99 protein-coding genes, 1 tRNA gene, 1 other RNA gene and 3 pseudogenes (2 of these 104 cut by a window edge) are annotated in these 114,748 nt (G+C 64.8%); 59 read left to right on the forward strand and 45 right to left on the reverse strand.

Going from position 1 to position 114,748, the window contains the following annotated elements; genetic code table 11:
* The 3 genes in view from EJ073_RS16545 to EJ073_RS16555 are tightly spaced (each overlapping or abutting the next) and all read left to right on the forward strand, a layout consistent with a single transcriptional unit that may run on beyond the window.
* Positions 1-302 carry the final stretch of an efflux RND transporter periplasmic adaptor subunit gene (locus EJ073_RS16545; RefSeq protein WP_126056689.1) on the forward strand. The gene continues 838 nt to the left of window position 1, outside the view, so the window shows 302 of its 1,140 coding nt (coding positions 839-1,140); its start codon lies beyond the left edge, outside the window; it ends in the stop codon at positions 300-302.
* Positions 299-1,381, forward strand: a complete 1,083-nt coding sequence (locus tag EJ073_RS16550; RefSeq protein WP_126056690.1) for an efflux RND transporter periplasmic adaptor subunit — start codon at positions 299-301, stop codon at positions 1,379-1,381. The genes EJ073_RS16545 and EJ073_RS16550 overlap by 4 nt, the downstream gene beginning before the upstream one ends.
* Complete coding sequence (locus tag EJ073_RS16555) at positions 1,378-4,467, forward strand: efflux RND transporter permease subunit (protein WP_126056691.1); 3,090 nt, start codon at positions 1,378-1,380, stop codon at positions 4,465-4,467. The genes EJ073_RS16550 and EJ073_RS16555 overlap by 4 nt, the downstream gene beginning before the upstream one ends.
* Positions 4,468-4,473: 6 nt before the next feature.
* Here the strand turns inward: EJ073_RS16555 and EJ073_RS16560 are convergent, their stop codons facing one another.
* The 11 genes from EJ073_RS16560 to ffs form a co-directional block, all read right to left on the reverse strand.
* The gene (locus tag EJ073_RS16560) at positions 4,474-5,220 is read right to left on the reverse strand and encodes an ABC transporter ATP-binding protein (RefSeq protein ID WP_126056692.1); all 747 of its coding nucleotides are present in this window, start codon (positions 5,218-5,220) and stop codon (positions 4,474-4,476) included.
* A complete protein-coding gene (locus EJ073_RS16565; RefSeq protein WP_126056693.1) occupies positions 5,217-6,071 on the reverse strand; it encodes an ABC transporter ATP-binding protein in 855 nt (284 codons plus the stop codon). The genes EJ073_RS16560 and EJ073_RS16565 overlap by 4 nt, the downstream gene beginning before the upstream one ends.
* Positions 6,068-6,988 carry a nickel transporter permease gene (gene nikC / locus EJ073_RS16570; protein WP_126056694.1) on the reverse strand — a complete coding sequence of 307 codons (921 nt, stop codon included), beginning with the start codon at positions 6,986-6,988 and terminating at the stop codon, positions 6,068-6,070. The genes EJ073_RS16565 and nikC overlap by 4 nt, the downstream gene beginning before the upstream one ends.
* Positions 6,985-8,052, reverse strand: coding sequence for an ABC transporter permease (locus EJ073_RS16575; protein ID WP_126056695.1), 1,068 nt, complete (start codon positions 8,050-8,052; stop codon positions 6,985-6,987). Before EJ073_RS16575 ends, nikC begins: the two co-directional genes overlap by 4 nt.
* 18 nt (positions 8,053-8,070) lie before the next feature.
* A complete protein-coding gene (locus tag EJ073_RS16580) occupies positions 8,071-9,708 on the reverse strand; it encodes an ABC transporter substrate-binding protein (RefSeq protein WP_126056696.1) in 1,638 nt (545 codons plus the stop codon).
* Between the two features lie 259 nt (positions 9,709-9,967).
* Entirely contained in the window at positions 9,968-11,245 is a 1,278-nt protein-coding gene (locus tag EJ073_RS16585; RefSeq protein ID WP_126056697.1) for a lytic murein transglycosylase, read from the reverse strand.
* Positions 11,246-11,421: 176 nt separating this feature from the next.
* Positions 11,422-12,027, reverse strand: a complete 606-nt coding sequence (gene recR / locus EJ073_RS16595) for a recombination mediator RecR (RefSeq protein WP_126056698.1) — start codon at positions 12,025-12,027, stop codon at positions 11,422-11,424.
* A 95-nt stretch (positions 12,028-12,122) separates the two neighbouring features.
* On the reverse strand, positions 12,123-13,124 hold the full coding sequence (locus EJ073_RS16600; RefSeq protein ID WP_126056699.1) for a cell wall hydrolase: 1,002 nt from the start codon (positions 13,122-13,124) through the stop codon (positions 12,123-12,125).
* A 217-nt stretch (positions 13,125-13,341) separates the two neighbouring features.
* The gene (locus tag EJ073_RS16605) at positions 13,342-13,665 is read right to left on the reverse strand and encodes a YbaB/EbfC family nucleoid-associated protein (RefSeq protein ID WP_126056700.1); all 324 of its coding nucleotides are present in this window, start codon (positions 13,663-13,665) and stop codon (positions 13,342-13,344) included.
* A gap of 76 nt (positions 13,666-13,741) precedes the next feature.
* Entirely contained in the window at positions 13,742-15,556 is a 1,815-nt protein-coding gene (locus EJ073_RS16610; protein ID WP_126056701.1) for a DNA polymerase III subunit gamma/tau, read from the reverse strand.
* Between the two features lie 105 nt (positions 15,557-15,661).
* An RNA gene (gene ffs / locus EJ073_RS16615) (signal recognition particle sRNA small type) lies at positions 15,662-15,758 on the reverse strand.
* Positions 15,759-15,958: 200 nt separating this feature from the next.
* On the opposite strand from ffs, the gene EJ073_RS16620 reads away from it, so the two are divergent.
* Genes EJ073_RS16620 through EJ073_RS16630 form a run of 3 tightly spaced genes read left to right on the forward strand, consistent with a single transcriptional unit; the run spans position 15,959 to position 17,676 of the window.
* On the forward strand, positions 15,959-16,378 hold the full coding sequence (locus EJ073_RS16620; RefSeq protein WP_126056702.1) for an HIT family protein: 420 nt from the start codon (positions 15,959-15,961) through the stop codon (positions 16,376-16,378).
* Positions 16,379-16,410: 32 nt separating this feature from the next.
* Positions 16,411-17,352, forward strand: coding sequence for an NAD(+) diphosphatase (gene nudC / locus EJ073_RS16625; RefSeq protein ID WP_126056703.1), 942 nt, complete (start codon positions 16,411-16,413; stop codon positions 17,350-17,352).
* A gap of 21 nt (positions 17,353-17,373) precedes the next feature.
* On the forward strand, positions 17,374-17,676 hold the full coding sequence (locus EJ073_RS16630) for a Dabb family protein (RefSeq protein WP_126056704.1): 303 nt from the start codon (positions 17,374-17,376) through the stop codon (positions 17,674-17,676).
* A 110-nt stretch (positions 17,677-17,786) separates the two neighbouring features.
* Here the strand turns inward: EJ073_RS16630 and EJ073_RS16635 are convergent, their stop codons facing one another.
* Positions 17,787-18,713 carry an aldo/keto reductase gene (locus EJ073_RS16635; protein ID WP_245455266.1) on the reverse strand — a complete coding sequence of 309 codons (927 nt, stop codon included), beginning with the start codon at positions 18,711-18,713 and terminating at the stop codon, positions 17,787-17,789.
* An 87-nt stretch (positions 18,714-18,800) separates the two neighbouring features.
* On the opposite strand from EJ073_RS16635, the gene EJ073_RS16640 reads away from it, so the two are divergent.
* Positions 18,801-19,643, forward strand: a complete 843-nt coding sequence (locus EJ073_RS16640; protein WP_126056705.1) for a LysR family transcriptional regulator — start codon at positions 18,801-18,803, stop codon at positions 19,641-19,643.
* A 10-nt stretch (positions 19,644-19,653) separates the two neighbouring features.
* Here the strand turns inward: EJ073_RS16640 and EJ073_RS16645 are convergent, their stop codons facing one another.
* Positions 19,654-20,517: a prephenate dehydratase gene (locus tag EJ073_RS16645; protein ID WP_126056706.1), complete on the reverse strand. Its 864-nt coding sequence runs from the start codon at positions 20,515-20,517 to the stop codon at positions 19,654-19,656.
* Between the two features lie 10 nt (positions 20,518-20,527).
* The gene (locus tag EJ073_RS16650; protein WP_126056707.1) at positions 20,528-21,256 is read right to left on the reverse strand and encodes a 3-deoxy-manno-octulosonate cytidylyltransferase; all 729 of its coding nucleotides are present in this window, start codon (positions 21,254-21,256) and stop codon (positions 20,528-20,530) included.
* A gap of 194 nt (positions 21,257-21,450) precedes the next feature.
* Between EJ073_RS16650 and EJ073_RS16655 the strand changes: the two genes are divergently transcribed.
* The 7 genes from EJ073_RS16655 to EJ073_RS16685 all read left to right on the forward strand — a co-directional run bounded on the left by EJ073_RS16655 (position 21,451) and on the right by EJ073_RS16685 (position 30,864).
* Positions 21,451-22,086 carry a cytochrome c family protein gene (locus EJ073_RS16655; RefSeq protein ID WP_126056708.1) on the forward strand — a complete coding sequence of 212 codons (636 nt, stop codon included), beginning with the start codon at positions 21,451-21,453 and terminating at the stop codon, positions 22,084-22,086.
* Positions 22,087-22,242: 156 nt separating this feature from the next.
* On the forward strand, positions 22,243-24,120 hold the full coding sequence (locus EJ073_RS16660) for an extracellular solute-binding protein (RefSeq protein WP_126056709.1): 1,878 nt from the start codon (positions 22,243-22,245) through the stop codon (positions 24,118-24,120).
* Positions 24,120-25,982, forward strand: coding sequence for an extracellular solute-binding protein (locus EJ073_RS16665; protein ID WP_126056710.1), 1,863 nt, complete (start codon positions 24,120-24,122; stop codon positions 25,980-25,982). The genes EJ073_RS16660 and EJ073_RS16665 overlap by 1 nt, the downstream gene beginning before the upstream one ends.
* Positions 25,983-26,012: 30 nt before the next feature.
* Positions 26,013-27,110, forward strand: a complete 1,098-nt coding sequence (locus tag EJ073_RS16670; protein ID WP_126056711.1) for a microcin C ABC transporter permease YejB — start codon at positions 26,013-26,015, stop codon at positions 27,108-27,110.
* Positions 27,110-28,249, forward strand: coding sequence for an ABC transporter permease (locus EJ073_RS16675; RefSeq protein WP_126056712.1), 1,140 nt, complete (start codon positions 27,110-27,112; stop codon positions 28,247-28,249). The genes EJ073_RS16670 and EJ073_RS16675 overlap by 1 nt, the downstream gene beginning before the upstream one ends.
* Positions 28,246-29,874 (forward strand): ABC transporter ATP-binding protein, encoded by a 1,629-nt coding sequence (locus EJ073_RS16680; protein WP_126056713.1) that lies wholly within the window; start codon positions 28,246-28,248, stop codon positions 29,872-29,874. Before EJ073_RS16675 ends, EJ073_RS16680 begins: the two co-directional genes overlap by 4 nt.
* 48 nt (positions 29,875-29,922) lie before the next feature.
* A complete protein-coding gene (locus EJ073_RS16685) occupies positions 29,923-30,864 on the forward strand; it encodes a glyoxylate/hydroxypyruvate reductase A (RefSeq protein WP_126059251.1) in 942 nt (313 codons plus the stop codon).
* 4 nt (positions 30,865-30,868) lie between these two features.
* On the opposite strand, the gene EJ073_RS16690 is transcribed toward EJ073_RS16685, so the two are convergent.
* Together EJ073_RS16690 and EJ073_RS16695 are read right to left on the reverse strand one after the other, a co-directional pair.
* A complete protein-coding gene (locus EJ073_RS16690) occupies positions 30,869-31,243 on the reverse strand; it encodes a hypothetical protein (protein ID WP_126056714.1) in 375 nt (124 codons plus the stop codon).
* A 97-nt stretch (positions 31,244-31,340) separates the two neighbouring features.
* Complete coding sequence (locus EJ073_RS16695; protein WP_126056715.1) at positions 31,341-32,273, reverse strand: methyltransferase domain-containing protein; 933 nt, start codon at positions 32,271-32,273, stop codon at positions 31,341-31,343.
* A 106-nt stretch (positions 32,274-32,379) separates the two neighbouring features.
* Here EJ073_RS16695 and EJ073_RS16700 point away from each other — a divergent pair, with 106 nt between their 5' ends.
* Both EJ073_RS16700 and EJ073_RS16705 read left to right on the forward strand, forming a co-directional pair.
* Positions 32,380-33,390, forward strand: coding sequence for a ligase-associated DNA damage response exonuclease (locus EJ073_RS16700; protein WP_126056716.1), 1,011 nt, complete (start codon positions 32,380-32,382; stop codon positions 33,388-33,390).
* A 1-nt stretch (position 33,391) separates the two neighbouring features.
* On the forward strand, positions 33,392-34,993 hold the full coding sequence (locus EJ073_RS16705) for a cisplatin damage response ATP-dependent DNA ligase (protein ID WP_126056717.1): 1,602 nt from the start codon (positions 33,392-33,394) through the stop codon (positions 34,991-34,993).
* A gap of 12 nt (positions 34,994-35,005) precedes the next feature.
* On the opposite strand, the gene EJ073_RS16710 is transcribed toward EJ073_RS16705, so the two are convergent.
* Positions 35,006-36,193, reverse strand: a complete 1,188-nt coding sequence (locus EJ073_RS16710; protein WP_126056718.1) for a hypothetical protein — start codon at positions 36,191-36,193, stop codon at positions 35,006-35,008.
* A gap of 354 nt (positions 36,194-36,547) precedes the next feature.
* Between EJ073_RS16710 and EJ073_RS16715 the strand changes: the two genes are divergently transcribed.
* Positions 36,548-36,623 (forward strand) — tRNA-Thr (locus EJ073_RS16715).
* 122 nt (positions 36,624-36,745) lie between these two features.
* On the opposite strand, the gene EJ073_RS16720 is transcribed toward EJ073_RS16715, so the two are convergent.
* The 5 genes from EJ073_RS16720 to EJ073_RS16740 form a co-directional block, all read right to left on the reverse strand.
* Positions 36,746-38,314 carry an indolepyruvate oxidoreductase subunit beta family protein gene (locus tag EJ073_RS16720; RefSeq protein ID WP_126056719.1) on the reverse strand — a complete coding sequence of 523 codons (1,569 nt, stop codon included), beginning with the start codon at positions 38,312-38,314 and terminating at the stop codon, positions 36,746-36,748.
* Complete coding sequence (locus EJ073_RS16725) at positions 38,307-40,460, reverse strand: indolepyruvate ferredoxin oxidoreductase subunit alpha (RefSeq protein ID WP_126056720.1); 2,154 nt, start codon at positions 40,458-40,460, stop codon at positions 38,307-38,309. The genes EJ073_RS16720 and EJ073_RS16725 overlap by 8 nt, the downstream gene beginning before the upstream one ends.
* Positions 40,461-40,509: 49 nt before the next feature.
* A complete protein-coding gene (locus EJ073_RS16730) occupies positions 40,510-40,992 on the reverse strand; it encodes a MarR family transcriptional regulator (protein ID WP_126056721.1) in 483 nt (160 codons plus the stop codon).
* Positions 40,992-42,563, reverse strand: coding sequence for an NAD(P)/FAD-dependent oxidoreductase (locus EJ073_RS16735; protein ID WP_126056722.1), 1,572 nt, complete (start codon positions 42,561-42,563; stop codon positions 40,992-40,994). Before EJ073_RS16735 ends, EJ073_RS16730 begins: the two co-directional genes overlap by 1 nt.
* Positions 42,564-42,852: 289 nt before the next feature.
* Positions 42,853-43,644 carry a cyclase family protein gene (locus EJ073_RS16740; RefSeq protein WP_126056723.1) on the reverse strand — a complete coding sequence of 264 codons (792 nt, stop codon included), beginning with the start codon at positions 43,642-43,644 and terminating at the stop codon, positions 42,853-42,855.
* Positions 43,645-43,763: 119 nt separating this feature from the next.
* Here EJ073_RS16740 and EJ073_RS16745 point away from each other — a divergent pair, with 119 nt between their 5' ends.
* From EJ073_RS16745 to EJ073_RS16830, 17 genes and pseudogenes are all read left to right on the forward strand, one after another.
* Positions 43,764-45,338 (forward strand): NAD(P)/FAD-dependent oxidoreductase, encoded by a 1,575-nt coding sequence (locus EJ073_RS16745; protein WP_126056724.1) that lies wholly within the window; start codon positions 43,764-43,766, stop codon positions 45,336-45,338.
* 112 nt (positions 45,339-45,450) lie between these two features.
* Complete coding sequence (locus EJ073_RS16750) at positions 45,451-46,977, forward strand: ABC transporter substrate-binding protein (RefSeq protein WP_126056725.1); 1,527 nt, start codon at positions 45,451-45,453, stop codon at positions 46,975-46,977.
* 70 nt (positions 46,978-47,047) lie between these two features.
* On the forward strand, positions 47,048-48,055 hold the full coding sequence (locus EJ073_RS16755) for an ABC transporter permease (protein ID WP_126056726.1): 1,008 nt from the start codon (positions 47,048-47,050) through the stop codon (positions 48,053-48,055).
* On the forward strand, positions 48,048-48,896 hold the full coding sequence (locus EJ073_RS16760; RefSeq protein ID WP_126056727.1) for an ABC transporter permease: 849 nt from the start codon (positions 48,048-48,050) through the stop codon (positions 48,894-48,896). The genes EJ073_RS16755 and EJ073_RS16760 overlap by 8 nt, the downstream gene beginning before the upstream one ends.
* Positions 48,893-49,783 (forward strand): ABC transporter ATP-binding protein, encoded by an 891-nt coding sequence (locus tag EJ073_RS16765; protein WP_126056728.1) that lies wholly within the window; start codon positions 48,893-48,895, stop codon positions 49,781-49,783. The genes EJ073_RS16760 and EJ073_RS16765 overlap by 4 nt, the downstream gene beginning before the upstream one ends.
* Positions 49,776-50,606 (forward strand): ATP-binding cassette domain-containing protein, encoded by an 831-nt coding sequence (locus EJ073_RS16770; protein ID WP_126056729.1) that lies wholly within the window; start codon positions 49,776-49,778, stop codon positions 50,604-50,606. The genes EJ073_RS16765 and EJ073_RS16770 overlap by 8 nt, the downstream gene beginning before the upstream one ends.
* 175 nt (positions 50,607-50,781) lie before the next feature.
* Complete coding sequence (locus EJ073_RS16775) at positions 50,782-53,076, forward strand: bifunctional salicylyl-CoA 5-hydroxylase/oxidoreductase (protein ID WP_126056730.1); 2,295 nt, start codon at positions 50,782-50,784, stop codon at positions 53,074-53,076.
* Entirely contained in the window at positions 53,073-53,846 is a 774-nt protein-coding gene (locus tag EJ073_RS16780) for an SDR family NAD(P)-dependent oxidoreductase (protein WP_126056731.1), read from the forward strand. The genes EJ073_RS16775 and EJ073_RS16780 overlap by 4 nt, the downstream gene beginning before the upstream one ends.
* The gene (locus EJ073_RS16785) at positions 53,840-54,310 is read left to right on the forward strand and encodes a MarR family transcriptional regulator (protein ID WP_126056732.1); all 471 of its coding nucleotides are present in this window, start codon (positions 53,840-53,842) and stop codon (positions 54,308-54,310) included. Before EJ073_RS16780 ends, EJ073_RS16785 begins: the two co-directional genes overlap by 7 nt.
* The gene (locus EJ073_RS16790; RefSeq protein WP_126056733.1) at positions 54,307-55,119 is read left to right on the forward strand and encodes an enoyl-CoA hydratase family protein; all 813 of its coding nucleotides are present in this window, start codon (positions 54,307-54,309) and stop codon (positions 55,117-55,119) included. Before EJ073_RS16785 ends, EJ073_RS16790 begins: the two co-directional genes overlap by 4 nt.
* A 230-nt stretch (positions 55,120-55,349) precedes the next feature.
* On the forward strand, positions 55,350-56,498 hold the full coding sequence (locus tag EJ073_RS16800; RefSeq protein WP_126056734.1) for an acyl-CoA dehydrogenase family protein: 1,149 nt from the start codon (positions 55,350-55,352) through the stop codon (positions 56,496-56,498).
* A gap of 49 nt (positions 56,499-56,547) precedes the next feature.
* Complete coding sequence (locus EJ073_RS16805; protein ID WP_126056735.1) at positions 56,548-56,943, forward strand: RidA family protein; 396 nt, start codon at positions 56,548-56,550, stop codon at positions 56,941-56,943.
* Positions 56,944-57,146: 203 nt separating this feature from the next.
* Entirely contained in the window at positions 57,147-57,875 is a 729-nt protein-coding gene (locus tag EJ073_RS16810; RefSeq protein ID WP_126056736.1) for a GntR family transcriptional regulator, read from the forward strand.
* A 165-nt stretch (positions 57,876-58,040) separates the two neighbouring features.
* Complete coding sequence (locus EJ073_RS16815; RefSeq protein WP_126056737.1) at positions 58,041-59,180, forward strand: aminotransferase class V-fold PLP-dependent enzyme; 1,140 nt, start codon at positions 58,041-58,043, stop codon at positions 59,178-59,180.
* Between the two features lie 100 nt (positions 59,181-59,280).
* Positions 59,281-60,066 carry an ABC transporter substrate-binding protein gene (locus tag EJ073_RS16820; protein ID WP_126056738.1) on the forward strand — a complete coding sequence of 262 codons (786 nt, stop codon included), beginning with the start codon at positions 59,281-59,283 and terminating at the stop codon, positions 60,064-60,066.
* Between the two features lie 115 nt (positions 60,067-60,181).
* Positions 60,182-60,859 (forward strand): amino acid ABC transporter permease, encoded by a 678-nt coding sequence (locus EJ073_RS16825; protein WP_126056739.1) that lies wholly within the window; start codon positions 60,182-60,184, stop codon positions 60,857-60,859.
* Between the two features lie 109 nt (positions 60,860-60,968).
* Positions 60,969-62,179 (forward strand): annotated as a pseudogene (locus EJ073_RS16830) (cysteine desulfurase-like protein).
* A gap of 24 nt (positions 62,180-62,203) precedes the next feature.
* Here the strand turns inward: EJ073_RS16830 and EJ073_RS16835 are convergent.
* From EJ073_RS16835 to EJ073_RS16855, 5 genes are read right to left on the reverse strand one after another with little or no spacing between them, the layout of a single operon-like run.
* Positions 62,204-63,034 (reverse strand): dipeptide ABC transporter ATP-binding protein, encoded by an 831-nt coding sequence (locus tag EJ073_RS16835; protein WP_126056740.1) that lies wholly within the window; start codon positions 63,032-63,034, stop codon positions 62,204-62,206.
* Positions 63,031-63,894: an ABC transporter ATP-binding protein gene (locus EJ073_RS16840; protein WP_126056741.1), complete on the reverse strand. Its 864-nt coding sequence runs from the start codon at positions 63,892-63,894 to the stop codon at positions 63,031-63,033. Before EJ073_RS16840 ends, EJ073_RS16835 begins: the two co-directional genes overlap by 4 nt.
* The gene (locus tag EJ073_RS16845; RefSeq protein ID WP_245455737.1) at positions 63,894-64,778 is read right to left on the reverse strand and encodes an ABC transporter permease subunit; all 885 of its coding nucleotides are present in this window, start codon (positions 64,776-64,778) and stop codon (positions 63,894-63,896) included. Before EJ073_RS16845 ends, EJ073_RS16840 begins: the two co-directional genes overlap by 1 nt.
* A gap of 27 nt (positions 64,779-64,805) precedes the next feature.
* A complete protein-coding gene (locus tag EJ073_RS16850; protein WP_126056743.1) occupies positions 64,806-65,813 on the reverse strand; it encodes an ABC transporter permease subunit in 1,008 nt (335 codons plus the stop codon).
* Positions 65,814-65,858: 45 nt separating this feature from the next.
* Complete coding sequence (locus tag EJ073_RS16855) at positions 65,859-67,457, reverse strand: ABC transporter substrate-binding protein (RefSeq protein ID WP_126056744.1); 1,599 nt, start codon at positions 67,455-67,457, stop codon at positions 65,859-65,861.
* A 469-nt stretch (positions 67,458-67,926) separates the two neighbouring features.
* Here EJ073_RS16855 and EJ073_RS16860 point away from each other — a divergent pair.
* Both EJ073_RS16860 and EJ073_RS16865 read left to right on the forward strand, forming a co-directional pair.
* Positions 67,927-69,899, forward strand: a pseudogene (locus tag EJ073_RS16860) (long-chain fatty acid--CoA ligase).
* Between the two features lie 35 nt (positions 69,900-69,934).
* Positions 69,935-70,624, forward strand: coding sequence for a 50S ribosomal protein L11 methyltransferase (locus EJ073_RS16865; RefSeq protein WP_126056745.1), 690 nt, complete (start codon positions 69,935-69,937; stop codon positions 70,622-70,624).
* Here EJ073_RS16865 and EJ073_RS16870 read toward each other — a convergent pair.
* Positions 70,608-71,330 carry an HAD family hydrolase gene (locus EJ073_RS16870; RefSeq protein ID WP_126056746.1) on the reverse strand — a complete coding sequence of 241 codons (723 nt, stop codon included), beginning with the start codon at positions 71,328-71,330 and terminating at the stop codon, positions 70,608-70,610. The genes EJ073_RS16865 and EJ073_RS16870 overlap by 17 nt on opposite strands.
* A gap of 5 nt (positions 71,331-71,335) precedes the next feature.
* Positions 71,336-72,979, reverse strand: a complete 1,644-nt coding sequence (pgi, locus tag EJ073_RS16875) for a glucose-6-phosphate isomerase (RefSeq protein ID WP_126056747.1) — start codon at positions 72,977-72,979, stop codon at positions 71,336-71,338.
* Between the two features lie 197 nt (positions 72,980-73,176).
* Between pgi and EJ073_RS31605 the strand changes: the two genes are divergently transcribed.
* The 3 genes and pseudogenes from EJ073_RS31605 (at position 73,177) to EJ073_RS16885 (ending at position 76,722) form a co-directional block, all read left to right on the forward strand.
* Positions 73,177-73,341, forward strand: a complete 165-nt coding sequence (locus tag EJ073_RS31605) for a hypothetical protein (protein WP_189347468.1) — start codon at positions 73,177-73,179, stop codon at positions 73,339-73,341.
* Positions 73,342-73,421: 80 nt separating this feature from the next.
* Positions 73,422-74,914 (forward strand): annotated as a pseudogene (locus tag EJ073_RS16880) (PLP-dependent aminotransferase family protein).
* Positions 74,915-75,132: 218 nt separating this feature from the next.
* On the forward strand, positions 75,133-76,722 hold the full coding sequence (locus EJ073_RS16885; protein ID WP_126056748.1) for a trimethylamine methyltransferase family protein: 1,590 nt from the start codon (positions 75,133-75,135) through the stop codon (positions 76,720-76,722).
* 15 nt (positions 76,723-76,737) lie between these two features.
* Here the strand turns inward: EJ073_RS16885 and EJ073_RS16890 are convergent, their stop codons facing one another.
* A complete protein-coding gene (locus EJ073_RS16890) occupies positions 76,738-77,136 on the reverse strand; it encodes a hypothetical protein (protein ID WP_126056749.1) in 399 nt (132 codons plus the stop codon).
* Between the two features lie 166 nt (positions 77,137-77,302).
* Between EJ073_RS16890 and EJ073_RS16895 the strand changes: the two genes are divergently transcribed.
* Positions 77,303-77,722, forward strand: coding sequence for a GFA family protein (locus tag EJ073_RS16895; protein WP_126056750.1), 420 nt, complete (start codon positions 77,303-77,305; stop codon positions 77,720-77,722).
* A gap of 88 nt (positions 77,723-77,810) precedes the next feature.
* Here the strand turns inward: EJ073_RS16895 and EJ073_RS16900 are convergent, their stop codons facing one another.
* Complete coding sequence (locus EJ073_RS16900) at positions 77,811-79,616, reverse strand: IlvD/Edd family dehydratase (protein WP_126056751.1); 1,806 nt, start codon at positions 79,614-79,616, stop codon at positions 77,811-77,813.
* 149 nt (positions 79,617-79,765) lie between these two features.
* Between EJ073_RS16900 and EJ073_RS16905 the strand changes: the two genes are divergently transcribed.
* A complete protein-coding gene (locus EJ073_RS16905) occupies positions 79,766-80,215 on the forward strand; it encodes a carbon monoxide dehydrogenase subunit G (RefSeq protein WP_126056752.1) in 450 nt (149 codons plus the stop codon).
* Between the two features lie 16 nt (positions 80,216-80,231).
* Here the strand turns inward: EJ073_RS16905 and EJ073_RS16910 are convergent, their stop codons facing one another.
* Positions 80,232-81,401, reverse strand: coding sequence for an Mrp/NBP35 family ATP-binding protein (locus EJ073_RS16910; protein WP_126056753.1), 1,170 nt, complete (start codon positions 81,399-81,401; stop codon positions 80,232-80,234).
* Positions 81,402-81,625: 224 nt separating this feature from the next.
* Between EJ073_RS16910 and EJ073_RS16915 the strand changes: the two genes are divergently transcribed.
* The 12 genes from EJ073_RS16915 (at position 81,626) to EJ073_RS16970 (ending at position 92,727) form a co-directional block, all read left to right on the forward strand.
* Positions 81,626-82,003 carry a VOC family protein gene (locus EJ073_RS16915; protein WP_126056754.1) on the forward strand — a complete coding sequence of 126 codons (378 nt, stop codon included), beginning with the start codon at positions 81,626-81,628 and terminating at the stop codon, positions 82,001-82,003.
* Positions 82,004-82,083: 80 nt separating this feature from the next.
* Complete coding sequence (locus EJ073_RS16920; protein ID WP_126056755.1) at positions 82,084-82,983, forward strand: LysR family transcriptional regulator; 900 nt, start codon at positions 82,084-82,086, stop codon at positions 82,981-82,983.
* A gap of 193 nt (positions 82,984-83,176) precedes the next feature.
* On the forward strand, positions 83,177-83,656 hold the full coding sequence (locus EJ073_RS16925; protein WP_126056756.1) for a formate dehydrogenase subunit gamma: 480 nt from the start codon (positions 83,177-83,179) through the stop codon (positions 83,654-83,656).
* Positions 83,653-85,209, forward strand: a complete 1,557-nt coding sequence (locus EJ073_RS16930; protein WP_126056757.1) for an NADH-quinone oxidoreductase subunit NuoF — start codon at positions 83,653-83,655, stop codon at positions 85,207-85,209. The genes EJ073_RS16925 and EJ073_RS16930 overlap by 4 nt, the downstream gene beginning before the upstream one ends.
* Before the next feature lie 10 nt (positions 85,210-85,219).
* Complete coding sequence (gene fdhF / locus EJ073_RS16935) at positions 85,220-88,132, forward strand: formate dehydrogenase subunit alpha (protein WP_126056758.1); 2,913 nt, start codon at positions 85,220-85,222, stop codon at positions 88,130-88,132.
* 87 nt (positions 88,133-88,219) lie between these two features.
* Entirely contained in the window at positions 88,220-88,438 is a 219-nt protein-coding gene (locus EJ073_RS16940; protein ID WP_126056759.1) for a hypothetical protein, read from the forward strand.
* A gap of 74 nt (positions 88,439-88,512) precedes the next feature.
* Positions 88,513-89,265 carry a formate dehydrogenase accessory sulfurtransferase FdhD gene (gene fdhD, locus EJ073_RS16945; protein WP_245455267.1) on the forward strand — a complete coding sequence of 251 codons (753 nt, stop codon included), beginning with the start codon at positions 88,513-88,515 and terminating at the stop codon, positions 89,263-89,265.
* Positions 89,255-89,569 carry a formate dehydrogenase subunit delta gene (locus EJ073_RS16950; protein WP_126056760.1) on the forward strand — a complete coding sequence of 105 codons (315 nt, stop codon included), beginning with the start codon at positions 89,255-89,257 and terminating at the stop codon, positions 89,567-89,569. Before fdhD ends, EJ073_RS16950 begins: the two co-directional genes overlap by 11 nt.
* A gap of 122 nt (positions 89,570-89,691) precedes the next feature.
* On the forward strand, positions 89,692-91,245 hold the full coding sequence (locus EJ073_RS16955; RefSeq protein WP_126056761.1) for an alpha/beta fold hydrolase: 1,554 nt from the start codon (positions 89,692-89,694) through the stop codon (positions 91,243-91,245).
* Between the two features lie 108 nt (positions 91,246-91,353).
* On the forward strand, positions 91,354-91,833 hold the full coding sequence (locus EJ073_RS16960) for a carboxymuconolactone decarboxylase family protein (RefSeq protein ID WP_126056762.1): 480 nt from the start codon (positions 91,354-91,356) through the stop codon (positions 91,831-91,833).
* Positions 91,834-91,917: 84 nt separating this feature from the next.
* Positions 91,918-92,280 carry a nuclear transport factor 2 family protein gene (locus EJ073_RS16965; RefSeq protein ID WP_126056763.1) on the forward strand — a complete coding sequence of 121 codons (363 nt, stop codon included), beginning with the start codon at positions 91,918-91,920 and terminating at the stop codon, positions 92,278-92,280.
* Positions 92,281-92,412: 132 nt separating this feature from the next.
* Complete coding sequence (locus EJ073_RS16970; protein WP_126056764.1) at positions 92,413-92,727, forward strand: hypothetical protein; 315 nt, start codon at positions 92,413-92,415, stop codon at positions 92,725-92,727.
* Between the two features lie 68 nt (positions 92,728-92,795).
* Here EJ073_RS16970 and EJ073_RS16975 read toward each other — a convergent pair whose 3' ends face one another.
* The 8 genes from EJ073_RS16975 to EJ073_RS17010 all read right to left on the reverse strand — a co-directional run bounded on the left by EJ073_RS16975 (position 92,796) and on the right by EJ073_RS17010 (position 101,340).
* Positions 92,796-93,497: a hypothetical protein gene (locus tag EJ073_RS16975; protein ID WP_126056765.1), complete on the reverse strand. Its 702-nt coding sequence runs from the start codon at positions 93,495-93,497 to the stop codon at positions 92,796-92,798.
* Positions 93,498-93,690: 193 nt separating this feature from the next.
* Complete coding sequence (locus tag EJ073_RS16980) at positions 93,691-95,118, reverse strand: gamma-aminobutyraldehyde dehydrogenase (protein WP_126056766.1); 1,428 nt, start codon at positions 95,116-95,118, stop codon at positions 93,691-93,693.
* A gap of 106 nt (positions 95,119-95,224) precedes the next feature.
* Complete coding sequence (locus tag EJ073_RS16985; RefSeq protein ID WP_126056767.1) at positions 95,225-96,040, reverse strand: ABC transporter permease; 816 nt, start codon at positions 96,038-96,040, stop codon at positions 95,225-95,227.
* The gene (locus EJ073_RS16990; protein ID WP_126056768.1) at positions 96,030-96,998 is read right to left on the reverse strand and encodes an ABC transporter permease; all 969 of its coding nucleotides are present in this window, start codon (positions 96,996-96,998) and stop codon (positions 96,030-96,032) included. The genes EJ073_RS16985 and EJ073_RS16990 overlap by 11 nt, the downstream gene beginning before the upstream one ends.
* Positions 96,995-97,993, reverse strand: coding sequence for an ABC transporter ATP-binding protein (locus tag EJ073_RS16995; RefSeq protein ID WP_126056769.1), 999 nt, complete (start codon positions 97,991-97,993; stop codon positions 96,995-96,997). The genes EJ073_RS16990 and EJ073_RS16995 overlap by 4 nt, the downstream gene beginning before the upstream one ends.
* 204 nt (positions 97,994-98,197) lie before the next feature.
* Positions 98,198-99,352, reverse strand: coding sequence for an ABC transporter substrate-binding protein (locus tag EJ073_RS17000; protein ID WP_126059253.1), 1,155 nt, complete (start codon positions 99,350-99,352; stop codon positions 98,198-98,200).
* Positions 99,353-99,574: 222 nt separating this feature from the next.
* On the reverse strand, positions 99,575-100,486 hold the full coding sequence (locus EJ073_RS17005; RefSeq protein ID WP_126056770.1) for a LysR substrate-binding domain-containing protein: 912 nt from the start codon (positions 100,484-100,486) through the stop codon (positions 99,575-99,577).
* A 74-nt stretch (positions 100,487-100,560) separates the two neighbouring features.
* Positions 100,561-101,340, reverse strand: a complete 780-nt coding sequence (locus EJ073_RS17010; RefSeq protein ID WP_126056771.1) for a DeoR/GlpR family DNA-binding transcription regulator — start codon at positions 101,338-101,340, stop codon at positions 100,561-100,563.
* A 396-nt stretch (positions 101,341-101,736) separates the two neighbouring features.
* Here EJ073_RS17010 and EJ073_RS17015 point away from each other — a divergent pair, with 396 nt between their 5' ends.
* Together EJ073_RS17015 and EJ073_RS17020 are read left to right on the forward strand one after the other, a co-directional pair.
* Positions 101,737-102,624: a phosphotransferase family protein gene (locus EJ073_RS17015; RefSeq protein ID WP_126056772.1), complete on the forward strand. Its 888-nt coding sequence runs from the start codon at positions 101,737-101,739 to the stop codon at positions 102,622-102,624.
* Positions 102,621-105,062 (forward strand): FAD-dependent oxidoreductase, encoded by a 2,442-nt coding sequence (locus tag EJ073_RS17020; RefSeq protein ID WP_126056773.1) that lies wholly within the window; start codon positions 102,621-102,623, stop codon positions 105,060-105,062. Before EJ073_RS17015 ends, EJ073_RS17020 begins: the two co-directional genes overlap by 4 nt.
* Before the next feature lie 4 nt (positions 105,063-105,066).
* Here the strand turns inward: EJ073_RS17020 and EJ073_RS17025 are convergent, their stop codons facing one another.
* Positions 105,067-105,699 carry a methyltransferase domain-containing protein gene (locus EJ073_RS17025; protein WP_126056774.1) on the reverse strand — a complete coding sequence of 211 codons (633 nt, stop codon included), beginning with the start codon at positions 105,697-105,699 and terminating at the stop codon, positions 105,067-105,069.
* 110 nt (positions 105,700-105,809) lie between these two features.
* Between EJ073_RS17025 and EJ073_RS17030 the strand changes: the two genes are divergently transcribed.
* Positions 105,810-106,712, forward strand: a complete 903-nt coding sequence (locus EJ073_RS17030) for a phosphotransferase family protein (protein WP_126056775.1) — start codon at positions 105,810-105,812, stop codon at positions 106,710-106,712.
* A gap of 18 nt (positions 106,713-106,730) precedes the next feature.
* Here the strand turns inward: EJ073_RS17030 and EJ073_RS17035 are convergent, their stop codons facing one another.
* Both EJ073_RS17035 and EJ073_RS17040 read right to left on the reverse strand, forming a co-directional pair.
* Positions 106,731-107,654, reverse strand: a complete 924-nt coding sequence (locus EJ073_RS17035) for a DMT family transporter (protein WP_126056776.1) — start codon at positions 107,652-107,654, stop codon at positions 106,731-106,733.
* Positions 107,655-107,736: 82 nt separating this feature from the next.
* Positions 107,737-109,017, reverse strand: a complete 1,281-nt coding sequence (locus tag EJ073_RS17040; RefSeq protein WP_126056777.1) for an amidohydrolase family protein — start codon at positions 109,015-109,017, stop codon at positions 107,737-107,739.
* Between the two features lie 174 nt (positions 109,018-109,191).
* On the opposite strand from EJ073_RS17040, the gene EJ073_RS17045 reads away from it, so the two are divergent.
* Positions 109,192-110,946: an ABC transporter ATP-binding protein gene (locus EJ073_RS17045; RefSeq protein WP_126056778.1), complete on the forward strand. Its 1,755-nt coding sequence runs from the start codon at positions 109,192-109,194 to the stop codon at positions 110,944-110,946.
* Between the two features lie 84 nt (positions 110,947-111,030).
* On the forward strand, positions 111,031-111,471 hold the full coding sequence (locus EJ073_RS17050; RefSeq protein ID WP_126056779.1) for a hypothetical protein: 441 nt from the start codon (positions 111,031-111,033) through the stop codon (positions 111,469-111,471).
* A gap of 10 nt (positions 111,472-111,481) precedes the next feature.
* Here EJ073_RS17050 and ilvD read toward each other — a convergent pair whose 3' ends face one another.
* Positions 111,482-113,326: a dihydroxy-acid dehydratase gene (gene ilvD / locus EJ073_RS17055; RefSeq protein WP_126056780.1), complete on the reverse strand. Its 1,845-nt coding sequence runs from the start codon at positions 113,324-113,326 to the stop codon at positions 111,482-111,484.
* A 257-nt stretch (positions 113,327-113,583) separates the two neighbouring features.
* Between ilvD and EJ073_RS17060 the strand changes: the two genes are divergently transcribed.
* The gene (locus tag EJ073_RS17060; protein WP_126056781.1) at positions 113,584-114,051 is read left to right on the forward strand and encodes a VOC family protein; all 468 of its coding nucleotides are present in this window, start codon (positions 113,584-113,586) and stop codon (positions 114,049-114,051) included.
* Positions 114,052-114,198: 147 nt separating this feature from the next.
* Here the strand turns inward: EJ073_RS17060 and EJ073_RS17065 are convergent, their stop codons facing one another.
* A protein-coding gene (locus EJ073_RS17065) for a glycosyltransferase (protein WP_126056782.1) crosses the window boundary here: on the reverse strand, positions 114,199-114,748 show its 3' portion. The gene runs 983 nt beyond the window's last position; only the last 550 of its 1,533 coding nucleotides appear in the window; the start codon falls outside the window, past its right edge; the stop codon is at positions 114,199-114,201.

The raw sequence follows: 114,748 nt of genomic DNA on the forward strand, positions 1-114,748 counted from the left end.
TTCCCGACACGCCCGCCGCCATGCCGCTGGGCGCGGCCGTGATCGGCTCGGCCAGCGCCAAGCCGATCAAGGCGATCCTGCTGCCCTGGCAGGCGCTGACCTCGACTGACGGCAAGCCGGCGGTCTGGGTGGTAGACCCATCGAGCAAGGCGGCTGCGACGACACCGGTCGAGGTGCTGGCCTATGATTCCGGCGTGGTCGTCATCAGCAGAGGGCTGGAGGCCGGCCAGAGCGTCGTCACCAATGGCGGCCAGTTGCTCAGCCCCGGACAGGCGATCGAGATCGCGGGAGCAGGCCAATGAAAAGGCTGCCGCGCATGCTTGTGCCCGCCCTGCTGTTGCTTGCGCCGCTTGCCGGCTGTTCGCAATCGGAAGACAAGCCGCCGGAGATCATCCGGCCGGTGCTGTCGGTGGTGATCGAGCCGCGCACCATCCAGACCTTCGGCTTCGCCGGCTCGATCGAGCCGCAAGTCAGCGCCGACCTCTCCTTCCGCCTGCTCGGCCGTGTCGTCGCCCGCGACGTCAAGGTCGGCGACATCGTCACCAAGGGCACGACGATCGCAGCCCTCGACCCGACGGCGCTGGAGCTTGCGGTGCAGGCGGCCAAGGCCGAGCTTTCCAACGCCGAGGCGCAGTTCGCCAACGCCGCCGCCAGCGAGGAGCGCCAGCGCCAGCTGCTGGCCGCCGCCAACACCACCCAGGCCGTCTTCGATGCCGCGCAGCAGGCGCGCAAAGCGGCCGAGGCCGGCGTCGAGCGGGCCAAGGCCTCGCTTGCCAAATCGCAGGAGCAGCTCGGCTATGCGCGCCTGTTCTCGGATTTCGACGGCGTCGTTACCGCCGTCGGCGCCGAGGTCGGCCAGACCGTGTCGCCCGGCCAGACGGTGGTCACCGTGGCGCGCTCGGACCTGCGCGAGGCGGTGGTAGACATCCCCGACCGGCTCACCGGCGATCTCGCCGCCGGCACGCCGTTCCAGGTCATCCTGCAATCGCTGCCGACCATCCAGACCGAGGCCAAGCTGCGCGAGATGGCGCCGCAGGCCGAGGGCTCGACCCGCACCCGCCGTGTCCGGCTGACGCTCACCGACCCGCCGATAGCGTTCCGGCTCGGCTCGACGGTGACGGCGACGCGCATGACCAAGGTCACGCCGACGATCGAACTGCCGCTATCGGCGCTGCTCGAGAAGGACGGGGCCGCCAAGGTCTGGATCGTCGACCCGAAGACGTCGAGCGTCAGCGCGCACGAGGTGAAGGTGGCCGCCAAAAGCGCCGCCACCTTCACCGTCACCGAAGGGCTCGAGGCTGGCATGCGCGTCGTCACCGCGGGCGTCCACAGCCTCACCGAGGGTCAGCAGGTCAAGCTACAAGAAGGGGGAGCCATATGAAGGGCTTCAACCTCTCCGACTGGGCGCTCAACCATCGCTCGCTGGTGTGGTACTTCATGCTGGTCTTCGTCGCGGCCGGCGTGTCTGCCTATCTGAACCTCGGCCGCGAGGAAGACCCCGCCTTCACCATCAAGACCATGCTGATCCAGGCCAATTGGCCGGGCGCCTCCGTCAACGAGACGGTAACGCAAGTGACGGATCGCATCGAGAAGAAGCTCGAGGAGCTCGACAGCCTCGACTACACCAAATCCGTCACCACCGCCGGCAAGACCGTCATCTTCGTCAACCTGAAGGACACCACCAAGGCGCGCGATGTCGTGCCGACGTGGATTCAGGTGCGCAACATGGTCAACGACATCTGGTCGCAGTTCCCGCAAGGCGTGGTCGGGCCGTTCTTCAACGACCGTTTCGGCGACGTTTACGGCAACATCTACGCCTTCACCGCCGACGGGCTGACGCCGCGCCAGCTGCGCGACTATGTCGAGGATGTCCGCACCAAGATCCTGACCGTGCCGAACGCCGGCAAGGTCGACCTTGTCGGCGCCCAGGACGAGGCGATCTACCTCGAATTCTCGACCCGCCAGATCGCAGCACTCGGCCTCAACCAGCAGGCGATCGTGGCCAGCCTGCAGGCGCAGAACGCGATCACGCCGTCCGGCGTCATCCAGTCCGGACCGGAGCGCATCAGCGTGCGCGTGGGCGGCCAGTTCACCTCGGAAGAGAGCCTGCGCGCCATCAACCTGCGCGTCAACGACCGCTTCTTCCGGCTGAGCGACGTGGCGACGATCAGGCGCGGCTATGTCGACCCGCCGACGTCGCTGTTCCGCTTCAACGGCCAGGATGCCATCGCGCTCGCCATCGGCATGAAGCCCAACGCCAATCTGCTGCAGTTCGGCGAGGCCTTGCACGAGGAGATGAACAAGGTGCTGGCCGACCTGCCGGTCGGCGTCGGCGTGCATCTGGTCGCCGACCAACCGGTGATCGTCGAGGAAGCGGTATCGGGCTTCACCCGCGCCCTGTTCGAGGCGGTGGCCATCGTGCTTGCCGTGTCTTTCATCAGCCTCGGCATGCGCGCCGGCTTCGTCGTGGCGCTGTCGATCCCGCTGGTACTCGCCATCACCTTCACCGTCATGGCCTATCTCGGCATCTCGCTGCAGCGCATCTCGCTGGGCGCGCTGATCATCGCGCTCGGCCTGCTGGTCGACGACGCCATGATCGCGGTCGAGATGATGGTGGCGCGGCTGGAGGTCGGCGACAACCTGCGCAAGGCGGCGACCTACGTCTACACCTCGACCGCCTTCCCGATGCTGACCGGCACGCTGGTGACGGTCGCCGGCTTCATCCCGATCGGCCTCAACAACAGCGCCGCCGGCGAATACACCTTCACGCTGTTCGTCGTCATCGCCGTGTCGCTGCTGGTGTCATGGATCGTGGCGGTGCTGTTCGCGCCACTGCTCGGCGTCACCATCCTGCCGGCGACGATGAAGGCCAAGCATCATGACCAGCCCGGACGCTTCACCTCGCTGTTCCGGCGCGTGCTGGTCCTTTCGGTGCGCCGGCACTGGCTGACCATCATCGCGACGGTGCTGCTGTTTGCCGCCTCCATCGCCGGTTTCGGCCTCGTCCAGCAGCAGTTCTTCCCGCCGTCCGACCGGCCGGAGCTGATCGTCGACTGGAACCTGCCGCAGAATTCGTCGATCACCGAGACGCGCGACCAGATGGAGCGCTTCGAAGGGCGCGCGCTGGTCGGCAATCCCGATATCGACCATTTCTCATCCTATATCGGCCAGGGCGCGGTGCGCTTCCTGCTGGCTTATGACGTGCAGCCGGCCAATCCCTATTTCGGCCAGACGGTCATCGTCACCAAGAGCATCGAGGCGCGAAACCGGGTCAAGCCGGCGCTGGAAAAGCTGCTGCGCGAGGAGTTCGTCGGCACCGATGCCTTCGTCAAGCCGCTTGAGCTCGGGCCGCCTGTCGGGCGCCCGGTGCAGTACCGTGTCGGCGGTCCCGACATCCAGACGGTGCGGGACCTGGCGCAGGAGTTCGCCGGCATCATCTCCGCCAACCCGCAGCTGGCGGCGCCCACTTTCGACTGGAACGAGCCGCAGCGTGTGCTCAGGGTCGACGTGCTGCAGGACAAGGCGCGCCAGCTCGGCATCACCTCCTCCGACATCGCCAGCGCGCTGAACAGCACGGTCGGCGGCGCCACCATCACCCAGCTGCGCGACGCCACCTATCTGATCGATGTCGTGGCGCGCTCGCGCGAGGCCGATCGCAGCTCGGTCGCAACGCTCCAGAACATGCAATTGCCAACCGGGACCGGCGATGCCATCCCGCTCGCCGCGGTCGCCAACATACGCTACGAGCTCGAGCAGCCGACGGTCTGGCGGCGCGACCGGATACCGACCATCACCGTGCGCGCCGGTCTGGTCGGCGACGTGCTGCCGGCCACTGTCGTCAACGAGCTGAAGCCGTCGGTCGACGCCTTCATCGCCAAGCTGCCGCCGGGCTATTCGGTCGAAACCGCGGGCTCGGTCGAGGAAAGCGCCAAGAGCCAGGGGCCGATCGCGGCCGTCGTGCCGTTGATGCTGTTCGTCATGGCGACCATCCTGATGGTGCAATTGCAGAGCTTCCAGCGCCTGTTCCTGGTCGTGGCGGTGGCGCCGCTCGGCCTGATCGGCGTGGTGGCTGCACTGGTGCCGAGCGGGGCGCCGCTCGGCTTCGTCGCCATCCTCGGCGTGCTGGCGCTGATCGGAATCCTGATCCGCAACTCGGTCATCCTGATCGTGCAGATCGAGGACCTAGTCGCCGAAGGCAAGGATCGCTGGGCGGCGGTCATCGAGGCGACCGAGCACCGCATGCGGCCGATCGCGCTGACGGCCGCGGCCGCCAGCCTGGCGCTGATCCCTATCGCGCGTGAGGTGTTCTGGGGGCCGATGGCCTACGCCATGATGGGCGGCATCATCGCCGGCACGGCGATCACGCTGCTCTTCCTGCCGGCGCTTTATGTGACGTGGTTCCGGATCAAGGAGCCGAAGCACGATAGCGTGCAAAGCGAAGCGCTGACCGAGGGCGGTGCGGCATAATTCGAGCTACGCCCTCACAAACCCCTCACTCGCCCTCAGCAGATTGCGCGTATAATCCTCACTCACACGGTGGCCGATCAGCTGGCTCGCCGTCAGCGTCTCAACCGCCTCGCCGTTCTGCATCACCATCAACCGCTCGCACATATGGGTGATGATGGCGAGGTCGTGGCTGACCATCAGGAAGGTCAGCTTGCGCCGTCGCCGCACCTCTTCGAGCAGGTTTAGCACCTCCGCCTGTACCGAGGCATCGAGAGCCGAGGTCGGCTCGTCGAGCAAAAGGATCGAGGGCTCAAGGATCAGCGCGCGGGCAATGGCGACGCGTTGGCGCTGGCCGCCGGAGAGCTGGTGTGCGTAGCGAAAGCGGAAGCCGTTGCCGAGACCGACCTCGTCCAGCGCGCGTTCGATGCGCTTCTCGCCATCGGCAAAACCATGGATGGCGAGCGGCTCCTGCAGCAGGCGGTCGACCGTCTGGCGCGGATGCAGAGAGCCGTAGGGGTCCTGGAAGACCATCTGCACCTCGCGGTAAAAGGCTTTTTCACGAGTCTTGCCGAGGGTCTTGCCGTTGACGGTGATGGTGCCCGAAGAGGCGGGCGCCAAGCCTGTGATCGCCCTGAGCAGCGTCGACTTGCCGGAGCCGCTCTCGCCGACCAGCCCGTAGGACTCGCCCTCCCTGACCTCGAGGCTAACGCCCTTCAGCGCGCGAAACCGGTCGAAGATCACCTCCAGCCTGTCGACGGAAAGCGCCGCGGTCATGCCGCCCACTCCGGCTTGCGGTCGAGCACCGGCAGCGGGTGACGCTCGAAGCCGATCCTCGGCATGCAGTTGAGCAGACCGCGCGTATAGGGGTGCCGGGCGTCGCGCAGCTCCGAAGCCTTGAGCTGCTCGACCACCTTGCCGGCATACATGACGATCACGCGGTCGCAGAAGGACGAGACCAGCCGCAGATCGTGCGAGATGAAGATCAGGCCCATGCCGCGCTCGGCGACCAGCTTGTCGAGGATGTTCAGCACGTCGAGCTGCACGGTGACGTCGAGCGCCGAGGTCGGCTCGTCGGCGATCATCAGCTCCGGCCCGGCAATCAGCATCATGGCGATCATGGCGCGCTGGCCCATGCCGCCCGAAACCTCATGCGGGTGGAGGTCGAAAACGCGCTTAGGATCGCGGATCTGCACCGCCTCCAGCATGGCCAGCGCCCGCTCGCGCGCCTCGGCCTTTGAGACCCTCTCATGCGTGCGCAGTGTCTCGACGATCTGGCGGCCGATGCTCATCACCGGATCGAGCGAATATTTCGGATCCTGCAGGATCATCGCGATGCGGTTTCCGCGCAGCGCCCGGCGCTGGCGCGGCGCTATGGAGAGCAGATCGATACCGTCGAAGGCGAGCTTGTTCGCCGAGACCTCGGCCTGCGGCGCGGTAACGCCCATGATGGCGCGGCCGGTCTGCGACTTGCCGGAACCGCTCTCGCCGACGATGCCCAGCCGCTCGCGGCCAAGCGAGAAGGTGACGCCGCGCACGGCCTCGACCAGGCCGGTGCGGGTCGGGAAAGTGACACGCAGATCGTCGACCTCAAGAAGCGTGCCCTTGTCGCTCTTGTTGCCGCTCATTGGTCGCCGCTCCTTGGATCGAGCGCGTCGCGCAGGCCGTCGCCGAGCAGGTTGAAGCCGAGGCTGACGATGAGGATGGCGGCACCCGGTGCCGCGGCAACCCACCACTGGTCGAGGATGAAGCGCCGGCCGGACGCGATCATCGCGCCCCATTCGGGCAGCGGCGGCTGCGCGCCGAGGCCGAGGAAGCCGAGGCCGGCGGCTGTCAGGATGATGCCGGCCATGTCGAGCGTCACGCGAATGATCAGCGAAGAGATGCAGAGCGGCATGATGTGGCGCAGCACGATGCGGAACGCCGAGGCGCCCATCAATTGCACCGCCTTGATGAAATCCGAGTTGCGCACCGTCAGCGTCTCGGCCCGCGCGATGCGGGCGTAGGGCGGCCAGGAGGTGATGGCGATCGCCAGCACCGCGTTCTCGATGCCGGGGCCGAGCGCGGCAACGAAGGCCAGCGCCAGAACCAGTTTCGGGAAGGCGAGGAAGATGTCGGTGATGCGCATCAGGATCGCGTCGGTCCAGCCGCCGGCATAGCCGGCGACCGTGCCGACCAGGAGGCCGATGGGCGCGGCGATGACGGCGACGAGGATCACGACATAGAGCGTCCAGCGCGAGCCGTAGACGATGCGGGAGTAGATATCGCGACCGAGGTCGTCGGTGCCGAACCAGTGCGCGGCGCCGGGCGGCAGCAGGCGCGCATTCTTGAGGTCGCCGACGGTCGGCGAATAGGGCGCCAGCACGTCGGCGAAGGCGGCGACCACCAGCAGGGCGATGATGATCAGCAGGCCGAGAACCGCCAGCCGGTTGGCGGAGAAGCGCCGCCACGCCACATAGGCGCGGCCGAGCCTTGCCTGCATGCGCGAGGCCGGCCGCTCGCTGAGCAGCCATTCGCGACGGCTCTGGATAGTCTCGGCGCTCATGCAGCCTTGGTCCTCGGATCGAGCACGCGGTAGAGCAGGTCGGAAAGAAGGTTGATGCCGATGAAGACCGAACCGATGATGATGGTGCCACCGAGCACGGCGTTCATGTCGGCGTTCTGCAGCGAATTGGTGATGTAGAGACCGATGCCCGGCCAGGAGAACACGGTCTCGGTCAGCACCGAGCCCTCGAGCAGGCTGGCGTAGGAGAGCGCGATCACCGTCACCATCGGCACCGCGGCATTGCGCAGCGCGTGGCCCCAGATGATGCGCGTTTCCGACAGGCCCTTGGCGCGCGCCGCGACTATGTATTCCTGCGCCATCTCGTTCAGCATGAAGGAGCGGGTCATGCGGCTAATATAGGCGAGCGAGAAGTAGCCGAGCAGCGAGGCCGGCAGGATGATGTGGCGATAGGCGTCGTAGAAGACATCCCACTGCCCCTGCATCGCCGCGTCGAGCAGATAGAAGCCGGTGATCGGCGTGAAAGTGTATTCGTAGACGACGTCGAGCCTGGCCGGAAAGGCGACCCATTGCAGCTTGGCGTAGAACAGGACCAGCCCAAGCAGTCCCAACCAGAAGATCGGTACCGAATAGCCGATCAGGCCGATGATGCGCACGATCTGGTCGACGAGGCTGCCCCGCCTGACGGCGGCCAGAACGCCGAGCGGCACGCCGATGACGGCGCCGATCAGCGTGCCCAGCGTCGCCAGTTCGATGGTCGCCGGGAAGACGCGGCGGATATCGGTCATGACCGGATTGGTGGTCAGCACCGAGGTGCCGAAATCGCCGCTCAGCGCACTCTTCACATAGATGTAGAACTGCTGGATCAGCGGCAGGTCGAGCCCCATCTCGCGGCGCGTGCGCTCGACGACATTGGCCGGCGCTCGGTCGCCCAGCACGGCCAGCACTGGATCGATCGGGATGACGCGGCCAATGAAGAAGGTCACCGCGAGCAGACCGAGATAGGTGGTCACCGCGATGACCAGGAAGCGGCCGATCGACGATAAGACAGCGGCGGAGCGGGTGCTGCCGCGCCCGGCCGCCGCCTGATTTTCAACGATGCTCACGCGGTGCGTCCGCCGGAACTATTCCTTGGAGACCGCCCCGACAAAGTTGGTGTCGAAGCTCGGGCCGAGCGCGAAGCCCTTGATGCTCTTGCGCAGACCAGCCACTTCCAGTTGCTGGTGGATGATGACGAAGGGGCTGGTGTCGACGATCTTCTTCTGCAGGTCCTTGTACATATCGGCGCGCTTGGCCGAATCCTTCTCCAGCAGCGCCGCTTCGGTCTCCTTGGTCAGATCCGGAATATCCCAGGCGTTGCGCCAGGCGAGGGTCTTGATCTTGGCGGAGTCGGAATTGTCCGGGTTCGAGGCGAAGGTCTGGGCGTTGGAGTTCGGATCGAAATAGTCCTGGCCCCAATTGCCGATATAGATGTCGTGGTTGCGGGCGCGATACTTGGTCAGCGTCTGCTTGCCGTCGCCCGGAATGATCTCAAGCTTGATGCCAACCTGACCCAGCGTCTGCTGGATCGACTCGGCCATGCCTGTCTCCGGCTGTTTGCTGCGCACGTCCATGGTCACGCTGAAGCCGTCCGCCAGGCCGGCCTTGGCCAGGAGTTCCTTGGCCTTGGCGACATCGAGCTTGAAGGGATTTTCATCGACCGCGCCAAGGTCGCCCTTGGGCAGGAAGGACTGGTGGATCTCGCCGATGCCCTTCAGGATGGTCGAGCTCAGGGCGTCGTAGTCGACCAGGTATTTGAACGCCTGGCGAACCTCCGGCTTGGCGAGGTTCGGATTCTTCTGGTTGAGGCTGATGTAATAGACCGTGCCCTTCGGCGCGCTTGTGGTGGTGAGGTCGGCGTTCTTGGCGACGGCATCCAGGTCGTTGGGCTCGAGGTTGCGGGCGACGTCGATATCGCCGGCCTCCAGCGCCAGGCGCTGCGCCGAGCTTTCCTTCATGAAGCGGTAGATGACGCGGGCGAGCTTGGCCTTCTCGCCATTGTAGTTGTCGTTGCGCTCCAAAACGACGGCCTCGTTGGCGCGCCATTCACGCAGCTTGAACTGGCCAGAGCCGGCGTAGCCGGTCTTCAGCCAGGCATTGCCGAAATCATTGTCCCATTTGTAGTCGGCGCTGGGGGTGACGGCGGCGACATGTTCCTTGACCAGCTTGCTGTCGACGACCGAGGCAACCGTGGCCGACAGGCAGTTGAGAACGAAGCTCGGCGCATAGGCCTTGTCGACGACGAACTGGAAAGTGGTGTCGTCGACCGCCTTGGCCTTTTCGGCGACATTGTCGCCGCTGATGCCGAACTGGCTGATGATAAAGGCGGGGCTCTTGTCCAGCTTGATGGCGCGCTCGAAGGAATAGGCGACGTCGGCGGCGGTGATCGGATTGCCCGAGGCGAATTTCATGCCGGGCTTGAGCTTGAAGGTGTAGGTCAGGCCGTCGTCGGAAACGGCCCAGCTCTCGGCGAGATCGCCCTTGACCTTGGAAGTGTCGCTGAGGTCGAGGCGGACCAAGAGATCATAGGTGTTGCCGGTGACCTCGGCGGTCGACAGCTCGAACGCCTCGCCCGGGTCCATGGTGATGATGTCGTCGAACGCGAAGCCCTCGACCAGCGTATCGGCCGGCGTGACGGCAAAGGCAGGCGCGACCAGCAGCGCGGACAGCGCCGCGCCCGCAAGCAAGGCACGAGAGCGAAGAGCAAACTTTTCCAGCATCATGGTGATCGTTCCCTGTTTTGTTGTTTGTTGACCTGAGTTCCCGGCTCAGGATTGCAGAAATTCCATCGGGTCGCGCGCGTGTCCCCGGCCACTTACCGTCATGGTTTTTGTCCAATTGGTCAACACCATATCCGGCGGCCCGCAAGCCGGCAACGCGCATTTGCAAGACAACGTATTGGACCAGAACGAGCCACGGCGTGTCGACCCATGCGCCGGCTAATCGATGCAGCCAATCGGGAAAATTCTGCTAAATTCGAGGTTACTTCAGCACCGCAACCAGGCCAACATCGGGGAAGCAGGTCGCGGCCCTGCCATTCTTCGCCTGCCAGGCGCCGATCGAGCGGCGGGTCTTGAAACCGGGCAGCCCGTCGGCACTGCCTACGTCGTAGCCCTTGGCCTCCAGCGCCCGCTGCAGGGCGGCAATATCGGAGCGGTGCAGATCGCCGACCGGCCCCCAGCTTGCGGTAAAGGTGGCGTCGCCCTTCGCGATGCGATCGGCGGCATGGCCGATGAACAGCGCGTAGAGGTCGCTGGTGTTGTACTGCTTCAGCACATAGAAGTTCGGCGTGACGATGAAGGCCGGTCCGCTGCGGCCGGCCGGCATCAAGAGGAAGCCCTCGGCTTTCAGCTCACTCGCCTGGAACGCCTTGTTGTCGGCTCGCCTGATACCCATCGCCACCCAGTCGGCAATCCTCTTGCCCTGATCGGGGCCTTCGAGCGAGCAGGAAACATTGGCCGGCGCGATCACCTCGGCTCCCCAGCCGCGGCCCCTGACCCAGCCATAATGGACGAGATAGTTGGCGATCGAGGCGAGCACATCCGGCGTCGAATTCCAGATGTCGGGCCGGCCGTCGCCGTCGAAATCGACTGCATGCTTGAGGAAGGATGTCGGCATGAATTGCGGCTGGCCGAGCGCGCCGGCCCAGGATGATTTCATCGCATTGACCGGTGCCAGCCCGCGCTCGACGATCTCCAATGCTGCCAGCACCTCGGTGCGGAAGAAGTCCTTTTTCGTCGACATGAAGGCCTTGGTGCCCAGCACCTCGAAGGCGTCGTAAGGCATCTTGGCCGCGCCGAAGCCGGTCTCCCGGCCCCAGATCGCCAGAAGCACCTCGCCCGGTACGCCATAGCGCTTCTCGATCAGCCCCAGCACCCTCGCATTGGCGCCTTCGCGCGTTCGCCCCCCGGCGGTGACGGCGCGAACGGTCTTCTCGGCGAAATAGGCGCCGGGCGGCCCGAACTCGGCCTGGTGCTGCTTCTCGGGCGTCGTCGGCGTCTCGCCGGGCATAACGAGGTCCGGCAGCTTGAGGTTCGGCTTCACGCCGATGAAGGCCTCGTCGAAGGTCTTCCTGGAGATTCCCTTGGCCTTGGCTTGTGGCCAAAGGTCGCTCTGCAGCCAGGTGCGGAACTGGTCGTCGATGGGGGCTGCGGCGGTGGGGAAGGAGAGGAGGAAAATGAACAGAGCCGCGAAGAGGGAAAGCGCAGCCAGTTTTGAATGCTTGCGTTCTGTCGCGCCCCCCTCTGTCCTGCCGGACATCTCCCCCACAAGGGGGGAGATTGGCCGTCGCCTTGGCTTTCGCCAATCGCCAACGCTGAAGGAAGAACGCCGCGAGCGAAGCTGCCAATCTCCCCCTTGTGGGGGAGATGTCCGGCAGGACAGAGGGGGGCGCGAAGGAATACTGTCATTTCCAGGCTACCTCCTCGTTGAAGCCCTCAAAACGCCGTCCTCGATCGCAGCGCAGCGGCTAGCGTGCCTTCGTCGAGATAGTCGAGTTCGCCGCCGACCGGAACGCCATGCGCCAGCCTTGTCACCTTGACCTCGAAGCCGGAGAGCTGGTCGGTGAGGTAGTGCGCCGTGGTCTGGCCTTCGACAGTGGCGTTGACGGCGAGGATCACTTCCTTGACCTCGCCGCCGGCGACGCGGTCGACCAGCGAGCGGATGTTGAGCTGCTCGGGGCCGATGCCGTCGAGCGGCGACAGCGTGCCGCCGAGCACGTGGTAGCGCACATTCATCGCCGCCGCCCGCTCCAGCGCCCAAAGATCGGAGACGTCCTCGACGACGATGAGCGTGCCGGCGTCGCGGCGCGAGTCGGTGCAGATCATGCACGGGTCGGAGGTGTCGACATTGCCGCAGGTCGAGCAGATGCGCACCTTGTCGACCGCCTCGCCCATGGCGGCGGCGAGCGGCTGCAGCAGCTGCTCCTTCTTCTTGATGAGATGAAGCGCGGCGCGCCTGGCCGAACGGGGGCCCAGCCCCGGCACCTTGGCCAGGAGCTGGATCAGGCGTTCGATCTCTGGACCGGCGATTCGCTTGGACATCGCACTGATCTAGGATTTTTCAGAGCGGTTTGGAACATCCACCCGGAGGAATGGTCCGCCATGCTGACAGGGCGGACCATCAATTGCAGGTCAGCTCAGTAGGCTTCCAGCGGCCGGCTCTGGCTTACGATCATCGCGCCGATGGCGTCGGTGTTCTCAGGCGTCGACTGGAAACCCATCGCCGCTTCCTGCGGCGCGCTCGGCACCGAGGTGATGTAGCGGCTGTTCAAGGTGCCGCCGAAACGCGAGGCATCCGGCTCCGCCATCGGCTCCTGCATCGCCACCACAACCGGCTTCGCCGCGACACGACCGGCCTTCGACGCAGGCGCAACGGCGGCGGTCATGTAGGTTTGCTCAGCAGCAACGGTACCGGTTTTTGCCGTCCTGGCCGCGGATGCGGGCTCCACGGCAGCGGTCATCGAGGCCTGCTTGGCCGGGTCCGGATGGACGATCGTCTTGACCACCGGCTCCGCGGACGCCACGAGCACCGGGGCGGTAGCAGGCGCCGCCTGGCGCGGCGTGGCCGAGGCTACGGCGACCATCGGCTCGTCCGGCAGCGGCTGCCAGTTGCGGCCGCGCTTCTCGTAGAAGGCATTGCCGCCGGCGACCATCGTGTAGTGCATGTTCTTGTAGGGGAAGCGCAGGCCCGCGGTGTGGAAGAACATGGTGTTCTTGAGCTTGGCCTTGCGCTCGCCCTTGAGCACGGCGTCGGCGGCCTCCTCGACGTCGGGCATCGCCTTCGAATTCATCGGCCGGGTCATCACGCCGGGCGCGAACTGGCCTTTCTCGCCGACGACCTCGCAAATCGTGCTGCCGTGCTGGCCCGAGCGCAAACGGTTCATGACGACGGTGCCGACGGCGATCATGCCGTCGCGGCTCGACCGGTTGGATTCGAAGAACATCGCCCGCTCGAGGCACTCCCTGTCCTTCGGCGTGGCGCCGTAAGAGCGTGAGCTCAGGAAACTCGGCGTGATGGCATCGGTCAGCTTGGCCACCGACATACCGTGCGAAGTGGTCTGGCTGCAGCCGGCCAGAAGCAAGGGGGAAGTGACAATGCCGAGCAACAGCAGCGGCGTCTTCCATCGCGTCGCGATCAACAAAAAAGCCTCATTTCCAGATGCCAGCCCGCCCCGAGATGTGGCAAGAATGAGACTCTTAAAGGCAAAAAGATGGCTAAAGGATTAGCATTCGTGCAGCATAGGTAAAACTTTATGAATGGCTGGAAATGACCTCGTGAACAAAGCCGGGGAATGTCTTAACAACCACCCCGGTGTCCGATTTCCATTCATAATCAATTAACTGGCGGCAGCCGGCTCAGAACGGCAATTTCATTCCAGGCGGGATCGGCAAGCCTGCCGTGAGCGCCTTGGTCTTTTCCTGCATGACCTGCTCGACCTTATTTTTGGCGTCATTGTGAGCGGCGAGAATTAGGTCCTCGAGAATCTCGGCCTCGTCCTCCTTGAACAGCGACGGATCGATCTTCAGCACCTTCATCTCGAACTTGCCGGTCAGTGTCACGCTGACCAGGCCGCCGCCGGCCTGACCGGTTGCTTCGAGCGTGGCGATCTCATCTTGCATGGCCTGGAACTTGGCCTGCATTTCCTTCGCTTTGCCCATAAGGCCGAGCAGATCCTTCATCCCAATGTCCTCTTCAGTTCTTTGTTGGAGCATGATCTTGTCCGAAAACCGGTTCCCTCTTTTTCGGGATCATACTCTAGATTTCGTCGTCATCGGCCGCCGGCTCGACCGGCAGGTCGGCCTCGGCCTCTTCCACTTCCGGCATGTCCGGAATGCGCACGTCAATGATCTTGGCGCCTGGGAAGCGGGCGAGGATGGCGGCGACCGTCGGGTCGCTCTTGGCGTCGAGGAAGGCGGTCTCGCGCTTCGTCGTTTCCATCTCGGCAAGAGTCTGGCCGCCATCTTCCTTCGACAGCGACACCAGCCAGTTGCGGCCTGTCCAGGCGCGCAGCTTGGCGGTCAGGTCGTTGAGCAGCATCTTCGGCGCGTCTTCGGTCAGGCTGACGTCGAGGCGGCCGGGCTCGACGCGCACCAGCCGCACGCAGCGCTTGATCAAAACCTTGAAGGCGATGTCGCGATTGGAATCGGCAAGGGCGGCAATGTCGGCCAGCGACTTGACCGGAACAGCGGGCGCTTCGACGACCGGTTCCGGTGCCGGGACGAAGGCAGTAGGCACGGGCTGCGCCTCGACCAGCCGCATCGTCTGCGAGCCGCCGCTGGCCGAAGGCATGCGCGCCTGCGCCACGGCGCTTGCGCCGCCATTGCCCGGGCTTGCTGGGGCCCCGTTGGCGCGCGGCGCGCCATTCGGAACCGGCGAAGCGCCTTCCAGCGACTTCAGCGCCTCGTCCAGCGTCGGCAGGTCGGCAGCATGCGCGAGCCGGATCAGCACCATCTCGGCAGCGCTCACCGGCCGGTTCGAAGACTGCACCTCGGGAATGCCCTTCAGCAGCATCTGCCATGTCCTGGACAGCACGCGCACCGACAGCGTCCTGGCGAAATCGCCGCCGCGCCGGCGTTCATCCTCCGACAGCGAAGCATCGTCGGCGGCCGTCGGCACGAAGCGCAGCCTGGTGACGAGATGATTGAATTCGGCAAGGTCGGTCAGCACCGCGGCCGGATCGGCGCCGGTGTCGTACTGGGCGCGGAATTCGGCCAATGCCGCCGCGACGTCGCCCTTCATGACATGCTCGAACAGGTCGACGATGCGGGCGCGGTCGGCGAGGCCGAGCATGGCGCGCACCGCCTCGGCGCTGACCGCGCCGCTGCCATGGGCGATCGCCTGGTCGAGGATGGAGAGTGAATCGCGCGCCGAGCCTTCGGCGGCGCGCGCGATCATCGCCAGCGCGTCGTCGTCGACCGAAATGCCTTCCTTGGCGGAGATCGCTGACAGGTGCGCGACCAGGGCGCCGGCATCGATGCGTCTCAGGTCGAAGCGCTGGCAGCGCGACAGGACTGTGATCGGCACCTTGCGGATCTCGGTGGTCGCGAAGATGAATTTGACGTGCGGTGGCGGCTCTTCGAGCGTCTTCAGCAGGCCGTTGAAGGCCTGGGTGGAGAGCATGTGCACTTCGTCGATGATGTAGACCTTGTAGCGGGCCGAGACCGGCGCGTAGCGCACGCGCTCGATGATGTCGCGGATGTCGTCGATGCCGGTGTGCGAGGCGGCGTCCATCTCGATGACATCGACATGACGTCCTTCCATGATCGCCTGGCAATGCTCGCCGGGGATGGAAAGATCGACCGAAGGCTGGTCGACGGTGGCGGTCTTGTAGTTCAGCGCCCGGGCCAGGATGCGGGCCGTGGTCGTCTTGCCGACACCTCGGACGCCGGTCAGCATCCAGGCCTGGGCGATGCGGCCGGAGGCGAAGGCATTGGTCAACGTGCGGACCATCGGTTCCTGGCCGATCAGCTCGGAGAAATTCGAAGGGCGGTATTTGCGCGCCAGAACGCGATAGGCGCCAGCCTTGCCTGTCCCCAGGCTTTCCGCCCCCGAATTTCCGGCTTCGCTCATTCGCCGTCAAAGCTCCCAGGACCGCGACGGAAGGCGGCCGTTTCCTGCGCATAGTTTCGCCCGCACGGCTTGACGCCGTCAATGTCGCGAAAGAAAGGCGAAGAGGTGGGAGGCTGGAACAATGACCCGTTCCGGGCTCGTTAGGGCTGCTTCCTTCCGGACCTGACCCGGTTGGCGAGTGGATCGTCCACCACCAACCTCCCGGCCTCCATATCGGCAATTCGACGATGAAATGCAAGGGCGGAGCGGAATCGGCGGCGCCGGTCGTGCGCGGCGTACTGGCGGGCGCGTCTTCAAATCCGCAATACCGGCCAATGATTCGCTTGCAGCCCCTCTGCAGCCGCTCTAGCGTTCATCGGTCAAAAAGACGGTGCAAAGTCCAAAAAAGTGAGGGAAACGCCAATGCTGCCGGGCCTCAAGGCCGGATTCACGCTCGACGCCAGGCTGGAGGCGGACAGCGAGCAGCTGATGTGGCTCGGCCTGTGCGAACTCAGGCTGATGAACGACTGCCGCTGGCCATGGCTCATCCTGGTGCCGCAGCGGCCGGGCGTGGAGGAAATCCATGACCTGACGCCGCTCGACCAGGCGATGCTGACCTTCGAGACCAACATGGTGGCGCAAGCGCTGAAGAAGGCGACAGGCTGCACCAAGATCAATACCGGCGCGCTGGGCAACATCGTGCGGCAGCTGCACATCCACGTCATCGCGCGCTCGGAAGGCGATCCGGCATGGCCGGGGCCGGTCTGGGGACATGGCCTGCGCGAACCCTACAGTAATTCCGAGATCCGCCGGTTTGCCGAAACGATCAAGGCGGCGCTATAAGCTGACCCGTGTCCATAAAGCTCTGAGTCCCCATGCCCTTCCGCCTGTTTGACGCACCCTTGCGGGAGCCCAGCCAGTTCGTCGGCTTCGCCGGCAACCAGATCGACCGGCAATCGGAGACCCGCGCCGACGATTCCGTCGAGCAGGCGCTCGCCGATCCCTCGACGCGGCTGCTGCTGATGCATGGCGGCCGGCTCTATCTGAAACATGAGGACGGCAGCTTCGACCCCTGGTTCGGCGCAACCGAAAGCAAAGCCTTCGACGTCTCGCTCGACCGCGGCGTGCTGCTCGGCTTTTCCGAGGCCGGCCCCGTGCTGGCGGTGCCAGCGGGCGTTGAGCCGGAGCAGCTTCCCGAGACCATCAAGGCGATCGACTACCGGTCCGTCTACATGCAAGGCCTGATCGACGAGGCGGCGGCCGGCGCGCTGGCGCAAGGGGCGGCCCTTCTTGCCTGGCACGCCAGCCACGCCTTCTGCAGCAAATGCGGCAGCCGTTCGGAAATGCGCGCCGGCGGCTACAGGCGGCACTGCCCGGCCTGCGGCACCGACCATTTTCCACGGACTGATCCGGTGGCGATCATGCTGACGGTGACGGCGGACAAGTGCCTGCTCGGGCGTGGCCGTCATTTCGGGCCTGGCATGTATTCAGCGCTGGCGGGCTTCATCGAGCCGGGCGAGACGATCGAGGCGGCGGTGCGCCGCGAGACGCTGGAGGAGGCCGGCATCCAGCTTGGCCGCGTCGTCTACCACGCCAGCCAGCCCTGGCCTTTCCCCTATTCGCTGATGATCGGGTGCTTCGGCGAGCCGCTCAACGACGACATCCAGGCCGACCTCAACGAGTTGGAAGACTGCCGGTGGTTTTTGCGCGACGAGGTGCGCCTGATGCTGGACAGGGCGCATCCCGGCAATCTGGTCACGCCGCCCAAGGGTGCGATCGCGCACCATCTCATCCGCGCCTGGGTCGATGCCGAATAGCTGAATGAGGGAAAGCGAAAGATGATCCGTCACACAGTCGTGTTCACGCTGAAGCATGCGCCGCATTCGCTGGAGGAAAAGCGCTTCCTCCATGACGCCAGGAAGATCCTGACCGGGATCAAGGGTGTCACGCATTTCGAGCAGTTGCGGCAGGTCAGCCCCAAGAACGACTACCGCTTCGGCTTCTCGATGGAGTTCGCCGACCAGGCTGCCTACACAAGGTACAACGAGCACCCCGACCACGTCGCTTTTGTCCGCGATCGCTGGGTGCCCGAGGTCGAGGCGTTCATGGAGATCGACTACGTGCCGCTCGGCTGGAGTTGATATCCAGTCACTGCGAACGACCGCGTTCGATCCAGAGTGGCCATTGCGAAGCTATCGAGCACGAAACTCACCTTCTGGCGGTCTTTGGAGAATGGTTTCGATCTCAGCCATCACGGTCTCCGACAGCGGCCCAAATTCCATGGCCGCGGCGTTCTCGACAGCCTGCTCGGGGTTTTTGCGCCGGGGATGGGGTGAATGTTGCCACCTTTCGATAGCAGCCAGCACAAGGCACCCTGACCGAGCGTCCGCCCGCCAGCGGTGAGCAAATCGCGGATAGCATCAATCTGCTCTGTCAACTCGGAACGGGCGCGCGACGCTTCAAAATATACCTGCCAATCCGCGGGAACCGACCTGACGTCGTCTGGCGGAACGGTCCGTCCATCCGAGAATTTGCCTGTTAGCACGCCCATGGCGAGTGGCGACCGGGTCAGCTGCGCCAAACCGTTATTATATGCGGCTTTGCACATTGAGGGTGCATCGAAGAAAACGTTCATCGAGTGCTGGACCGTTGAAAAGCCGCTCCGGTCAGCGAACGCCTGGACGCTTGATGGAAAGTCGGTGCTCCAGCCGTAGCTTCGAATGTCTCCGGCCCGAACAAGCTGCTCCAAGACCTCAAACGCCGGTTCCGCATGTTCGATCGAGAGATCGTTCAAGTGGAGCAACATCACGTCGATGCCGTCTCGGCCCAGTCGGCGAAGGCTCTCGCCAACCGACCAGCGCACATATTCGGGATCGAACCTAGAGCCAGTCATCTGGCGGGAGGCCGGATCGAAGGAATGGCCGAATTTCGACACGATAACTGCCTCCGAACGGCCTGAGAGCGCCTCGCCCAAAAGCTCCTCCGAGTGCCCGGCGCCATACACCGCCGACGTATCGAAGAGCCGAACTCCACCATCCCATGCCGCATGAATGGTTTTTACGGATTCGCGGTCGTCCGCGCCGGAATACCCGACCGGGGTCTCGCCTGACCAAAAGTGACCGCCGATTGCCCAGCAACCCATGCCAATGCGCGATCCCAAGTGAATTTTCGCTGCCATAAAATATGTTCTCCGCTGGCTGTCCGGTCTTGATATGGCGCCAGATCAATCTCAGATGGGAGTCTTCAAAAATGAAGAGGGTTTTGCATGAATGAAATGACTGTCGACTGGTCGGATCTGAGAATCTTTCTGGCAGTCGCGCGCGATGGAAGCCTTTCATCCGCAGCGAAGGCTGTCGGCCAGAGTGCGGCAACGCTGAGCCGACATATCGTCGATCTTGAGCGGGCGTTGGGCGCCGAGTTGTTCTCTCGACTGCCATCCGGCTACGAGTTGACCGCAGCAGGTCGAGCGCTGACATCCCAGGCGGAGACCATTGAGCAGCGGTTCCTTGATATCACAAGGGCGTTTTCACGACGAAACGCGTCGGCGCCCATCCGTGTGTCCGCGGGCACCTGGATGACGTGGTACCTGGCCCGCAACATTGAGAAACTGGGCGTGACCGACCGGAGTATCGTCTTCAGCGCCGTTGAGGAGGTGCAGAACATCGGCAGGCGCGAGGCGTTGATCGGGATTCGAAATCGCAGGCCGTCCGAGCCAGGACTCGCGGCTCGCAGGACAAAGACCGTAGCATTTGCTCCCTATTCACACCCGAATGCCGTTCGAAAATCTGATTGGATCGCGGCTACGGTGAACACACCATCAGCAATCTGGGTGCGCGCCAACAAACGAGATCAAATCCGCTTTGAGGTCACTCAGCCGCGCTCACTCCTTGACCTCGCGCTTGCTGGCGCTGGCCATGTGGTGCTGCCCTGTTTCGTTGGCGACGCCCACACCGATCTGGTTCGCACGGATGACGTGATCGAGGAACTGTCACATGAACAATGGCTGGTGGTGCACGGCGATGATCGCAAGTTGCCGGAGGTGCGCGCGACGATCGACAAGATCGCACGGCTGATTGGCTCGGATCGAGCCTTCGACACCAAGCGTTGAAACGAGAGTGTTAGTCGGCCACCTTCCATTGCTCGCGCGACGCGCTTGCCGGATAGACGCCGAGGATGCGCATCTCACGCGAGAAGAAGCGCAGCTCGTCGAGCGCCAGCTTGACCAGCGGATCGTCCGGGTGACCCTCGATGTCGGCATAGAACAGCGTCGCGGTGAAGGCGCCGAGCTGGTAGCTCTCGAGCTTGGTCATGTTGATGCCGTTGGTGGCGAAGCCGCCCATCGCCTTGTAGAGCGCCGCCGGCACGTTGCGGACGCGGAAGATGAAGGTGGTCATCATCCTGGCGTCGGCCGAAGGGCGCTCGGCCCATTGCTTGTTCTTTGTCAGCACGACGAAGCGGGTTACGTTGCTGTCCGTGTCCTCGACGTTCTTCTCGATGATGTCGAGGCCGTAAAGCTCCGCTGCGAGCGCCGGCGCGAGCGCCGCCATGGTGCGGTCCTTGACCTCGGAGACCATCTTCGCCGAGCCCGCCGTGTCGCCGGCGACGACCGGCTTCCAGCCATTCTTGCGGATGTATTTGCGGCACTGGCCGAGCGCATGAATGTGGCTGTGCACGGTCTTGATCGCTTCGCGCTGCACCCCCGGCAGCACCATCAACTGGAAATGGATCGGCAGGAAATATTCGCCGACGATGTGCAGCCGCGATTCCGGCAGGAGATGATGGATGTCGGCGACACGGCCGGCGATCGTGTTCTCGATCGGGATCATGGCGAGCTCGGCCTTGCCGGTCTCGACCGCGACGAAGGCATCCTCGAAGGTCGGGCACGGCAACGGCTCCATCGACGGGAACATGTTGCGGCAAGCAGTGTCGGAATTGGCGCCCGGCTCGCCCTGGAAGGATATTCTGTTGGTCTTTTCAGGCATGCCTAATATCTCAGGTTGAAAGGATTTCCCTGGCGCGCTCCAGGTCGTCGGGCGTGTCGACGCCGAGCGGCACGGATTGCACGATCTCGGCATCGATGCGCATGCCGGCCTCCAGCGCCCGCAACTGCTCCAGCCGCTCGCGTCGTTCCAGCGGCGACGGCTTCAGCGCGACGAAGCGCTCCAGCGCGGCACGCCGATAGGCGTAGAGGCCGATATGGTGATAGAGCGGCCCCTCGCCCCAGGGCGCGGTGGCGCGGGAGAAATAGAGCGCCCTGAGCCGTGTCGCAGACAGCGGCGAGCCGACGATCTTGACGACGTTCGGATTGGTCTTCTCCTCGTCGCGGACGATCTCGACGCCGAGTGTGGCGATGTCGACCGATTTGTCCTCGAGCGGCCTCAGCGACGCGCGGATGATCTGCGGATCGATGGTCGGCAGGTCGCCCTGCACGTTGACGATGGTTTCGACCTTTTTCTCCGGATCGAGCACTGTTAGCGCCTCGAAAATGCGGTCGGAGCCGGACTGGTGATCGTCACGGGTCATCACGGCCTCAAAGCCGTGCGCGCGCACGGCCTCCGCCACGGCCTCGGTGTCTGTCGCCACCACGACCCGGCCAAGCCCGGCCTCGGCGCCGCGGCGGGCGACATGGACGATCATCGGCACGTCAAAAATGTCGGCCAGCGGCTTGCCCGGCAGGCGGGTCGAGGCCATGCGGGCCGGGATCAGGATGAGCGTTGACATCGGTGCGACGGGGCGTTGCAAAAGAGGGCTGGCGAAAGTGGCAAAAGGTCTCACTGGAAGCGCCCTTATAGGTGTTGCAACGCCGGAGCAAAAGACCTAGTTTCCGCCCGATTTGACCGGGCTGAGAGGTCGGTTCGGGACACCGACGGACGGAGTGGACGGATCGGTCCGCCGGAAAAGGGAGCAAGGGGCGTATGGATTCCAACGAAGTCAACAAGCTGCTCGCCGGTCTCCTTGGCACCGTCTTTGTCGTCTTCTCGGTCGGCATCGTCTCCGACGCGCTGTTTGCGTCGCCCGCGCCCGAGAAGCCCGGCTTCGCCATCGAGGCGGCAGAGCCCGCCGAAGGCGCCGCCGCCGCCCCGGCCGCGGAAGCCAAGCCGATCGCCGACCTGCTCGCCACCGCCAATGTCGAGGCGGGCGCGGCCGTGTTCAAGAAATGCCAGGCCTGCCATTCCGGCGAGAAGGGTGGTCCGAACAAGGTCGGCCCCGATCTCTGGGACATTATCGACCGACCCGTCGCCGAGCATGAGGGCTTCGCCTATTCAGCCGGCATGAAGGATTTTTCCAAGGGCGGCGCCGAGAAGTGGACGTACGACAACCTCAACCATTTCATCACTTCGCCGAAGAAGTTCGTCAAGGGCACGGCGATGGGCTTTGCCGGCCTGCCGAAGGACGAGGACCGCGCCAACGTGATCGCCTATCTGCGTACGCTGTCGGACAGCCCGAAGCCGCTGCCGGCGCCGGGTGCTTCGGCCGAGGCCAAGCCTGCGGAAGGCGCCGCGCCGGCCGAGGGCGCCGCGCCCGCCAAGCCGGCGGCACCCGCTCAATAAACAATTTGTCATAAAGACATCCTCAGAAAAGCCGGGTTCGTCCCGGCTTTTCTGTTAGGAAAACAGCATGTGCGGCGACAAAGCCTGCGCATTGCGGTTTCCACGGTCGTCAAATGATCTAGATTGCCGGTGGGGATTGTTCGCAGAGGAGAACGCATGACGGTTGGCCGAACGCTTCTCAACTCCGTGCTGGTCGCGGCCGCCCTTGCCGGCAGCCTGCAGGCCGGCTTCGCGGATGAATGGCGCACCACCTCCTCGCTGATCGGCGACTCCAAATACGGCGACAACTTCCAGCACTACGACTATGTCAATGCGGACGCGCCGAAGGGCGGCACCTACAATTCCGTCGTTCTCGGCACCTTCGACAGCTTCAACCCCTACATCGTGCAGGGCTCGCCGGCCGCGGGGCTGGTCGGCTTCGGCGGAGGGCTGCTCTACGACACGCTGATGGAGCAGTCGACCGACGAGGGCAGCACCAGCCATCCGCTGATCGCCGACGCCTACAAATATCCGGTCGACTATTCCTCGGCGACGTATCGGCTGGACCCGAGGGCCAAATGGCACGACGGCCAGCCAATCACCACCGACGATGTGATCTGGTCGTTCCAGGTGCTGAAGGCCAACAGCCCGCAATACAGCCGCTATTTCGAGAACGTTACCGACGCCGTCGCCATCTCGGACCGCGAGGTCGAGTTCCATTTCAACCAGAAGGGCAATCGCGAGCTGCCGAAGATCATCGGCGACCTCGCCGTGCTGCCGAAGCACTGGTGGGAAGGCACCGACGCCAATGGCAAGAAGCGCGACGTCACCAGACCGACGCTGGAACCGCCGCTCGGCTCCGCTGCCTACAAGATCGCCAGCTTCAAGCCGGGTTCGGAGATCGTCTGGCAGCGCGTGCCTGACTACTGGGCCGCCAAGCTGCCGGTGAAGATAGGGCGTGAGAATTTCGACACGCAGCGCTTCACCTATATCCTTGATGACAATGCGGCATGGCAGGCTTTCACCAAAGGCGGACTCGACGACATCAAGCCGGAAAACAGCTCGAAGCGCTGGAAGACGTTCTATGATTTCCCAGCGATCCAGACCGGCGACGTCATCAAACAGGAATTCAAGACCACCTCTCCCGAGCCGATGCAGGCCTTCATGCTGAACCAGCGGCGTCCCCTATTTGGGGATCGCCTGGTGCGCGAGGGACTGACCTATCCGTTCGATTTCGAGACGATGAACCGCACGCTTTTCTATGGTTTCAACACCCGCACGCAAAGCTATTTCCAGGGCACGGAACTGGCATCCAGCGGCCTGCCGCAGGGCAAAGAGCTGGAAATCCTGGAAAAGTACCGCGACAAGCTGCCACCCGAGCTGTTCACCGAGGAATTCAAGCTGCCGGTCTACGATACCCCTCAGGCCGAGCGGAAATATCTGAAGCAGGCGGTCGAGCTGTTCGCCAAGGCCGGCTGGGTCATCAAGGGCGGCAAGATGGTGAACGCCAAGACCGGCGCGCCGTTCAAGTTCGAGATTTTGGGCTGGAACGACACCGACCAGGTGATCGCCAGTCCCTGGATCGCCAATCTGCGCAAGATCGGAGTGGATGCGACGCTGCGCATCATCGACCAGACCCAATATGTCAACCGCGTCAACAATTTCGATTATGACGTCATCATAGGTCAGCTCGGGCAGTCGGAATCGCCCGGCAACGAGCAACGCGACTTCTGGAGCTCGAAGGCCGCCGATAAGCCGGGGTCGCGCAACTATGCCGGCATCAAGGATCCGGTCGTCGACGCGCTCGTCGACCGCATCATCTTTGCCACCGACCGCGACGACCTCGTCGCCGCCACCCACGCGCTCGACCGGGTGCTCCTGTGGAACTTCTATGTGGTGCCGCAATACTACCGCGCCGTGTTGTGGCTCGCCTACTGGAACAAGTTCGGCATCCCGCAAAAGCAGCCGACCTACAGCGGCGCCGACCAGAGTTCCTGGTGGATCAACCCCGAGAAGGAAAAGGCGCTGGCCGCCAAATACAAGGGTAGCAATTGATGGCCTCGCGCCGCGATTTCCTGGCACTCGGCGGTGCCGCCGCGGCCGCAGCCCTGTTGCCGGGGCGGGCTTTCGCCACCACGGCGACCGGCGTGAAACTGCACGGCCTGTCGGCCTTCGGCGACCTCAAATACAAGCCTGATTTCACCCATTTCGACTACGTCAATCCGGACGCGCCCAAGGGCGGCCAGATGAATTTCGCGCCGCCGAACGCCACCTTGAATCAGAGTTTCCTGACCTTCAACACGTTGAATTCACTGGTGCTGAAAGGCGATTCGCCTCCCCGCACCGAGCTCTGTTTCGATTCACTGATGACAAGCGCTCTCGATGAGCCGGATGCCGTCTACGGCTTGCTTGCCGAGTCCGTGACCTTGTCGCAGGACCGCAACGGCTTCCGTTTCGACCTGCGACGGCAAGCGCGCTTTCACGACGGTTCGCCCGTGACCGCCGCGGACATCGCCTTCGCATTGACGCTGTACAAGGATCGGGGCCATCCGAACCTGTCCAAGGCGCTGCGATACATGACGGAAGCGGTCGCGGTCGATCCCGTCACGCTCGACCTCACCTTCAATGGCGAACAGTCCGCGCAGAACATCCTTTCGGTCGTCGCAATGCCGATCGTGTCCAAGGCCTTTTACACGGCCAACGATTTCGATGCCTCGACGATGACACCGCCGCTGAGCTCCGGACCGTACAAGTTGGGGCGCGTGGTGGCCGGACAGACCGTCGAGTATGATCGCGTCGCCGACTATTGGGGCCGCGATCTTGCCGTGAACCGTGGTCTCAACAATTTCGACCGCATCCGTATCGACTTCTATCTTGATCGCCAGGCGGCGTTCGAGGCCTTCAAGAAAGGCGACACACATTTTCGCGAGGAATTCACCTCGCGGGTATGGGCGACCGGTTACGACTTTCCGGCGTTGAAGGACGGCAAGGTCGTCAAACGCGAGTTTCCCGGCGAGAAATCGCCATCCATGCAGTCCGTGGCGCTAAACCAGCGCCGGCCGCAGTTCCGCGATGCGCGCGTGAGACGGGCAATCGCCAACTGCTTCGATTTCGAATGGATCAGGCGGGCTCTGTTCTTCGGCTCCTACGAACGCTCGCAATCGAATTTCGAGCGGTCGGACTACAAGGCCGAAGGCTTGCCCTCGCCTCAGGAACTGGCCTTGCTGGAGCCGTTTCGGGCCGAGTTGCCGCCGGAGACTTTCGGCGAACCGGTGATGCAGCCCGTCTCCGACGGTTCGGGTCACGACCGCAAGCTGCTGGGCGCGGCCTCGAAACTGCTTGCCGAGGCCGGTTGGAAGCGAGCGGGCAACTTCGTCGTCAACGAGAAGGGCGAGCGACTGCAGGTGGAAATGCTGGCCGAGGATGACGGCATCGTTCGCATTTTCACGCCATGGGCCGAGAACATGAAGGCCATAGGGATCGACGTTTCGATCCGGCAGGTCGATTCGACGCAGTATGAACGGCGGCAAAGCGATTTCGACTTCGATTTCAACATGCTCGCATGGTCGATCGGGGCGACGCCGACTGCCGACGGCCTCGAGATACTCTACGACTCGCGCATGGCGAAAACGCCGGGACAGCGCAACTATCCCGGCACCGAAAGCCGGGCCATCGACGCGCTGATCGTGGCGGCCGGCAAAGCCAACAGTCGATCGGAACTGGTTACGGCGCTCAGAGCGCTCGACCGGGTCTTGCGCGCGCGGCTAGACTGGATTCCAACATATTATCTCGCGAATCACCGCGTCGCCTATTGGGACATGTTCGGCTTTCTCGAGCAGAAACCCGATTTCGGCTTTCCGGTCGAGACGCTGTGGTGGATCGACAAGGGCAAGGCGGCAAAGATTGGCAAAGCCTGACATCTCCGTTCGCACAGGACGGGCGGCCTGATGGGCGCTTACATACTGCGCCGCATCCTTCTGATGATCCCGACCCTGTTCGGCATCATGGCGATCTCTTTCGCCGTTATCCAGTTTGCGCCCGGTGGGCCGGTGGAGCAGGTGATCGCCAGGCTCACCAACCAGGGCGGCACCGATCGCCTTGGCGGCGGTGGCGGCGATGCCGGTGGCGGCGGCAACTTCGATGTGGCCGGCGACGTCAGCTCGAAATACCGCGGCGCCCAGGGGCTCGATCCCGAATTCATCAAGAAATTGGAACAGCAGTTCGGCTTCGACAAGCCGCCGCTCGAACGCTTCGGCATGATGCTGTGGAACTATGCCCGCTTCGACTTCGGCGACAGCTATTTCCGCGACATCTCGGTGCTCAACCTCATCCTGGAAAAGATGCCGGTGTCGATCTCCATCGGCCTGTGGATCACGCTTTTGTCCTACCTGATCTCGATCCCGCTCGGCATCCGCAAGGCGGTCCAGGACGGCTCTACCTTCGACGTCTGGACCAGCGGCGTGGTGATCGTCGGGTATGCCATCCCCGGCTTCCTGTTCGGCATCCTGTTGATGGTGCTGTTTGCCGGCGGCTCGTTCTGGGACTGGTTCCCGCTGCGCGGCATCGTTTCGGACAATTGGGACCAGTTGTCCTGGCCGGACAAGATCGTCGACTATTTCTGGCACATGACCCTGCCGCTGACGGCACTCGTGCTGTCGGCTTTCGCCACCACGACGCTGCTCACCAAGAACTCCTTCCTGGAAGAGATCCGCAAGCAGTATGTGGTGACGGCGCGCGCCAAGGGCCTGTCGGAGCGCAAGGTGCTCTACGGCCACGTCTTCCGCAACGCCATGCTGATTGTCATCGCCGGCTTTCCAGGCGCCTTCATCTCGGCCTTCTTCACCGGGTCGCTGTTGATCGAGAACATCTTCTCGCTCGACGGCCTCGGGCTGCTCGGCTTCAAGTCCGTCGTCGACCGCGACTATCCGGTGGTGTTCGCCAACCTCTACATTTTCTCGCTGCTCGGCCTGTTCATCAATCTTCTGTCCGACCTGATCTACACCTGGGTCGATCCGCGCATCGATTTCGAGCGGAGGGACGTCTGATGGCGGAAGCCGCTGCCGGAACGACGCCCCCCCGCATCGCCCGCCCCTGGCTGTCGCCGCTCAACCGGCGGCGCCTGCAGAACTTCAAGTCGAACCGGCGCGGCTTCTGGTCGTTGTGGATCTTTCTCATCCTGTTCGTGCTGTCGCTGTTTTCCGAGTTCATCGCCAACGACAAGCCTATCATCGCCTCCTACAAGGGCGAGATCCTGTTTCCGGTGCTGATCGCCTATCCGGAAGAGAAATTCGGCGGCTTTTATGCCGTTACCGATTATCGCGACCCCGTCATCCAGGACGAGATCAACGCCAATGGCTGGATGATCTGGCCGCCGGTGCGCTACTCCTACCAGACGGTCAACAACGCCATTCCCGAGGCGGCACCGACCAAGCCGTCCTGGCTCTACGACAAGAAGACGCTCTGCAATCAATACCCGCAAGGCGCCGCCGATCCGGACTGCTCGGTCGGCAACTGGAACTGGCTGGGTACCGACGACCAGGCGCGGGACGTGCTGGCGCGGCTTATCTACGGCTTCAGGATCTCCGTCCTGTTCGGCCTGATCCTGACGGTGGGGTCGTCGCTGATCGGCGTGGCGGCCGGCGCCATGCAGGGCTATTTCGGCGGCTGGACAGACCTTCTGTTCCAGCGCTTCATCGAGATCTGGTCGGCGATCCCGGTGCTTTATCTGCTCCTCATCGTGGCCGCCATCCTGCCGCCCGGCTTCTTCATCCTGCTCGGCCTGATGCTCTTGTTCTCCTGGGTGGCGCTGGTGGGCGTGGTCAGGGCCGAGTTCCTGCGCGCCCGCAACTTCGAATATGTCAACGCCGCGCGCGCTCTTGGCGTGCCCAACCTGACCATCATGTTCCGCCACCTTCTGCCCAACGCCATGGTGGCGACGCTGACCTTCCTGCCCTTCCTGCTTTCAGGCTCGATCTCGACATTGACCTCGCTCGACTATCTCGGCTTCGGCCTGCCGCCGGGCTCGGCCTCGCTCGGCGAAATGCTGAAACAGGCGCAGCGCAACCTCAACGCGCCGTGGCTCGGCATCTCCGCCTTCATCGTCATCTCGCTGATGTTGTCGCTGCTGGTCTTCGTCGGCGAGGCGACGCGCGACGCCTTCGATCCGCGCAAGACGTTCAAATGAGCGAGCCCCTGCTTTCCATTCGCGATTTGAGCGTTGCCTTCGCGCAAGGCGGCAAGCAGTCGCTGGCCGTCGACCATATCGCCTTCGACATCGCCAAGGGCGAGACGGTGGCGCTGGTCGGCGAGTCCGGTTCCGGCAAGTCGGTCTCGGCGCTGTCGGTGCTGAAACTGCTGCCCTATCCGACAGCCAGCCACCCGTCGGGTCGGATCCTGTTCCAGGGCGCCGACCTGTTGTCCATGGACGAGCGGGCGCTGAGGCGCGTGCGCGGCAACAAGATCACCATGATCTTCCAGGAGCCGATGACCTCGCTCAATCCGCTGCATACGATTGAGCAGCAGATCGTCGAGGTGCTGAAGCTGCACCAGGGGCTTGGCGACCGGCAGGCCCGCGCCCGCACGCTGGAACTGCTCAACGAGGTCGGCATCCGCGAGCCGGAAAAGCGACTCGACGCCTATCCGCACCAGCTGTCCGGCGGCCAGCGCCAGCGCGTCATGATCGCCATGGCGCTGGCCAACGAGCCGGAGCTTTTGATTGCCGACGAGCCGACGACCGCGCTCGACGTCACCGTGCAGGCGCAGATCCTCGAACTGCTAGCCAAACTGAAAGCCCGCAAGGGCATGTCGATGCTGTTTATCACCCATGATCTCGGCATCGTCCGGAAGATCGCCGACCGAGTCTGCGTGATGACCAAGGGCAAGATCGTCGAGAGCGGCCCGACCAAGGACATCTTCGCCAACCCGCAGCATGCCTATACCAAGCACTTGCTGGCGGCCGAGCCCAAAGGCAAGCCGCCTGCCGCCAACGCGGACGCCAAGGCGGTGATGACGGGGAAGGACATCAAGGTCTGGTTCCCGATCAGGCGCGGCTTCTTCCGCCGCACCGTCGACAATGTGAAGGCGGTGGACGGCATCGACGTCACCGTGCGCGCCGGCCAGACGCTCGGCGTGGTCGGCGAATCCGGCTCGGGCAAGACGACGCTTGGGCTGGCGCTGGCCAGGATGATCTCGTCGACCGGAACCATCCAGTTCGACGGGCGCGACATCAACCAGCTCTCCTTCAATGCCATGCGGCCGCTCCGGCGCGAGTTGCAGATCGTCTTCCAGGATCCATTCGGCTCGCTCAGCCCGCGCATGTCGATCGCCGAGATCATCGAGGAAGGACTGAGGATCCACGAGCCGAAGCTCACGCCCGACCAGCGCGACGACAAGGTCGTCGACGTGCTGAAGGAGGTCGGTCTCGATCCCGAGACGCGCAACCGCTACCCGCATGAATTCTCCGGCGGCCAGCGCCAGCGCGTGGCCATCGCCCGCGCCATGGTGCTCAACCCGCGCTTCGTCATGCTGGACGAGCCGACCTCGGCGCTCGACATGAGCGTGCAGGCGCAGGTCGTCGACCTGTTGCGCAACCTGCAGGCCAAGCATGATCTCGCCTATCTGTTCATCAGCCACGACCTGAAAGTCATCCGCGCGCTTGCCAACGACGTCATCGTCATGCGCAATGGCCAGATCGTCGAAACCGGGCCGTCAGAACAGATTTTTGGCAGCCCGCAAACGGACTATACTCGGGCGCTGATCTCGGCCGCATTCCGGATCGAGACGGCACCGACCGGTGTGGTCAGCGAGTAGGTTGAGCCCAAGGCCAGAACTGAAATGACTGGGAAGAAAAATCCGCACATGGAAAAGGGCCGCGTCCTGCTTGCCGTCACCGGCTTTCATCCGCAGCGTTGGCGCGAGCTGCTCTCGGCCGAGCGCGAGGTGGTGCTGGAGCCGGACGGCGCCAGCGATCCTTCGATCACCTATGCGGTGGTGTGGAAGCAGAAGGCCAATCTACTTTCGTCCCTGCCCAATCTGCGCGCCATCTTCTCGATCGGCGCCGGCGTCGACCACATCTTCGCCGATCCCGGCCTGCCCGACGTGCCGATCGTCAAGGTAGTCGCCGACAACCTCACCCAATACATGACCGAGTACGTGATTTGGCGCGTGCTCGACCATCACCGCCAGGGCATGCTCTATCAGGCGCAGCAGAAGAAGAAGACCTGGCACGAGCCGCCGCAGCGCCCGGCCGGCGACATCTCGGTCGGCATCATGGGGCTCGGCAATCTCGGCCGCGCCGCGGCATCGGTGTTGCTGTCGCTCGGCTTCGCGGTCAATGGCTGGTCGCGCTCCGAGCGGCCGATGAAAGGTGTTTCCACCTATGCGGGCGAGGCCGGGCTGATCCCCTTCCTCAACGCCACCGACATATTGGTGGTGCTGTTGCCGCTGACGGCCCAGACGCAAGGCATCGTCAGCTACAGTCTCCTGAAGGAGCTGCGCAGGCGCAACGGCCTCGGCGGCTCGGTGCTGATCAATGCCGGACGCGGACGCCTGCAGAAGGACGCCGACATCCTGCGCGCGCTGGACGACGGCACGCTGAAGGAGGCGAGCCTCGACGTGTTCGAGGTCGAGCCGCTGCCGAAGACCAGCCCGCTATGGGCGCATCCGAAAGTGTTCGTGACGCCGCACGCGGCGGCGACCTCGGATCCCGTGCATCTGGTGCCGATCATGCTGCGGCAGATGGCGGCGTACGAGCGCGGCCAGAAGCTCGACAATGTCGTCGACCGCGAGGCCGGCTACTAAATCCTCAGGAAGGTTTCGACCCGGGCAGCTCGAACTTGTTCTTCTTCGCCGGCTTGCCGCAGTCCCGGCGTTCGATCGATCGGTTCATGGCGTCGATCTGGCCTGCCGCCTTGTCGGCATCGCGCCTGGCCTTCGAACGCATATCCGGTGTGAACGGGCCGAAGCCCATGGCCGGATTGGAGAAGGTCGTCTTAGCCGTTGTCGGCAGTTGGCTTTGCTCGGCCAGGGCGTTGCGCTGGGCAATCAGCTGATCGCAAGGCACGTTGTCGTATTGCAGCGAGGACTGCACGTCCTCGTCCTGGCGTTCCGACATTGAGGTGCCGCCGACGCAGCCGGCCGTTGCCAGGCACGAGGCCAAAACCATGATCTTCCAGCGCATGGTATCTTCCTCTCTTTTCGGTATCCGCCCAGCGCAACCCCGACACGCGATTCGGGCTTTTTCGCAGCAAACGGAGCTCGGCGGGGACAGAGGGGGATCACAGCGTTGGTGATTTGCCCGCCACCACGGCCAGGCCATCTATTGGCTCGCGGCGGTCGTGCCGGATGACCGTGCGTTGAAGCCACCGGACGGAAAGTCCGTTAGCGGCCAGGACGATCCGCACATAGGCCTCGGAATGCGCGTAGCGGCGTGACGGCCGCAGCGCGAAGCTATCGCCGCCGGCCGGTTCCGTGTCGGTCAGCGTCTCGACAGAGAACGCAAACAACCCATCCTCGGCAAGCATGCCGGCGACTGTCCTCACAATGCCCTCAAGCGCGCCGACATAGATGAAGACGTCGGCCGCGACCACGAGGTCGGCTTTGGGACCGGCGTAGACAAGATCCTGCAGGTCGGCCTTGACGAGTCGATCGTAGACGCCTTTGGCCCGCGCCTTCCGCAGCATGGCGGCGGAGATGTCGTAGCCCTCGAGCCGGTCGACGATCGGCCGCAGCCTTTCGCCCATCAGGCCGGTCCCGCAGCCGAGATCGAGTGCCAGCGATAAGCGCCGTGGCCGGACCGATCGAATGGCCTGGTCGAGTAATTCGGGCATCCGGTAGCCGAGCTTGTTGACGAGCATCTCCTCGAAGCTCTCGGCATAGTGGTCGAACAGCGTCTCGACGAAAGCGCTGGGCGGAGCCGCGGCCGTCGGCGCCTTGCCGGCGAGTTGCAGCTTCAGCGCGGCGCCCAGCCGGTCCGCCGGCTCCAGCCGCAACGCCATCGCCCAGGCCTGCGCGGCCTGATCGGGCTGGCCGGCGGCTTCCTGCATCTCGCCGAGGCGGAACCAGCCGGCCGACCATTGGGGCGCCAGCTCCAGCGCGCCGAGCAGCAGCTCCGCCGCAGCAGTGGGATCGCCGGAGGCGCCGAGCATCTCGGCGAAGTCGGCGCGGCGGTCGGCGGTCAGGTCGCCGGACGAGGCCTGGAACGGTTTCATGGTGCAAGGATCCCACCGGTGATCGGACCGGCGGCTGGCTGTAGGATGAGTCAGCAGTCTCTGGCAACAGGCTTCCCGCGCCGGATTTAGCCACTATCTTGAAGCCATGCGCGCCAGCGACCTGCTCAAGCCCCGCCCCGAGGGCCTCTACTGCCCGCCCGGCGATTTCTTCATCGACCCGGTGCGGCCGGTGGAACGCGCGCTGATCACGCACGGCCACTCCGACCATGCGCGCTCCGGCCACGGCTCGGTGCTCGCGACCCGGCAGACGCTCGACATCATGGCGTTGCGCTATGGCGAGGATTTTGCCGGGACCACGCAGGCTGCCGTCCTCGGCGAGACGATCGACCTCAACGGCGTGTCGGTCAGCTTTCATCCGGCGGGCCATGTGCTGGGCTCGGCGCAGATCGCGGTCGAGCATCGCGGCATGCGCATCGTCGCTTCCGGCGACTACAAGCGCCAGAAGGACGACACCTGCCAGACGTTCGAGCCGATCCCTTGCGACATCTTCATCACCGAGGCGACGTTCGGCCTGCCAGTGTTCCGCCATCCGCCAGACACCGAGGAAATCGCCCGGCTGCTGAAATCGGCGGCGCAGTTTCCGGAGCGCTCGCACCTGATCGGCGCCTATGCGCTCGGCAAGGCACAGCGCGTCATGCGGCTCTTGCGCGACTGCGGCTACGACAGGCCGATCTATATTCATGGCGCGCTGGCGAAGCTCAGCGAATATTACCAGCGCCAGGGCATCGACCTCGGCCAGCTCGACCCAGCAACGGTCGACAGCGCCGGCAAGGATGATTTCGCGGGCGCCATCGTCGTCGGCCCGCCGGCGGCCTTCGCCGACCGCTGGGCGCGGCGCTTCCCCGATCCGATCTCCTGCTTCGCCTCGGGCTGGATGCGCATCCGCCAGCGCGCCAAGCAGGGCGGCGTCGAACTGCCGCTGATCATCTCCGACCATGCCGACTGGGACGAGCTGACCACCACGATCAAGGAGACGGGCGCGGCGGAAATCTGGGTGACGCATGGCCGCGAGGAGGCGCTGGTGCGCTGGTGCGAGCTGGAAGGCATCGCGGCGCGGCCGCTGCATCTTGTCGGCTATGAGGACGAGGGCGATTGAGTTGAACCGCTTCGCCGAACTCCTCGATCGCCTCGTGCTGACGCCGTCGCGCAACGGCAAGCTGACGCTGCTGACCGACTATTTCCGCAGCGTCGAAGACCCCGACCGCGGGCTGGCGCTCGCCGCGATAACCGGGGACCTGTCGATCGCGGCGGTCAAGCCGGCGATGCTGCGGGCGCTGGTCGTCGAGCGCATGGACCCTGTGCTGTTCGGCTATTCCTACGACTATGTCGGTGACCTCGCCGAGACGGTGTCGCTGGTCTGGCCGCAAGCGCCCGGAAATATCTCGAACCATGCGCCGACGCTGGCCGAGGTGGTCGGCAGACTGCAGGCGGCGAGCCGCTCCGACGGGCCGCAGGTGCTGGCGAGGCTGCTCGACAGCGCCAGCATTTCGGCGCGCTTTGCCATCATCAAGCTGGTGACCGGCGGCCTGCGCATCGGCGTGTCGGCGCGGCTGGCAAAACAGGCGCTGGCCGATCTCGGCAAGGTCGACGTCACCGAAATCGAGGAGCTGTGGCACGGCCTGACGCCGCCATACACCACGCTGTTCGCCTGGCTTGAAGGCAAGGCCGGCAAGCCGGAGCGGACCGCGCTTGCCCTGTTCAGTCCGGTGATGCTGGCCAACCCTGTCGGCGACGGCGATCTCGAAAAGCTCGATCCGGCCGACTATGCGGCCGAATGGAAATGGGACGGCATCCGCGTCCAGGCGGTGTGCGAGGGTGGCATCCGCCGGCTCTATTCGCGCACCGGCGACGACGTCTCCGGTGCCTTCCCGGATCTTGCCACGGCAATGGCTTTCGAAGCGGCGCTCGACGGCGAACTGCTGGTCGGCGACCCCCGCCAGGCGACCGGCACGTTTTCGGACCTGCAGCAGCGGCTGAACCGCAAGAGCGTGTCGCAGAAGATCCAGCAGCAATATCCAGCGTTCATGCGCTGCTACGACGCGCTGCAGATCGGCGGCGAGGATTTGCGCACGCTGCCCTTCCGCGAAAGACGGGCTCGCCTCGAGGCCTTCATCGGCACCCTCGACCCCAGCCGTTTCGACCTTTCGCCGCTGGTCGAATTCCCCGAATGGCAGGCGCTCGAACAACTGCGGCAGGCGCCGCCGCATCCGATCATCGAAGGGGTGATGCTGAAGCGTTGGGATTCGCCCTATCTAGCCGGGCGGCCGAAGGGTCCGTGGTTCAAGTGGAAGCGCGATCCGCACACGGTCGATGCGGTGCTGATGTATGCACAGCGCGGCCATGGCAAGCGCTCCAGTTTCTACTCCGATTACACGTTCGGCGTCTGGTCAGGCACGGAAGGGTCCGAGGAACTGGTGCCCGTCGGCAAGGCCTATTTCGGCTTCACCGACGAGGAGCTGAAGCAAATCGACAAATATGTCCGCGACAACACGGTCGAGCGCTTCGGCCCGGTGCGCTCGGTGCGAGCCGACCGCGACAACGGCCTGGTACTGGAGGTGGCGTTCGAGGGGCTCAACCGCTCGACCCGGCACAAATCGGGCGTCGCCATGCGCTTTCCGCGCATTTCGCGGCTGCGCTGGGACAAGCCCGCGGCCGAGGCCGACCGCATCGAGACGCTGCAGGCGCTGCTCGACCGCTAGCTGCAATCGACATTACTGCACGATTGAGACGCGGATCTCATAGATGTCGACCGACTTGCCCTGCTTGTCGAAGTCGGAGTTGACGGCGATGGTGCCGGCCGCGCCCGGATGCTTGTCCGGGAACTGGACGTCGAACAGATACTCGTTGCGCTCGTGCCCGACCGCATAACGCTTGCGGCCGCAATCACCGAGCTCGCCGAAATTGCAGTCGACCGAGATCTGCGTCTCCTTGCCCTCTTCCGAGCGCGCGACGATGTCGAACATGGCATGCTTCCCGACCAGCTTTTCCAGCACGCCCTGGCCGACGTCAAAGGCGATGGCCGAGCCTGACGCGCCGGAGCGGATGCGCAGAAATGAGCCGGTGTCGTCCTGCATCACCTCGGCCTTGGCATCGGCCGGTGCCGCGACATGGGTCGGGTCAGCAGGTGAGAAGACATTGATCCACTCGCGCTGCTGCGCGGCGTCGCCCTGCTTTTCCGGCGACCCGGCGGGCGGCTCGGCCGCCTCGTCGTCCTCGACCGTCGGCGGCGCCTGGGGCGGGCCGGTGTCGAGCTCGGCCGCGGTCTTGAAGACGCCGGTCTCCTTGGCGAAGTAGATACCGATCCCGGCGGCCGCCAGCAGCGTCACGCCGAGGAAGATCGCCGTCAACGGCAGGCGCCGCCCCCTGATCCGACGCTCGTCGCGATCTGGCGCGACCTCCGCCTCGCCGTCTTCCGCCGCGGCGGATGCAGGCGTATCGAGGGTCGGGGCGTCGGGAAGGTCGCCCGGCATGATGTCGGGGACGACAGGCAGCACACGCGAGCGCGGCGCATCGGCGGCCGAAGGCTGCATCGGCCCGTCGACCACGATCGCAGGCGATGGCTGGGCAGGTGTGGCTTGCGTCGGCGGTTCCACCGTGGGCGCCGGCGCGGCGGTCTCGGCTGGCACGGCGATTTCAGAGGCCGCCGCCGCCGGCGTGGCGCTCTCGTCCAACGCGGCGACATCGGGAACCGCCGGCAGGAACTCCGATTCGATCTCGGCGATCTTGGCCTGCACCGCCTTGCGGCGCTTGATGGCCAATTCCACGGTCACGTTGGGATTGGCCTGCAGAACGCGGTCGAGCGCGGCAAAGGCCGAACGATAGACCCGCTCGCGAAAGACGCGGTCCTCGGCATTGCCCTTCTCGAAGGCGTTGCGGATCGCTTTTTCGATCGCGTCCAAGCCAAATCCCTCTGCACGTTTCCTGCCATGATCGTTAGCGGCAGGCGGCCAATCAATCAACGGGCCGGCGGCCGCATTCTGCGCGGCGCGCCCGGACAAACCCGATTTCGGCGGTTTTTTACAAGGAAATCAACATATTTCGCCGAGGCCGTCCCACACCGACCGCCCAATACGGCGTTTCGGCATGCGGCGCATCGTCTGGACAGATCCTTCCAGCCCGGATCAGCCCAACACGAATTGCCGGGTTCCGGCTCGAATTCGCGGTTGGTTATTTGAATTCGCCGCAAGCCATCTTGAATTCGCGGCGGGTTGAGTCTATCACCCAGCCCATCTTGGAGGCCTAGCGCTTCCCGGGCCGCTTTAGCTCAGTTGGTAGAGCACATCATTCGTAATGATGGGGTCGCGTGTTCGAGTCACGCAAGCGGCACCAGTTTCCCCCCGGGTTCCCATTCCCTGCGCCAAAAACGCTCGAGGCATCTCGATCATTGTCGCGGCCCTGGATCGCGCCGCAAACCAGGTTTTCTTCCGGGATAGCTTGCGACGCTGCATCCCTTATCCCAGCGTCGCCACCGTCTTCAGCGCGCCATCGAGCATGTCGCCTTTCTCGTCCTTCAGCGCCGCTTCTCGCAGCCGGCGGATCCAGTCGGCCGCATCATCGCGGCCCTTGAGCATGGTGAGCGCCGAAAGCACGCGGTCGAACTTTGACTGGGCGCGGGCGTGGGTGTCGCTGTATCCCTTGATCAGCCTGCGGCAGTTCAGGATTTCCGTGCCAAGCACGTAATCTTCGCGGGCGTGGACGAGCGCCAGTTCGTACCAGCGCTCCAGATGCTCCATCTCGACCTTGTGGCGCAGCAGGCGGCGGCGCCAGCGGCGCAGGCCGCCGATGAACCACAGCATTGCGAAGCCGGTCAAGCTGTCGGTGCGGATGCGGCGGCCGCGATTGATGCGGCGGTCGAGGAAGTTGGCAAGCTTCGGTCTGTCCTCGATGTAGCTGCCGAGACCCGCCGGCAGCGTGCCGCAGAACTCCTCGATGCGCGGATGGAAATATTCCGTCAGCTGCAGGACCGTTCCATCCTTGACGCCGACCTCCTTGCGCACGCGCCTGTCGCGGGTCGAACGGGTCTTGAGATCGGCAACGCGGATCATGTCGTCGTAGCACATGGCATTGGCGAGATGTTTCGCCGCGGCGATCGACAGCGCGTAGGCGTGTTCCGGGCCATCCAGCGCGACGGCCTTGTCCAGCCGGTCGAGATACTCGCCGCCATAGGCGATGTCCTGGTAGTCGACGACTTTTTTCAGGCCGCGTTCGGCCATGTCGCGCGCCGGCTTTGGCAAGGCACCAACGCGGGCGGCCAGCTCCTGCCAGCCTTTCAGCAAGATTTCCGGTCCACGGACCTTCGCCGTTGACTTGGCTTCGGTGACGGCATGTTTCGCCGCCTGCTCGCCTGCCGGTGCAGCCGCGATGCCGCGCGTGCGATCGTAAGCGGCGGCGAAGGCGGCGAGGCTGGCTTTGACGCCGCGGCCGCCGGCGCCGATCGCCTGCTCATAGTTGTCCCGCGCAAAGGGCAGCGCATCGGAACCGGCCAGCGCGCCGAGCAGGCTGGCCGAGATCATGGTGCCATTCTCGGCGGCGATCTTTTCCATGTCGAAGGCGATGAATCGCCTGGCCGCGGCTTGCGCCGTCGCGTGCACCTTCTCGGACGAGGCGCGGCCGTCGCCGGGCTCGATCTTTTCCGACACGGCGGCGATGCGGTGCGAGGAAGCGATCAGCGTCGTGCGCTCGGGCGTGACGAAGCCGCGGATGATGGCGCGACCGGCCTCCATCAGCTCGGCGGCGATCAGTATGTCGACATCGCCCTGCGACGGCGACAGCGCGAAGACCGGCAGCCGGCCGGTGTCGCGGGCCATCTCGATGTAATAGATCGTCGCGCCGGTACGCTGGGCGACGCCCGCCACTGAGGTTGACTGGGCGATATAGCCGCTGCGCTCGGCGACGTCGGTGATCCAGTCGGCGAGCACGCCGCCGCCCTGGCCGCCAACGGCAAGCACGGCGAGTTTTATCACCCGCTCGTCACCGGCGGCGTCCGTCCTCGGGCGCGAGGCTGTGTTCTCGTCAAGCATCGGCGAACACCAGCCGACGGCTTTCGCGGCGGCGCTGCAAAAGGCCGATCATGGCGCGACGCGCGCTTTCCAGGAAGCGGTCCCAGCGGCCGGGGTTGTGGATCACATCGGCACGGTAGAAGGACGGGCAGAGCACGGCGGCGTCCGCCACCTCGCCGCAATTACCGCAGCCGACGCAGTTCTGGTCGATCGATGCCACCGGATCGTCGCGCAGCGGTTCGTCGAGCGACTTCACCGACAGCGACGGACAGCCGGAGAGCCGCATGCAGGCGTGGTCGCCGGTGCAGATGTCTTCGTCGACGCCGAACTTCGGCTTCACGACCCGCTCGCCGCCCTTGATCGCCTTGTCGACCAGCGGCTTCTCGCGGCGCTGGCGGTTCAGCATGCATTCGGACGACGCGACGATGACCTTCGGACCCGTCTCCTCGGTGGTCAGCGCCTCACGGAGCGTCGCCTGCATCTTGCCGACATCGTAGGTGCGATCGATGTGGCGCAGCCACTTGACGCCCATGCCTTTCACCGCCTCGGTGATCGGATGCTTGGTCGATTTCGTCCTGTTGCTCGCACGGGAGGACAAGATGTCCTGGCCGCCGGTAGCGGCCGAGTAAAAGTTGTCAACGATGACGATGACGCCGTCGTTCTTGTTGAAGACCGCGTTGCCGATCGAGGAGGTCAGGCCGTTGTGCCAGAAGCCGCCGTCACCGACGAAAGAGATCGAGCGGCGCTTGGCGTCGGGCGAATTGAACGCGGAGGCCGAGGCCGGACCCAGCCCATAGCCCATGGTGGTGGCGCCGAGCTCGAAGGGCGGCATGATCGAGAACAGGTGGCAGCCGATATCGGAGGCGATGTGGTGGTTGCCGAGCTCCTGCTCGACCAGCTTGGTCGCGGCAAAGATCGGCCGCTCGGGACAGCCGATGCAGAAGCCTGGCGGGCGGCCGGGAACGACATTGACGAGATCGGCGGTGTCGATGCCTTCGCCGAGCCTATTCGGCGCCCTCACCTCGCCCGGCAGCAGGTGCGGAGCGTTGGCCCGCAGGAAGGAGCCGATGCCGTCGAGTATGACCTGGCCGGTGTATTCGCCGGCCATCGGCAAATGCTCCTTGCCGACCAGCCTGGTGCCGCGGCCGGCCTTGTGCAGCATAGCCGCGAGGGCCTGCTCGATGTAGTTGGGCTGGCCCTCCTCCACGACCAGAACCGCCTGCTTGCCTTCGCAGAAGGCGAGGAATTCGTCGTCGACCAGCGGATAGACGGCGTTCAGCACATAGAGCGACACGTCGGTGTCGCCATAGGTGTCGGCGAGGCCGAGCCGCTGCAGCGCGCGGATGACCGAATTGTACATGCCGCCCTGCATGACGATGCCGACCGAGCCGTGATCGGAGCCGAAGATCTCGTTGATCTTGCGGCTCCTGATGAAGTCAACCGCCGCCGGCCAGCGCTTGGCGACCTTTTCCTTCTCGTGCAGGAAGGAAGCGGGCGGCAGCACGATGCGACCGGTATCGCGGCGCGGCGCTTCCAGCGCATCGGCCACCGACATTGGCGGGCGCTTGTTGTCCTTGGCGATGAAGTGGCCGTGGACGTGGCAGCAGCGGATGCGCACCTGCAGCATGACAGGCGTGTTGGAGGCCTCCGACAGCTCGAAGCCGTCCTCGACCGCCTTGACGATCGAGGGCAGGTTCGGCCGCGGATCGAGCAGCCAGACCTGGCTCTTCATGGCGAAGGCGTGGCTGCGCTCCTGCATGATCGAGGAACCCTCGCCGTAATCTTCGCCGACGATGATCAGCGCCCCGCCGGTGACGCCGCCCGACGCCAGGTTGGCCAGCGCATCGGAGGCGACATTGGTGCCGACCGTCGACTTGAAGGTGGCGGCCCCACGGATCGGGTAGTGCACCGAGGCCGCGAGCATGGCGGTGGCGGTGGCTTCCGAGGCGCTTGCCTCGAAATGCACGCCGAGCTCTCCGAGAATGTCCTGAGCGTCGGCGAGCACGTCCATCAAGTGGCTGATCGGCGCACCCTGGTAGCCGCCGACATAGCCGACGCCGCATTGCAGCAGCGCCTTGGTGATGGCGAGAATGCCCTCGCCGGCAAACTCCTGGCCGGCGCCGAGGCGGAGCTTTTCGACTTCCTTGGCAAAAGACCGTTCGGCCATTGTGGCCTCCTTCAGTTGCCGCCGGCATCCGGCGGCGCGTACGTCAAACTCAAATGTCGTGCTTGCGGATGTTCTTGAGCATCTTCTGCAGGATCGCGATCAGCGCGGCGTATTCGGCATCGTCGACGCCGTCGAACATGGCCTCGAAGGCATCGTGCATGGCCGGCCACGCGCGGGTGAACAGGGCCCGCCCGTCGTCGGTCAGGAACACGTGGCGGAAACGGCTGTCGGTGACACCCTGCTCGCGGCGCACGAGACCCTGCCCCTCCAGCGCGTCAAGCGTGCGGCTCAAGGTCGACTGCTCGATGACGGTGTAGACCGACAGGTCGTTGACGGTGACGCCATCGGTGACAGAGAGCACGGCAAGCGTTCGCACCTGCGGAATGGTCAGGCCCTGCTTGCGGAAATCCTCGCGCAGCGTGGCGTTGTAGCGGCCCATGATGCGGTTCATGAGATAGGGCGCGAATTGCTGCAGGCCGATCTCGCCCAGGGTCGAGATGCGCTGGCGCTTCTGCTGGACCTTCTCCTCCATCACAGCCTCCCCGCCAGCAGGAAGCCGGAACCGCCGCCAAGGCCGGCGCCGGGATGGGTGGAGGCGCCGATATGGTAGAGGCCCTTGATGCTGGTCTCATGGTTGCGGCTTGCCTTGAACGGCCGCCACAGGAAGGCCTGGTCGATGGTGGACGAGCCGCCATAGGGATCGCCGCCTACCAGGTTGATGTTCACCGCTTCGAGATCGGCCGGCGAATAGGCGCGGCGCGCGATCACTGTGTCGCCAAAACCATCGATGTGACTGGCCAGGATGGCCTCGACGCGGTCGGCAAAGGCCTCGCGCAGCGCCTCGGTCCAGCGGCCGCCGACGGGAGCTTCGAGCTTGCCGGCGGCGTCACCCTTGATGTAGCGCGGCGCCTCCGGAAGCTGCAGCCACAGGATCGCCTTGCCCTCCGGACAGCGCGACGGATCGAGCGCATGCGGCTGGCCGACGCAAATGGTCGGCACTTGCGGCAGCAAGCCGCGCACCGCTTCGTTGCAGGCCTTGGAGACGCCGTCGAGCCCGGGCGTCAGATGCAGCAGCGCGACCTTGTCCAGCCCCTTGCCGCGCCAGGCGGGGACCCTGTCCAGCGCATAGTGGATCTGGAAGTTGCCCTTGCCATAGCGATAGTTTTGCGTCGCTTCGACGGCCGCCTCCGGCGCATCCCTGCCGAGCAGGCGACCATAGAGCTGGGTCGGCGTGACCGAACAGATGACGCTCTTCTTCGCATGCACTGTTTCGCCCGACGCCAGACGCACGCCGGTGGCGCGGCCGCCATCCAGGATGATGGAGGCGACGTCCGCGTCGGTGGAAATCACACCGCCGCGCTCCTTGATCAGCGCTTCGAAGGCGGCGAGCAGGTTTTTCGCGCCACCCTTTACGATCGGCGCGCCCGCAGCCTCCAGCGCAAACGCAATGACCTTGGCGATCTGGCCGGAGAAGGCGTCCTCCGGACCGAGGCCGGCATGCAGCACCCAGGGCGCCCACAGCGCGCGCGTGGTTTCGGATCGATAGCCGCCCTCCAGCCAGCCGCGCGCCGGCGCCAGCGCCTCGCCGAGGAAGGCGGCAAGGTTGCGCGGCCCGCGTCGCCAGGCCTCGCCAGTGAGCAGCTTGGTCGTCGGATAGGACCAGAGCGCGCCGCCAAGCAGGCCGAAGAGCAGGCCGGCATCTCGCTCGATGCCGCCGACGTCGTTGCCGTGGCGGTCGCCGTCGCCCGCGGCAATCTTGTTGAGCGCCGCGATGTTGGCGATGCGGTCGGTGGTGAGCACGGCGTGGCTGCCGTCGGGCCTCAGCACCCCGGTGGGGGTCGCGGTGTGGCAGAATTCCAGCCCGTGCCGCGCCAGGTCCTTGCCGAGTGCGGCAAAGGCCGGCGAGGTGATGAACAGCACGAAGGTCGTCGCCATCACGTCATGGACGAAGCCGGGCGCGGTGATCTCCTCGGTGCGCATGCAACCGCCGATGCGGTCGTTGCGCTCGAGCACGAGCACCTTCGCCCCCTTGCCGCCCAGCATCGCCGCGCAGACGAGAGCGTTGATGCCGCTGCCGACGATGATGTGATCGGGGGCGTTCATTGAGGGGTGCTCCCGGGTGCTGGCAGTTGAAGGTCAATCGCGCAAAGCCGCGTTCCTTCGCGCCCCCCTCTGCCCTGCCGGGCATCTCCCCCACAAGGGGGGAGATTGGCCGCCATCACGGCTTTCGCCAATTGTCCACGGTGCAGGGTTGAGCGGGGCGCCGAAACTGCCGTCCGGCAGGACAGAGGGGGGCGCCGTAGAGCGCTGACGCTCCAGGACGGCTGCCTCGACTTCATCATCACGACATTGCCTGCGAGCATGATCTTCTCCCGAAGACCGCCACCTCGCCCTATTTGCCCGGCACCAGCGCCAAGGCGCGGATCGGGCTGCCGGTGCCGTGCTCGATCTTGAGCGGCGCGGCGATCAGGATCGCGCCTTTCGGCGGCAGCTGGTCGAGGTTGCAGAGGCTGGCCAGACCATAGCGGTTGGCCTTGTGCATCAGCGTGTGCGCCGGGAACGGCGGCTCCATGCCGCCGGCCTTGCCGGCATCGGTGCCGATGGTCTCCGAGCCCCAGCCCTTGATGTCCTTGCTGATCAGGAACTGGATGGCTTCCGCCGTCGGGCCGGGCGTATGCGGGCCGGTTTCGTTGGCGTTGAGGAAAGCGGCTTCCGAGCCGTTGCGCTTGTACCAGTCGGTGCGCATCACCACCCACTCGCCGGCATTGATGGCGCCATGCTTGGCTTCCCAGGCCTTGATGTGGTCGACGGTGAGCAGGAAATCGTGGTCGGCGGCCGATTCCTTCGAGCAGTCGATGACATTGACCGGGCCGACGAAATTCTGCGCCGGAATGGTGTCGGTGGCGCCGTCCGGATAGTCCTTGCCGGTGATCCAGTGCTGCGGCGCATCGAAATGCGTGCCCGAATGCTCGCCGAGCTTCAGCCAGTTCCAGGCCCACCACGGCCCGTTCTTGTCATATTTGGAGATGGCGTGGATCTCGACCTTCGGCGTGTCGACGGCGAGCTCCGGCGGCAGCTTGATCAGCGGCGTGTTCGGCCCGAGCGGCGCCGACAGGTCGACCACGCGGATGGCGCCCGAAAGCAGCTGGCCGGCGACCTCGCCGAGGAGTTTTTGCGTGTCCATGGTCTCAGTTCCCTCTTTGTCGATGAAGATCGAGGCTCGTTGCGGCCCTTAATATCCTACTAGACGAAAACATATGCATCTGCAATTATCTTTAAGCATAAAGCATTTTGGGGCGAGGCGTGAGCGAGTTCGACGCCATCTTTGTCGGGGCGGGCCACAACAGTCTGGCATGCGCCGCGCATCTGGCGCGCAAAGGCTGGAAAACAGCCGTTTTTGAACGCAGTGCAGCAATCGGCGGCGCGGTGCAAACCCGCGAATTCACCTTACCCGGCTTCCGCCACGATTTCGGCGCGATGAATCTGAGCCTGTTCGCCGGCTCAGCCTTCCACCGGAAATATGCAAATGAATTGAAAAACCAGGGGCTGGAATTCGCGCCGGTGGCGGACTGTTTCGCCAGCGCCTTCCCGGACGGCAAATGGTTCGGCGTCAGCAACGACCTGGAGAAGACCGCCGCGCGGCTGGCCGCCTTCTCCGCAGCGGACGCCGATACTTGGCGGCGTCTTGTCGCCGCCTTTCCGGGCGAAGCCGAGCATCTGTTCCGGCTGCTGGGCTCGCCGATGAGCACCCGTGCGCTGGCCGGCACGGCCTGGAAGCTCTGGCGCAAGAAGGGCGTTGCCGGCGCGCTCGACACCGGCCGACTGCTGCTCTCCTCGCCCCGCGCGTGGCTGGAAGAAAACTTCGAGACGCCGCATGTGCGCGCGACGCTCGCCGCCTGGGGCATGCATCTCGACTTCGCGCCGGACATCGCCGGCGGCGCCGTGTTCCCCTATCTGGAATCGATGGCCAACCAGAGTTTCGGCATGGTGCTAGGCAAGGGCGGCGCCGACACCATGATCCGCGCGCTTGCCGGCATGGTGACGGCGGCTGGCGGCAAGATCGCAACCGGCGCCGAGGTTGCCGAGATCACGGTCGCCGGCGGCCGGGCGACCGGCGTGCGGCTCGCGTCCGGGGATTTCCATGTCGCCAGCAAGGCGGTCATCGCTGGCGTCGCGCCGAAGGCGCTGCCGGGCAAGCTTCTGCCCGACGGTTCGGGCGATGCCGGCTTCGACGCGGCGATGAAGAAATTCCGTTACGCGCCAGGCACGATGATGATCCACCTGGCGCTGGACGACCTGCCCGACTGGAGCGCCGGGGCCGAGCTGCGTCAGTTCGCCTATGTGCATCTTTCGCCCTCGCTCGACGCCATGTCGCGCACCTACCAGCAGGCGACAGCGGGCATTTTGCCGGACGAGCCAGTGCTGGTCATCGGCCAGCCGACGGCCGTCGATCCCTCCCGCGCGCCCGCAGGCAAGCATGTGCTGTGGGTGCAGGTGCGCATGCTGCCGGCCGAAGTCCTCGGCGACGCGGCCGGCAGGATCGAGCCTGGTCCGTGGGACGCGATTAAGGACGCCTATGCCGAGCGCGTGCTCGAGATCATCGAGAGTTACGCGCCGGGCCTGCGCCAAAAAATCCTCGGCCGCGCCGTCTTCTCGCCGCTCGATCTCGAGCGCGAGAACCCGAACCTCGTCGGCGGCGACCAGATCTGCGGCAGCCATCATCTGGCGCAGAATTTTCTTTTCCGCCCGGCCCGTGGCTACGCCGGCTGGAACACGCCGGTCTCAAACTTCTACCTCACCGGCGCCGCGACATGGCCCGGCGCCGGCACCGGCGCCGCCTCGGGCTTCATGCTCGCTGAACAGCTAGGCGGGAGGTAGGAGCGACGATCTTTCCGGGATGCAGGGGCAAGGCGCGGTTGCCCAAGGAGCCTGAACCCAACGATCTGAATGAGAATGCCGCGCGAAGAAACACAACCAAAGGGGAACGACCATGACCATCAGCAGACGTGACTTGCTCGGATACGGCGCGGCGGCGATCGGCGCGACCGCGCTCGGCCTGCCAAAGGCAGCCAAGGCGGCGGGAGAACTGACCATCGCCTATAACGTCAATTTGCCGTCCTGGGACCCGACGACCGGGCCTTCCGCCGTCAACCCGACCATCCAGGGTCTCTATCAGTCGGTGTTCGACCAGTTCATCCCGCAAAAGCCCGACCTTTCCTTCACGCCCGGCCTGCTCACCGAATGGGGCTGGAACGAGGACCGCACCAAGGTGACGATGACAGTGCGCGAGGGCGTGAAGTGGCATGACGGCTCGCCGTTCACGCCTGAGGACGTGGTCTGGTCGCTGCAGCGGGCCGGCGACGAGAAGACCGGCAACCCGATCCAGTTCGTCTGGAAGAACGTCAACAATTTCAAGATCGACGGCAACAAGATCACCGGCGATGTGGTGCAGTTCGACCCGGTCTATTTCAAATGGATGTCATTCCTGACCGGCTACATCATGCCGAAGGCCTATTACGAGAAGGTCGGCGCCGAGGGCTTCGAGAAGTCGCCGATCGGCACCGGCCCCTACATGGTCGACAAGTTCGAGCGCAACGCCTTCCTGCGGCTGAAGGCCAATCCGAACTACTGGGGCAGCAAGCCGGCCTTCGAGAACGTGACGATCAAGTTCGTCACCGACGCGGCGAGCCGCGTCGCCGAGATCGAATCCGGCTCCTCGCAGGTGACGCTTGAAATCCCCTATGAGGAGTATGACCGGCTGATCGCCAAAGACGGGCTCGCCGGCTCAATCAAGAACGTCTCCGACATCGGCATGATCTTCTTCAACGACATCGAGGCGATGCTGGACAAAAATGTCCGCCAGGCAGCCGTCATGGCGGTGGACAAGGAGCTTCTGGTCAAGCGGCTGCTGCGCGGCTACGGCCAGCCGATCGCCACGCTGGAGACGCCGGAATACGCGGCCTTCGATGCCTCGATCAAGGTCGAGCACAATCCGGAAAAGGCCAAGCAACTGCTCGCCGCTTCCGGCTATTCGCCGGAAAAGCCGGTCAAGTTCACGATCCAGACGACCAAGGGCTTCAAGCCCAAGGACTATGAGATGATCCAGGCCATCGTCGGCATGTGGCGCAAGGTCGGCATCGAGGCGACAATCGAGGTCTATGAAATCGCCAAGCACTATGAGCTGCGCGCCGCCGACAAGCTCGCGCCGGCGGCCTTCTACAATTGGGGCAACGCCATCGGTGATCCGACGACGTCGACCGGCTTTGCCATGTACGGCCCGAGCCCGCATTCGGTGTGGGACAGTCAGGACCTGATCGACATGATCAACCCGCTATGGGGCGAGAAGGACGAGGCAAAGCGCATCGCCGGCTGGAAGGCGGTCGACAAATACGTCGCCGAACAGGCCTATGTACTGCCGCTGATGCAGTATGCGCAGCCGATCGTGCACGCCAAGGGCGTCAATGTGGTGCAGCATGTGTCGGGTGCCTTGCTGCCGGCGCTGATGACCCCGGCCTGATCATCGGCCTTGGATTGCCGCGCGCCGTCGCGAAGACGGCGCGCATTTTTTCATCCGGGCATACAGGCCGATGCTACTGCAAAGATTCCTCGTTCGCCTGCTGACGATGCTGGTCACGCTGTTCGGCGTCGCCGTCGTCGTCTTCGTCGTCATCCGGCTCGCGCCCGGCGACCCGATCGCGATGATGCTGCCGCCCGGCGCCAGCGACGAGGACATCGCGCGGCTGCGGGCGCTCTACGGGCTCGACAAGACCATCGTGCAGCAGTTCTTCATCTGGCTCGGCGGCGTCCTGCGCGGCGATTTCGGCACCTCGATATCGCTGCGGCAGGACGTGCTGGGACTGGTCTTCGACAGGCTGCCGGCGACGCTGGAACTCGCGACCGTGGCGCTGTTGATGGCGGTGGCGATCGGCGGCACAGCGGCTGTTCTCGGCGCGCGCGAGCGCGGCACGGCGGTCGAGGCCGGCATCGACATCGCCAGCGGCACGGCGCTCTCCATCCCCGATTTCCTCTGGGGCCTGGTGCTGATCCTGCTGTTCGGCGTGCTTGTCCCGGTGTTCGACATTTCCGGCCGCGTGTCGCCTCAACTCGACCTGCCCTTCGTCACCCAGTTCTATCTCGTCGAGAGCTTGCTTCGACTCCGCTTCGATCTCACCTGGGACCTGCTCAAGCACATGCTGATGCCGGCCGTGGCGCTGGCGCTGCCGCTGGCGGCTATCATCGCGCAATTGCTGAAACAGTCGCTGAAGGAAGTGCTCGACCTCGACTACGTCGTGCTGGCGCGCGTGAAGGGCTTTTCGGAGACGCAGGTCATCCTGCGCGAAGCGCTGAAAAACGCTGCGCTGCCGACGCTGACGCTGGTCGGCGTGCAGTTCACCTTCCTCATCGGCGGCACGGTCATCGTCGAGCGGCTGTTCTCCTACGAGGGCCTCGGCAACATGGCGATCGACGCCGTCATCAACCGCGACCTGCCGCTGATCCAGGGCATCGTGCTGGTCTTTGCGCTGCTCTTCGTGCTGATCAACCTCGCCGTCGACATGATGTACGCGCTGCTTAATCCGAGGCTGTGCCATGGATGAGGCACGCATCTCCCGAAGCGGTTTGAGCCCGAAGCTTTGGCTGGCCGGCGGCTGGCTTTTACTGGCGTTGCTGGCGGCCATCTTCGCGCCGCTGATTGCGCCGCAGGACCCGCTGGCGCAGGACCTGATGCTGGAGCGGCTGCCGCCCTTCTGGCTGGATGGCGCCGAACCCGGCTATTGGCTGGGCACCGACAGCCTTGGCCGCGATCTGCTCTCACGATTGATCTTCGGCGGCCGCATCGCCTTCATCGTCGCCTTCGCCGCCGCTTCGGCCGCCTGCCTGGTCGGCTCGGCACTGGGGCTGATCGCCGGCTATTTCGGCGGCTGGGCCGACCGCATCATCTCGCGCGTCGTCGACATCTGGATGGCCTTCCCGCCCGTGCTGTTCGCCATCCTTCTGGTGGCGGTGCTGGGCACCGGCCTCAGCTCCGTCATCATCGCCATCGCGGTCATCGACTGGACGCGCTTCTGCCGGGTGATCCGTGCCGAAGCTATGAGCCAGGCGCGCATGGACTACGTCGAAAGCGCGCGCATCGCCGGCTATGGCCGCATTGGCATCATGCTGCGCGAGGTGCTGCCCAATGTGCTGCCGTCGATCGTCGCGCTGCTGTCGCTGGAGATGGGCATCGCCGTCATCGTCGAGGCGATCCTGTCCTTCGTCAATTTGTCGATCTCGACCGACGATCCGACTTGGGGCGGCATCATCGCCGAGGGCCGGCTGTCGATCCACCAGGCCTGGTGGGTGCTGGTGTTCCCGCTGGTCACGCTGATCCTGACCGTGCTGTCCTTCAGCCAGTTCGGCGAGGCGCTGAAGGCGCGTTTCGATCCGGTGCTGCGATGAGCGCGGCCGTGAAACCCTGCCTCGAAATCCGCTCGCTCAGCGCCGTGCTGCCCAACGGCCAGCGCGTGCTGCGCTCGGTGTCGCTGTCCGTCCAGCCGGGCGAAGTGCGCGCGCTGGTCGGCGAGAGCGGCGCCGGCAAGACGATGATCGGCAAGGCGGTGCTCGGCGTGCTGCCATCCAGCGTGCGCGTGATTGAAGGCGAGATGCGCCTGGAGGGAGAGGACCTTGGTGCCCTGCAGCTCAAGGCGCGCCGCAATTTGATCGGCGCCCGGACGGCGCTGATCCCGCAGGATCCACTCACCGCACTCAACCCGTCGCGCCGCATAGGCCCGCAGACGACCGACCGGCTGGTGCGCATCCTGGGCTGGAGCGGCGAGCGGGCCGACCAACGCATCCGCCAGTTGCTCGACGAGGTGCATATCCGCGACCCCGAGCGCGTGCTGAGAAGCTATCCGCACGAACTCTCCGGCGGCATGCGCCAGCGCGTGCTGATCGCCGCCGCCTTCGCCGCCGAGCCGAGGCTGATCGTCGCCGACGAGCCGACGACGGCGCTCGACGTGACGGTGCAGAAGCAGATCCTGCGGCTGATCGCGCAACTGCAGCGCGACCACGGCACGGCGATCCTGTTCGTCACCCACGATCTTGGCGTCGTCGCCAAAATCAGCCAGAAAGTCTCGGTGCTCTATGCCGGCAAGGTGGTCGAGGAAGCCGAGACCGCTGACCTCTTCGCATCGCCGCAGCACGCTTACACGCGGGCGTTGATGGCAGCGACGCCGCGCTACACCGATCCCTTCGCATCACTGAAGCCGGTGGACGAAACCGTGCTTGGGGGACTTGCCGCCGAGATCGCGGACGCCGACAAAGCCTGGAGGCCGGGCCATGGCTGAGCCGCTGTTTTCGGTGCGCGGGCTGAAGGTGGCGCTGCCCGACATGACGCGCAAGCCACTGGTCGGTCGGGCGCCGCTGGCCGAGATCCTGAAAGGGCTCGATTTCGATCTGCCGAAGGGATCGGTGACCGGCATCGTCGGCGAGTCCGGTTCGGGCAAGTCGACGCTCGGCCGTGCGCTGGTGCGGCTGCTGGAGCCCAGCGCCGGCTCGATCAGCTTCGAAGGCCGTGACATCAGCCACCTCTCGGAAGCCGGGCTTCGGCCGCTGCGCCGCGACCTGCAGATGATCTTCCAGGACCCGATGTCATCGCTCAACCCACGGCATACGATCTTCAACATCATCGCCGCGCCGCTGAGGCAGAACGGCCTCGGCGACAGGTTGAAGGAGCGCGTGGCGGAAGCCTTGCAGCGCGTCGGCCTGCCGCAAAGCTTTGCCAGCCGCTACCGGCATCAATTGTCAGGCGGCCAGCGCCAGCGCGTCGGCATTGCGCGAGCACTGGCACTGTCGCCGAAATTCGTGCTGGCCGACGAGATCGTCTCCGGCCTCGACGTGTCGACGCAGGCGCAGATCCTGACCCTGCTCGAAAGGCTCGCGGCCGAAATGGGGTTGACTGTGACCTTCATCAGCCATGATTTGTCGGTGATAAGGCGGCTCTGCCAGCAGGTCATCGTCATGCGCGAAGGCAGGATCGTCGACGCCAGCGCCACCGACTCGCTGTTCGAAAATCCGAAGGAGGCCTACACGCGCGACCTGCTCGCCGCCATTCCGCTCCCCGAGATCGACGCGGACTGGCTGCGGCTGCCTGCGAGGGCGCCGGCCTGAGGGAACTCAGCTATCGGCACCCCGAATCTCGGCGGTGCGTAGCAACTCCGACCGCCAATCGAGGAATTATTCAATCATGAAACTTCAAGCTTGAAATAATTTCGCTCCCGCGCGATACTGTTAGTGGGACCGCCGTGGCACATGGCGGCCCGGAAGCGAAGAGGAGATCGCAGGCATGAAGGTTGCGGTTCTCGGCGGCGGACCGGCCGGGCTCTACTTTGCCATCTCGATGAAGCTGCGCGACGCCGCGCATGAGGTGACGGTGTTCGAGCGCAACCGCGCCGACGACACGTTCGGCTGGGGCGTGGTGCTGTCGGCCGAGACGCTCGATAACCTCAGCCGCAACGATCCGGTCAGCGCGGTCTGGATCAAGAAGCATTTCGCCTATTGGGACGATATCGCCGTCATCCATGACGGCGTGCGCACCGTCTCCTCCGGCCACGGCTTCTGCGGCATCGGCCGCAAGCGGCTCCTGATACTTTTGCAGCGGCGCGCACATGAGCTCGGCATCAAACTGGAGTTCGCAACCGAGATAGCCGATCCGAGGCCGTTCATGGAAACGCACGAACTGGTGGTCGCCGCGGACGGGTTGAACTCCAGGTCTCGCGCGGCCTTCGCCGAAATCTTCAAGCCCGATATCGACACCCGCAAATGCAAGTTCGTCTGGCTCGGCACCAACCAGAAGTTCGACGATGCCTTCACCTTCATCTTCGAGAAGACGGAGCACGGCTGGGTGTGGGCGCATGCCTACCAGTTCGACAGCGAAACCGCGACCTTCATTGTCGAATGCAGCGAACAGACATGGGGGCGCTTCGGCTTCGGCGCGATGTCGCAACAGGAATCGATCGCGGTCTGCGAGCGCATCTTCGAAAAGCATCTCGGCGGCCATGCGCTGATGACCAACGCCAACCACATACGCGGTTCGGCCTGGATCAATTTCCCGCGCGTGCTGTGCGAGCGCTGGTCGTTTGAGAATCTGGCGCTGATGGGGGACGCGGCCGCATCGGCGCATTTCTCGATCGGCTCCGGCACCAAGCTGGCATTGGAGAGCGCCGTCGCGCTGGCCGACTATGTCGAGTCCGAGCCCGACCTCGAAGCGGCGTTCCGCAAATATGAGGATGCTCGTCGCACCGAGGTGCTGAAACTGCAGTCGGCGGCACGCAACTCGCTCGAATGGTTCGAGGAGGTCGAGCGCTATCTCGGCCTCGACCCGGTGCAGTTCAACTACTCGCTGCTGACCCGCTCGCAGCGCATCAGTCACGAAAACCTGAGGCTGCGCGACGCCGAGTGGCTGGGCGGCGCCGAGGAATGGTTCCAGCACCAGGCCGGCGCCGGCGGCAACAGGCTGCGCCGGGCACCGATGTTTGCGCCATTCAAGCTACGCGGCATGGCGCTCAACAACCGCATCGTCGTGTCTCCGATGGCGCAGTACAAGGCCGTCGACGGCTGCCCAACCGACTGGCATTTTTCGCACTACGCGGAGCGCGCCAAGGGCGGCGCCGGGCTGCTCTACATCGAGATGACCTGCGTCAGTCCCGAAGGCCGCATTACGCCCGGCTGCCCCGGCTTCTACGCGCCGGAACACGAGGTGGCCTGGAAGCGCCTGGTCGGCTTCGTCCACACCGAGACCGAGGCAAAAATCTGCGCCCAGATCGGCCATTCCGGCGCCAAGGGCTCGACCCGCGTCGGCTGGCAGGGAACCGACGTGCCGCTGCCCTCCGGCAACTGGCCGGTGATGGCGCCGTCGGCCGTGGCGTGGTCGCCCGAGAACCAGGTGCCGAAGGCGATGGACCGCGCCGACATGGACAGGGTGTGCGGTGAGTTCGTCGCCTCCGCCGAGATGGCAGCCCGCTGCGGCTTCGACATGCTGGAAATCCATGCCGCGCATGGCTATCTCTTGTCCTCATTCATTACGCCACTGACCAACCGGCGCACCGACGAGTATGGCGGCTCGCTGGAAAACCGTATGCGCTATCCGCTGGAGATCTTCCGCGCGGTGCGTGCCGTGTGGCCCTCGGAAAAGCCGATCTCGATGCGCATCTCGGCCAATGACTGGGTCGGTATCGAGGGCGTCACACCTGCCGACGCGGTCGAAATCGCAAAACTGCTGCACGAGGCCGGTGTCGATCTCTGCGACGTGTCGGCCGGGCAGACCTCGATCGCGGCAAAACCCGTCTATGGCCGCATGTTCCAGACACCGTTCTCCGACCGAATCCGCAACGAGGTCGGCATGGCGACGATGGCCGTCGGCAACATCTATGAGCCGGACCATGTCAACTCGATCCTGATGGCGGGCCGCGCCGATCTCGTCGCGCTGGCCCGGCCGCATCTCACCGATCCCTACTGGACGCTGCATGCAGCGGTGGCGCTCGGCGACCGCGGCGTCAAATGGCCGGATCCCTATCTGCCCGGCCGCGACCAGCTTTACCGGCTGGCCCAGCGCGAAGCGGCGGCGGGGTTGAAGGTATGACCTCCACCGCAAAAACCACGGCCAGGCATGCCTTGGTTACCGGCGGCGGTTCAGGCGTCGGACGGGCAATCGCGCTGGCGCTCGCCGGCGCCGGCGTCAACGTCACCATCTGCGGGCGACGTGAGGCAGCCCTTGCCGAAGTGGGCAAGGAAAGCCCGCGCATCGCGGGCGTCGCCGCCGATGTCACCGATGAGGCGTCGATGGTTTCCCTCTACGAAAAAGCGGAGGCCGCGCGCGGACCGTTCGACATCGTGGTCGCCAATGCCGGCATGGCCGGCAGTACGCCGGCGCACAAGATTTCGCTGGCCGACTGGCAGCGCACGATCGACGTCAACCTCACCGGCGCCTTCCTGACGGTGAAGCCGGCGCTGACCGGCATGCTGGCGCGCAAACAGGGCAGCATCGTCTTCGTCGCCTCGACGGCCGGCCTCAAGGGCTATGCCTATGTCGGCGCGTACGTTGCCGCCAAGCACGGCGTCGTCGGGCTGATGCGGGCGCTGGCCACCGAGACCGCCAAGTCCGGCGTCACCGTCAATGCCGTCTGTCCGGGCTTCGTCGATACCGAGATGCTGGAAGAGTCCATCCAGCGCATCGTGGACAAGACCGGGCGGTCGGCAGCCGAAGCGCGGGCAAGCCTGGCGGCGACGAACCCGCAAGGACGTTTCGTCCAACCGGAAGAAGTGGCGGAAGCCGTGCTGTGGCTGTGCGGCGACGCCGCCCGCTCGATCACCGGGCAGACGATCTCGATCTCGGGAGGCGAGACATGGTAGCCGGTCCGTTGCCCACCCGATCCGGCTCCGGCAAGGAGCGGCTGCGGCTGTGGATCCGCCTGCTGCGCGCCTCGCGCACGATTGAGGCGGAGCTGCGCGAGCGGCTGAAGAAGGAATTCAACACCACGCTGCCGCGCTTCGACGTGATGGCGGCGCTTTACCGGTCGCCGGAGGGGATGCTGATGAGCGACCTGTCGCGCTTCCTGCTGGTGTCGAACGGCAATGTCACAGGCATCGTCGACCGGCTGGTGTCGGAAGGGCTGGTGGCTCGGGCGCGCCGCAATGGCGACCGCCGCACCTCGATGGTGCGACTGACCGAGGAAGGGTCGAGGGCCTTCGCCGAGATCGCCGCCGCGCATGAAAGCTGGGTCGGTGAGTTGCTCGGCACTGTCAGCGAGGAAGAGGCGCGCCGGCTGACCGGCATGCTGACTTCGTTCCGCAGCAACTGGGAGGGACGCGAATGAGCGCCATGGCCAACCTCAAGCCGAAGCACTTCCTCTGGGATGTCGAAGGCAAGGTCGCGAAGGTCCGGCTCGACCGTCCCGAGCGCAAGAACCCGCTGACCTTCGACAGTTATGCCGAGTTGCGCGACACGTTTCGCGACCTCGTCTACGCCGACGATGTCGACGCCGTGGTGTTCCTGCCCAATGGCGGTAATTTCTGCTCGGGCGGCGATGTCCACGACATCATCGGTCCGCTGGTCAAGATGGACATGAAGGCGCTGCTCGCCTTCACTCGCATGACTGGTGACTTCGTCAAGGCGATGCTCAACTGCGGCAAGCCGATCATCTCGGCGGTCGACGGCGTGGCGGTCGGCGCCGGCGCCATCATCGCCATGGCCTCCGATATCCGCATCGCCACCCCGGAGGCCAAGACCGCCTTTCTCTTCACCCGCGTCGGCCTCGCCGGCTGCGACATGGGCGCCTGCGCGATCCTGCCGCGCATCATCGGCCAGGGGCGCGCCGCGGAGCTGCTCTACACCGGTCGCACCATGAATGCCGCGGAAGGCGAGCGCTGGGGTTTCTACAACCGCCTCGTCGAGCCGGCCGCGCTCGAGCCCGATGCGCTCGAAATGGCGGCGCGGATCGTCTCCGGCCCAACCTTCGCGCATGGCATCACCAAGACGCAGCTCAACCAGGAATGGTCGATGGGACTCGACCAGGCGATCGAGGCGGAAGCGCAGGCACAGGCGATCTGCATGCAGACAGCTGATTTCGAGCGCGCCTACAAGGCGTTCGTCGCAAAGGAAAAGCCTGTGTTCGAGGGGAATTGAGATGGGCGGATTGTTGGACACGTTGGCGGGACAGAACCCCCCTCTGTCCTGCCGGACATCTCCCCCTCAAGGGGGGAGATTGGCGGTTTCGGCGCCCCGCTCATTCTTGCGGCTTTGGCGATTGGCGAAAGCCGACATGACAGCTGATCTCCCCCCAAGAGGGGGAGATGTCCGGCAGGACAGAGGGGGGCGCCGTAGAGCACAGACCTCGCAGAACTGCGGAGGCAAACATGTCTGACCGTTCCTTCCTCAACTGGCCCTTCTTCGAGGAGCGCCATCGCCAGCTCGCCGACCAGCTCGACGCCTGGTGCGCGAAGAACCTGCCGGTCGACCATCACGATGTCGACGCCGCCTGCCGGGAGCTGGTGGCGAAGCTCGGCCGTGACGGTTGGCTGAAGCCGACGGCGCTCGACACGGACAATCCCGGACCGCTCGACGTGCGCACGCTTTGCATCACGCGCGAGACACTTGCCCGCCATGACGGGCTGGCCGACTTTTCCTTCGCCATGCAAGGGCTCGGCACCGGCGCGCTCAGCCTGTTCGGCACGCCGGACCAACAGCATTGGCTGGGCAAGACGCGGGCCGGCAAGGCGATCTCGGCCTTCGCGCTGTCGGAGCCGCGCTCCGGATCGGACGTCGCCAACATGGAAATGACGGCCACGCGCGATGGCGACGAATATCTGCTGACCGGCGAGAAGACCTGGATTTCCAATGGCGGCATCGCCGATCTCTACATCGTCTTCGCCCGCACCGGCGAGGCGCCTGGCGCCAAGGGGATTTCCGCCTTCATCGTACCTGCCGAAACCGAAGGCTTGAGCATCGCCGAGCGGCTGGAGACGATCGCCCCGCACCCGCTGGCGCGACTGTCGTTCGACAATGCCCGCGTTCCCGCTTCCGCGCTGATCGGCAAGCCCGGCGACGGCTTTCGCATCGCCATGTCGGTCCTCGACGTGTTCCGCTCGACCGTGGGTGCCGCGGCACTCGGTTTTGCCCGTCGTGCGCTGGACGAAAGCGTCAGCCGCGCTGCAGAGCGCGAACTGTTCGGCGCGCCGATGGCGGACCTGCAGATGGTGCAGGGCCACATCGCCGACATGGCGTTGGATGTCGATGCCGCGGCGCTTCTCGTCTACCGCGCCGCCTGGACCAAGGACATGGGGGCCCCACGCGTGACCCGCGAGGCGGCGATGGCCAAACTGTTCGCAACCGACCGCGCACAGGAGGTGATCGACGCGGCCGTGCAGCTGCATGGCGGCGACGGGGTGCGCAAGGATCACATCGTCGAAAGCCTCTATCGCGAGATCCGTGCGCTGCGCATCTACGAGGGGGCATCCGACGTGCAGAAAGTGGTGATCGCGCGACAGGTCATGGGGGCGGCGTGAGACTGATGAATGTCCCGCAGCCCGCATTTCGATTAGGGGGAGTCTAGTCATGCACAGCATCCTGCAGCCGGAAGGCTGGGCAAAGCCCATCGGTTACGCCAACGGCGTCGCCGCGCGCGGCCGGCTGGTGTTCGTCGGCGGCCAGGTCGGCTGGAATGCCGAGTGCCGGTTCGAGACCGACGATTTCGTCGGCCAGGTGCGCCAGACGCTCACCAACATCGTCGCCGTGCTGGCCGAGGCGGGCGGCGAGCCGCATCACATCACCTCGATGACCTGGTATTTCACCGACAAGGCCGAGTATCGCGCCAATCTCAAGGGCATCGGCGAGGCCTACCGCGCGGTCATCGGCCGCCACTTCCCGGCCATGGCGGCCATGCAGGTCGTGGCGCTGGTCGAGGACCGCGCCAAGGTGGAGATCCAGGCGACGGCTGTTATTCCGGAGTGAATTGCGCCAGGTCGACCGGCGCGCCGAAAACTCGCGCTGACGTTTGAAGGCATAGGCCCGATTCGATCAGAGATCATCGCCTTGACTATTCGAACCGCCGCTTGGCTCTAAACACAAACTGTGATCAGATGATCACGCTTGCTTCGGCGGGCGCACTCGGGCATCGCACATAGCTTCTGCCGGCATCTGAGGAAAGCAAAACCGTGGCTCTGGGCTTCGAACCCGTATCGGGACGCATCACCGTCCAGGATGGCGTCTACCAACAGCTCCGCCATGCCTTGATGGTCGGCAGCTTCGATCCGGGACAGGTGCTGACCATCGCCGCGCTGGCCGAGGCCTTCGGCACCTCGAACATGCCGGTGCGCGAGGCCTTGCGGCGGCTGGCGGCGGAAAACGCGCTGGAGATCTCGCAGAACGGCTCGGCCTGCGTGCCGGTCGTCACGCGGGCGCGGCTCGACGACCTTTGCCGGGCCCGTCTCGCCGTCGAGGGGCTGGCGGCCGAACTCGGCGCGCCGCGGCTGACGGCGGTCGAGATCGACAGCCTGCAGCGCATCACCGACGACCAGCAGGCGATCGGCCGCGACGGCAGCATCTATGAGCTGATCGCCAAGAACCAGCAGTTCCATTTCATCATCTACCGCGCCTCAGGCTCGGACGTGCTGTTTCAATTGATCGAAACGCTGTGGCTGCGCTTCGGCCCCTATATGCGGCTGTTGTCCAACCACGTGGCGCCGCTGATGCGCGCCGGAACGATGGAGCCCTCGGGCAGGCATGTCGCGATCATTGCCGCGCTGAAGGACAAGGACTTTGCCCGCGCCCGCTACGAGGTGGTGGCGGACATCACGGCGACGCAGATGACGCTGCGCGCCATCTGCCCCGATGTGCCAGAGCCCAGGACGGTCGACTTCACCGGTTTCGGCAAAGCTTCCTGATCTTCCTCAGCGTTGGGCTGACCCAAAGACCGAGAAGGTCTGTCGCGGCCGCGCTGGACCAAAGCAATCGGCTGCTTTTTGGCACCTTGCCGCTTTTCTTTAGCCTTAAAGGATTGATCCTCGTTTCGTTTTGTGATCACATGATCACAAGGAGCGAGACAGAAGATGTCCGGCTATTTTCTCTACCATTCGATCGGCACCTTCCCCGGCAAGGGCGAGAGCATGGCCGCCGCACTGGCGGACTTCTCTGCCATCTGGTCGGCGGAAGACGACGGCCAGTGGCCGGCCGCGCTTGCCGCGCGGCAACGCTTCATCGACACCTGGATCAGGCTGATCGACGCACCGCAGGGCACGCTGACCACCGCCGAGAACGTCACCTCGGCGCTCTACAGCCTGATCGGCGCCCTGCCCTCCGAGCGTCTGGCGGGAAAGCGCGTGCTGGTTGCCGCCGACTGTTTTCCGAGCCTGCATTTCCTGCTGGCAGGCTTGGCCCAACGTTTCAATTTCACGCTCGACACCGTGCCGCTCAGGCCTGGCGAAAGCTGGGTTCGCGACGAGGATTTCGTCGCCCGCTGGCAGGAAGATGTCGGGCTGGCGCTCATCACCTTCGTGACCTCGACGGCCTCGCACCGCTGCGATGTGGCGAAGCTCGCGGCGCATGGCCGGGCGATGGGCAGCATCGTCGGGGTCGACATCACGCAAGGGGTCGGCGTGGTGCCCTTCTCGGTGGCAGAGACGCCGGTCGATTTCGTCGTCTCGACATCGCTTAAGTGGCTGTGCGGCTCTTCCGGCGCCGGCATTCTGCAAGTCGCGCCGGACCTTATGGCCACATGCCGGCCGGAGCTGCGCGGCTGGTTCAGCCAGCCGAATCCGTTCTCCTGGGATCTCGACGCTTTCAGCTACGCAAGCGACGCGCGCCGCTTCGACCACGGCACGCCAGCGATCCTGGCCAGCGTCGCCTCGCTGCCCGGCCTGCAATGGGTGGAAGAGACCGGCATCGACGCCATCCGCGCGCAGAACGCGGCGCATGTCGGGCGCATCATAGACGCCGCGATAAGCAATGGCTGGACGATCCGCTCGCCGCTCGATGCGGAGAAACGCGGCGGCAGCGTGATGATCGGCCTGCCGCAAGGCGTCGAGGCGGCGAAGCTCGTCGCGACACTGCGCGATGAGCGGCTCTATTGCGACGCCCGCGGCACGACGCTCAGGCTGTCGCCCGGCATGGTCACGGCGGACGAGGCCGTCGGGGCGCTGATTGCGCGGCTGCAAGACCTGATCGGCTCGCGCCAGCACCGCGCATCCTGATTTCAGGCGCCGCCTCGCCTGCGGCGTCCGGGAGCTGGATGCTGGAAGGGGCGGATCAGGAAATGCGCCACGCGAAGTGGCCGAACCAGAGGGAAGCAACATGCTCAAACGTCTAGGACTGATTGGCGTGGTCATCGCAGCCGGCATCGCCTTCGCCACACCCGCCTTCGCCGACAAGATCATGGTCGGCGCCTACCCCGCCAACCCGCCATGGGAATACAAGACCGATTCCGGCGGCTTCGAGGGTTTTGAGATCGATGTCGCCAACGACGTCGCCAAGCGCATCGGCGCCGAGGTCGAGTTCCAGGATCTCGGCTTCCAGGCGCTGTTCGCGGCGACAGCTTCCGGCCGCATCGACTTCGCCGTGTCGTCGATCTCGATCACCAAGGAGCGCCTGCAGAACCAGGGCTTCACCCAGGCCTACTACGACAGCGACGGCACCATCGTCGGCAAGGCGGATTCGACCATCAAGACACTCGACGACCTCAAGGGCAAGACCATCGGCGTCATCGCCGGCTCGACCGGCGAAGCCTACATGAAGGAAAACGCCGCCAAGCTCGGCGTTGCCGAAACCAAGAGCTACAACGCCCAGCAGGATCTGCTGCTTGACGTGCAGAACGGCCGCATCGACGGCGGCGCCGGCGAGCTCGCCGGCTTCCTGTTCGCCATCAAGCAGATGCCGGCGCTGAAGATCCTGGTGCGCATCCCGACCGGCGAGCGCTTTGCGATGATGACCAAGAAGGGCCACCCGCTGCTCGAAAAGGTCAACGAAGCGATCACCGCGATGAAGAAGGACGGCACCATGGCCGCGATCCACAAAAAGTGGTTCGGCGTCGATCCGGAAGCCGGCACCAGCACGGTGGCGCCGGGGCCAATCCCGCAATAAGCCGGCTAATTATAGCCGTTCGCGAGAGCGTCGGTAACAAGGCCGGCGCTCTCCGATTCCCATCCGTCCAGGCCCGCGAAAGCGCGGGCTTGGCATTGCCTTGACGGTGACGCCGATGGAACTGATCGACACCTTCTTCAACTGGAGCATCCTCGTCCGATCGTTTCCGATCCTGATCCGCGGGCTCGGCAACACTATCCTGCTCGGCTGCGCCGCAATCGTCTTCGGCACCATCGCCGGGCTGGCGATCTGCCTAATGCGGCTCTATGCGCCGAAGCCGCTAAGGCGGCTGGCCATCCTCTACATCGACATCTTCCGCGCGCTCCCGATCCTGGTGGTGCTGATCCTGATCTACTACGCCCTGCCCTTCGTCGGCATCCGCCTGTCGTCCTTCGTTTCGGCGGCCCTTGCGTTGTCATTGGTGCTTGCCGCCTTCACGGCGGAAGTCTGCCGCGCCGGCATCGAGAACATCCCCAAGGGCCAGTTCGAGGCTGCCGCAGCGCTCGGCCTGCCGTTCTGGGTCGCCATGCGCAAGGTGATCCTGCCGCAGGCGATCCGTGTCGTCATCCCGCCGCTGACCAGCAACTGCGTCTCGGTGTTCAAGGACACCGCGCTGGCCTCGGTGGTGGCGATGCCCGACCTTCTGAAGCAGGCGACCGACGCGCAGGCGCTGATGGCCAATCCGACGCCGCTGATCGGCGCCGCAATCATATATCTCGCCTTCCTGTGGCCGCTGGTGCGGCTGGTCGGCTACCTCGAAGAGCGCGGCAAGGCCCAGTCCGGCGCGCACTGATCCCACCTCGAACGACATCGATGAACTGAAGGAGACGTCCGTGAACCAACACCATATCTCGAAGGCGCAGGACGGCGCTGTTTCGTTCCCGGTCGAGAAGATCCGCGCGATGTTCCCCGCCTTGCGACAGGCCGGCGACTTCATCTTCATGGACAATGCCGCCGGCGCGCAGATCCCGCAAAGCGTGCTCGACGCGGTGACCAACCATCTGGTCGGACACAATGTCCAGCGCGGCGGCCGCTACGGCCGCAGCGTCACCGTCGACCAGTCGGTCGCCGAGGCGCGCGAGAGCGTGGCGCTTTTGATCAACGCCTACAGCCCGTCGGAAATCTGCTTCGGCATGAACGCCACCTCGTTCATCCGCCTGGTCAGCCTCGGCATCGGCCAGATGCTCGCGAAGCGGGACGAGATCGTCATCACCGACATGGACCACGACGCCAATATCGCCACTTGGCTGGCGCTGGAGCAGGCCGGCGCGAAGTTCAAATGGTGGCGCATGCGCGAGGACGGCAATCTGCATGTCGACGATCTCAAGCCGCTGGTCTCGGACCGCACCCGGCTCGTCGCCTGCACGGTGACGGCGCATTCGATCGGCTCGATCGTCGACGTCGCCTCGGTGGCCAAGATCGCGCATGCCGCCGGCGCGGAAGTGTTCCTCGACTGCGTGCATTACGGTCCGCATGGCCTGATCGACGTGCAGGCTTGGGACTGCGACTACCTCGTCTGCTCCGGTTACAAGAATTTCTCGCCGCATATGGGTTTTCTCTGGGGCCGCTTCGAAACGCTGAAGCGGCTGCCGACCTTCCGCGAGGATTTCATCCCCGATGAGCCCCCTACAAGGTCGAGGCCGGTACCTTCATCTACGAGAATGTCTCCGGCATGGACGCGGCCGTGCGCTATCTGGAATCGGTCGGCCGCAATTTCCTCGCCGAGAACAACCGCTCGCGCCGCGACAACATCGTCGCCGGCATGAACGCCATCCGTGACTATGAGTTGACGCTGGCGCGCGAGATGCTGAAGGTACTGAAGGACTGCGGCGCCACGATCTACGGCGTGGCCGACGAAGCCCGCATCCATGAGCGCGTGCCGACCTTCTGCTTCAACATCGGCAAGCTGTCACCGCAGAGGATCGTCGAGGAGATGGCGGTGATGCAGATCGGCATCCGCGACGGCCATATGTACGCGCCACGGCTGATGAGCCGGCTCAACCTGTCGATGGACAGCGGCGCCGTCCGCGCCTCGCTGGTGCACTACAACACGGTGGAAGAAGTGCATCGTTTCGGCGAAGCGCTGCGCGCGATCGTAGCCAAGCTGTCATGATCGGCTTGGCCACGGCGCTTGGAGTCAGGCCGCCTTCTTCTTGGCCAGCCTTGCCTTGATCGAACTGACATCGGCGCGCGGCGTCGCGGCGAACAGCGTCTTGGTGTAGCTGTGCTTGGGGTCTGCAAAGACCTCGTCGCGCGGGCCGTATTCGACCGCCTCGCCGAAATACATCACCATGACGTCATCGGCGATGTAGCGCACCACCGAGAGATCGTGGCTGATGAAGACATAGGTCAATTGGAACTCATCCTGCAGGTCGGCCAGCAAATTGAGCACCTGCGCCTGCACAGAAAGGTCGAGCGCCGAGACCGGCTCGTCCAGCACCAGCAGGCTGGGGTTCAGCATCAGCGCGCGGGCAATGGCGATGCGCTGGCGCTGGCCGCCGGAGAACATGTGCGGATAGCGGTTGTAGTGCTCAGGTCCGAGGCCGACCTTCTTCAGCATCTTCATGGCAAGGTCGCGGCGTTCCTCGGCCGGCTTGTCGGTGTTGATCAGCAGCGGCTCGCCGAGCACGTCGCCGATCTTCTGGCGTGGGTTGAGCGAGCCATAGGGGTTCTGGAAGACGATCTGCACCTTGCGGCGCATCTCCTTCGACAAACCGTCCCTGGCAATGTCGACCTTGTTGCCGTCGATGAACAATTCGCCCGACGTCGCCGGATCGATCAGCGTGATGATGCGGGCGAGCGTGGACTTGCCGCAGCCGCTTTCGCCGACGATGGCAAGCGTCTTGCCCTTGTCGACGCTGAAGGAGACGCCCTTGACCGCATGCACCGTGCGCGCGCCGCGGAACAGGCCGCCACCGACATGGTAGTCGCGCACGATGTTCTTGCCTTCGACGACCCTGGTGCTCATGAGGCGGCTCCGGTACTTGCCCCCTGGGGCGCCGGTTCGAACAGCATGTCGGAGACGGTCGGCAAGCGGTCGCCGACGGCGTTCTCCGGCAGCGCAGAGAGCAGCGCGCGCGTGTAGTTGCTCTTCGGGCTCTCGAACAGCGACAGCACGTCGGCCTCTTCCATCTTGCGGCCCTTGTACTGGACAATGACGCGGTCGGCGGTCTCGGCCACCACGCCCATATTGTGGGTGATCATGATCAGGCCCATGCCGTATTTGGCCTGCAGCGAGACCAGCAGGTCGAGGATCTGCTTCTGGATGGTGACGTCGAGCGCCGTGGTCGGCTCGTCGGCGATCAAGAGCTTCGGATTGCAGGCAATGGCAATCGCGATCATGACGCGCTGGCACTGGCCGCCCGACATCTGGTGCGGGAAGGAGTTCAGCCGCTCCGCCGGCTCGGGAATGCCGACCTGCTTCAGGAGCTCGATGGCGCGCGCCCGGCGCTGGGCCCGGTCCATGCCCATATGGAAGCGCAGCACTTCCTCGATCTGGAAACCGATGGTGAAGCAGGGATTGAGGCTGGCCATCGGCTCCTGGAAGATCATCGACATATCCTTGCCGACGATCTTGCGCCGCTCGGCAGAACTCAGCTTCAGGAGGTCACGGCCGGCAAAACTCATGCGATCCGCGGTGACCGTGGCCGTCCAGGGAAGCAGCCCCATCACCGCCAGCATCGACACCGATTTGCCGGAGCCGGATTCGCCGACGATGGCGAGCACCTCGCGCTCATCGACATGGAGCGAGACGCCGTCGACGGCGCGGAACGGACCGGATGCGGTCTGGAACTCGACGACGAGATTCTGGATGTCGAGCAGCGCCATCACGACCTCCTGAGCTTCGGATCGAGCGCGTCGCGCAGGCCGTCACCGATCAGGTTGATGGCAAGCACTGTGATCAGGATGGCAAGACCGGGGAACGTCACCACCCACCAGGCGCGCAGGATGAACTCGCGCGCCGAGGCGAGCATGGTGCCCCATTCGGGCGTCGGCGGCTGGGCGCCGAGGCCGAGGAAGCCGAGGGCGGCGGCTTCCAGGATGGCGTTGGAGAACGACAGCGTGCCCTGGACGATCAGCGGCGCCAGGCAGTTCGGCAGGATGGTGGCGAGCATCAGGCGGAGATGCCCGGCGCCGGCAACCTTGGCGGCCACGACGTATTCGCGGCTCTTCTCGGCCATCACCGCGGCGCGCACCAGGCGGGCGAAATGCGGTTGCAGCACGAGCGAGATCGCCAGCATCGCATTGAACAGGCCGGGGCCGAGGATGGTGACCAGCACCAGCGCGAGCAGCAGCGACGGGAAGGCCAGGATCAGATCCATGACGCGCATGATCGCAACGTCGACCCAGCCACGGAAATAGCCGGCCAGCAGGCCGAGCGTGATGCCGCCGGTGAGCGCCAAAGTCACCACCACCGCGCCGATGAGCAGCGAGAAGCGCGCGCCGTAGAGCAGGCGCGAGAGGATGTCGCGTCCGACCGCATCAGTGCCGAGCAGATACTGAGCACTGCCGCCGTTCTGCCACGCCGGAGGCCTCAGAAACGCGGTCTTGTCCTGAACGTCGGGCGCATAGGGCGCGAGCAGCGGCGCGAAGAGCGCCGCCAGAACCAAAAGGATGAAGACGAACAGGCCGATGACGGCGCCGCGGTTCACCGAGAAATAGTGCCAGAAAGTCCTGAAGCCGGTGAGGCGGTCCGGACTGCCGCTGGCCATCGGGGCGATTTCGGTCGACTGGCTCATTCATGCAGCCCTGATGCGCGGGTTGATGACGGCATAGAGCACGTCGACGATCAGGTTCACGGCCATGACGATGAGGGCGATCAAAAGCAAGCCTGACTGCACGACGACATAGTCGCGCTTGAAGATCGAATCGACCATCCACTTGCCGATGCCCGGCCAGGCGAAGATGGTCTCGGTGAGGATGGCGCCGGCAAGCAGCGTGCCGACCTGCAGGCCGATGGTGGTGACCACCGGTATCAGCGCGTTGCGCAAGGCATGCACGCCGATAACCCGCGCCGACGACAGGCCCTTGGCGCGCGCGGTGCGGACATAGTCCTCGCCCAGCACCTCGAGCATGGCCGAGCGCGTCTGGCGGGCGATCACCGCCAGCGGGATGGTGCCGAGCACGATCGCCGGCAGCACGAGGTGACTGAGTGCCGAGCGGAAGGCATCCCATTTGCCGTAGAGGATGCTGTCGATGGTCATGAACCCGGTGATCGGCTTGAAGAAGAACTGCAGGCCCATGCGGCCGGAGACCGGCGTCCAGCCGAGATAGCCGGAGAAGAAGATGATCAGCAGCAGGCCCCACCAGAAGATCGGCATCGAATAGCCGACAAGGGCTGTGCCCATCAGCGACTGGTCGAACCACGAGCCACGCTTGACCGCTGCGAAGATGCCGGCCGGGATGCCGAGCACCATGGCGAAGATCATGGCGAAGAAGGAGAGCTCCAGCGTCGCCGGGAAGAGCGTCTTGAACTCCTCGATAACCGGCCGCTTGGAGGAGATGGAAACACCGAAATCGCCGGTGGCGACCTCGCCGACGTAGCGCGCATATTGCTGCCAGATCGGCAGATTGTAGCCGAACTGTTCCTTGAGCTCTTCGTAGCGCGCCGGCGTCACGCCATGCTCGCCGGCCATGGCGAGGATGGGGTCGCCGGGCAGCAGCCTGACGAAGGCGAAGGCACAGATGGTGATGCCGACCAGCGTCGGGATCAGAAGCGCGATTTTGTTGAGAAGATATCGGAGCATCTTGAAAAAGGGGCGGCGCCGTACGGCGCCGCCCGCTCTAGAGTTCTATTCGGCCTTGTCGGTGCCGTCGAAGCGGTGGATGCCTAGCGGGTCCATCATGAAGCCGCTGACATTCTTGCGCACAACCGCATAGACCTGGCTGTGGGCCAGGAGGAAGGCCGGGGCCTGCTTCTGGAAGACAACCTGGGCCTGCTCGTAGAGCTTGGTGCGCTCGGCCTGGTCGCTGGTCTTCTTGGCCTTCTGGATCAGGTCCTCGAAGTCCTTGTCGCACCAGCTCGAGTAGTTCGAGACGCCGATTGCCGAGCAGGCGAAGAGGGTGGCGAAGAAGTTGTCCGGATCGCCATTGTCACCAGTCCAGCCGATCTGGAAGGCGCCGGGGCGCTCCTTCTTCTTGCCTTCCTCGCGATACTTCGTCCACTCGTAGTTGACGATCTCGGCCTTAACGCCGACCTTGGCCCAGTCGGCCTGGATCAGTTCGGCGGCGCGCTGGAAGTTCGGGTTGTACGGACGAACGCGGTCGGACGCCCAGAGCTGGATTTCCTTCAGCCCGGCGTCGGCGAGCACCTTCTTGGCCGCTTCCGGATCATAGGAATCGAACTTCACGTCCTTGTTCCACGACCACATGGTCGGCGGGATCAGGTTCTGGGCCGGCGTGGCGCCGGCATCCTGGAACAGCGACTTGATCAGCGCCTCCCGGTCGATCGCCTGGTTCAGCGCGTGCCGAACCTCGGGCTTGTCCAGCGGCGGGATCGTCGTGTTGTAGCTCATGTAGCCGATGTTCAGTCCGGCCTGGTCGAGCAGGTTGACGTCCTGGTTGGCCTTGATCGTGCCAATGTCGGCGGGGTTCGGATAGGGCGCGACGTCGCATTCGCCGGCCAGCACCTTCTGGATGCGCGCGGTGGCGTCGGGCGTGATGGCGAAGACGAGATCGTCGATCTTTTCCTTGCCCTTGAAATAGTCGGGGTTGGCCGCGTAGCGGATGACCGAATCCAGCTGGTAGTCGACGAACTGGAACGGCCCGGTGCCGATCGGCTTGGTCGAGAAGTCGGCCATTTTGCCGTCCTTCGCGAGCTGATCGGCGTATTCCTTCGACACGATCGAGGCGAAGTCCATGCCGAGGTTGGCCAGCATCGGCGCGTTCGGCTCGGTCAGCGTCAGCTTGACGGTCAGATCATCGACCTTTTCCCACTTGGCGACGTATTTCGGCATGTCCATGCCGGTGTAGTAATCCCAGGTCAGGTTCGGGAGGTACTTCTCGCCGTTCCAGGGATTTTCCTTGTTGAACTGACGGTCGAAGGAGAAGACGACGTCATCGGCATTGAGATCGCGGGTCGGCTTGAAATAGTCGGTGGTCTGGAACTTCACGCCCGGATGCAGGTGGAAAGTATAGACCAGGCCGTCGTCCGAGATTTCCCACTTGTCGGCGAGGCCGGGCTCGATCTCGGTACCGCCATGCTTGAATTCGACAAGGCGCGAATAGACGGTGCGCGAAGAGGCGTCGAAATCGTTACCGCCCGTCGTCGTACCCGGGTCGAAATTGGCCGGCGATGCTTCCGAGCAATAGACCAGCGTCTTGGCGTTGGCCACGCCACCGAGGACGCTTGCAGCCAGCAACGCGGCTGCAAAAGTCAGTTTCTTTTTCATTGAGCACTCCCTGATGTTCTGCCAAGCCCCTCTAGCAGGCTCGCGAAGCGCGCATATAAGCACCGTTTTTCTGGCTTTGGAACACCCCGTTTGCGTACCCCACGGGAAGCAGGAAAAGAATCCGCAATCTCCTAAAATGGCAGAAAAAATTAGCAGATTTTTCCGCTCACGATAATGTTAACGACCGCATTTTTTTATTGATCGGCGCTCTCGCGAAATCGACGCGGCGCGGCCTTCCTTCGCATGGGCGCTGCTCAGGAAGATGCGTTACGGGTAGCGGAGAAGAAAAGGATTTCGACGGCAAATCTTTCCCGTTCTGCCGCAAGGGCAAGACTTGCATGGCCGAGGATAGTCGCAATACATAGACGGCACGCTGGATTTCCTGAGGAATCCGCAACCATTGCGGCGGAGGACGCTCCTGTCATTCAGAGGCGGCGCGGCACGAGTGAACGACGACGGGAGGGACAGGGTGGCGAAGGCAGCAAAGACGACGGCTCCGGCCAAGACGAAGACCGCTTCGAAGGCAGCCGCCCCTGTGAAGGACACCGCAAAACCACAGGCTAAGGCTGGCGCCGGAAAGGCCGCCAAGCCTGCCGCGACGAAAGCTCGAGCAGCGGCCAAGCCGGCTGCCGCCAAGTCCGCTGCAACAAAGCCCGCTGCCGCAAAGCCGGCCGCGAAGGCAGCTCCGACAAAAGCGATCTCGCCAGCGCCGGCAGCGAAGCCGGCGCCGGCCAAGAGGTTGCCTAAGGCGCTGACGGAGCTTGCCGCCGGGCTGCCGGAAAAGCCGTGGCTGGCAAGCTATTCAAAGAACATGCCGGCCGAGATCGGCCCCCTGCCCTACGGCTCGATCGGCGACTTCCTGGTCGGCGCCTGCAAGCAGTTTGCCGGCCAGCCGGCCTTCGTCTGCATGGGCAAGGCCATCACCTATGCCGAGCTCGAGCGGCAGTCGGCCGCCTTCGGCGCCTTTCTGCAGTCGAAGGGCCTGCAGAAGGGGCGCGCGTGGCGCTGATGATGCCCAACGTGCTGCAATACCCGGTGGCGATGATGGCGGTGCTTCGCGCCGGCTTCACCGTGGTCAACGTCAACCCGCTTTACACGCCGCGCGAACTGGAGCACCAGCTCAAGGATTCCGGCGCGCAGGCGATCGTCATTCTCGAGAATTTCGCCAACACGCTGCAGGCGGTGATATCCAACACCTCGGTCAAGCACGTCGTGGTCGCCGCGATGGGCGACATGCTTGGCGGCCTCAAGGGGACGCTCGTCAACTTCGTCGTGCGCCGGGTGAAGAAGCTGGTGCCGGCCTGGTCGCTGCCGGGCCACGTCAAGTTCAACGCCGCCCTGAAGGCCGGCGCCGGCCTCGCCTTCAAGCCCGCCAGCGTCAGCGCCGACGACATCGCCTTCCTGCAATATACGGGCGGCACCACCGGTGTCTCGAAAGGCGCGATCCTCTTGCATTCCAATGTGCTTGCCAATGTCGCGCAGAACGCGCTCTGGCTGCAGGACGCCTATGCGGTGAAGCCGAAGCCGGCGCATCCCAATTTCATCTGCGCGCTGCCGCTCTACCATATCTTCGCGCTGACGGTGAACGCGCTGATGGGCATGCAGCAGGGCGCGCAGAACGTGCTCATCCCCAATCCGCGCGACATTCCAGGCTTCGTCAAGGAATTGGAGAAATACCCGGTCCACATTTTCCCGGGCCTCAACACGCTGTTCAACGCGCTGCTCAACAATGAGGATTTCCGCAAGCTCGACTTCAAGCCGCTGATCCTGACGCTGGGCGGCGGAATGGCAGTGCAGAAGGGTGTGGCCGAGCGCTGGAAGGCGCTGACCGGCTGTCCCGTCACCGAAGGCTACGGGCTTTCGGAAACCTCGCCGGTGGCGACCGCCAACAAGTTCAGCGGCGGCGACTTCACCGGCACGATCGGCCTGCCGCTGCCGTCGACCGAGATCGCCATCCGCGACGACGACGGCAACAATGTGCCGCTCGGCGAAGTCGGCGAGATCTGCATCCGCGGGCCGCAAGTGATGGCGGGCTACTGGAACCGGCCGGACGAGACCGCCAAGGTGATGACCAAGGACGGCTTCTTCAAGTCCGGCGACATGGGCTTCATGGACGAGCGCGGCTACACCAAGATCGTTGACCGCAAGAAGGACATGATCCTGGTCTCCGGCTTCAACGTCTATCCGAACGAGTTGGAGGAGGTCGTGGCCCAGCATCCCGGCGTGCTCGAAGTGGCGGCGATCGGCGTGCCGGACGAGCATTCCGGCGAAGTGCCGAAGCTGTTCGTGGTCCGGAAGGATCCCGCGCTGACGATCGAGACGCTGACCGCCTACTGCCGCGAAAACCTGACCGGCTACAAGCGGCCCAAATATATCGAGTTCCGCACGGAGCTGCCGAAGACGCCGGTGGGCAAGATCCTGCGGCGGGCGCTGCGCGGCTAGGCACGAGCTTGAACGATCATCCTGCCGGCGGGGAGATGGCGGCCACGCGCCCCGATCCAACGGCCTTCATCAAGGCGAACATGCGCCTTGCGCCCGTCGCCGCGCTTCCGGAAATCCAGATCTACAGCGCCCATCCTGGCAGCGGGCTGCGGCGGCTCGTCGATCCCGAGGCTGACGACGGGGACGCTGCGGCGCCAGAGCCGCAGCCGCCCTATTGGGCCTATGCCTGGGCCGGCGGCACCGTCCTTGCCCGTTACATACTCGACCGGCCGCAAGCGGTTGCGGGGCGCCGCGTGCTCGACCTCGGCGCCGGCTCGGGCCTGGTCGGCATCGCCGCGGCGAAGGCCGGAGCGCGCGCGGTGATAGCCGCGGAGATCGACCGTAACGGCATCGTGGCGCTCGGCCTCAACGCCACGGCGAACGGCGTCGCGATCACGGTGGTCGGCGAAGACATTACCGCCGGGCCGCCACCGGGGGTCGACCTGGTGCTTGCCGGCGACGTGTTCTACGCGCACGAAGTGGCCCGGCGGGTGATCCCCTTCCTCGACCGCTGCCTCGCCGCCGGCATCGAGGTGCTGGTCGGCGATCCGCGCCGCGCCGATCTGCCGCTGTCGCGGCTCAAACTGCTTGCCGAATATAAGGTACCGGACTTCGGCGATGCGAAAGGCACGGCGTCGAGGCCGAGCGGGGTCTTCTCGTTCGAGACGGTCAGATCGTTTCCTTGACCCGCGCGGCGAGGAAATCCGGCAGATCGGCAACCGAATTGAGCACGACATCGGCGATCGCCGACAGCGATTCCCGCGTGCCTGTGCCGGAGAGCACGCCGACCGCCAGCCCGCAGCCGCCGGCCCGCGCCATTTCGAGATCGTGGCGATTGTCGCCGACCATGGCGATCTCGGCCGGCTTCAGCCCGGTCAGGTCGGAGAAGGCGAGGACGGTGTCCGGTGCCGGCTTCGGCCTGGCCACCGAATCATAGCCATAGGCGGCGTCGAAAAGCTGCGCCACGCCGAGCGTCACCAGCGTCTTTTCCGCGCCGCTGGTCGAATCGTTGGTGGCGACGCCAAGCCGGTAGGATCGCCTGTGCAGGACGGCCAACGTCTCGACGATGCCCGGCAGCGCCACCGCCATGCTGGAGCCCTGCACCGAGGTGATCTCGTTGAAACGGGCCACGGCAAGCATCTGGTCCTCCTCGGAGAGGCGCGGGAACCAGAGTTCGACGACATCCATGTTGGTGCCGGAGGCGAAGATCGAATCGGGCTTGAAGCGCTTGCTGAGGAAATCGAAGCCGGCCGCCGCGAGCAGCCTGTCTGCCTTCCAGCGGTCGCCCTCGGCGGCATCCATGGCCATGAAGTCGGCAATGCCCAACCATGTCGCGTTGAAATCGACAAGCGTTCCGTCCTTGTCGAACAATATGCCTTTGATCTCCGCCAAGCCTGTCACTCCGATCCGCGCAATCGGTGAATGTGTCCCACCAGACCTGCAGTCGAGGCATCCCGCTTTGCGGCATTCTCCTTGCCTTCCACGACAGGCAGCAGGCCGGTTGCCAGTTCCTTGCCGAGTTCGACGCCCCACTGATCGAAGGAATTGATGTTGAACAGCGTGCCCTCGACGAAGACGCGATGCTCGTAGAGCGCGACCAGGCGGCCGAAGGTGCGCGGATCGAGCTTGCGGTAGAGAATGGTCACCGAGGGGCGGTCGCCAGAGAAGACCCGGTGCGGGGCGATCCTGTCGACGTCGGCCGCCTTCATGCCCTTGGCCAGCATCTGCGCGCGCGCCTCCTCCAGCGTGCGGCCCTTCATGAAGGCTTCCGACTGCGCCAGGCAGTTGGCGAGCAGGAGATCGTGGTGATGCTTCAGCTCCGGCTCGTGGCCGACAGCGGCGGCGAGGAATTCGACCGGGATGAAGTCGGTGCCCTGGTGCAGCAGCTGGAAGAAGGCGTGCTGGCCGTTGGTGCCGGGCTCGCCCCAGACCAGCGGGCCGGTCGGCGTGGTGACCGCGCCGCCGTCCAGCGTCACGCTCTTGCCGTTCGATTCCATATCAAGCTGCTGCAGATAGGCCGGCAGCCTGGAGAGCCGCTGGTCGTAAGGGATCACGGCGCGGGCCGGATATCGGCAGACGACCCGGTGCCACCAGCCGATCAGCCCCAGCAGCGCCGGCAGGTTCTTCTGCAGGGGTGCGGAGCGGAAGTGCTCGTCCATCTCGTGCGCGCCGTCGAGGACGGCGCGGAAATTACGCGGGCCGATGGCGATCATCACCGGCAGGCCGATCGCGCTCCAGACCGAATAGCGGCCGCCGACCCAGTCCCAGAAGCCGAACACGCGATCGGACGCGATGCCGAACTTCGCCACCAGGTCGAGCGCGGTCGAGACGGCGGCGAAATGCCTACCGACGGCTTCCTTGCCCAGCGCCTTCTCCACCCATCGGCGCGCCGTCTCGGCATTGGTCATCGTCTCGACCGTGGTGAAGGTCTTGGAGGCGACGATGAACAAAGTGGTTTCGGCCGACAGGTCCTTCAGCGTGTCGTGGATGTGGGCGCCGTCGATGTTGGAGACATAGTGCGCGCGCGGGCCGTCATGGTAGGGCGCCAGCGCCAGCGTCGCCATCACCGGGCCGAGGTCGGAGCCGCCAATGCCGATGTTGACGATGTCGGTGATCTTCTTTCCGGTGGCGCCGGCCGCCTTGCCGGAGCGGATGGCATCGGCGAAGGCGCCCATGGCGTCGAGAACGGCGAGAACCTCGGCCTTGGTATCCTGGCCATCGACCACGACGCCCTTGCCGGCTAGGTTGCGAAGCGCCGTGTGCAGCACGGCGCGGCCTTCGGTGATATTGATCTTCCTGCCTTCGAACATGGCGGCGCGGCGACCCGCCAGATCAGCGGCTCCGGCGAGCTTCTCCAGCATCGCCATCGTGTCGGCGTCGACCGCGCATTTCGACCAGTCAAGCAGGAGATCGCCGTCGGTGGCGGAAAACGTCGCGAAGCGTTTGGGATCAGCCGCGAAAGCTTCACGCATCGTGCCTTTGGCCGCCGCGCGATGTTCGCGCAAGGCGACGACTTGCTTGTCGAAGGTTGATTGATCCAATGCGGGCTCCTGGCGGGTTTTTGAACCTATGTTAACAGGCCGGATGTTTCCGGCGCATGTCGTCGCGACATTCTATCGAGCCGATTCCATTTCATTCAAGGGCGGCATTGCCGCACTGCATCACGCTTTGATGAGGCATGTCACCGGAGGCGATGACACCGCCCGTTTCGGCGTGAGTTTGCTTCGCGCAGGAGGCGATGAGGCTGCGCATCACGCCCTTTATCGCGCCTGTGACGACGCTGCGCGTCTCTCCTGCGACGACGCTGCGCGTTGCTCACCAACAGGTAGGCCGCGACGCTGCGACGACGCTGCGCGTCGCGCAATGGATCACTGGCATAAATCCCAGCGATCAGAAAAATTGATTGGCGCAACCCCTTGTGCCACCCCTACACTCGACTGGTCCAGCCAAGCACAAAAAGCTGGCCATCGAGGAAACCCTTCCATGCCACAGCGCAACGACACGGCCATATGGTCCGGCCTGTTCCGGATTTCGGCTGAATCCGGCCAGACCCTGCAGGCGCAGATCCGCCAGGCGATCGTCGCCGCCATTCTGGACCGGCAGATCGCCGCTTCCATGCCGCTTCCGTCCTGCCGCATCCTGGCCGAGAAACTGGGCGTCGCCCGCGGCACCGTGGTGCTCGCCTTCCAGCAACTGGTCGACCAGGGCTTTCTGGTGGCGCGCGAGCGGCGCGGCCATTTCGTCAATCCGGAAGTGCTCGCCACCCCCGCCAAGCCGCACCAGAAGGCCCCGACCAGCAGAACGAGATCGACTGGAAGGCGCGCCGGCAGATCGCCGCCAGCGACATGCCGCCGCCGGCCAAGCACGACAACTGGATCAAGTCGTCCTACCCCTTCGTCTACGGCCAGTTCGATCCGGCGCTGTTCCCGACGGCCGAATGGCGCGAATGCAACCGCATGGCGCTCGCCGTTCTGGAGATCCGCAACTGGGCATCCGACATGGTCGACCGCGACGATCCGCTCCTGATCGAGCAGATCCAGGCGCGCCTCCTGCCGCGGCGCGGCATCTTCGCCAATCCGGATGAGATCATCGTCACGCTCGGCGCCCAGAACGCGCTCTATATGCTCGCCTCGCTGCTGATGACCAAGGGGTCGAAGGTGGCGATGGAGGATCCCGGCTATCCGGATGCCCGCTCGATCTTCCGCCTTGCGGGCGCCGACATCCAGCCGGTCCCGGTCGACCAGTCCGGCATCGTGACCTGCTCGATCCCGCAGGATTCCGGCTTCGTCTTCGTCACGCCCAGCCACCATTGCCCGACCATGGTGCCGCTGTCGGCGGAACGGCGCCAAGACCTCCTGGCGCGGGCCAACCGCCACAACCAGATCATCATCGAGGATGGCTATGACAGCCAGTTACTGGACGAGGCGCCGCAGCAGGCGCTGAAGAGCCTCGACCGTTCCGGCCGCGTCATCTATGTCGGCTCGATGTCGAAGACGCTGGCTCCGGGCTTGCGGCTTGGCTACATAGTCGCCTCGGCCGGACTGATCGCCGAGCTCAGGGCGCTGCGCCGATTCATGCTCAGGCACCCGCCGGCCAACAACCAGCGGGCGGTGGCGCTGTTCCTGTCGCTCGGCCATCACGAGGCGCTGGTGCGGCGTCTGTCCAGCGCCTTCGACGAGCGGCGCAAGCGTCTGGTCCATGCGATTTCCGCTTTCCTGCCCGAGTGGCGCTCGACCGACTCGGCCGGCGGCACCTCGCTCTGGCTCGAGGGGCCGCGCGGCACCGACTCGCGGGGCCTCGCCGAGGCGGCCGCCTCGCGCAGCGTCATCATCGAGCCCGGCGACCGTTTCTTCGACCGCTCGGAAAAACCGTCGCGTTTCATGCGCTTGGGCATTTCCTCGATCGCGCTGCAGCACATCGAGCCCGGCATACGGGAGCTCGCGACGGCCGCCGGCCGCAGACCCGCCGCGGCCTGATCGGACCTGCCGAATTCAACAGAGAGCCGGCCCAAGCCGGCTCTTTCACTTTGACACGACCCTCGATCGTTTTAGCATCCTGGCATATTCGACGGGACTGGCTGGCTCATAGGCTGCACCAATGCCGGCGGCATAGTCGAGCCACAAAGGGGACGAAGCAGGGCCGATGGTGGACCAACCGCCGCGTCCCGCCTCGCAGCTAAAGGTGGAGTGCTTCCATGTCAGTGGCTCTTGAGAAGCAGGATGCGCCTTCGGACCAGCGTTCGCGGCGATCCGGCGGGCGCGAAGCGCGCCGAGCGATGCGGGCGGCACCGCTTGCCGACGACATCAGACCGGTGCGGCCGGGCCTCGAAGGCGGCAGCTATGGACCGCTCAGCGAAAGCGACCGCGAGCGCATTCACGAGGCGGTGCTGACGCTGCTGGAGACGGTCGGCTTCGCCAACGCTATACCCTCCTGCATCGAGGCGCTGACGAGGGTTGGCGCGACCTATGGCGACGACGGCCGCGTCCGCCTGCCGCGGGCACTCGTCCTCGACACGATCAAGAACGCGGCCCGGCATTTCACGCTTCACGGCCAGGACCCCAAGCACGACATGGTGATCCAGGACAAACGCGTTCACTACGGCACGGCGGGCGCGGCCGTGCATCTGGTAGACGTCGAGAAGCGCGAATACCGCGAGTCCCAATTGCAGGACATCTACGACGCCGCGCGCCTGGTCGACGGCCTCGACAACATTCATTTCTTCCAGCGCACCATGGTGCCGCGCGACATTCCCGATCCGCTCGAGATGGATTTCAACACGCTCTACGCCTGCGTGATGGGGACCGCCAAGCATGTCGGCACCTCGTTCACGGTGCGCGAGAACGTCAAGCCGGCGCTGGAGATGCTTTATGCGATCGCCGGCGGCGAGGAAAATTTCCGTGCGCGCCCCTTCGTGTCGAACTCGAACTGCTTCGTCGTGCCGCCGATGAAGTTCGCCGAGGACGCCTGCGGCGTGCTCGAGGCCTGCGTCGAAGGCGGCATTCCAATCCTGCTTCTGTCGGCCGGCCAGGCCGGCGCAACGGCGCCGGCGGCGATTGCCGGAGCGGTGGTGCAGGCAGTCGCGGAAGTGCTGATGGGCCTGGTCTACGTCAACGCCATCAAGCCCGGCCATCCGGCGATCTTCGGCACCTGGCCGTTCGTCTCCGACCTTCGGACCGGCGCCATGTCCGGCGGCTCGGCCGAGCAGGCGGTGCTGACCGCCGCCTGCGCGCAGATGGCGCAATTCTACGACCTGCCGGGCGGCTCGGCGGCCGGCATGACGGATTCGAAACTGCCCGACATCCAGTCCGGCTACGAGAAGGGCATCACCAATGTGATGGCCGGCCTCTCCGGCCTCAACCTGGTCTATGAGTCGGCCGGCATGCATGCCTCGCTGCTCGGCTTCTGCCTGGAAAGCCTGATCATCGACAACGACATGCTCGGCCACTGCCTGCGCTGCGTGCGCGGCATCGAGGTGACCGACGAGGCACTGTCGATCGACACCATCGCCGATGTCTGCCTGAAGGGCCCCGGCCACTATCTCGGCAACGAGCAGACGCTGAAGCTGATGCAGACCGAATATTTCTATCCGGCCATCGGCGACCGCTTCTCGCCCAAGGAATGGAACGAGAAGGGCCGGCCCGACATTCTGCAGAGGGCGATCGCCGAGAAGAAACGCGTGCTTGCCGAGCGCTTCCCGCGCCACGTGCCGAAAACGGTCGACGACAAATTGCGCGCCCGCTTCGGCGAGATGATCAAGCTGCCGCGCGGCGGCATGGGCGGCTAGGCTGGGTTGAGCAGCCTACTCCGCGCTTAGGCCGAAGCGCTCGACCACCTCGGCGCTGATCAGCTTGGCATGCAGCGCCATCAGCACGATCTGCGCATCGAGGCTGTCGCCGGTCTCGAGCGCTTCCTCGATGCGGCGCTCCGCGTCCAGCCTGCGCTCGCGGCCGTTGGCCTGTTCGAACGTCTCGGGACTGGCAACGCAATAGCCGAACAGTTGCGCGAGCGACGCGTAGGCCTGCGCCGGCGGCTCGTCTGGCCAGTGATCCTTCATCAGATTGACGATGGTGAGCTTGACCCCCTCCGGCACAAGGGCGGGATGGAGGTCGGCGCCGCGCAAGGCGGCATCGAGCATCCTCAGATCGCCCGAGCGGCCGAACATGCCGAGGAAGCCTAGGGAAGAGCGCCGTTTCGTCATGGATGGTCCTGTCCGTTTGCCAGCATATGGCATCTCGCGCGCCGTTTTGCACAAGAGGACGTATTGCCCAGAGGAGCCAGGCGCCTATCTGGCGGGGCAATGGCCACAATCTGATCTGGTTTCGCGGTGGCCACAGAGGACCAGAACAAATTCTGCGAGGAGCGCCATGAAGAAGATCTATCACGGCAGTTGCCATTGCGGCGCGGTGCACTTCGAGGCCGATCTCGACCTCGCCGAGGGCATCCGCAAATGCAATTGCAGCTTCTGCTGGAAACTGGGCTACCGCAAATCCTTCACCGCCTACCAGGCGCTCAGGGTGACGGAAGGCGGTGACCGGATGCGGGACTACAAGGCAAGCCCGTCCAACTGGCCGGAAGGCGATATCAACCACTATATGTGCCCGAACTGCGGCGCGAATGTCTTCTCGCGCGGCTATCTCGATTTCATGGGCGGGAATTTCTGGGCTGTGAACGTCGCCTGCCTGGACGACGTCAGCGAGGAGGAACTCGCTTCCGCACCGATCATCTACGAGGACGGTAAACGCAACAGGCAGGACCAGGCGCCGGAGATCACCAGTTACCTGTAAGCGCAGCCGGACAGCAGCCCTAGGTCAGCAAAAACGGCGGCTTGATCCACGATCAAGCCGCCGTTCGCGCGAGCGAGGTTGCCGGCGCTCAGTGGTTGTCGCGGGGCACACCCCTGGTGTGCGCGACATCCTGGTACTTCACTGCCGGCTTCAGCACCATGCCGGCGTCAAACTGGTCGACGATGCCGCGCTGGATCTCCTGCCACGGCGTCTGGTGCTGGGGATAGTGGAAGCCGCCATTGCCCTGCAGTGCTGCGCGCCGCCTGGCGATCTCCTCGTCGCTGACAAGGATGTTGGCCGACCCCTTCTTCAGGTCGATGCGGACGCGGTCGCCGCTCTTGAGCAGCGCCAAGCCGCCGCCTATCGCCGCCTCCGGCGAAGCGTTGAGGATCGAGGGCGAGCCCGACGTGCCCGACTGGCGGCCGTCGCCGATGCAGGCCAGCGAATGGATGCCCTTCTTGATGAGGTAGGCCGGCGGCTGCATGTTGACCACCTCGGCGCCGCCCGGATAGCCGACCGGCCCGGCGCCGCGCATGAACAGGATGGTGTGCTCGTCGATGCCTTGCGCCGGATCGTCGATGCGGGCGTGGTAGTCTTCCGGCCCGTCGAAGACCATGGCGTTGCCTTCGAACGCCTCGGGATCGTGCGGATTGGACAGGTAGCGCTGGCGGAATTCCGGCGAGATGCCGCTGGTCTTCATGATCGCCGAATCGAACAGATTGCCCTTGAGGTTGATGAAGCCGGCATTGGCCTTCAGCGGCTTGTCGACGCTGTGGATGACTTCCAGGTTTTCGTTGGCGGCATCGCGGCAATTGTCGCCGATCGACTTGCCGTTGGCGGTGACCGCGTCGGGATGCGGCAAAAGCCCGCCCTTCAGCAGTTCAGCGACGACCGCCGGAACGCCGCCGGCGTGATGATAGTCCTCGCCGAGGTATTCGCCCGTCGGCTGCAGATTGACGATGAGCGGCACATTGAGGCCGACCTTCTGCCAGTCGTCATTGTCGAGCGGCACGCCGAGATGGCGGGCGATGGCGTTGAGGTGGATCGGCGCGTTGGTCGAGCCGCCGATGGCCGAGTTGACGACGATGGCGTTCTCGAACGCCTGGCGCGTCATGATGTCGGACGGTTTCAGGTCCTCATGCACCATGTCGACGATGCGCTTGCCGGTCTCATAGGCGATCTGGCCGCGCTCGCGATAGGGCGCGGGGATGGCGGCCGAGCCCGGCAGCTGCATGCCAAGCGCCTCGGCCAGCGAGTTCATGGTGGTGGCGGTGCCCATGGTGTTGCAGTAGCCGGTCGACGGCGCCGAGGAGGCGACGATGTCCATGAACTCGTCATAGTTGATCTCGCCGGCCGACAGCCGCTGGCGCGACTCCCAGACGATGGTGCCGGAGCCGGTGCGCTTGCCCTTGTGCCAGCCATTCAGCATCGGGCCGACCGACAGCGCGATCGCCGGGATGTTGACGGTGGCGGCGGCCATCAGCAGCGCCGGCGTTGTCTTGTCGCAGCCGATGGTCAGCACGACGCCGTCAAGCGGATAGCCGTAGAGCACCTCGACAAGGCCGAGATAGGCAAGGTTGCGGTCGAGCGCGGCGGTCGGGCGCTTGCCGGTCTCCTGGATCGGATGGCATGGGAACTCGAAGGGGATGCCGCCCATCGAGACGATGCCCTCGCGCACGCGCTTGGCAAGCTCGAGATGATGCCGGTTGCAGGGTGACAGATCCGAGCCGGTCTGGGCGATGCCGATCAGCGGCTTGCCCGACATGAGTTCGGCGCGCGTCAGCCCGTAGTTCAGGTAGCGCTCGAGATAGAGGGCGGTCATGCCCGGATTGTCGGGATTGTCGAACCACTCCTGCGAGCGAAATTTTTTCTTCTTGGTGGGGGCGCCGGCCATCGTGGTCTCCGTATTTGTATGACAAATCGATATGACAATGCGCGGATGCAGGCAAGGGGCACGCGCCATCCGAACCCGCACTTTGGTGCGATAGACATAAGTCTGCCCCTGCGCTAGGGCTTCCGGGCAGTCTTTCCGGGAGGTTCTTGATGGCTTTGGTGATCGAAGGCGAGGAACGGATTGCCGCACCCCTGCAAAAAGTATGGGAAGCGCTGAACGACCCGGACATTCTGAGGGGCAGCATCCCCGGCTGCCAAAGCCTGGAAAAGAAATCCGACACCGAAATGGCGGCAACCGTCGTGCTGAAGATCGGGCCGATCAAGGCGACATTCAACGGCGAGGTCGTGCTCAAGAACCTCAAGCCTCCGCATTCCTACACCATCCAGGGCGAAGGCAAGGGCGGCATTGCCGGCTTCGCCAAGGGCGGCGCCGACGTGACGCTGACCGCCGACAGCGCCGACACGACGGTGCTCAAATACGCGGCCAAGGCCGATGTCGGCGGCAAGATCGCCCAGCTCGGCAGCCGCCTGATCGAATCGACGTCGAAGAAGCTCGCCGGGCAGTTCTTCTCGACGTTCGGCGAGAAGGTCGGCGGCTGACCCTCGCGCCGAGGGATCACTCGAACACGATCGAGGGCACCGCGGCTTCCGCCGCGCCACGCTCCTCGTTGACCCTGTCCCAGACCTTTGCCGCAATGTCGCGGTAGATCTTCGCCTCGGCGCCTTCCGGCTTCGAGACCACCACCGGCGCGCCGGCATCCGAGCTTTCGCGAATGCCCATTTCCAGCGGCACCTCGCCGAGGAAGGTGACGCTCAGCCGCTCGGCCTCGCGCCGCGCCCCGCCATGGCCGAAGATGTCGTAGCGCTTGCCGGTGTCGGGGGCGAGGAAGTAGCTCATGTTCTCGACGATGCCGAGCAGCGGCACGTTGACCTTCCTGAACATGTTGAGACCCTTGCGGGCGTCGATCAAAGCGAGGTCCTGCGGCGTCGAGACGATGACGGCGCCGGCGAGCGGCACCTGCTGCGCCATGGTGAGCTGGGCGTCGCCGGTACCGGGCGGCATGTCGACGACCAGCACGTCAAGCGGGCCCCATTCGACCTCGCGCAGCATCTGCGTCAGCGCCGACATCACCATCGGGCCGCGCCAGATCATGGGCGTCTCCTCATCGACGAGGAAGCCCATCGACATCACCTTCAGGCCGTAATTCTGCATCGGCTTCAGGATCTTGCCGTCGACGGTCTGCGGCCGGCCATGGATGTTGAGCAGCCTCGGCATGGACGGCCCATAAATATCGGCATCGAGAACGCCGACCTTCAGGCCGTTGGCGGCAAGCCCAAGCGCCAGGTTGACCGCGGTCGTCGACTTGCCGACGCCGCCCTTGCCGGAGGCCACCGCGATGATCGCCTCGATGCCGGGCACGCCGCGCTTGCCGTGGCTGTGCGATGCCGGCACCTGCGGCACGGGGCGCTGCGGCGCGGCAGCCGGCGCCGGCCTCGGCGCGGGGCGCGGCGGCACCGGCGCTTCCATGCCGCCGCCCTTCCTCTCCGCCGTCAGCGCCACGACGGCGCCGGCGACGCCCGGAATGCCCTTGACCACGCGCTCGGCGGCGGCGCGCAGCGGCTCCATCTCCTGGGCGCGGGCGGCGGGCACGGTGATCGAGAAGAACACCTTCGAATCGGCAATAAAAATCTCCGAGACCAGGCCGAGGTCGACGATGTTGCCGGTGAAATCCGGCCCGTTGACCGTTTTCAGGCGCTCGATGACGGTTTCCTTGGTGACGGCCATGGTGTTTCCTCGGGGTTTTGGCGATGCAGATAGTGCAGTTTCCGGCAAGAACCAAGCCGTGGAGCAAAGGCTTGCGCGCGTGCCACGGAAAACGACCGATGGAGTCGGGTTTGCCCGACGCTGTTTTTGACCGATCCTCACTGCTTGCCCATGGCCGATCGATCAACGGGCCCTATCTCGGATGCCATGAGCGGCGACACAACAAATCCGGGAAGGAGACTGTCATGCTCGCAAACAGCAATGCCGCGGCCAATCTGGCGGTGAAAGATTTGACGAGAGCCAAGACCTTCTATGAGGGAACGCTTGGTCTCAAGCAGGTGGACGACATGGCTGGCGAACTGGTCGTCTACAAAAGCGGCGACACGGTCATCAACGTCTATCATTCGGAATTCGCCGGAACCAACAAGGCAACGGCTGTGACCTGGAGCGTTGGCGATGAGATCGATCCCGTCGTCAAGTCGCTGAAATCGAAGGGCGTCGCCTTCGAGCACTATGAGATGCCCGGCCTGTCGCTGGAGGGCGACATCCATGTCGGCGACGGCATGAAGGTCGCCTGGTTCAAGGATCCGGACGGCAACATCTTGTGCCTCGCGGGCGAGTAAGGGTCCGAGGCGCGATCCAGTTCGTGGTGCCGCGGCAGCGTCGTCTGGCGCAACCGCTTTGCTACGGATAGCCTGCGCCGATGATCGACAAGCTGGAATTCTTCATCGCGCTCGCCAGGGAGGAGCATTTCGGCCGGGCGGCGGAAGTGTGCGGCGTCACCCAGCCGACGCTCTCGGCGGGGATCAAGCAGCTTGAGGAGCAGCTCGGCGTCATGCTGGTGCTGCGCGGCTCGCGCTTCCAGGGCCTGACCCCGGAAGGCAGGCAGGTGCTGGTTTGGGCGCGCCGCATCGTCGGCGACAGCCGCACCATGCGCGAGGAGATGCGGGCGGCCCGCCACGGCCTGTCCGGCCGCATCCGCATAGCGGCGGTTCCGACGGCGCTGGCCATGGTGGCGCGGCTGACGACGCCATTTCGCGAAAAGCATCCCGGCGTCACCTTCTCGATCTTGTCGCGCACCTCGATCGAGGTGCTGACGCTGCTCGGCAATTTCGACGTCGATGCCGGCATCACCTATCTCGACAACGAGCCGCTCGGACGCGTGGTGAGCGTGCCGCTCTATGACGAGCGCTATCAGCTGATCACCGCGGTCGGAAATCCCTTTTCCGACCGCGACAAAGTGACGTGGGCGGAGATCAGCCAGTTGCCGCTTTGCCTGCTGACGCCCGACATGCAGAACCGCCGCATCATCGACCAGCATCTGGCCGAGGCCGGGGTGCAGGTGCGGCCGACGCTGGAATCGAATTCGATGATCGTGCTGTTTTCGCACATCCGGACCGGCAAATGGTCGTCGATCATGCCGCTCAACCTCGCGGAAACATTCGGCTTTTCCGAGCCGATCCGGGCCATTCCGATCGTCGAGCCGGACGCCAGCCACACAGTCGGCCTGGTGGCGGCACCTGGCGAGCCGCACACGCCTTTGGTGCAGGCGCTGCTGGACGAGGCGATGACGCTGGCGGACGATTTCCGCGCCCATCGCTAGGATAGACAGTGCAGGTCGAGCGCGCTTGATAGAAATTTTCTATCGAGCAACGGGACAGCTTTATTGATTTCGGAGGTTTCCTCTGATTTCGTAAGGACTTAGCGATATTGCGCCGAGTGCGTGTCGTTGTCCCAAAACCGCTCTATATCTTGGGCGACACACATCCGGTCGCCACGACCAGGGAGGGCGCTGCATGCCAATGCAGCCTGCAAGTACCGACATCGCGTCGCGCACCGCGGCGATCATCGAGGAATTGAAGGACCTCGAAGGTCCGCTGCTGCCGATCCTGCACGAGATCCAGGAAGAATTCGGCCATGTGCCGCAGGCAGCGCTGCCGGTCATCGCCGACGGGCTGAACCTGTCCAGGGCCGAAGTGCACGGCGTCGTCACCTTCTACCATGATTTCCGCGCCCGCCCTGCCGGCCGGCATGTGCTCAAGCTCTGTCAGGCGGAAGCCTGCCAGTCGATGGGGTCGGATGCGGTCGCCGCCAAGGTCAAGCAGTTGCTCGGCATCGGTTTCCACGAGACCACCCGCGACGGATCGGTTACACTGGAGCCGGTCTATTGCCTCGGGCTTTGCGCCTGTTCGCCGTCGGCGATGCTGGACGGCCAGGTGATCGGGCGGCTCGATGACGAGAAGATCGAAGAGATCGTCGCGGAGGTACGCTCATGATCCCGCGCATCTATATCCCCGGAGATTCCGGCGCGCTGGCGCTCGGCGCCGAAAAGGTCGCCAAGGCGATCGAGAAGGAATTGGCCGAGCGCGGCGTCGAGGCCAAGATCGTGCGCAACGGCTCGCGCGGCGCCTATTTCCTGGAGCCGATGGTCGAGGTTGCGACGGCCGAGGGCCGCGTCGCCTACGGGCCGGTCAAGCCTTCCGACGTCAAGAGCCTGTTCGATAGCGGCTTCCTCAAGGGCGCGCCCCACAAGCGCTGGCTGGGCGCGCCGGACAAGATCCCCTTCCTCGCCAAGCAGACGCGGCTGACCTTCGCGCGCTGCGGCGTCATCGATCCGCTCTCGCTCGACAATTACAAGGCGCATGGCGGGCTGAAGGGCCTGCACAACGCCGTCGCCATGGCGCCCGCGGACATCGTCAAGCAGGTCACCGAATCCGGGCTGCGCGGCCGCGGCGGCGCCGGCTTCCCGACCGGCATCAAGTGGAAGACGGTGCTCGATACCGCTTCGGACCGCAAATACATCGTCTGCAACGCCGACGAGGGCGACAGCGCCACCTTCGCCGACCGCATGATCATGGAGGGCGATCCCTTCGTGCTGATCGAGGGCATGGCGATCGCCGGCATCGCCACCGGCGCGACCAGGGGCTTCGTCTACATCCGCTCGGAATATCCGCATGCGGTGGCGACGATGAACAAGGCTGTCGAGATTGCCCGCAAGCACGGCATGCTCGGCGTCAATGTGCTGGGCTCGCCCAACGCCTTCGACATGGAAATCCGCGTCGGCGCCGGCGCCTATGTCTGCGGCGAGGAGACCTCGCTTCTGAACAGCCTGGAAGGCAAGCGCGGCGTGGTGCGCGCCAAGCCGCCGCTGCCGGCAATCCAGGGCCTGTTCGGCAAGCCGACAGTGATCAACAACGTGATCAGCCTAGCCTCGGTGCCGATCATCATGGACAAGGGTGCCGCCTTCTACAAGGATTTCGGCATGGGCCGCTCGCGCGGCACGATCCCGATCCAGATTGCCGGCAACGTCAAGCATGGCGGCCTGTTCGAGACGGCCTTCGGCCTGACGCTGGGCGAGATCGTCGACGAGATCGGCGGCGGCACGGCTTCCGGGCGTCCGGTGAAGGCGGTGCAGGTCGGCGGTCCGCTCGGCGCCTATTTCCCGCGCGCGCTGTTCGACACGCCGTTCGACTATGAGGCCTTCGCCGCCAAGGACGGGCTGATCGGCCATGCCGGCCTCACCGTGTTCGACGACACCGCCGACATGCTGAAGCAGGCGCGATTCGCCATGGAGTTCTGCGCCATCGAGAGCTGCGGCAAGTGCACGCCCTGCCGCATCGGATCGACGCGCGGAGTGGAGGTTCTCGACAAGGTCGCCTCCGGCATCGAGGCGGAGAAGAACCTCGCACTGGTCACCGACCTCTGCAACACGATGAAGTTCGGATCGCTGTGCGCGCTGGGCGGCTTCACGCCCTACCCGGTGATGAGCTCGATCACGCATTTCCCCGAGGATTTCAAGCCGGCGCCTACGCGCGTGGCGGCTGAATAGGAGCTGGCAGATGAACATCAAGGCCGACTTCCCATCGCTCATCGAAGAGATCGACTACGGGACCCCGGAATCGAAGGCTGAGAAGCGGATCACGCTGACCGTCGACGGCCGCAGCATCAGCGTGCCGGAAGGCACCTCGATCATGCGCGCGGCGATGGAAGGCGGGGTCGAGATCCCAAAACTCTGCGCCACCGACATGCTGGACACTTTTGGCTCTTGCCGCGTCTGCCTGGTCGAGATCGAAGGGCGCGGCGGCACCCCAGCCTCCTGCACGACGCCGGTCGGCGAAGGCATGGTGGTGCGCACGCAATCCGAGCGGCTCGACGCCATCCGCCGCGGTGTCATGGAGCTCTACGTCTCCGACCATCCGACCGGCTGGAACGAGCAGGCCGGCACCGGTGCCAGCGAATTCGACGCGGTGGCGAAGTCGGTCGGCCTGACCGAGAACCGCTACGGCATCGAGGGCCGCAATCACGTCAAGCAGGAAGACGGCGTCGCGCCCGGGCATGGCTCGCTGGCCGTCGACTACATCGCCCGCGACGAGTCCAATCCGTATTTCACCTATGATCCGGCACAGTGCATCGTCTGCTCACGCTGCGTGCGTGCCTGCGAGGAAGTGCAAGGCACCTTCGCGCTGACCATCGAGGGCCGCGGCTTTGAATCACGCATGGTCGCCGGCATGCATGAGGATTTCATCACCTCCGAATGCGTCTCCTGCGGCGCCTGCGTGCAGGCCTGTCCGACCGACGCGCTGCGCGAGAAAACGGTGCTCGAGAAGGGAATGCCGGAGCGCTCGGCCGTCACCACTTGCGCCTATTGCGGCGTCGGTTGCTCGTTCAAGGCCGAGGTGAAGGGCGACGAGGTGATCCGCATGCTGCCCTACAAGGATGGCAAGGCGAACCACGGACACTCCTGCGTGAAGGGCCGTTTCGCCTATGGCTACGCCACCCACAAGGACCGCATCCTGTCGCCGATGATCCGCGAAAAGATCTCGGATCCCTGGCGCGAGGTGAGCTGGGAAGAGGCGATCGCCCATACGGCCAAGGAATTCCGCCGTATCCAGTACCAGTACGGACGCACAGCGATCGGCGGCATCACTTCCTCGCGCTGCACCAACGAAGAGACCTACCTCGTCCAAAAACTGGTGCGCCAGGGCTTCCGCAACAACAATGTCGACACCTGCGCCCGCGTCTGCCATTCGCCGACCGGCTACGGGCTCGGCCAGACCTACGGCACCTCGGCCGGCACGCAGGATTTCGACTCGGTCGAATTCACCGACGTCGCCGTCATCATCGGGGCCAATCCGGTTTCCGCCCATCCGGTGTTCGCCTCGCGGCTGAAGAAGCGGCTGCGCCAGGGCGCCAAGCTGATCGTGCTCGATCCGCGCCGCACCGAGATGGTCAAGTCGGCGCATATCGAAGCGGACTATCACCTGCCGCTGAAGCCCGGCACCAACGTTGCCGTGCTGACGGCGCTGGCGCATGTGATCGTCACCGAGGGCCTGTTCGACGAAGCCTTCATCCGCGAGCGCTGCGACTGGGCGGAGTTCCAGGACTGGGCGTCCTTCGTCGCCCTGCCCGAAAACAGCCCCGAGACTGTCGGCAAACTGTCCGGCGTCGACCCTGAGCTGATCCGGGGTGCTGCGCGCCTCTATGCCAAGGGCGGCAACGGCGCGATCTACTACGGCCTCGGCGTCACCGAACACAGCCAGGGATCGACCACAGTGATGGCGATCGCCAACCTCGCCATGGCCACCGGCAATATCGGCCGGCCGGGCGTCGGCGTGAACCCGCTGCGCGGCCAGAACAACGTGCAGGGCTCCTGCGACATGGGTTCTTTCCCGCACGAGCTGCCCGGCTATCGCCACATCTCCGGCGAAGCGGTGCGCGACATCTACGAGAGCCTGTGGGGCGTGAAGCTGGACGACGAGCCGGGTCTGCGCATCCCCAACATGCTGGACGCCGCCGTCGACGGCTCCTTCAAGGGCATCTACATCCAGGGCGAGGACATCCTGCAGTCCGATCCCGACACCAAGCATGTCGCAGCCGGGCTCGCCGCGATGGAATGCGTCGTCGTGCACGATCTCTTCCTCAACGAGACGGCGAACTACGCGCATGTCTTCCTGCCGGGCTCGACCTTCCTCGAGAAGGACGGCACCTTCACCAACGCCGAGCGCCGCATCAACATGGTGCGCAAGGTTCTGGAGCCGAAGGCGCGCTATGCCGACTGGGAAGCGACGCAGGAGCTCGCCCGCGCGATCGGGCTCGACTGGAACTACCAGCATCCTTCCGAGATCATGGACGAGATCGCCAAGACGACGCCGAGCTTCGCCAACGTCTCCTTTGAGTTGCTCGACCGTGTCGGCTCGGTGCAGTGGCCCTGCAACGACAAGGCGCCGCTCGGCACGCCGATCATGCATGTCGACGGCTTCGTGCGCGGCAAGGGCAAGTTCATCCGCACCGAATATGTGGCGACGGACGAACGGACCGGGCCGCGCTACCCGCTGCTGCTCACCACCGGCCGGATTCTCTCGCAGTACAATGTCGGCGCGCAGACCAGGCGCACCGACAACGTGATGTGGCATGCCGAGGACCGGCTGGAGATCCATCCGCACGACGCAGAGAACCGCGGCATTCGCGAAGGCGACTGGGTGCGGCTGACGAGCCGTTCCGGCGAAACCACGCTGCGCGCGCTGATCACCGACCGCGTCTCGCCGGGCGTCGTCTACACGACCTTCCACCATCCGGACACCCAGGCCAACGTGATCACGACCGACTTCTCGGACTGGGCGACCAACTGTCCGGAATACAAGGTCACCGCCGTGCAGGTGGCGCCGTCCAATGGGCCGACTGACTGGCAGAAGGACTATAACGAGCAGGCCCGCCAGAGCCGGCGCGTCCTTCCGCTGGAAGCGGCGGAGTAGTCTTCGCCGGAGCTTTTATCGGCCCCGTCATTCCAGCCCTCTCCATTAAGAAGAGGATTTCGATCACTACTACGGGAGGAGTTTTTGGTGACCAGCAAAGAAGCTCACAACAAACTCCTCGAACTGTGCAGCCGGCAAAGCAACGAACTCAACGACTACCTTATTGAAATTCAAAGCCAAGTAACAAGTGCCGAATTTTCGAGCCTCCGCCTTATGGTTGGATTAATATTAGGCAATGGCTTTATGCCGGCGTTTGAAGAAATTGGGCAGAAGTTCCCGGAGTTGAAGTCTGGTTGGATGAGATAGTGACAAGCCGACCCGCTATAACCCAAATCTCTCGTCTCGCGCGTCGCGCCGGCGGCACTGCGGCTGCGAACCGGATGGTGCCGGAGGAGACACCGGTGGCATTCTCCTATGCCGGCACCACGCATGCGGTGATGATGGCGAGCCCCGCCGATTTCGAGGATTTCGCGCTCGGCTTCTCGCTGACCGAGGGCATCGTTGCCGACCCGGCAGAGATCGAGGCGATCGAGGTCGAGGATCTCGGCGCCGGCATCGACATCCAGATCCGGCTGAAGGACAAGGCCAACACGCGCTTCCAGGCGCGGCGTCGCAGGCTTGCCGGACCGGTCGGCTGCGGCTTGTGCGGCATCGAATCGATCGAGGAAGCGATGCGCTCGGTCGACGCGGTCGGTTCGTCGAAGCTTACGCTTGAGGCCGAGGACATCACCCGCTCGGTCAAGCGCCTGTCGAAGGTGCAGCCGTTGCATACCGAGACCGGCGCGGTGCACGCCGCCGGCTTCTACGTGCCGGGCAAGGGCATCGTCATGGCGCGCGAGGATGTCGGCCGTCACAACGCACTGGACAAGCTGGCCGGCGCGCTGGCCAGGGCCGGCATCGACGGTTCGACGGGCGCCGTCGTCGTGACCTCGCGGGTCTCGGTGGAGATGGTGCAGAAGACGGCGGCAATCGGTGCGGCCATCATCATCGCCGTTTCGGCGCCGACGGCACTTGCCATCCGCACGGCCGAGGCCGCCGGCATGACGTTGGTGGCGCTGGTGCGCGGCGAAGATTTCGATATTTTCACCCACCCAGACCGGGTGGTTTCCGGAGTTGCCAAGCATGTCGCATGACGAAGATCACATCACCAGCACCAGGGAAAAGCTGGTGCGCATGGCCAACCAGATCGCAACCTTCTTCGATTCCAAGCCGCGCGAGGAAGGCATCACCGGCGTCGCCGAGCACATCAACAAGTTCTGGGAACCGAGGATGCGGCGGCAGCTGTTCGAGATGCTCGACAACGGCACCGAGACGTTCAACGAGCTAGTGGTGGCCGCCTCGGCAAAGATCAAGCGGCCCAAGACGTCCGAACAGGCCGACACGAGCATCGGTTACACCGGGCCTGCGCAAGGCGAGAACGGTGCCTTGCACAAGTAACGCGGCCGTCGCTCCCGTTCACCATAGGCCTTATATTTTAGCTCTCTAAAGTTTGTCTGCCGCGGACGGCATAGCTCTGCTATGGTCGACGACAAGAAATCGTCTGGCCGGCGGGGTGTTGCGTGAGGCCGATCGAGACCCGGTACGCCCGTAGCGGCGATGTGCGGATCGCCTATCAGGTGGTCGGCCAGGGCTCGTTCGATCTCGTCTTCGTGCCGGGCTTCATCTCCAACCTCGACCTGCAGTGGGAGGATGAGGGCTACAGCCGTCTGCTGAAAAGACTTTCGGCCTTCTCGCGGCTGATCCTGTTCGACAAGCGCGGCACCGGCCTCTCCGACCGCGTCGACAGCCGCCACCTGCCCAGCCTGGAAACCCGCATGGACGACGTGCGCGCGGTGATGGATGCCGCCGGCAGCGGCCGCGCGGCGATCCTCGGCGCCTCGGAAGGAGCGCCGATGGCGATGCTGTTCGCGGCCACCTATCCTGAGCGGACACGGTCGCTGGTGCTTTATGGCGGCTATGCGAATTTCCACAGATGGGTGATGCCGCCAGAGCGTCTCGAGGCCTTCATCGCGACGACGGAAACGGCGTGGGGGACCGGCGCCACGCTGCCCAATTTCGCGCCGGGCCGGGTCGACGACCCGCATTTTTCGCAATGGTGGGCGCGGTTCGAGCGGCTGTCGGCGAGCCCGACGGCGGCCGCAGCGCTGGCGCGCATGAATGCCGGCGTCGACGTGCGCGGCATCCTCAGCACGATCAGCGCGCCGACGCTCCTGATCCATCGCCGCAACGATGTGCGGGTCGACCCCGACGCGAGTCGCTTCCTTGCCCGCAAGATCCCCGGCGCTCGGCTGGTTGAGATCGCCGGGCGCGACCATCCGGTGTGGACCGGCGACGTCGACCGCGTGGCCGACCTGATCGAGGAGTTTCTGACCGGGGAACCGGCGGTGGCCGACACCGAGCGCGTGCTCGCCGCACTGCTGGTGACGCGCATCTACGACACAGCCAAGCTCGGCGACCGCATGTGGAGCGAGCGCAGCCAGCGCTTCCAGGAAACCTGGCGGCTGCTGGTCGGCCGCCATGGCGGGCGCACCGCCGGCACGCATGGCGAGTTGATGGTCTCGCGCTTCGACGGGCCGGCGCGCGCCGTGCGCTGCGCGGCGGCGCTGCGCGAGGCGGCGCAGCAGATCGGCGTGGCGAGCGCGCAAGGGGCGCATGTCGGCGAGATCGAGCTGCGCGGCCAGCCGGTCGGGCTGACGGCGCGCGTGACCATGCAGCTCGCCAGCCATGCCGGGCGCGGCGACATCCTTGCCTCGCGGCTGGTTGCCGATCTCACCGTGGGCTCGGGCCTGCATTTCACTGAGGCCGGCCGCATCAGCCTCGACGAGCTGGACGAGCCGCTGCCGGTGGTGCAGGCGACCTCGGAACAGCATCTGGAACCGGCCTGCCGGCCGAAGGCCAGGCCAGCGGAGCCGGCGACGCTGACGGCGCGGGAAAGCGAGGTGGTGAACCTGATCGCCGACGGCAAAAGCAACGCCGCGATCGCCGCAGAGCTCAGCCTCAGCGAACACACGGTCAAGCGTCACGTCGCCAACATCCTGCTCAAGCTCGACCTGCCGTCGCGGGCGGCGGCGGCGGCGTTTTCGGCCAGGCACACTGGCCCGGACGGGCCATGAGAGCCATGGCGCTTTTGGGCGAAGCGGCTCGGCGCGGCAGAGCGCTAGGATTTTCTCCATGCAGGACAGGCGGATTTCGCCGCGAAGCACCTGCCAATGGAAGATGAGATGGAGAAGTCGAACCGGACATTCAAATCGCTGGTGATCGCGGCAGGCATCGGCGCGGTCTTCACTCTTGCTCCCGCCAAAGCCGAAGACGCCTCGGCCACCGCTGCCTACAAGGACATCCAGGCGACGCTCGGTTCAGTGCCCGACATGTTCAAGACGCTGCCCGATGTGGCGGTTGCCGGCGCCTGGGCCGAGATCAAGGGCGTGCAGCTCAATCCCAACACCGCGCTCGACGGCAAGACCAAGGAACTGATGGGCCTTGCGGTGGCCTCGCAGATTCCGTGCCAGTACTTGATCTACTTCCACACCGAGGCGGCCAAGCTCAACGGCGCGACCGACGAGGAGATCAAGGAGGCGATCGCGATGGCGGCCATCGTGCGCCACTGGTCGACGATCCTCAACGGCAGCCAGGTCGATCTCGCCTCCTTCAAGAAGCAGACCGACGACCTGTTCGCCGCCGTCAAGGCGAAGTCGCAATGAGGAAATGCGCCTGCCCGGCGCTGGTGCCGGGCAGCGCTCCGATCAATCGAACGTCCCGCCTGACGGCGGGCCATGGAGGAGAAAATGCTGACCAAAACTCAACTGGTGGACGGCGCTGCGATCAAGAAGGCAATCGAAGGCCGCGACGGCAAGCTGCTGGCGAGCTTCTACACCGACGACGCGCTGGTGCGGGTGATCGACCGCAACAATCCGCCGAGCAAGCCGCGCGAAATCCGCGGCCGCGCGGCGATCACCACCTTCTGGGACGACATCTGCAGCCGGGCGATGACCCATAAGGTCGACACCACCATCGCCGATGGCGCCAACCTCGCCTTCACCCAGGCCTGCGCCTATCCGGACGGCACCAAGGTGTTCTGCGCGGCGATGCTGGAGCTGAAGAACGGCCGGATCGCGAGGCAGACCGTCGTGCAGGCCTGGGACGAGTAGGTGAACTGCGGATAATTCAACAGCGGAGCCTGTCCATCCCGATCGAAGCGGGAGGGGCTCCATTCCAGTGTCGGAGCATGATCCTTTCCGAACCCGATCATGCTCGGGCCGCAACCTCGGAGGAGAACGACGATGTTCAGCGCCAGATGGCAGATCGACGCCAAGTTCGGTCACAAGCAGACCGTGCTCGACATGATGCGGCAATGGGAGCGCGAGGTCGGATCGCAGGTCGGCATCGCCGATTTGAAGTTCCAGATCATGACCGGATCGATCGGTGCGCATGAATCGCGGATCGAGTCGCACCACGAGGTCGAAAGCCTGGCCCAGCTGGAGGCATTCTTCGCCAAGCTCGGCAAGATCGAGGCGCATGCCAAATGGGGCAAGGCGATGGAGCCCTTTGTCGTATCGGGCACCAATGTCTGGCAGATCTTCCGGATCGTCGAGTAGCCGCGCTGGCCCCCAATTAGATGCCTGTCGCCCAGAGCCGCTCACGGTTTTTGGGCGACAGGCGTCGGTTAGCTCTTGCGGCCGAAACTCGTGCGCTGACCCGAAAGACGTGCTTCCCGCGCCAGCCCTGCGGCCGCCTGGCGGCCTGCCGGGCCCTGATTGTTCAAGGTAGCCTGTTTGGCCAATGCCGCAGCGATCATGGCGTCCGCCTGGCGCGCGCGCTCGGAGGCGTTGTCTCCCGGCAAGCCTGCGGCCGCCACATTCGCGGACGACGGACGCGGGCGCCTGAACGCGAGGAACAAGAGCAGGGCGCCGAGCGCCGCCGCACCAACGGCCAGCATGACACGCGTGCCGGTCATGCCGGCCCGTTCGACCTGGGTCGCCTTCGCCGGATTCTGAACAACCACGAGCTTGTCGCCTACCTGCGGCTCACGCCCCCCGCTCTTGTTCAAGTCCATGGTCGCCTCGACGGCGTCCGCGCCGGCGCCGACGCGCAAGGTGCCGGTGAATTTCTGTTTCACCGTCCATTCCTTGTCGGCATGGACCGACTTGAATGCTTCAACCAATTCGCATGGGATCGAGGCCCTGCTGACCGTCTTGTAGACGATCCTGTGCTGGGTCGATTCCATCAGGCATTCGACCGTGACCGCCGTGATCTCGGCCGGCACTTGCGGCCAGCCGCTCTTGGCGATGATGTCCCTGGCACAGAAGAAGGCAACCAGCAGGCAGAAGCCGCCGATCATTGTCAGCTTGATCTTCGAGACGGTCATGCGCGAACCCCCCGCTGTGCGGTTTCCCGCTGGCAAAGCTGCTCGCACAGGTTGAATATTCAGTAAATCTGCCGTCTGTCGCCATGTGGCGACAGTGCAACAGGATTAACAGACAGCAACCGGTGAGGTGAATACTTTAAGGATGGCGGAAAGCCCCTCCATCCTTACTTCCGAACGCTTCTGAGGTTAGGCGCTAGCCATACGCCACCATCACATGGCGGACGGCGGTGTAGTCCTCCAACGCGTAGAGCGACATGTCCTTGCCGTAGCCGGACTGCTTCAGCCCACCATGCGGCATCTCGTTGGTCAGCATGAAGTGGGTGTTGATCCAGGTGCAGCCATATTGCAGGCGGGCGGCGGTCGCCATGGCGCGCGAGACATCCTTGGTCCACACCGACGAGGCAAGGCCGTAGTCGCTGTCATTGGCCCAGTTTACCGCTTCGTCGACTTCCGAGAAGCGGGTGATCGAGACGACCGGGCCGAACACCTCGCGGCGCACGATCTCGTCCTCCTGCAGCGCGCCGGCGACGACCGTCGGCTGGTAGTAGAAACCCGAGCCCTCGCCCGGCTTGCCGCCTGTGGTGATCTCGATGTGCTTCAGCTCCGAGGCGCGCTCGACGAAGCTCGACACGCGGTCGCGCTGGCGGCGCGAAATCAGCGGGCCGATCTCGTTTTCGGTATCGTCCGGGCGGTTGTACCTGATGGTCGAGACGGCTGAGGAGAGATCGGCGACCAGTCTTTCGTAGACCTTCTTGCCGGCGTAGATGCGGCAGGCGGCTGTGCAGTCCTGGCCGGCATTATAATAGCCGAAGGCGCGCAGGCCGTTGACGACCGCGCCGAGATCGGCGTCGTCGAAGACGATGACAGGCGCCTTGCCGCCGAGTTCCAGATGCGTGCGCTTGACCGACTTGGCGGCCGCCTGCAGCACCTTCTTGCCGGTGGCGACGTCGCCGGTGATCGAGATCATGTTGACCTTGGCATGGTTGATCAGTGTGTTGCCGACACTTTCGCCGCGGCCGAGCACGACGTTGACCACGCCTTCCGGCAGGATCTCGGCGAGAATCCTGGCCAGCTTCAGCGCCGTCAGCGGCGTCTGCTCGGACGGCTTGAAGACGACGGTGTTGCCGCCGCCGATCGCCGGCGCCAGCTTCCAGGCCATCATCATTAGCGGGTAGTTCCATGGCGCGATGGAGGCGACGACGCCGATCGGGTCGCGCCTGACCATCGAGGTGTGACCGGGCAGGTATTCGCCGGCGACCTGGCCGGGCATGGAGCGGACGGCACCGGCAAAGAAGCGGTAGCAGTCGACGATCGCCGGGATCTCGTCATTGAGCACGGCGTTGATCGGCTTGCCGCAGTTCAGCGCCTCCAGTGCTGCAAATTCCTTCGCCTCGGCCTCAATGCGGTCGGCAATCCTCAAGAGGTAGCCGGAGCGCTGCGCCGGCGTGGTGCGCGACCAACTGACGAACGCCTGCTCGGCGGCACTGACAGCCGCCTCGATCTGCGCCGGGCTGGCTTCTGGCAGGTTGAGAATGGTCGCCCCGTTCTTCGGATTGAGGATCGGCTCCTCGGTCTCGGCGCCCTTCTCGAAGGTCGAGCCGATCAGCATCTGGGTGTCCATAAGATTTCTCCTTGATCAGGAGCGAGTAGCGAATAGCGAGTAGCGAATAGGGTTGGCGGTCGACTTTTCCCTTATTCGCTATTGGCTATTCCCTATTCGCTGTTCTTCATTTGCCCGAACCAGCGATCTGGTCGCCGTCGCGGGTCAGGTAATAGGCAAGGAGGATCGGCAGCAGCGTCACCAGAACCACGACCATGGCCACGACATTGGTGACCGGGCGCTGGCGCGGGCGGATCAGTTCCTCAAGCATCCAGATCGGCACGGTCTGCTGCTGGCCGGCGGTGAAGGTGGTGACGATGACCTCGTCGAAGGACAGCGCGAAGGCGAGCATGCCGCCGGCAAGCAGCGCGGTGGCGATGTTGGGCAGCACGACATGCCTGAAGGTCTGAAAGCCGTCGGCGCCGAGGTCCATCGAGGCCTCGATCATGGAGCCGGAGGTGCGGCGGAAGCGCGCGACGGCATTGTTATAGACGACGACCACGCAGAAGGTGGCGTGGCCGAGCACGATCGTCCAGAACGAGAACGGGATGTCGGCCAGCGCGAAGGCCGAGCGCAGCGCGATGCCGGTGATGATGCCGGGCAGCGCGATCGGCAGGATGACCAGCAAAGAGATGGTCTCGCGGCCGAAGAAGCGCGTGCGCGAGACGGCGGCGGCGCAGAGCGTGCCCAGCACCAGCGCGATCGCCGTCGAGATGGCGGCGACGCGGATCGACAGCGACAGCGCCTCCCACACATCCGGCCGGTTCCAGGTGACGGCGAACCATTGCGTGGTCAGCCCCGGCGGCGGCCAGACGAAGCTCTTCTCCTCGGTCGTGAAGGCATAGACGAAGATCAGCAGGATCGGCAGGTGCAGGAAGAGCAGGCCGAAGGCGGCGGCGATCTTCAGGCCGAGCGGGGCGGAAGGCGAGCCGTCAGAGCGCATCGAAGGCCCCCATGCGCTTGGCGCCCCAGAGGTAGAAGCCCATGATGACGATGGGCACCACGGTGAAGGCGGCGGCGAGCGGGATGTTGCCGGCCGTGCCCTGTTGCGAATAGACGGCCTGGCCGATGAACAGGCGCGAGGTGCCGATGATCTGCGGGATGATGTAGTCGCCCAGTGTCAGCGAGAAGGTGAAGATCGAGCCGGCGACGATGCCGGGCAGCGCCAGCGGGAACAGCACGTTGCGGAAGGTCTGGCCGGGCGAGGCGCCGAGGTCGGACGAGGCCTCGACCAGATTGCCCGGCACGCGCTCGAGCGCCGCCTGGACGGGCAGGATCATGAACGGCAGCCAGACATAGACGAAGGCGATGAAGGTGCCCGTAAAGGAGACCGACAGCGAATTGCCGCCGACGACGGGCAGCGCCAGCCAGGCGTCGAGCAGCCACAACAGGTTCAGCTTGCCGAGCAGCCAGGTGAGGATGCCTTCCTTGGCGAGGATGAGCTTCCAGGCATAGACCTTGACCAGGTAGCTCGACCACAGCGGCAGCATGACGCCAAGATAGAACAGCGCCTTCCAGCGGCCGCGCGCATAGCGCGCCGCATAGTAGGCGATGGGGAAGGCGATGATCGCCGAGGCGAGCGTGACGAGGGCCGCCATCGTCACCGTGCGCAGGATGATGTCGAGATTGGCGGCCTGGAACAGGTCGCCATAGGTCTTCAGCGTGAACTCGCGGTTGATGAGGCCGGAGAACTCGTCGATGGAGAAAAAACTTTGCGCCAGCAGGGCGAACAGCGAGCCGACGTAGACGATGCCGAGCCACAGCACTGGCGGCAGCAGCATGAGCAGCAGCAACAGCTTCGGCCGGCGCCAGAAGAGGTCGGACAGCGCGCCGCGCGGCCCGCCGCTGCCCGGCAGGATGGCGGGGGCAACCTTCGACTGTATCGTCGCCTCGATGCTCATGCCGGCTCATCCATCAAGTGCAGTTGATCGCGGTTGAAGGTGAGCATGACGGCTTCACCTTCCACCGGCAGCGCGACGCCCGCGGGCACCACGGCGTGCAGCCGCAAGCCGTCGGCATCGAGCGCCAGCCTGGTGGTCGCGCCGAGATAGTTGGTCGAGACCAGGCGGGCGGCAACGCCGTCGCCGCTCGCCTCGCGCGCGATACGGATGGATTCGGGGCGCAGACTGCCCCAGCGACGCTGGCCGGAATAGCGCTGGACGAAATCCGGCGGCAGCACGTTGGAGGAGCCTACGAAATCAGCGACGAAGCGCGTCTTCGGGCGCTGGTAGATGTCTTCCGGGGTGCCGATCTGCATGATCTTGCCGTCGTTGAACACGGCGACCCGATCGGCCATCGACAGCGCCTCGCCCTGATCGTGGGTGACGAAGACGAAGGTGATGCCGAGCACTTTCTGCAGCGACTTCAATTCCTCCTGCATGTTCTCGCGCAGCTTGAGGTCGAGCGCGCCGAGCGGCTCGTCGAGCAGCAGCACCTTGGGCTGGTTGACGAGCGCGCGGGCGAGCGCAACGCGCTGGCGCTGGCCGCCGGAGAGTTGGCCTGGACGGCGGCCGCCGTAGCCCGGAAGCCTGACCAGCGACAGCGCCTCTTCCGCCGCCCTGTGCCGTTGCGGCTTGCCGACGCCCTTGACCATCAGCCCGTAGGCGACGTTGTCGAGCACGTTGAGATGCGGAAACAGCGCATAGTCCTGGAAGACGGTGTTGACGTTGCGCCGATAGGGTGGAACGCCCTCAGCGCGCTCGCCGAAGATCGAGATCGAGCCCGACGTCGGCTGCTCGAAACCGGCAATCAGGCGCAGGCAAGTTGTCTTGCCGGAGCCCGACGGGCCAAGCATGGCGAAGAACTCGCCAGGCGCGATGTCGAGATCGACGGCGTCGACGGCGCGAACGCTGCCGAAATGGCGGGAGACTTTTTGAAAGGATACGGCCGAGGTCATGAGTTGTCAGTCTTTAGCCGGTTTGTCTTTGGTCGAAATCGCTCTCGCCGCCAGCAAGCGGGCAGCGCGAATGCTACGGCACTTCACCTCCCCCTCAACGAGGAGGTCGCGGGGAAGCCGCGGGCGGAGTGGTAGCGGGGAACCTGCCCGGCCAAACCACCCCGACGCTGCGCGTCGTCCCTCCCGCACTGGGAGGGCAAGAACTCACCGTCCGCCGATGACGCCGATATAGTCCGACACCCAGCGGTAATAGGGCACGCACTGGTCGTTCTCGCTGGCGCATTTCGACACCGGCGTCTTCCAGAACTTGATCTTGTCGAAATTGTCGTAGCCGTTGGTCTTGCAGCCTTCCTCGCCGAGCAGCTCGTTGCCCTTGCAGGCGGCCGGCACCACCGGGAGCGAGCCGAACCAGGCGGAGACATCGCCCTGCACCTTAGGCGAGAGCGAGTGCTCGATCCACATATAGGCGCAGTTCGGATGGGCGGCGTCGGCCTCCATCATGGTGGTGTCGGCCCAGCCGGTGACGCCCTCCTCGGGAATGGTCGAGGAGACCGGCTTCTTGGCGGCGACCAGCGTGTTGACCTGGTACGGCCACGAGCCCGAGGCGACCACGCCCTCGTTCTGGAAGTCGTCGACCTGGATCGCGGCATCGTGCCAGTAGCGGCCGACCAGCGTGCGCTGGACGCGCAGCAGGTCGAGCGCCGCCTTGTACTGGTCCTCGGTCAGCTCGTAGGGATCCTTGATGCCGAGCTCCGGCTTGTGGAACATGAGGTAGTTGGCGGCATCGGCGATGTGGATCGGACCGTCATAGGCCTGGACGCGGCCCTTGTTCGACTTGCCGTCGGGCAGCTTCATCTCCTCGAAGACGACACTCCAACTCTTGGGCGCTTCCTTGAAGACGTCGGTGTTGTACATCAGCACGTTCGGGCCCCATTGATAGGGAACGCCGTAGTGCACCTTGTCGACCGTGAACCAGGGGGCGTCCTTCAGCCGGTCGTCGACGCTCTTCCAGCTCGGGACGAGATCGGTGTTGATCGGCTGCACGCGCTTGCCGGCGACGAGGCGCAACGAAGCATCGCCCGACGCGGTGACGAGGTCGAAGCCGCCCTCGTTCATCAACGAGACCATCTCGTCCGACGTGTTGGCGGTCTTGACGTTGACCTTGCAGCCGCTCTCCTTCTCGAAAGCGGTCACCCAGTCATAACCCTTGTCGGTTTCGCCGCGCTCGATATAGCCCGGCCAGGCGACGATGTTGACCTCGCCCTCGCCCTTGCCGAGCTCCTTGACCTGGGCGATGGCCTGGCCGGAGAAGGTCAGCGCGACCGTCAATGCAGTGCACGACTTCAGGAATGAATTCATCATCGATCTCCCATTTTGGCGCATGTCTCCGATAAGATCATGCGCACCCTCAAAACATTGAAGCGTCCACCAACCAGGAAAATGGGCGGCGCTCCAAGGGGCCGCACTCAGCGGCGGCTTTTGGTTCCCTAACCGGAGGTTGCTGCGAAATTCCCGGTTTCGCAAATTCATTTATCAGAAAGGCGATATCGGTTTTTCCGATGGATAAAGGCGGCCAGCTTGTCACGGACGCTGGCGGACCATGCGCTGCGACTGGGCAAGGCCGATGAAGTCGCGCGCGGCCTGCGGCAGGCTGGAGCCGCGGCGCCAGACCATGCCGACCTGGACCACCGGCAAGGCGCCGGAAATATCGCGCGACTCGATGCGGTCGCCTTCCAGCGACCATGGCCGGTAGACGAGGTCGGGCAGCAGCGCCACGCCGGCGCCGGTGGCGACGAGGCTGCGCACCGCCTCGACCGAGCGGGTGCGGAAGGCGACATGCGGCCTGGCGCCGAGCGCCGCGAGCAGCTTGCCGGTGTTCTCCTCGATCTCGTCGACGGTCAGCATGATCAGCGGCTCCGACACGATGTCGCTGAGATCGATAATGTCGGCGCTGGCGAGTTTGTGGCTGAGCGGCACCCACAGGCGATAGGCCGAGACCTCGAGGATTTCCGACTGCAGCGCGGTGCGGTCGCGCAGGTTCGAGGTGACCATGACGGCGATGTCGAGCTTGCCGCCGATCAAAAGGTGCTCGAGATAGTCGCCATTGTCCTCGATGGCCGAGACCTCGACACCGGGATAGGCGCGACGGTAGCGGGCGAGAAGATCGGACAGCACATAGCCGGCGACCAGCGAGGTGACGCCGAGCTGGAGGCGGCCGCCGGTCACCAGCTGGTCGCCGAAGAAGGCGCGGCGGGCGTCCGACACATCGGCGAGGATCTTGGTCGCGTGGCGCAGGAACTGGTGGCCCTTGTGGGTGATGTTGAGGCCGCGCGGATGGCGCTCGAACAGTTCGACGCCGAGGTCGCTTTCCAGTTCCTTGATCGCCTCGGTGACCGAGGATTGCGAGATGGAGAGGTTCTGCGCGGCGCCGGACACGGTGCCCTGCTCGGCGACGGCGACGAAGAACTGCAACTGGCGGATGGTGAAGGCCATGGCGGGACTAAACACTGGCGAGGCGCGGAAGGAAAGCGGGCCGCTGTCCGGCCCACAGCATCGCTGTCTTGGCCTTACCGGCTCTCGTCCTCGCCGGCCGCAACGCTGATTCGCGCGCCGGCCTCGGCGAGCGCCGCGGCGATGTCGCGCGGCGGCGTCCGGTCGGTGGCGAGTTCGGAGAAGCCGTCGAAGCCGCAGACCCGGACCAGCCCCTGGCGGCCGAACTTGCTTTGATCGGTGATCACCACAGAGCGCTGGCCGCGCGACAGCACCATGCGGGCGAATTCGGCTTCTTCCAGATCGTAGTCCGTCAGGCCGGCGACGGCGTCGACCGCGCCGATGGAGATCACCGCATGGCTGACGGAGAAGCGGCTGACGAAGTCGATGGCCGAGACGCCGAAAGCGGCGCCGGAATCACTGCGCAACTCGCCGCCGGCCATGTAGACCTTGTTGCCGTTGACGGTGGCCAGCGTGCGGGCGATGTCGGACGAATTGGTGACGACGGTAAGCCGCCGGTGGCCCAAAAGTTCGCGAGCGAGGAACGAGGTGGTCGTGCCGGTGTCGAGCATGACAGACTCGCCGTCGCGGATTGTGGCGGCGACCATGCGGGCGATGGCACGCTTGGCGTCGGCATTCTCGCGCATGCGCCGCTCGAACGGCGCCTCGCCGGCCATCGCCGACAGGCTGACGGCGCCATGCATCTTCAGGATCGACCCGTCATGGGTGAGCGGCTTGACATCGCGGCGAACGGTCTCCAGCGAGACTCCCAGCCGGTCGGCCAGGCTCGCGATGGTAATGGTGCCCTCCTCGTTCAGGAGCCGCAGGATCTCGCCATGCCGTTTCGAATGGATCATATATGGGTTTCCAGGATTTTGACCGATTCTAGGGCAATCCTGCCGTTTTTAAAGGAAATGCTCATATTTTCGGGCAAAACACCCAAAAAAAGTCACAGCTTTTGATTGACAGCCGATCAACACTGGCGTGAGATCAAGGGCATGACAGGCTCGGAACTGCCAAATCGGGGCAGAACCGCAATTGACCGGCCAGACAGCCCGGAATGGGCCTGGCGCAAGGAATTTTCAGATCCGCGGGGGCGGATGCCGGGGTCACAAACCTGGCCAAGGGGCTCGTCGGTGCGGTGCGGGATACCGGTCCTGGCGTCCCGCACCGACGAGGATTTTGCTTTACCAATCTCCATCGCGCGATGTCTGCGGCGGTTTGTCGAAGCGCCGCCGAACCAGGGATAGACCGTGACCATTGAAGACCGCATCCGCGCCCTGCCCTGCTGGACCGGCACGATCGACATTGAGCCGCTGCCGGGAGGACTGAGCAACGCCAACTATCTGGTCAAGGATGGGGCCGGCCGGCATGTCGTGCGCTTCGGCCAGGATTTTCCGTTCCACCACGTCTTTCGCGAGCGCGAGGTGATGACCTCGCGCGCGGCGCATGCCGCGGGCTTCGCGCCGGCGGTGCGCTACTCCGAGCCGGGCATCATGGTGACGCAGTATCTCGGTGCCAAGACCTATACGGGCGATGACGTGCGCGCCAATATCGGCCGCGTCGCGGCACTGATGCGCGGCTTCCACCGCGAAATGCCTAGCCATATTTCCGGCGCCGGGTTCATGTTCTGGGTGTTCCACGTCATCCGCGACTATGCACGCACGCTGGAGGACGGCGGCAGCCGCAAACGCGACGAGTTGCCCCGCTACCTGGCGCTGGCAGACGAGCTGGAGCGGGCGCAGAAGTTGCTGCCGATCGTCTTCGGCCACAACGATCTTTTGCCGGCCAATATTCTCGACGACGGCAGCCGTCTGTGGCTGATCGACTTCGAGTATGCCGGCTTCAACACGGCGATGTTCGACCTTGCGGGCGCCGCCTCGAATGCCGGGCTTAGCGACGACGAATCCTTCGCCCTGCTCACCGCCTATTTCATGAAGGAGCCGGACGACGCGATCCGCCGCTCGCACGCCGCCATGCAGTGCGCCTCGCTGCTGCGCGAGGCGATGTGGAGCATGGTCTCCGAGCTCTATCTTGACGCGCCCGGCATCGACTACGTCGCCTACACCGAGGAAAACCTGACGCGGCTGGCGACGGCGCTGGAAAGCTACCAAACGAAATACGGAAGGCTGACCCCATGAGCCTGCCCGGCCACGCCGGAATCGTCGTCATCGGCGGCGGCATCATCGGTTGCTCGACGGCCTATCATCTGGCGCGCGACCACAAAGCAGATGTCGTGCTCCTGGAGCAGGGCAAGCTGACCTCGGGCTCGACCTGGCACGCGGCCGGGCTGGTCGGCCAGTTGCGTTCGTCGGCCTCGATCACGCGCGTGCTGAAATACTCCGTCGAGCTCTACAAGGGGCTGGAGGCCGAGACCGGGCTCGCCACCGGCTGGAAGATGACCGGGTGCCTCAGGCTGGCCACCAATGCCGACCGCTGGACCGAGTTCAGGCGGCTGGCGACGACGGCGAAAAGCTTCGGCATGGACATGCAATTGCTGTCGCCGGACGAGGTGAAAAAGATGTGGCCGCTGATGGAGACCGGCGACCTCGTCGGCGCCTCCTGGCTGCCGACCGACGGGCAGGCGAGTCCCTCCGACATCACCCAGTCGCTGGCCAAGGGCGCGCGCATACATGGCGCGAAACTGTTCGAGGAGGTGCGCGTCACCGGCTTCGCGATAAAGGACGGCCGCATCACCGCGGTGAAGACCGACAAGGGCGACATCGCCTGCGACAAGGTGGTGAACTGCGCCGGGCAGTGGGCCCGCCAGGTCGGCGCGATGGCCGGCATCAACGTGCCGCTGCAGCCGGTCAAGCACCAGTACATCATCACCGAAAAGATCGAGGGGCTGGCGACCGACGCGCCGACGATACGCGACCCCGACCGCCGCACCTATTTCAAGGAAGAGGTCGGCGGGCTGGTGATGGGCGGCTATGAGCCGAACCCGCAAGCTTGGACGACAGGCGACGTTCCCAATGACTGGGAATTCCGGCTGTTCGACGACGACTACGATCATTTCGAGCAGCATATGGCGCAGGCGATCGAGCGTGTGCCGGCATTGGCCCATGCCGGCGTCAAGCAGATGATCAATGGGCCGGAAAGCTTCACGCCGGACGGCAATTTCATCCTCGGCGCGGCACCCGAATGCGCCAACATGTTCGTCGGCGCCGGCTTCAACGCCTTCGGCATCGCGTCGGGCGGCGGCGCCGGCTGGGTGCTGGCGCAATGGGTGGTCGACGGCGAGGCGCCGCTCGACCTCTGGGTGGTCGACATCAGGCGCTTTTCCAACCTGCACCGCGATCGGCAATGGGTGCGCGACCGCACGCTGGAAGCCTACGGCAAGCACTACACGATCGGCTTTCCGCATGAGGAATATCTGTCGGGCCGGCCGCGCATCGTCTCGCCGCTCTATGAGCGGCTGAGGCAGCACCGCGCCGTGTTCGGCTCGAAGCTCGGCTGGGAGCGGCCGAACTGGTTCGCGCCCGACGCTGTGGAGCCGCAGGACATTTACTCCATGGGCCGGCAGAACTGGTTCCCGGCGGTCGGCGAGGAACATCGGCATGTGCGCGAGAAGGTTGGCATCTTCGACCAGTCGTCCTTCGCCAAATACGAGATGACCGGCGCGGATGCCCTGAAAGCGCTCGACTGGATCTGCGCAAACGACGTCAACAAGCCGGTCGGCCGGCTGACCTATACGCAACTCCTCAACACGCGCGGCGGCATCGAGGCGGACCTGACCGTCTCTCGGCTCGGCGAGGACAGGTTCTACATCGTTACCGGCACCGGTTTTCGCACGCATGATCTGTCATGGATCGAGGACCATGTCGGCAAGGGGCTCGACGTGGCGCTGAAGGATGTCACTGAGGATTTCGGCACGCTGACACTGATGGGGCCGCGCGCCCGCGACGTGCTGTCGGCAGTGACCGACGCGGATGTCTCCAACGCCGCCTTCCCGTTCGGCCATGCGCGCGAGATCACGATCGTCGGCCACACGGTCAAGGCGTTGCGCGTCACCTATGTCGGCGAGCTCGGCTGGGAACTGCATGTGCCGATCGCGGCGACCGGCGAGGTGTTCGACGCGCTGATGGCGGCAGGCGAGGCGCACGATATTCGCCCGATCGGCTACCGGGCGCTGGAATCGCTGCGGCTGGAGAAAGGCTACCGCGCCTGGGGTTCCGACATCACGCCCAACGACACGCCGCAGGAGGCTGGCCTCGGCTGGGCGGTGAAGCTTCGCAAGAACACCGACTTCGTCGGCCGAAGGGCACTAGAGAACGCCGCCGGCGAGGCGCTGAAGAAACGCTTTGCCGGCTTCACTGTCGACGACCCCGCGATCGTGCTGGTCGGACGCGAGACCATCCTGCGCAACGGCGAGCCGGTCGGTTACCTCACCAGCGGCGGCTATGGCTACACGCTGGGCAGGAACATCGGCTACGGCTATGTGCGCAACGCAGCCGGCGTGGGCGACGATTTTCTCGCCTCCGGCGACTATGAGCTGGTGGTGGCGATGGAGCGGACGCCGGCAAAGATCCATCTCGAGCCGCTGTACGATCCGGCCGGGGAAAAGATCAAAGCCTAGGGCCTCAGATCACGCGCAGGACTAGGCCGCGGCTGGGCACGGTGTCGGCCTCGCCGGGCATTGAGACATAGGGCGCGGTCTCTTCGACGCAGCCGACCGTGCGCCCTGCCTCGAGCGCGGCGACGCGCTTAGCAAAGCCGGCCTCCCACAGCGTGTTCTTGACCGTCAGCACGATCACCCCGCCCGGCCGGCAGATGCGGATCAACTCGTCCAGACCCTCGGCGCCGACATGGCCTGAAGTGAAGACGCCTGCCGAGACGATGCCGGCATAGGCGTTGTCCGCGAAGGGCAATGGCCCACCCATCGCCAGGCAGTGAAGCGCCGTGTAGACGCCTTTGGCGGCAGCCCTGTCCAGCATACCTTGCGAAATATCAAGCGCCTCGACCTCGGGGTAGCCAGTGATGGCAAGCCATTCGCCGATCAGGCCGGTGCCGGCCCCGGCATCGAGCAGCGGCGCGGCGCCGCGCGGCAGATGGCGGGCGATCAGCGCCAGGCAGATCGTCGGATGGCGATAACCGGCCGCCGACATGTCGGCGTCGTAGGTCTCGGACCAGCGGTCGTAAAGTGCTGCCACCTCTTCCGGCCGCTTCGCCGCGTAGGCCGCGGTGAGCGGTCCAAGATGCTTGCTGTCTGCCATCTTTCTGTTGCCGCCGCCTGATCGAGTCGACTCTGATCGGATGATAGCCAAATGGCGAAAATTGTGGAACCGTTCCTCCATAAACAAGGTGTGAAGGTAAACACGGGGGCATAGTGATGGACGAGGCACGCGCGGCATTGGCCGCGATTCCGGTGCTGGCGGGCTACCAGGGACCGCTGGAGCGGCTCGGCGGCCTGACCAATCTCGTCTACAGGGCCGGCGATCTTTGCCTGCGCATCCCCGGCAAGGGCACCGAGGAGTATATCAACCGTGCCAATGAGGCGGTGGCGGCGCGCGAGGCGGCCAAGGCCGGCGTCAGCCCCGAGGTGCTGCATGCCGACGCCGGAACTGGTGTGCTGGTGACCCGTTATGTCGCCGGCGCCGAGACGATGTCGCCGGAGAAGTTCAAGACCAGGCCCGGCAGCCCGGCACGCGCGGGGGAAGCCTTCCGCAAGCTGCACTCATCCGGCGCGATGTTTCCCTTCCGCTTCGAGCTGTTTGCGATGATCGACGACTATCTCAAGGTGCTGTCGACCAAGGATGTCGCGCTGCCCGAAGGCTATCACGACGTGGTGCGGGAGGCCGACAGCGTGCGGGCGGCACTTGCAACCCACCCCATTCCCATTGTCGCCTGCCACTGCGATCCGCTGTGCGAGAATTTTCTCGATACGGGCGACCGGATGTGGATCGTCGACTGGGAATATTCGGGCATGAACGATCCGCACTGGGACCTCGGCGATCTCTCCGTCGAAGGCAAGTTCGACGCCGCGCAGGACGAGGAATTGATGCTCGCCTATTTCGGCCGCGCGCCGAAGCCCGCCGAGCGCGGCCGCGTCGTCATCTACAAGGCCATGTGCGACCTTCTCTGGACGCTGTGGGGGTTGATCCAGCTCGCCAACAACAATCCGGTCGACGATTTCCGCGCCTATGCCGACGGCCGCTTCGTCCGCTGCAAGGCGTTGATGGAGACGGCGGAGTTCTCGCTGCACCTTGCGGCGATACGCAAGGGTTAGCCGCCAGAACTGCGAGCCCTAGTTCACGCCCTTCGGCACGTTCTCCGGGGGAACCACCGTCTCCACCACCTTCTGGCGATGGAAGATGAAGATGCCGGCAAGCACAACAATCGCCGAACCGACCAGGATGCGGGGGCTCGGCACGTCGCCGAAGAAGGCCAGCCCGAAGACGATCGCCCACAGAAGCAGGCTGTAATGCAGCGGCGCCAGCGTCGAGGCCGGCGCCAGCTTCAGCGCCCTGGTGATCATCAGGTGCGCGGAGCAGGAGACGACGCCGAGCAGCAGCAGGGCGCCGAGATCGAGCGCGGACGGTGTGCGCCAGGCGCCGATGGTCAAGACCCCACCGACCAGCAGCGTGCCGATCGTCTGCCAGGTGACGAGCGTGGTGTCGCTGGTGCCGCGCAGGCGACGGTTGAGGATGATGGCGAAGGCGAAAGCGATGCTGCCGATCAGTGCATAGGCCGACGACAGCGAGAAGGCGGCCGAGGAAGGTTTCAGGATGACCAGCACGCCACAGAAGCCGACCACGATCGCCAGCCAGCGGCGCCAGCCGATCTTCTCGCCGAGCAGCAGATGCGACAGCGCGGCGACGTAGATCGGTCCGGCCATGTAGAAGCTCATCACGTCGGCGAGCGGCAGGTAGACGACGGCGGCATAGAACAGCCCGGTGTCGAGCGTGGTGGCGACAACGCGCAGAAGCTGCAAGACCGGCCGCTCCATATCGAACAGCTTGCCGGGCCCTTGGCTGACGATCATCGGGCCAAGCACGATGAAAGCGCCGATCGAGCGGACCAGCACCACCTGGCCGACGGAGAAGGAAGCGACCAGCCATTTGCCCATCGCATCGTTCAGCGCGAACATGAAATCGCCAGCCAGCATCAAGAGGATGCCGGCGAGGAGAACGTTCCTGATCGTGAGGTTGCGGGCGAGCGATGGAGCCATACCGGCTCCCTAGACGCAAGCAGCCGGTTTGACGAGCGGAATTCGGGCAATCGGTAAGACCAGCGCCGGGAATCGGCTGGCGCTACGCCGATGTGTGCCGCCGGTTCACCTGTGACGGCCGGCCGGCAATCGACAGGCGCGTCTCCTGTTTGGTCCGTTCCGCCACCACCTTGCCCCGTGCGATAACGCAGAGGCGATCGGGGCGCAGGCGCACGGCCTCGATCGGATTGCCGGCGTCGAGTACCACGAGGCTCGCCCGCTTGCCGACGGCAAGCCCGAGGTGGTCGAGGCCCATGATGGCGGCATTGACGTTGGTGACCATGTCGAAACAGCGCGCCATGTCGGCAGGGCTCGACATCTGGGCGACATGCAGGCCCATGAAGGCGACGTCGAGCATGTCGGCGGTGCCCAGCGAATACCAGGGGTCGAGCACGCAATCCTGGCCCCAGCCGACGCGGATGCCAAGCGCCAGCATCTCCTTCACCCGGGTCAGGCCGCGTCGCTTGGGGAACGTGTCGTGGCGGCCCTGCAGCATGATGTTGATCAGCGGATTGGGGATCGCCGACACGCCGGCCTCGGCGATCAGCGGCAACAGCTTGGAGACGTAGTAGTTGTCCATCGAATGCATGGAGGTGAGGTGCGAACCGGCCACCCTGCCCTGCAGGCCGAGCCGCTCGGTCTCATAGGCAAGCTGTTCGATGTGGCGCGACAGCGGATCGTCGGTCTCGTCGCAGTGCAGGTCGACCATCAGACCGCGTTTGGCGGCGATTTCGCAGAGCTCGGTTACTGAGCGCGTGCCGTCGGCCATGGTGCGCTCGAAATGCGGGATGCCGCCGACAATGTCGACGCCGAGATCGAGCGCGCGGATGGTGTTTTCACGAGCCGTCGGCGACCGGTAAAGCCCGTCCTGCGGGAAGGCGACGAGTTGCAGGTCGATATAGGGCGCCACCGTCTTCCTGACGTCGAGGAGCGCTTCGACCGCGAGCAGCCGGTCGTCACAGACATCGACATGGGTGCGGATGGCAAGCAGCCCCATCGACACCGCCCAGTCGCAATAGGCGAGCGCCCGTTCCCGCACCGCCTCATGCGTCAACAGCGGCTTCAGCTCGCCCCACAGCGCGATGCCTTCGAGCAGCGTGCCCGACGCGTTGATGCGCGGAATGCCGTAGGAGAGCGTGGCGTCCATGTGGAAATGCGGGTCGACGAAGGGCGGCGAAACCAGATTGCCACGCGCGTCGATCACGTCCCCTGCCTTGGCGGCGAGTTCGGGCTCGATCGCCGCTATCGTCTCGCCGGCGATGCCGATGTCGGCAACCCTGCCATCAGGCAGCGTGCCGCCGCGCACGATGAGGTCGAAATCCATCTGCGTCATCCCCTGAAGAATCAGCTTGCCGTCGTGGCGCAAAAGACACCCTGCCACGGTCGTTTCGTTCCGCAAGTGCGAAAGGTTCCATCCGGCGGCAACTCGCTCTATAAGCCGCCTCTCGCCCTCGTGGCGAATCCGAAATTCGTTTCAGCCAGGCATGGGATCGGCCGATTGTTTCGCATCTTCCGCTCGACGGAAAACCAGCGCCTAATCGCGAGGCTGGTGAGGGAATCCTTCCACGAGCACAAATTCGGCTATGGCGCCGCCATACTGTCGATGCTGGTGGTTGCCGCCACGACCGGCGCCAGCGCCTGGATCCTGAAAGAGATCACCAATGAATTCGTGATCTATAAGAGGCTCGACCGCGTCAATCTGATCGCGGTCGGGGTCGCGGTGATCTTCCTTCTCAAGGGCGTCGCCAATTTCGTCCAGGCCTATTTCATGAGCCGCGTCGGCAACGCCATTATCGCCGACCGTCAGCGCAAGATCTATGACCGCATCCTGGCGCAAGGCATAGAATTCTACCATGCGACCTCGTCGTCCGATCTGATCACCCGCATGACCAACAATGCGCAGGCCGCGCGCAGCGTGCTCGACCTCGTCGTCACGTCTTATGTGCGGGACCTGGTGACGCTGATCGTGCTGGTATTGGTCATGATCTGGCAGCAGCCGGCGCTGTCCCTGATCTGCTTCGTCATCGGGCCCGTGGCCATCTATGGCGTCAACCGGATCCTGAAGCGCGTCCGCCAGATTGCCAAGATGGAATTCCGCTCGCTCGGCCAGATCGTGCATGTGATGCAGGAGACGGCCGTCGGCGTGCGTGTCGTGAAGTCCTTCAATCTCGAGGGCGCGATGCGCAAGCGCATGTACACGGCGGTTTCCGATGTCGAGAACCGCGCCAACAACATAGCCACGCTGGAAGCCGCCACCAGTCCGGTGATGGAAACGCTCGCCGGACTGGCGATCGCCGGCGCGGTCTTTGTGAGCGGTTTCCTGGTTTTGCAGGGCGGCCAGATGCCGGGCAACATCATGGCCTTCATCGGGGCACTGCTGCTCGCCTATGAGCCGGCGAAGCGCCTGGCGCGCGTGCGCATTTCGCTGGAGACCGGCATCGTCGGCGTGCGCATGATGTTCCAGCTCGCCGACCGGCCGCTGACCCTGGCCGAAAAGCCCGACGCGAGGCCGCTACGGGTTGGGCCCGGCGAAATCCGCTTCGAGGATGTCAGCTTCGCCTACCCGGAAAGCCAGCCAGTCTTCGAGGGCTTCAACCTCACGCTCGCGGCGGGCAGGATGACGGCGCTGGTCGGCCCTTCAGGCAGCGGCAAGTCGACGATCCTCAACCTGATCATGCGCATGTACGACCCGCAGGACGGCAAGGTGCTGTTCGACGGCCAGGACATCTCCCATGCGACGCTCGCCTCGCTCAGGGGAAAGATCGCCTATGTCAGCCAGGACACTTTCCTATTTGCCGGCACCGTCATGCACAACATCCGCCTCGGCCGGGAGGACGCGACCGACGCGGAGGTGATGGCCGCCGCCAAGGCGGCCAACGCGCATGACTTCATCACCGCCATGGCCAAGGGCTACGAGACGGAGGTGGGCGAGAACGGCTCGCTGCTGTCCGGCGGCCAGCGCCAGCGGATCTCGATCGCGCGCGCCATGCTGCGCGACGCCGAGATCCTGCTGCTCGACGAGGCGACCAGCGCGCTCGACGCCGAGTCGGAGGCGCTGTTCCGCGACGCGCTGCAGCAGCTCACTGTCGGGCGCACGACGATCGTCATCGCTCACCGTCTGTCAACGGTGCACCAGGCCGACACGATCGTGGTGCTGGAGGGCGGCAAGGTGGTGGAAAGCGGCCCGCACAAGGTCCTGCTCAAGCAGGGCGGGGTGTATCAGAAACTTTATGAGTATCAGCTGATGCCATAACGGAGTGCGATTGTGCGCGCAGCTCGGCTCATATCCTTTCTACGATCGGCCTTGTTGGGCACCCTTGCCGTGCGATCTCCTGCAATGGCCCTCGACTACGACAAGGCGCGTCACCTCGACGCGGAAAATCTCGCCGAACAAGGAATGGCGACGACCTATCAAGAGGTTTTGCCCGAGCTTCGGCAGTATGTGAAAAACCCGACCGCAATCGAGGAGAGCGTCGACACACACACGACCAGATATGCCGTGCGCGCAGCCGGGCAGGAATACGTGTTATACGCTCCGGACGTTCCGGAAAGCGAGGGCAGAAGCTGGGGTACGGCCACCTACGTGTTCTTCAAGATCATCAACGACCAACTCGCCGGTTCGGACGTGCGCTTCTATGCGCTGAACGGCGGAAATGATCTTTTCGGCATCTTCCTGACGCCGCAGCAAGCGGAGGACGCAAAGCGATCGCTGCCAACCCGAACGGATTGGCCCTATCTTCCGGATGCGGAATGGCCTTGGTACGGCCAGTACCACTAACCTCGATCGATCACTCCGGCACGACCCGCACCGCCCCCTTGTCGGCGCTGGTGGCGAAGGCGGCGTAGGCACGCAGCGCGGTCGTCACCTTGCGCTTGCGCTTTTCCTCCGGCTTCCAGGCATCCGCGCCTTTTGCCGCCATCGCCGCGCGGCGGGCGTCGAGCTCGGCGTCGCTGATGGCAAGGCGGATGGTGCGGTTGGGGATGTCGATCTCGATCCTGTCGCCGTCCCGGACCAGGCCGATCGCGCCGCCTTCAGCGGCTTCCGGCGAGACATGGCCGATCGACAGACCCGACGTGCCGCCCGAGAAGCGGCCGTCGGTGATCAGCGCGCAAGCCTTGCCGAGGCGTTTCGACTTCAGGTAGCTGGTCGGGTAGAGCATTTCCTGCATGCCGGGTCCGCCGCGCGGCCCCTCATAACGGATGACGACGACATCGCCCGCCTTGATCTCATTGCCGAGGATCGCCTTGACCGAGGCATCCTGGCTCTCAAAGACCCGGGCCGGACCGGTGAATTTCAGGATCGATTCATCGACGCCGGCGGTCTTCACGATGCAGCCGTCGAGGGCCAGATTGCCTTTCAGCACGGCAAGGCCGCCGTCCTTGGAGAAAGGCGTCTCAGCCGAGCGGATGACGCCCTTCTCGCGATCAAGGTCGAGCTCGTCCCAGCGGCGGTCCTGGCTGAAGGCGACCTGCGTCGGCACACCGCCGGGAGCGGCGAGGAAGAAATCGCGCACGTTCGCAGCGGAGGTGCGGGAAATGTCCCAATGGTCGAGCGCTTCGCCGAGCGTCGCGGTGTGGACCGTCGGCAGATCGCGGTTGATCAGCCCTGCGCGGTCGAGCTGGCCGAGGATGGCCATGATGCCGCCGGCGCGATGGACGTCCTCCATGTGCACGTCGGACTTGGCGGGCGCCACCTTGCAGAGCACCGGCACCTTGCGCGACAGGCGGTCGATGTCTTCCATGGTGAAGTCGACGTCGCCCTCATACGCGGCGGCGAGGATGTGGAGCACCGTGTTGGTCGAGCCACCCATGGCGATGTCGAGCGCCATGGCGTTCTCGAACGCGCCCTTGGAAGCGATGCTGCGCGGCAGCGCGCTTTCGTCGTCCTGCTCGTAGTAGCGCTGGGCGAGATCGACGACCAGATGGCCGGCCTCGACGAACAGGCGCTTGCGGTCGGCGTGGGTGGCGAGCGTCGAGCCGTTGCCGGGCAGCGACAGGCCGAGCGCCTCGGTCAGGCAGTTCATCGAATTGGCGGTGAACATGCCGGAGCAGGAGCCGCAGGTCGGACAGGCCGAGCGCTCGATGACCTTGACGTCCTCGTCGGAGATCTTGTCGTCGGCGGCCGCGACCATGGCGTCGACGAGGTCGAGCGCCTGTGCCTTGCCGGCCAGCACCACCTTGCCGGCTTCCATCGGCCCGCCGGAGACGAAGACGGTCGGGATATTGAGGCGCAGCGAGGCCATCAGCATGCCGGGGGTGATCTTGTCGCAATTGGAGATGCAGACCATGGCGTCGGCGCAGTGCGCGTTGACCATGTATTCGACGGAGTCGGCGATCAGCTCGCGCGACGGCAGCGAATAAAGCATGCCGTCATGGCCCATGGCGATGCCGTCATCGACGGCGATGGTGTTGAATTCCTTGGCGACGCCGCCTGCCTTCTCGATCTCGCGCGCGACCAGCTGACCGAGGTCCTTCAGATGGACATGGCCTGGCACGAACTGGGTAAAGGAGTTGACCACGGCGATGATCGGCTTGCCGAAATCACTGTCCTTCATGCCGGTGGCGCGCCACAGGCCGCGGGCGCCGGCCATGTTGCGGCCATGGGTGGTGGTGCGGGAACGATAGGCGGGCATTGACCTGTCCTTAATGTCATATCGCGTCGGGAGGGCGCGGAAAGCCGGAATTGAGCCGCAGGCCTTATATACGTCGTCGGCTGGTCTGGCCACGCTTTTGCGATGCGCCAGGTTTCGCCAGAAAAATCGCACGGTGCTGTCGGATCGCGCCCGATTCGACCGTCCTTGGGCCAACGGCAGGGACTAAGGCACCAAACGCCTGGTCAGCCGTTTCATGGTGAAGCAGCCTTCAGAAAACCAGCCCAGAGGAGCAAGACATGCAAAAGATCACCACCTGCCTGTGGTTCGACGGCCAGGCCGAAGAGGCGATGAACCACTACGTCTCCATCTTCAAGAATTCAAAGGTGCTGAGCGTTATGCGTTGGCCCGAGGGGCACGCAGATGAGGGCAAAGTGCTGTTGACCACGTTCGAGCTCGACGGCGTGCCGTTCCAGGCGCTCAATGGCGGCCCCTACTTCAAGTTCAACGAGGCGATCTCGCAGTCGATCGACTGCAAGACGCAGGAAGAGGTCGACTATTTCTGGGAGAGACTCACCGAGGGCGGCGAGCCCGGCCAATGCAGCTGGCTAAAAGACAAGTTCGGAGTGTCCTGGCAGGTCGTGCCGGAGCAGTTGCCGCGGCTGCTTCAGGATCCGGACAGGGCCAAGGCCGGCCGTGTAATGTCGGCGATGATGCAGATGGGCAAGATCGACATCGCCAAGATCGAAGCGGCAGCCAGGGGCTGAACCGCGCGAGGCTCGCTCCAGCTCGAGAGTGGTTCACCGTTTCACGGAACGGAGAACCATGCTTTGTTGACGCAATTGCGGGCGGAAGGCTACGGCGAAGTCGGCGAGCCCAACCGTTTCACGATTTTTCTGGAATTGCCCCGGCCGCTACGAAGAACGGCCGGCCGGCACTGTTGTGTCGGGCCCGGTCGGTTGCTGGATCAGACCATGCTCCCAAAGGATTTGCGCAATACGCCGGCCCACCACGACGAGCGATTGCTGCTCCTTCAGGAACGCGAAGCCGCGCCGCGCACGCGCCTCGGCATCCCCGGGCGAAGCGTAGACCATGCGCAAGGCCTCGACTGCGGCGTCGGCGTTCGCCGTTGCCCAGACCTGACCTTTGGTCTGCACATATTCGCCGTGGCGAACCGGCTCCAAGGCATAGGCGACGGGATATCCGGTCAGTTCATTGATGAAGTCGGTCGTGCCGCCATAGTCGGTGGCCACCACAGCCTTTCCGGCCGCGATCGCCTCGGCGGCGCCAAAGCCGAAGCCTTCGGAGCGATGGAGCGAGATGAACGCATCGCACCCCCTCATCAGCGCATCCACGCCCATGCGATCAAGCGTGTGGTCCACAATCTGGATCCGGTCGTCTTGCGCGGCCATGTCGCCAAGCCACTGCCGCAGCCCTTCATCGCGCTCGCCGCGCGTTTTGACG

The organism is Mesorhizobium sp. M4B.F.Ca.ET.058.02.1.1, assembly GCF_003952505.1.
GTDB lineage: Bacteria > Pseudomonadota > Alphaproteobacteria > Rhizobiales > Rhizobiaceae > Mesorhizobium.

Excerpts from the sequence above, each read along its gene's own strand:
- EJ073_RS16550 (WP_126056690.1), top strand. The coding sequence starts at position 299 with ATGAAAAGGCTGCCGCGCATGCTTGTGCCCGCCCTGCTGTTGCTTGCG.
- EJ073_RS16555 (WP_126056691.1), top strand. The coding sequence starts at position 1,378 with ATGAAGGGCTTCAACCTCTCCGACTGGGCGCTCAACCATCGCTCGCTG.
- EJ073_RS16560 (WP_126056692.1), bottom strand. The coding sequence starts at position 5,220 with ATGACCGCGGCGCTTTCCGTCGACAGGCTGGAGGTGATCTTCGACCGG.
- EJ073_RS16565 (WP_126056693.1), bottom strand. The coding sequence starts at position 6,071 with ATGAGCGGCAACAAGAGCGACAAGGGCACGCTTCTTGAGGTCGACGAT.
- nikC (WP_126056694.1), bottom strand. The coding sequence starts at position 6,988 with ATGAGCGCCGAGACTATCCAGAGCCGTCGCGAATGGCTGCTCAGCGAG.
- EJ073_RS16580 (WP_126056696.1), bottom strand. The coding sequence starts at position 9,708 with ATGATGCTGGAAAAGTTTGCTCTTCGCTCTCGTGCCTTGCTTGCGGGC.
- EJ073_RS16585 (WP_126056697.1), bottom strand. The coding sequence starts at position 11,245 with ATGTCCGGCAGGACAGAGGGGGGCGCGACAGAACGCAAGCATTCAAAA.
- recR (WP_126056698.1), bottom strand. The coding sequence starts at position 12,027 with ATGTCCAAGCGAATCGCCGGTCCAGAGATCGAACGCCTGATCCAGCTC.
- EJ073_RS16605 (WP_126056700.1), bottom strand. The coding sequence starts at position 13,665 with ATGAAGGATCTGCTCGGCCTTATGGGCAAAGCGAAGGAAATGCAGGCC.
- EJ073_RS16610 (WP_126056701.1), bottom strand. The coding sequence starts at position 15,556 with ATGAGCGAAGCCGGAAATTCGGGGGCGGAAAGCCTGGGGACAGGCAAG.
- EJ073_RS16620 (WP_126056702.1), top strand. The coding sequence starts at position 15,959 with ATGCTGCCGGGCCTCAAGGCCGGATTCACGCTCGACGCCAGGCTGGAG.
- nudC (WP_126056703.1), top strand. The coding sequence starts at position 16,411 with ATGCCCTTCCGCCTGTTTGACGCACCCTTGCGGGAGCCCAGCCAGTTC.
- EJ073_RS16630 (WP_126056704.1), top strand. The coding sequence starts at position 17,374 with ATGATCCGTCACACAGTCGTGTTCACGCTGAAGCATGCGCCGCATTCG.
- EJ073_RS16635 (WP_245455266.1), bottom strand. The coding sequence starts at position 18,713 with ATGGCAGCGAAAATTCACTTGGGATCGCGCATTGGCATGGGTTGCTGG.
- EJ073_RS16640 (WP_126056705.1), top strand. The coding sequence starts at position 18,801 with ATGAATGAAATGACTGTCGACTGGTCGGATCTGAGAATCTTTCTGGCA.
- EJ073_RS16645 (WP_126056706.1), bottom strand. The coding sequence starts at position 20,517 with ATGCCTGAAAAGACCAACAGAATATCCTTCCAGGGCGAGCCGGGCGCC.
- EJ073_RS16650 (WP_126056707.1), bottom strand. The coding sequence starts at position 21,256 with ATGTCAACGCTCATCCTGATCCCGGCCCGCATGGCCTCGACCCGCCTG.
- EJ073_RS16655 (WP_126056708.1), top strand. The coding sequence starts at position 21,451 with ATGGATTCCAACGAAGTCAACAAGCTGCTCGCCGGTCTCCTTGGCACC.
- EJ073_RS16660 (WP_126056709.1), top strand. The coding sequence starts at position 22,243 with ATGACGGTTGGCCGAACGCTTCTCAACTCCGTGCTGGTCGCGGCCGCC.
- EJ073_RS16665 (WP_126056710.1), top strand. The coding sequence starts at position 24,120 with ATGGCCTCGCGCCGCGATTTCCTGGCACTCGGCGGTGCCGCCGCGGCC.
- EJ073_RS16670 (WP_126056711.1), top strand. The coding sequence starts at position 26,013 with ATGGGCGCTTACATACTGCGCCGCATCCTTCTGATGATCCCGACCCTG.
- EJ073_RS16675 (WP_126056712.1), top strand. The coding sequence starts at position 27,110 with ATGGCGGAAGCCGCTGCCGGAACGACGCCCCCCCGCATCGCCCGCCCC.
- EJ073_RS16680 (WP_126056713.1), top strand. The coding sequence starts at position 28,246 with ATGAGCGAGCCCCTGCTTTCCATTCGCGATTTGAGCGTTGCCTTCGCG.
- EJ073_RS16685 (WP_126059251.1), top strand. The coding sequence starts at position 29,923 with ATGGAAAAGGGCCGCGTCCTGCTTGCCGTCACCGGCTTTCATCCGCAG.
- EJ073_RS16690 (WP_126056714.1), bottom strand. The coding sequence starts at position 31,243 with ATGCGCTGGAAGATCATGGTTTTGGCCTCGTGCCTGGCAACGGCCGGC.
- EJ073_RS16695 (WP_126056715.1), bottom strand. The coding sequence starts at position 32,273 with ATGAAACCGTTCCAGGCCTCGTCCGGCGACCTGACCGCCGACCGCCGC.
- EJ073_RS16700 (WP_126056716.1), top strand. The coding sequence starts at position 32,380 with ATGCGCGCCAGCGACCTGCTCAAGCCCCGCCCCGAGGGCCTCTACTGC.
- EJ073_RS16720 (WP_126056719.1), bottom strand. The coding sequence starts at position 38,314 with ATGCTTGACGAGAACACAGCCTCGCGCCCGAGGACGGACGCCGCCGGT.
- EJ073_RS16725 (WP_126056720.1), bottom strand. The coding sequence starts at position 40,460 with ATGGCCGAACGGTCTTTTGCCAAGGAAGTCGAAAAGCTCCGCCTCGGC.
- EJ073_RS16730 (WP_126056721.1), bottom strand. The coding sequence starts at position 40,992 with ATGGAGGAGAAGGTCCAGCAGAAGCGCCAGCGCATCTCGACCCTGGGC.
- EJ073_RS16735 (WP_126056722.1), bottom strand. The coding sequence starts at position 42,563 with ATGAACGCCCCCGATCACATCATCGTCGGCAGCGGCATCAACGCTCTC.
- EJ073_RS16740 (WP_126056723.1), bottom strand. The coding sequence starts at position 43,644 with ATGGACACGCAAAAACTCCTCGGCGAGGTCGCCGGCCAGCTGCTTTCG.
- EJ073_RS16750 (WP_126056725.1), top strand. The coding sequence starts at position 45,451 with ATGACCATCAGCAGACGTGACTTGCTCGGATACGGCGCGGCGGCGATC.
- EJ073_RS16755 (WP_126056726.1), top strand. The coding sequence starts at position 47,048 with ATGCTACTGCAAAGATTCCTCGTTCGCCTGCTGACGATGCTGGTCACG.
- EJ073_RS16760 (WP_126056727.1), top strand. The coding sequence starts at position 48,048 with ATGGATGAGGCACGCATCTCCCGAAGCGGTTTGAGCCCGAAGCTTTGG.
- EJ073_RS16765 (WP_126056728.1), top strand. The coding sequence starts at position 48,893 with ATGAGCGCGGCCGTGAAACCCTGCCTCGAAATCCGCTCGCTCAGCGCC.
- EJ073_RS16770 (WP_126056729.1), top strand. The coding sequence starts at position 49,776 with ATGGCTGAGCCGCTGTTTTCGGTGCGCGGGCTGAAGGTGGCGCTGCCC.
- EJ073_RS16775 (WP_126056730.1), top strand. The coding sequence starts at position 50,782 with ATGAAGGTTGCGGTTCTCGGCGGCGGACCGGCCGGGCTCTACTTTGCC.
- EJ073_RS16780 (WP_126056731.1), top strand. The coding sequence starts at position 53,073 with ATGACCTCCACCGCAAAAACCACGGCCAGGCATGCCTTGGTTACCGGC.
- EJ073_RS16785 (WP_126056732.1), top strand. The coding sequence starts at position 53,840 with ATGGTAGCCGGTCCGTTGCCCACCCGATCCGGCTCCGGCAAGGAGCGG.
- EJ073_RS16790 (WP_126056733.1), top strand. The coding sequence starts at position 54,307 with ATGAGCGCCATGGCCAACCTCAAGCCGAAGCACTTCCTCTGGGATGTC.
- EJ073_RS16800 (WP_126056734.1), top strand. The coding sequence starts at position 55,350 with ATGTCTGACCGTTCCTTCCTCAACTGGCCCTTCTTCGAGGAGCGCCAT.
- EJ073_RS16805 (WP_126056735.1), top strand. The coding sequence starts at position 56,548 with ATGCACAGCATCCTGCAGCCGGAAGGCTGGGCAAAGCCCATCGGTTAC.
- EJ073_RS16815 (WP_126056737.1), top strand. The coding sequence starts at position 58,041 with ATGTCCGGCTATTTTCTCTACCATTCGATCGGCACCTTCCCCGGCAAG.
- EJ073_RS16820 (WP_126056738.1), top strand. The coding sequence starts at position 59,281 with ATGCTCAAACGTCTAGGACTGATTGGCGTGGTCATCGCAGCCGGCATC.
- EJ073_RS16825 (WP_126056739.1), top strand. The coding sequence starts at position 60,182 with ATGGAACTGATCGACACCTTCTTCAACTGGAGCATCCTCGTCCGATCG.
- EJ073_RS16835 (WP_126056740.1), bottom strand. The coding sequence starts at position 63,034 with ATGAGCACCAGGGTCGTCGAAGGCAAGAACATCGTGCGCGACTACCAT.
- EJ073_RS16840 (WP_126056741.1), bottom strand. The coding sequence starts at position 63,894 with ATGGCGCTGCTCGACATCCAGAATCTCGTCGTCGAGTTCCAGACCGCA.
- EJ073_RS16845 (WP_245455737.1), bottom strand. The coding sequence starts at position 64,778 with ATGGCCAGCGGCAGTCCGGACCGCCTCACCGGCTTCAGGACTTTCTGG.
- EJ073_RS16850 (WP_126056743.1), bottom strand. The coding sequence starts at position 65,813 with ATGCTCCGATATCTTCTCAACAAAATCGCGCTTCTGATCCCGACGCTG.
- EJ073_RS16855 (WP_126056744.1), bottom strand. The coding sequence starts at position 67,457 with ATGAAAAAGAAACTGACTTTTGCAGCCGCGTTGCTGGCTGCAAGCGTC.
- EJ073_RS16865 (WP_126056745.1), top strand. The coding sequence starts at position 69,935 with ATGGCGGCCACGCGCCCCGATCCAACGGCCTTCATCAAGGCGAACATG.
- EJ073_RS31605 (WP_189347468.1), top strand. The coding sequence starts at position 73,177 with ATGAGGCTGCGCATCACGCCCTTTATCGCGCCTGTGACGACGCTGCGC.
- EJ073_RS16885 (WP_126056748.1), top strand. The coding sequence starts at position 75,133 with ATGTCAGTGGCTCTTGAGAAGCAGGATGCGCCTTCGGACCAGCGTTCG.
- EJ073_RS16890 (WP_126056749.1), bottom strand. The coding sequence starts at position 77,136 with ATGACGAAACGGCGCTCTTCCCTAGGCTTCCTCGGCATGTTCGGCCGC.
- EJ073_RS16895 (WP_126056750.1), top strand. The coding sequence starts at position 77,303 with ATGAAGAAGATCTATCACGGCAGTTGCCATTGCGGCGCGGTGCACTTC.
- EJ073_RS16900 (WP_126056751.1), bottom strand. The coding sequence starts at position 79,616 with ATGGCCGGCGCCCCCACCAAGAAGAAAAAATTTCGCTCGCAGGAGTGG.
- EJ073_RS16905 (WP_126056752.1), top strand. The coding sequence starts at position 79,766 with ATGGCTTTGGTGATCGAAGGCGAGGAACGGATTGCCGCACCCCTGCAA.
- EJ073_RS16910 (WP_126056753.1), bottom strand. The coding sequence starts at position 81,401 with ATGGCCGTCACCAAGGAAACCGTCATCGAGCGCCTGAAAACGGTCAAC.
- EJ073_RS16915 (WP_126056754.1), top strand. The coding sequence starts at position 81,626 with ATGCTCGCAAACAGCAATGCCGCGGCCAATCTGGCGGTGAAAGATTTG.
- EJ073_RS16920 (WP_126056755.1), top strand. The coding sequence starts at position 82,084 with ATGATCGACAAGCTGGAATTCTTCATCGCGCTCGCCAGGGAGGAGCAT.
- EJ073_RS16925 (WP_126056756.1), top strand. The coding sequence starts at position 83,177 with ATGCCAATGCAGCCTGCAAGTACCGACATCGCGTCGCGCACCGCGGCG.
- EJ073_RS16930 (WP_126056757.1), top strand. The coding sequence starts at position 83,653 with ATGATCCCGCGCATCTATATCCCCGGAGATTCCGGCGCGCTGGCGCTC.
- fdhF (WP_126056758.1), top strand. The coding sequence starts at position 85,220 with ATGAACATCAAGGCCGACTTCCCATCGCTCATCGAAGAGATCGACTAC.
- fdhD (WP_245455267.1), top strand. The coding sequence starts at position 88,513 with ATGGTGCCGGAGGAGACACCGGTGGCATTCTCCTATGCCGGCACCACG.
- EJ073_RS16950 (WP_126056760.1), top strand. The coding sequence starts at position 89,255 with ATGTCGCATGACGAAGATCACATCACCAGCACCAGGGAAAAGCTGGTG.
- EJ073_RS16960 (WP_126056762.1), top strand. The coding sequence starts at position 91,354 with ATGGAGAAGTCGAACCGGACATTCAAATCGCTGGTGATCGCGGCAGGC.
- EJ073_RS16965 (WP_126056763.1), top strand. The coding sequence starts at position 91,918 with ATGCTGACCAAAACTCAACTGGTGGACGGCGCTGCGATCAAGAAGGCA.
- EJ073_RS16970 (WP_126056764.1), top strand. The coding sequence starts at position 92,413 with ATGTTCAGCGCCAGATGGCAGATCGACGCCAAGTTCGGTCACAAGCAG.
- EJ073_RS16975 (WP_126056765.1), bottom strand. The coding sequence starts at position 93,497 with ATGACCGTCTCGAAGATCAAGCTGACAATGATCGGCGGCTTCTGCCTG.
- EJ073_RS16980 (WP_126056766.1), bottom strand. The coding sequence starts at position 95,118 with ATGGACACCCAGATGCTGATCGGCTCGACCTTCGAGAAGGGCGCCGAG.
- EJ073_RS16985 (WP_126056767.1), bottom strand. The coding sequence starts at position 96,040 with ATGCGCTCTGACGGCTCGCCTTCCGCCCCGCTCGGCCTGAAGATCGCC.
- EJ073_RS16990 (WP_126056768.1), bottom strand. The coding sequence starts at position 96,998 with ATGAGCATCGAGGCGACGATACAGTCGAAGGTTGCCCCCGCCATCCTG.
- EJ073_RS16995 (WP_126056769.1), bottom strand. The coding sequence starts at position 97,993 with ATGACCTCGGCCGTATCCTTTCAAAAAGTCTCCCGCCATTTCGGCAGC.
- EJ073_RS17000 (WP_126059253.1), bottom strand. The coding sequence starts at position 99,352 with ATGAATTCATTCCTGAAGTCGTGCACTGCATTGACGGTCGCGCTGACC.
- EJ073_RS17005 (WP_126056770.1), bottom strand. The coding sequence starts at position 100,486 with ATGGCCTTCACCATCCGCCAGTTGCAGTTCTTCGTCGCCGTCGCCGAG.
- EJ073_RS17010 (WP_126056771.1), bottom strand. The coding sequence starts at position 101,340 with ATGATCCATTCGAAACGGCATGGCGAGATCCTGCGGCTCCTGAACGAG.
- EJ073_RS17020 (WP_126056773.1), top strand. The coding sequence starts at position 102,621 with ATGAGCCTGCCCGGCCACGCCGGAATCGTCGTCATCGGCGGCGGCATC.
- EJ073_RS17025 (WP_126056774.1), bottom strand. The coding sequence starts at position 105,699 with ATGGCAGACAGCAAGCATCTTGGACCGCTCACCGCGGCCTACGCGGCG.
- EJ073_RS17035 (WP_126056776.1), bottom strand. The coding sequence starts at position 107,654 with ATGGCTCCATCGCTCGCCCGCAACCTCACGATCAGGAACGTTCTCCTC.
- EJ073_RS17040 (WP_126056777.1), bottom strand. The coding sequence starts at position 109,017 with ATGGATTTCGACCTCATCGTGCGCGGCGGCACGCTGCCTGATGGCAGG.
- EJ073_RS17050 (WP_126056779.1), top strand. The coding sequence starts at position 111,031 with ATGGCCCTCGACTACGACAAGGCGCGTCACCTCGACGCGGAAAATCTC.
- ilvD (WP_126056780.1), bottom strand. The coding sequence starts at position 113,326 with ATGCCCGCCTATCGTTCCCGCACCACCACCCATGGCCGCAACATGGCC.
- EJ073_RS17060 (WP_126056781.1), top strand. The coding sequence starts at position 113,584 with ATGCAAAAGATCACCACCTGCCTGTGGTTCGACGGCCAGGCCGAAGAG.